91 protein-coding genes, 1 tRNA gene, 1 rRNA gene, 1 other RNA gene and 1 pseudogene are annotated in these 111,760 nt (G+C 20.9%); 48 read left to right on the top strand and 47 right to left on the bottom strand.

All coding sequences use genetic code 11. The features are described from left to right. Positions 1–106: 106 nt before the first annotated feature. The 6 genes from cgtA to rplM form a co-directional block, all read right to left on the bottom strand. Positions 107–1,120 (bottom strand): Obg family GTPase CgtA, encoded by a 1,014-nt coding sequence (cgtA, locus tag GJT88_RS02295; RefSeq protein ID WP_168895317.1) that lies wholly within the window; start codon positions 1,118–1,120, stop codon positions 107–109. 101 nt (positions 1,121–1,221) lie between these two features. Then, positions 1,222–1,479, bottom strand: coding sequence for a 50S ribosomal protein L27 (gene rpmA, locus GJT88_RS02290; RefSeq protein ID WP_168895316.1), 258 nt, complete (start codon positions 1,477–1,479; stop codon positions 1,222–1,224). 12 nt (positions 1,480–1,491) lie between these two features. Continuing rightward, positions 1,492–1,806, bottom strand: a complete 315-nt coding sequence (rplU, locus tag GJT88_RS02285) for a 50S ribosomal protein L21 (RefSeq protein WP_168895315.1) — start codon at positions 1,804–1,806, stop codon at positions 1,492–1,494. 118 nt (positions 1,807–1,924) lie between these two features. Beyond that, entirely contained in the window at positions 1,925–3,199 is a 1,275-nt protein-coding gene (gene murA / locus GJT88_RS02280; protein ID WP_168895314.1) for a UDP-N-acetylglucosamine 1-carboxyvinyltransferase, read from the bottom strand. A gap of 254 nt (positions 3,200–3,453) precedes the next feature. Next, complete coding sequence (rpsI, locus tag GJT88_RS02275; protein ID WP_168895313.1) at positions 3,454–3,855, bottom strand: 30S ribosomal protein S9; 402 nt, start codon at positions 3,853–3,855, stop codon at positions 3,454–3,456. Positions 3,856–3,882: 27 nt separating this feature from the next. Continuing rightward, a complete protein-coding gene (rplM, locus tag GJT88_RS02270; protein WP_168895312.1) occupies positions 3,883–4,305 on the bottom strand; it encodes a 50S ribosomal protein L13 in 423 nt (140 codons plus the stop codon). A 246-nt stretch (positions 4,306–4,551) separates the two neighbouring features. Between rplM and argR the strand changes: the two genes are divergently transcribed. After that, entirely contained in the window at positions 4,552–5,031 is a 480-nt protein-coding gene (argR, locus tag GJT88_RS02265; protein WP_168895311.1) for a transcriptional regulator ArgR, read from the top strand. An 11-nt stretch (positions 5,032–5,042) separates the two neighbouring features. On the opposite strand, the gene serS is transcribed toward argR, so the two are convergent. Then, on the bottom strand, positions 5,043–6,335 hold the full coding sequence (gene serS / locus GJT88_RS02260; protein ID WP_168895310.1) for a serine--tRNA ligase: 1,293 nt from the start codon (positions 6,333–6,335) through the stop codon (positions 5,043–5,045). Between the two features lie 104 nt (positions 6,336–6,439). Here serS and trxB point away from each other — a divergent pair, with 104 nt between their 5' ends. Then, positions 6,440–7,402: a thioredoxin-disulfide reductase gene (gene trxB / locus GJT88_RS02255; protein ID WP_168895309.1), complete on the top strand. Its 963-nt coding sequence runs from the start codon at positions 6,440–6,442 to the stop codon at positions 7,400–7,402. Between the two features lie 70 nt (positions 7,403–7,472). Here the strand turns inward: trxB and infA are convergent, their stop codons facing one another. The 5 genes from infA to ppa form a co-directional block, all read right to left on the bottom strand. Continuing rightward, entirely contained in the window at positions 7,473–7,691 is a 219-nt protein-coding gene (gene infA, locus GJT88_RS02250) for a translation initiation factor IF-1 (RefSeq protein ID WP_168895308.1), read from the bottom strand. 54 nt (positions 7,692–7,745) lie between these two features. Further along, entirely contained in the window at positions 7,746–9,491 is a 1,746-nt protein-coding gene (locus tag GJT88_RS02245; RefSeq protein WP_168895307.1) for an ATP-binding cassette domain-containing protein, read from the bottom strand. Positions 9,492–9,518: 27 nt separating this feature from the next. Next, positions 9,519–11,231, bottom strand: a complete 1,713-nt coding sequence (locus GJT88_RS02240; RefSeq protein WP_168895306.1) for an ATP-binding cassette domain-containing protein — start codon at positions 11,229–11,231, stop codon at positions 9,519–9,521. A gap of 56 nt (positions 11,232–11,287) precedes the next feature. Further along, on the bottom strand, positions 11,288–12,535 hold the full coding sequence (eno, locus tag GJT88_RS02235; RefSeq protein ID WP_168895305.1) for a phosphopyruvate hydratase: 1,248 nt from the start codon (positions 12,533–12,535) through the stop codon (positions 11,288–11,290). A gap of 428 nt (positions 12,536–12,963) precedes the next feature. Beyond that, positions 12,964–13,506, bottom strand: a complete 543-nt coding sequence (ppa, locus tag GJT88_RS02230) for an inorganic diphosphatase (RefSeq protein ID WP_168895304.1) — start codon at positions 13,504–13,506, stop codon at positions 12,964–12,966. A 316-nt stretch (positions 13,507–13,822) separates the two neighbouring features. Here ppa and rpoZ point away from each other — a divergent pair, with 316 nt between their 5' ends. Next, positions 13,823–14,074: a DNA-directed RNA polymerase subunit omega gene (gene rpoZ / locus GJT88_RS02225; protein WP_168895303.1), complete on the top strand. Its 252-nt coding sequence runs from the start codon at positions 13,823–13,825 to the stop codon at positions 14,072–14,074. 136 nt (positions 14,075–14,210) lie between these two features. Here rpoZ and gyrB read toward each other — a convergent pair whose 3' ends face one another. Further along, entirely contained in the window at positions 14,211–16,622 is a 2,412-nt protein-coding gene (gene gyrB / locus GJT88_RS02220; protein WP_168895302.1) for a DNA topoisomerase (ATP-hydrolyzing) subunit B, read from the bottom strand. An 81-nt stretch (positions 16,623–16,703) separates the two neighbouring features. Next, positions 16,704–17,822: a DNA polymerase III subunit beta gene (gene dnaN, locus GJT88_RS02215; RefSeq protein ID WP_168895301.1), complete on the bottom strand. Its 1,119-nt coding sequence runs from the start codon at positions 17,820–17,822 to the stop codon at positions 16,704–16,706. Between the two features lie 149 nt (positions 17,823–17,971). Here dnaN and rpmH point away from each other — a divergent pair, with 149 nt between their 5' ends. The 5 genes from rpmH to mutM all read left to right on the top strand — a co-directional run bounded on the left by rpmH (position 17,972) and on the right by mutM (position 22,412). After that, positions 17,972–18,118: a 50S ribosomal protein L34 gene (rpmH, locus tag GJT88_RS02210; RefSeq protein WP_168895300.1), complete on the top strand. Its 147-nt coding sequence runs from the start codon at positions 17,972–17,974 to the stop codon at positions 18,116–18,118. 13 nt (positions 18,119–18,131) lie between these two features. Then, positions 18,132–18,488 carry a ribonuclease P protein component gene (rnpA, locus tag GJT88_RS02205; RefSeq protein WP_168895299.1) on the top strand — a complete coding sequence of 119 codons (357 nt, stop codon included), beginning with the start codon at positions 18,132–18,134 and terminating at the stop codon, positions 18,486–18,488. Between the two features lie 97 nt (positions 18,489–18,585). Next, entirely contained in the window at positions 18,586–20,214 is a 1,629-nt protein-coding gene (gene yidC / locus GJT88_RS02200; RefSeq protein WP_168895298.1) for a membrane protein insertase YidC, read from the top strand. Positions 20,215–20,224: 10 nt separating this feature from the next. Further along, positions 20,225–21,589, top strand: coding sequence for a tRNA uridine-5-carboxymethylaminomethyl(34) synthesis GTPase MnmE (gene mnmE, locus GJT88_RS02195; protein ID WP_168895297.1), 1,365 nt, complete (start codon positions 20,225–20,227; stop codon positions 21,587–21,589). Between the two features lie 7 nt (positions 21,590–21,596). Further along, a complete protein-coding gene (mutM, locus tag GJT88_RS02190; RefSeq protein WP_168895296.1) occupies positions 21,597–22,412 on the top strand; it encodes a bifunctional DNA-formamidopyrimidine glycosylase/DNA-(apurinic or apyrimidinic site) lyase in 816 nt (271 codons plus the stop codon). 15 nt (positions 22,413–22,427) lie between these two features. On the opposite strand, the gene potC is transcribed toward mutM, so the two are convergent. The 6 genes from potC to GJT88_RS02160 all read right to left on the bottom strand — a co-directional run bounded on the left by potC (position 22,428) and on the right by GJT88_RS02160 (position 29,582). Next, positions 22,428–23,225, bottom strand: coding sequence for a spermidine/putrescine ABC transporter permease PotC (gene potC / locus GJT88_RS02185; protein WP_168895295.1), 798 nt, complete (start codon positions 23,223–23,225; stop codon positions 22,428–22,430). Then, positions 23,218–24,084 carry a spermidine/putrescine ABC transporter permease PotB gene (gene potB, locus GJT88_RS02180; RefSeq protein WP_168895294.1) on the bottom strand — a complete coding sequence of 289 codons (867 nt, stop codon included), beginning with the start codon at positions 24,082–24,084 and terminating at the stop codon, positions 23,218–23,220. Before potB ends, potC begins: the two co-directional genes overlap by 8 nt. Beyond that, positions 24,059–25,183, bottom strand: a complete 1,125-nt coding sequence (potA, locus tag GJT88_RS02175; protein ID WP_168895293.1) for a spermidine/putrescine ABC transporter ATP-binding protein PotA — start codon at positions 25,181–25,183, stop codon at positions 24,059–24,061. Before potA ends, potB begins: the two co-directional genes overlap by 26 nt. 285 nt (positions 25,184–25,468) lie before the next feature. Continuing rightward, the gene (mnmA, locus tag GJT88_RS02170) at positions 25,469–26,569 is read right to left on the bottom strand and encodes a tRNA 2-thiouridine(34) synthase MnmA (protein WP_168895292.1); all 1,101 of its coding nucleotides are present in this window, start codon (positions 26,567–26,569) and stop codon (positions 25,469–25,471) included. A gap of 84 nt (positions 26,570–26,653) precedes the next feature. Then, positions 26,654–28,381, bottom strand: a complete 1,728-nt coding sequence (argS, locus tag GJT88_RS02165; protein ID WP_168895291.1) for an arginine--tRNA ligase — start codon at positions 28,379–28,381, stop codon at positions 26,654–26,656. A gap of 37 nt (positions 28,382–28,418) precedes the next feature. Next, entirely contained in the window at positions 28,419–29,582 is a 1,164-nt protein-coding gene (locus GJT88_RS02160; protein ID WP_168895290.1) for a MalY/PatB family protein, read from the bottom strand. Between the two features lie 205 nt (positions 29,583–29,787). Here GJT88_RS02160 and aspS point away from each other — a divergent pair, with 205 nt between their 5' ends. Together aspS and GJT88_RS02150 are read left to right on the top strand one after the other, a co-directional pair. Beyond that, a complete protein-coding gene (gene aspS, locus GJT88_RS02155) occupies positions 29,788–31,542 on the top strand; it encodes an aspartate--tRNA ligase (protein WP_168895289.1) in 1,755 nt (584 codons plus the stop codon). Between the two features lie 15 nt (positions 31,543–31,557). Continuing rightward, a complete protein-coding gene (locus GJT88_RS02150) occupies positions 31,558–32,280 on the top strand; it encodes a YebC/PmpR family DNA-binding transcriptional regulator (RefSeq protein WP_168895288.1) in 723 nt (240 codons plus the stop codon). 581 nt (positions 32,281–32,861) lie between these two features. Here GJT88_RS02150 and crr read toward each other — a convergent pair. From crr to GJT88_RS02135, 3 genes are all read right to left on the bottom strand, one after another. Beyond that, positions 32,862–33,365, bottom strand: coding sequence for a PTS glucose transporter subunit IIA (crr, locus tag GJT88_RS02145; RefSeq protein ID WP_168895287.1), 504 nt, complete (start codon positions 33,363–33,365; stop codon positions 32,862–32,864). A 36-nt stretch (positions 33,366–33,401) separates the two neighbouring features. Further along, positions 33,402–35,120 carry a phosphoenolpyruvate-protein phosphotransferase PtsI gene (gene ptsI, locus GJT88_RS02140; protein ID WP_168895286.1) on the bottom strand — a complete coding sequence of 573 codons (1,719 nt, stop codon included), beginning with the start codon at positions 35,118–35,120 and terminating at the stop codon, positions 33,402–33,404. A 176-nt stretch (positions 35,121–35,296) separates the two neighbouring features. After that, positions 35,297–35,551 carry an HPr family phosphocarrier protein gene (locus tag GJT88_RS02135; RefSeq protein ID WP_168895285.1) on the bottom strand — a complete coding sequence of 85 codons (255 nt, stop codon included), beginning with the start codon at positions 35,549–35,551 and terminating at the stop codon, positions 35,297–35,299. Between the two features lie 415 nt (positions 35,552–35,966). On the opposite strand from GJT88_RS02135, the gene lysA reads away from it, so the two are divergent. Next, positions 35,967–37,235 carry a diaminopimelate decarboxylase gene (gene lysA / locus GJT88_RS02130; protein ID WP_168895284.1) on the top strand — a complete coding sequence of 423 codons (1,269 nt, stop codon included), beginning with the start codon at positions 35,967–35,969 and terminating at the stop codon, positions 37,233–37,235. Positions 37,236–37,319: 84 nt separating this feature from the next. Here the strand turns inward: lysA and GJT88_RS02125 are convergent, their stop codons facing one another. Next, on the bottom strand, positions 37,320–37,982 hold the full coding sequence (locus GJT88_RS02125; RefSeq protein ID WP_168895283.1) for a MutH/Sau3AI family endonuclease: 663 nt from the start codon (positions 37,980–37,982) through the stop codon (positions 37,320–37,322). A gap of 171 nt (positions 37,983–38,153) precedes the next feature. Between GJT88_RS02125 and GJT88_RS02120 the strand changes: the two genes are divergently transcribed. The 3 genes from GJT88_RS02120 to recD are packed head-to-tail and all read left to right on the top strand — an operon-like array spanning position 38,154 to position 46,797. Then, complete coding sequence (locus tag GJT88_RS02120) at positions 38,154–41,348, top strand: exodeoxyribonuclease V subunit gamma (protein ID WP_168895282.1); 3,195 nt, start codon at positions 38,154–38,156, stop codon at positions 41,346–41,348. 15 nt (positions 41,349–41,363) lie between these two features. After that, positions 41,364–44,909 (top strand): exodeoxyribonuclease V subunit beta, encoded by a 3,546-nt coding sequence (recB, locus tag GJT88_RS02115; protein ID WP_168895281.1) that lies wholly within the window; start codon positions 41,364–41,366, stop codon positions 44,907–44,909. 31 nt (positions 44,910–44,940) lie between these two features. Further along, complete coding sequence (recD, locus tag GJT88_RS02110; RefSeq protein ID WP_168895280.1) at positions 44,941–46,797, top strand: exodeoxyribonuclease V subunit alpha; 1,857 nt, start codon at positions 44,941–44,943, stop codon at positions 46,795–46,797. Between the two features lie 24 nt (positions 46,798–46,821). Here the strand turns inward: recD and rplS are convergent, their stop codons facing one another. The 5 genes from rplS to GJT88_RS02085 are packed head-to-tail and all read right to left on the bottom strand — an operon-like array spanning position 46,822 to position 50,160. Beyond that, entirely contained in the window at positions 46,822–47,175 is a 354-nt protein-coding gene (gene rplS, locus GJT88_RS02105; protein ID WP_168895279.1) for a 50S ribosomal protein L19, read from the bottom strand. Positions 47,176–47,195: 20 nt separating this feature from the next. Further along, complete coding sequence (trmD, locus tag GJT88_RS02100) at positions 47,196–47,948, bottom strand: tRNA (guanosine(37)-N1)-methyltransferase TrmD (protein ID WP_168895346.1); 753 nt, start codon at positions 47,946–47,948, stop codon at positions 47,196–47,198. Between the two features lie 31 nt (positions 47,949–47,979). Next, positions 47,980–48,513 carry a ribosome maturation factor RimM gene (rimM, locus tag GJT88_RS02095; protein ID WP_168895278.1) on the bottom strand — a complete coding sequence of 178 codons (534 nt, stop codon included), beginning with the start codon at positions 48,511–48,513 and terminating at the stop codon, positions 47,980–47,982. A 15-nt stretch (positions 48,514–48,528) separates the two neighbouring features. Continuing rightward, a complete protein-coding gene (rpsP, locus tag GJT88_RS02090; protein ID WP_168895277.1) occupies positions 48,529–48,756 on the bottom strand; it encodes a 30S ribosomal protein S16 in 228 nt (75 codons plus the stop codon). 27 nt (positions 48,757–48,783) lie between these two features. Continuing rightward, the gene (locus GJT88_RS02085; RefSeq protein WP_168895276.1) at positions 48,784–50,160 is read right to left on the bottom strand and encodes a signal recognition particle protein; all 1,377 of its coding nucleotides are present in this window, start codon (positions 50,158–50,160) and stop codon (positions 48,784–48,786) included. 167 nt (positions 50,161–50,327) lie between these two features. On the opposite strand from GJT88_RS02085, the gene GJT88_RS02080 reads away from it, so the two are divergent. Beyond that, positions 50,328–51,074, top strand: coding sequence for a Nif3-like dinuclear metal center hexameric protein (locus GJT88_RS02080; RefSeq protein ID WP_168895345.1), 747 nt, complete (start codon positions 50,328–50,330; stop codon positions 51,072–51,074). Positions 51,075–51,262: 188 nt separating this feature from the next. After that, the gene (locus tag GJT88_RS02075) at positions 51,263–52,657 is read left to right on the top strand and encodes a basic amino acid/polyamine antiporter (RefSeq protein WP_168895275.1); all 1,395 of its coding nucleotides are present in this window, start codon (positions 51,263–51,265) and stop codon (positions 52,655–52,657) included. 98 nt (positions 52,658–52,755) lie between these two features. On the opposite strand, the gene nrdB is transcribed toward GJT88_RS02075, so the two are convergent. From nrdB to priA, 4 genes are all read right to left on the bottom strand, one after another. Then, positions 52,756–53,886, bottom strand: coding sequence for a class Ia ribonucleoside-diphosphate reductase subunit beta (nrdB, locus tag GJT88_RS02070; protein ID WP_168895274.1), 1,131 nt, complete (start codon positions 53,884–53,886; stop codon positions 52,756–52,758). A 36-nt stretch (positions 53,887–53,922) separates the two neighbouring features. After that, positions 53,923–56,205, bottom strand: coding sequence for a class 1a ribonucleoside-diphosphate reductase subunit alpha (nrdA, locus tag GJT88_RS02065; protein WP_168895273.1), 2,283 nt, complete (start codon positions 56,203–56,205; stop codon positions 53,923–53,925). A gap of 1,185 nt (positions 56,206–57,390) precedes the next feature. Next, on the bottom strand, positions 57,391–59,280 hold the full coding sequence (gene mnmG, locus GJT88_RS02060; protein WP_168895272.1) for a tRNA uridine-5-carboxymethylaminomethyl(34) synthesis enzyme MnmG: 1,890 nt from the start codon (positions 59,278–59,280) through the stop codon (positions 57,391–57,393). A gap of 64 nt (positions 59,281–59,344) precedes the next feature. After that, positions 59,345–61,522, bottom strand: a complete 2,178-nt coding sequence (gene priA / locus GJT88_RS02055) for a replication restart helicase PriA (protein ID WP_168895271.1) — start codon at positions 61,520–61,522, stop codon at positions 59,345–59,347. Positions 61,523–61,655: 133 nt separating this feature from the next. On the opposite strand from priA, the gene rpmE reads away from it, so the two are divergent. Next, positions 61,656–61,877: a 50S ribosomal protein L31 gene (gene rpmE, locus GJT88_RS02050; protein WP_168895270.1), complete on the top strand. Its 222-nt coding sequence runs from the start codon at positions 61,656–61,658 to the stop codon at positions 61,875–61,877. Positions 61,878–62,002: 125 nt separating this feature from the next. Here the strand turns inward: rpmE and rpmG are convergent, their stop codons facing one another. The 3 genes from rpmG to grpE form a co-directional block, all read right to left on the bottom strand. After that, on the bottom strand, positions 62,003–62,170 hold the full coding sequence (gene rpmG / locus GJT88_RS02045; RefSeq protein WP_168895269.1) for a 50S ribosomal protein L33: 168 nt from the start codon (positions 62,168–62,170) through the stop codon (positions 62,003–62,005). Between the two features lie 18 nt (positions 62,171–62,188). Continuing rightward, a complete protein-coding gene (rpmB, locus tag GJT88_RS02040; protein ID WP_168895268.1) occupies positions 62,189–62,407 on the bottom strand; it encodes a 50S ribosomal protein L28 in 219 nt (72 codons plus the stop codon). Positions 62,408–62,555: 148 nt separating this feature from the next. Continuing rightward, positions 62,556–63,203, bottom strand: a complete 648-nt coding sequence (grpE, locus tag GJT88_RS02035) for a nucleotide exchange factor GrpE (RefSeq protein WP_168895267.1) — start codon at positions 63,201–63,203, stop codon at positions 62,556–62,558. Positions 63,204–63,813: 610 nt separating this feature from the next. On the opposite strand from grpE, the gene smpB reads away from it, so the two are divergent. Then, positions 63,814–64,275, top strand: a complete 462-nt coding sequence (smpB, locus tag GJT88_RS02030) for an SsrA-binding protein SmpB (RefSeq protein ID WP_168895266.1) — start codon at positions 63,814–63,816, stop codon at positions 64,273–64,275. Positions 64,276–64,304: 29 nt separating this feature from the next. Further along, positions 64,305–64,672, top strand: a transfer-messenger RNA (tmRNA) gene (gene ssrA, locus GJT88_RS02025). A 45-nt stretch (positions 64,673–64,717) separates the two neighbouring features. Here the strand turns inward: ssrA and typA are convergent. From typA to GJT88_RS02000, 5 genes are all read right to left on the bottom strand, one after another. After that, positions 64,718–66,562, bottom strand: a complete 1,845-nt coding sequence (gene typA / locus GJT88_RS02020) for a translational GTPase TypA (protein WP_168895265.1) — start codon at positions 66,560–66,562, stop codon at positions 64,718–64,720. Between the two features lie 519 nt (positions 66,563–67,081). Further along, positions 67,082–67,930, bottom strand: a complete 849-nt coding sequence (locus tag GJT88_RS02015) for a 5'-3' exonuclease (RefSeq protein WP_168895264.1) — start codon at positions 67,928–67,930, stop codon at positions 67,082–67,084. A 44-nt stretch (positions 67,931–67,974) separates the two neighbouring features. Beyond that, positions 67,975–68,658 carry a thioredoxin domain-containing protein gene (locus GJT88_RS02010; protein ID WP_168895263.1) on the bottom strand — a complete coding sequence of 228 codons (684 nt, stop codon included), beginning with the start codon at positions 68,656–68,658 and terminating at the stop codon, positions 67,975–67,977. Between the two features lie 92 nt (positions 68,659–68,750). Further along, on the bottom strand, positions 68,751–69,515 hold the full coding sequence (locus GJT88_RS02005; protein WP_343034373.1) for an RluA family pseudouridine synthase: 765 nt from the start codon (positions 69,513–69,515) through the stop codon (positions 68,751–68,753). A gap of 26 nt (positions 69,516–69,541) precedes the next feature. Then, the gene (locus GJT88_RS02000) at positions 69,542–69,721 is read right to left on the bottom strand and encodes a S4 domain-containing protein (RefSeq protein ID WP_168895262.1); all 180 of its coding nucleotides are present in this window, start codon (positions 69,719–69,721) and stop codon (positions 69,542–69,544) included. A 67-nt stretch (positions 69,722–69,788) separates the two neighbouring features. Between GJT88_RS02000 and bamD the strand changes: the two genes are divergently transcribed. Continuing rightward, positions 69,789–70,511, top strand: coding sequence for an outer membrane protein assembly factor BamD (bamD, locus tag GJT88_RS01995; protein WP_168895261.1), 723 nt, complete (start codon positions 69,789–69,791; stop codon positions 70,509–70,511). A 66-nt stretch (positions 70,512–70,577) separates the two neighbouring features. Here the strand turns inward: bamD and tyrA are convergent, their stop codons facing one another. Next, positions 70,578–71,702 carry a bifunctional chorismate mutase/prephenate dehydrogenase gene (gene tyrA, locus GJT88_RS01990; RefSeq protein ID WP_168895260.1) on the bottom strand — a complete coding sequence of 375 codons (1,125 nt, stop codon included), beginning with the start codon at positions 71,700–71,702 and terminating at the stop codon, positions 70,578–70,580. 33 nt (positions 71,703–71,735) lie between these two features. After that, positions 71,736–72,794, bottom strand: a complete 1,059-nt coding sequence (locus GJT88_RS01985; protein ID WP_168895259.1) for a 3-deoxy-7-phosphoheptulonate synthase — start codon at positions 72,792–72,794, stop codon at positions 71,736–71,738. Between the two features lie 196 nt (positions 72,795–72,990). Here GJT88_RS01985 and parC point away from each other — a divergent pair, with 196 nt between their 5' ends. The 17 genes and pseudogenes from parC (at position 72,991) to GJT88_RS01900 (ending at position 95,327) form a co-directional block, all read left to right on the top strand. After that, complete coding sequence (gene parC, locus GJT88_RS01980; RefSeq protein ID WP_168895258.1) at positions 72,991–75,246, top strand: DNA topoisomerase IV subunit A; 2,256 nt, start codon at positions 72,991–72,993, stop codon at positions 75,244–75,246. A gap of 389 nt (positions 75,247–75,635) precedes the next feature. Continuing rightward, entirely contained in the window at positions 75,636–78,098 is a 2,463-nt protein-coding gene (thrA, locus tag GJT88_RS01975; RefSeq protein WP_168895257.1) for a bifunctional aspartate kinase/homoserine dehydrogenase I, read from the top strand. Positions 78,099–78,119: 21 nt separating this feature from the next. Next, the gene (gene thrB, locus GJT88_RS01970; RefSeq protein ID WP_168895256.1) at positions 78,120–79,061 is read left to right on the top strand and encodes a homoserine kinase; all 942 of its coding nucleotides are present in this window, start codon (positions 78,120–78,122) and stop codon (positions 79,059–79,061) included. Further along, positions 79,058–80,359, top strand: coding sequence for a threonine synthase (gene thrC, locus GJT88_RS01965; RefSeq protein ID WP_168895255.1), 1,302 nt, complete (start codon positions 79,058–79,060; stop codon positions 80,357–80,359). Before thrB ends, thrC begins: the two co-directional genes overlap by 4 nt. A 43-nt stretch (positions 80,360–80,402) precedes the next feature. Continuing rightward, on the top strand, positions 80,403–80,804 hold the full coding sequence (gene ndhC, locus GJT88_RS01960; RefSeq protein ID WP_168895254.1) for an NADH-quinone oxidoreductase subunit A: 402 nt from the start codon (positions 80,403–80,405) through the stop codon (positions 80,802–80,804). 10 nt (positions 80,805–80,814) lie between these two features. Beyond that, positions 80,815–81,480: a NuoB/complex I 20 kDa subunit family protein gene (locus tag GJT88_RS01955; RefSeq protein WP_168895253.1), complete on the top strand. Its 666-nt coding sequence runs from the start codon at positions 80,815–80,817 to the stop codon at positions 81,478–81,480. A gap of 31 nt (positions 81,481–81,511) precedes the next feature. After that, positions 81,512–83,335 (top strand): NADH-quinone oxidoreductase subunit C/D, encoded by a 1,824-nt coding sequence (nuoC, locus tag GJT88_RS01950; RefSeq protein ID WP_168895252.1) that lies wholly within the window; start codon positions 81,512–81,514, stop codon positions 83,333–83,335. Positions 83,336–83,346: 11 nt separating this feature from the next. Beyond that, positions 83,347–83,859: an NADH-quinone oxidoreductase subunit NuoE gene (gene nuoE / locus GJT88_RS01945; RefSeq protein WP_168895251.1), complete on the top strand. Its 513-nt coding sequence runs from the start codon at positions 83,347–83,349 to the stop codon at positions 83,857–83,859. Further along, positions 83,840–85,117 (top strand): annotated as a pseudogene (gene nuoF / locus GJT88_RS01940) (NADH-quinone oxidoreductase subunit NuoF); the annotation flags it as partial. The gene nuoE and the pseudogene nuoF, both read left to right, overlap by 20 nt. A gap of 90 nt (positions 85,118–85,207) precedes the next feature. Next, positions 85,208–87,916, top strand: a complete 2,709-nt coding sequence (nuoG, locus tag GJT88_RS01935; protein WP_168895249.1) for an NADH-quinone oxidoreductase subunit NuoG — start codon at positions 85,208–85,210, stop codon at positions 87,914–87,916. Beyond that, a complete protein-coding gene (gene nuoH / locus GJT88_RS01930) occupies positions 87,913–88,884 on the top strand; it encodes an NADH-quinone oxidoreductase subunit NuoH (protein WP_168895248.1) in 972 nt (323 codons plus the stop codon). Before nuoG ends, nuoH begins: the two co-directional genes overlap by 4 nt. 22 nt (positions 88,885–88,906) lie before the next feature. Further along, positions 88,907–89,452, top strand: a complete 546-nt coding sequence (nuoI, locus tag GJT88_RS01925) for an NADH-quinone oxidoreductase subunit NuoI (protein WP_168895247.1) — start codon at positions 88,907–88,909, stop codon at positions 89,450–89,452. A gap of 21 nt (positions 89,453–89,473) precedes the next feature. After that, positions 89,474–89,974 (top strand): NADH-quinone oxidoreductase subunit J, encoded by a 501-nt coding sequence (locus GJT88_RS01920; protein ID WP_168895246.1) that lies wholly within the window; start codon positions 89,474–89,476, stop codon positions 89,972–89,974. Between the two features lie 51 nt (positions 89,975–90,025). After that, a complete protein-coding gene (nuoK, locus tag GJT88_RS01915) occupies positions 90,026–90,328 on the top strand; it encodes an NADH-quinone oxidoreductase subunit NuoK (RefSeq protein ID WP_168895245.1) in 303 nt (100 codons plus the stop codon). Next, positions 90,325–92,196 carry an NADH-quinone oxidoreductase subunit L gene (nuoL, locus tag GJT88_RS01910; protein WP_168895244.1) on the top strand — a complete coding sequence of 624 codons (1,872 nt, stop codon included), beginning with the start codon at positions 90,325–90,327 and terminating at the stop codon, positions 92,194–92,196. Before nuoK ends, nuoL begins: the two co-directional genes overlap by 4 nt. Positions 92,197–92,253: 57 nt before the next feature. Continuing rightward, on the top strand, positions 92,254–93,768 hold the full coding sequence (gene nuoM / locus GJT88_RS01905) for an NADH-quinone oxidoreductase subunit M (protein WP_168895243.1): 1,515 nt from the start codon (positions 92,254–92,256) through the stop codon (positions 93,766–93,768). Between the two features lie 65 nt (positions 93,769–93,833). Next, positions 93,834–95,327 (top strand): NADH-quinone oxidoreductase subunit N, encoded by a 1,494-nt coding sequence (locus GJT88_RS01900; protein WP_168895242.1) that lies wholly within the window; start codon positions 93,834–93,836, stop codon positions 95,325–95,327. 11 nt (positions 95,328–95,338) lie between these two features. Here GJT88_RS01900 and GJT88_RS01895 read toward each other — a convergent pair whose 3' ends face one another. Then, the gene (locus GJT88_RS01895) at positions 95,339–95,905 is read right to left on the bottom strand and encodes a DedA family protein (RefSeq protein WP_168895241.1); all 567 of its coding nucleotides are present in this window, start codon (positions 95,903–95,905) and stop codon (positions 95,339–95,341) included. 65 nt (positions 95,906–95,970) lie between these two features. Further along, positions 95,971–96,056: transfer RNA gene (locus GJT88_RS01890), tRNA-Ser, on the bottom strand. Between the two features lie 56 nt (positions 96,057–96,112). Here GJT88_RS01890 and sbcB point away from each other — a divergent pair. After that, positions 96,113–97,540, top strand: coding sequence for an exodeoxyribonuclease I (gene sbcB, locus GJT88_RS01885; RefSeq protein ID WP_168895240.1), 1,428 nt, complete (start codon positions 96,113–96,115; stop codon positions 97,538–97,540). A gap of 24 nt (positions 97,541–97,564) precedes the next feature. On the opposite strand, the gene ribA is transcribed toward sbcB, so the two are convergent. Continuing rightward, positions 97,565–98,158, bottom strand: a complete 594-nt coding sequence (gene ribA / locus GJT88_RS01880; RefSeq protein ID WP_168895239.1) for a GTP cyclohydrolase II — start codon at positions 98,156–98,158, stop codon at positions 97,565–97,567. A 194-nt stretch (positions 98,159–98,352) separates the two neighbouring features. Here ribA and murJ point away from each other — a divergent pair, with 194 nt between their 5' ends. The 8 genes from murJ (at position 98,353) to pykF (ending at position 107,751) form a co-directional block, all read left to right on the top strand. Beyond that, the gene (murJ, locus tag GJT88_RS01875) at positions 98,353–99,894 is read left to right on the top strand and encodes a murein biosynthesis integral membrane protein MurJ (protein WP_168895238.1); all 1,542 of its coding nucleotides are present in this window, start codon (positions 98,353–98,355) and stop codon (positions 99,892–99,894) included. Positions 99,895–100,655: 761 nt separating this feature from the next. Beyond that, entirely contained in the window at positions 100,656–101,042 is a 387-nt protein-coding gene (locus GJT88_RS01870; protein ID WP_168895237.1) for an iron-sulfur cluster assembly accessory protein, read from the top strand. A 16-nt stretch (positions 101,043–101,058) separates the two neighbouring features. Beyond that, positions 101,059–102,501, top strand: a complete 1,443-nt coding sequence (gene sufB, locus GJT88_RS01865) for a Fe-S cluster assembly protein SufB (RefSeq protein ID WP_168895236.1) — start codon at positions 101,059–101,061, stop codon at positions 102,499–102,501. Between the two features lie 33 nt (positions 102,502–102,534). Then, a complete protein-coding gene (gene sufC / locus GJT88_RS01860) occupies positions 102,535–103,275 on the top strand; it encodes a Fe-S cluster assembly ATPase SufC (protein ID WP_168895235.1) in 741 nt (246 codons plus the stop codon). Beyond that, positions 103,268–104,548, top strand: a complete 1,281-nt coding sequence (locus GJT88_RS01855; RefSeq protein WP_168895234.1) for a SufD family Fe-S cluster assembly protein — start codon at positions 103,268–103,270, stop codon at positions 104,546–104,548. Before sufC ends, GJT88_RS01855 begins: the two co-directional genes overlap by 8 nt. After that, entirely contained in the window at positions 104,538–105,770 is a 1,233-nt protein-coding gene (locus tag GJT88_RS01850; protein ID WP_168895233.1) for a SufS family cysteine desulfurase, read from the top strand. Before GJT88_RS01855 ends, GJT88_RS01850 begins: the two co-directional genes overlap by 11 nt. Positions 105,771–105,774: 4 nt before the next feature. Beyond that, positions 105,775–106,206, top strand: a complete 432-nt coding sequence (sufE, locus tag GJT88_RS01845; protein WP_168895232.1) for a cysteine desulfuration protein SufE — start codon at positions 105,775–105,777, stop codon at positions 106,204–106,206. 135 nt (positions 106,207–106,341) lie between these two features. Further along, complete coding sequence (pykF, locus tag GJT88_RS01840; protein ID WP_168895231.1) at positions 106,342–107,751, top strand: pyruvate kinase PykF; 1,410 nt, start codon at positions 106,342–106,344, stop codon at positions 107,749–107,751. A gap of 151 nt (positions 107,752–107,902) precedes the next feature. Here pykF and GJT88_RS01835 read toward each other — a convergent pair whose 3' ends face one another. After that, entirely contained in the window at positions 107,903–109,057 is a 1,155-nt protein-coding gene (locus GJT88_RS01835) for a cysteine desulfurase family protein (RefSeq protein WP_168895230.1), read from the bottom strand. A 110-nt stretch (positions 109,058–109,167) separates the two neighbouring features. On the opposite strand from GJT88_RS01835, the gene murI reads away from it, so the two are divergent. After that, the gene (murI, locus tag GJT88_RS01830) at positions 109,168–109,980 is read left to right on the top strand and encodes a glutamate racemase (RefSeq protein ID WP_168895229.1); all 813 of its coding nucleotides are present in this window, start codon (positions 109,168–109,170) and stop codon (positions 109,978–109,980) included. Between the two features lie 211 nt (positions 109,981–110,191). Continuing rightward, positions 110,192–111,757, top strand: a 16S ribosomal RNA gene (locus GJT88_RS01825). The last annotated feature ends 3 nt before the right edge of the window (positions 111,758–111,760 follow it).

Here is a 111,760-nt window from a genome sequence, read left to right as displayed (position 1 = left end):
ATTTATAATCCATAGTTAAGATAATAATATTTAATATAATTATCTTAATAATTATATAAATATTTCTATATTTTTTATTTTATAAATAAGATTAATTTAATTAATTTTATAAATTTAAGTATCTTAAAATATCTACATATAATTTTTTTATTCCAATATTTTTTTCAGATGATATAAAATAATATCTTTTTATATATTTAAAATTTATCATTATGTTTTTAATATGTAGATTGAAGTAATCTACATTATTTAATAAATCAATTTTATTAAAAACTAACCATTGTTCTTTTAAAAAAATTTTTTTATTATTTTTTTTAATTTCTTGATGGATAATATTAATATTATCCATAATTATTTTTTCATTATATGCAATTGATATGTCTATAAAATGTAATAATAAATTACAATATTGAAAATGTTTAATAAAATTTAAACCTAATCCTTTTCCCATAGAAGATCCTTTCATAATCCCAGGAACATCTAATATTAAAAAAAAAGAATTATTAAATTTATTTTTCATTACTCCCAGAATAGGTTTTTGTGTAGTAAAAAGATAATTACCAATTTTTGTTTTAATAGTAGATATTTTTTTTAGAAAAGTTGATTTACCTGTATTAGGTAAACCTAATATACTAAGATCTGCTATCAATATTAATTCTAATTTAATCCTTTTTCTTTCTCCAAACTCTCCTTTAGTATTCTGAAATGGAGTTCTATTAATAGATGATTTAAAATTAATATTTCCTAACCCTCCTTTTCCTCCCTTTGCAATTAAAAAAATTTGATCATTTTTTTTAAAATATGCAATGGTAATTTTTTTTTCTATATCAATAACTTTTGTCCCGATAGGTATTTTGATAATTAAATCTGTACCTTTTTTTCCAGTACGTTGATTATTTTTACCATTTTCTCCATTTTCAGCTATATAACAATTCTTATAATTAAATTTAGTTAGGGAATTTATATTATGTGTAGATAATAAATATATATTACCTCCGTCTCCACCATTCCCTCCATCAGGCCCCCCCTTAGGTATATATTTTGCTCGGTAAAAACTAATACATCCATCGCCTCCTTTACCTGATTTTACATTTATAATTACTTCATCAAAAAAATTCATCATAACTCCAATATAAAATATTATATAAAAAATATTATTCTATATCTAAAATTTGATAAGATTAATTTTTTTTAAAAAATACCTTTTTAATTTATATAAAATCAAATATTTATAACATTAACATATTTCTTTTTTTTAAATCCTTTTTTTGTAAATTTTACAATACCATTTATTTTAGAAAATAAAGTATGATCCCTGCCACACCCTACATTTTCACCTGCATGAAATTGCGTACCTCTTTGTCTAATAATAATAAAACCTGATTTTACTTTTTGCCCACCAAAACATTTAATTCCTAATCTTTTAGAATGAGAATCTCGTCCATTTCTAGAAGAGCCCCCAGCTTTTTTATGTGCCATAAAATATTCTCTTTATTCATTATTAATTTTTATAATTTTAACATTAGTAAAGTATTGACGATGTCCTTGTTTTTTTCTAAAATGCTTTCTTCTATGAAATTTTATTATTTTAATTTTACGTAATTTACCATGAAAAAGTAATTTTGCTGTTATTCTTGCACCCATAATAATAGGATTGCCTATATTTAACTTTTCATTATTTTTAATCATTAAAACATCCTGAAATTCAATTTTTTCTCCGATTTTTCCGATGATTTTTTCTAATTGAATGATATCTCCTTTAGATACTTTGTATTGTTTCCCACCATTAGAAAAGATAGCGTACATTTATATTTTCCTTACAAATAAAATTTATAATTATATAAAAAACTTATACATATAACATATAATAAAATTATAAAAAACGTATTTTTTTATAATTTTATTATATATAAGTAGTAATTAATTATTCAGATTTAATTCTTTGAATAATTGCACCTAGAGAAGATAATTTATCTTCTATTTTTTCGTATCCTCTATCAATATAATTAATATTATTAACAATTGTAATTCCTGATGCAATACAACCTGCTAATACTAAGCTTACTGCTGCTCTTAGATCAGTTGCTGTCACTTCTGCATTAGAGAGTAATTTTATTCCTTTACAACAAACCTTATTTTTTTTTAAAAAAATATTTGCACCCATACGTACTAATTCATTTACATATAAAAAACGATTTTCAAAGATAGTTTCAGTTATGGTGCTAATTCCATTAGCAATTAAATTTAATAGAGTAAATTGAGGTTGCATATCAGTAGGAAAATATGGATAAGGTCCTGTAATTATATCAATTGCTTTTGGTCTTTTATTTTTCATATCTAAACTACACCAATTTTTCCCTGTTTTAATTTTAGCTCCTGTATTTTTTAATTTTTCTAAAACTATAGCTAAGTTTTTAGGATCAGTCTTTTTACATAATATTTTCCCTCTAGAAATAGCTGCAGCTATTAAAAATGTCCCAGTTTCTATCCGATCAGATATTATCTTATAACAACCTCCTTTTAGTTTAGTAATACCCTCAATTATTATTTTATTAGTACCTGCACCACTTATTTTAGCGCCTAAAGTATTCAAAAAATTAATTAAATCTTTTATTTCTGGTTCTTTTGCCGGATTTTTAATTATTGTAATATTAGAAGCATAAATTGCGGCTAATATTATACTAATAGTAGCCCCTACACTATTTTTTTCCATTATTATACATGATCCCTTAAATTTTTTTTTTATATATCCTATAATATAATTTTTTTTTACATAAATTTTAGCTCCTAATTTTCTCAAGCCATCAATATGTAAATTAATTGGTCTTTTACCAATCAAACAACCTCCTGGGAGAGGTATTTTAATTTTACCAAATCTAACTAATAATGGACTAATCATCCAAATAGAAGCTCGAATAGATTTAATTAAATTTTCGGCAAAAGGATCCATAGTAGTCCGATATTTATATAAATTACTTGCATCTATTTCTATAGAATCTTTTTTTTTAATTTTTACACCTAAATACAAAAGTAATTTAATTGTTATATCTATATCTTTTAATTTAGGAATATTCATAATTTCTATAGGTTCTTCCGTTAAAAGTGATGCAAATAAAATTGGTAACGCTGCATTTTTAGATCCAGAAATTATAACTTCTCCTTTTAATCTTACTGGCCCTTTAATAATAAATTTATCCATAATTATTCTCTATAAAACATTTTAAAATATTTAAAATTAATAACTAAAAATATTAATATTATAAAAACACAAAATTTTGATAGATATTAATTTTCTTATTATGTTATTAAATTTTAATTTTTAAATAAATAATATAATTTTTAGATGCTAATTTTAGATTATTTTAATATATTTCGTTCAATAACTGAATACTTACATAGAATTAAAATTTTAATATTTTAATTATACATTCTATATGAATAGAAATTTTTATTTTAACGTTTTGAAAATTGTGGACTACGTCTAGCTTTTCTTAATCCAACTTTTTTACGTTCTACTTTTCTAGCATCACGAGTTATAAAACCTACTTTTTTTAAATCTTTTCTAAAAAAATTATCATATTTTATTAAAGCTCTAGTAATTCCATGTCTAATTGCTCCAGCTTGGCCAGAAACACCTCCTCCTTTTACAGTAATATATAAATCTAATTTATCCTCCATTTTTATTAATTTTAAAGGTTTTATTACCATCATAAGATGTGTCTTTCTTGTAAAGAAAGCATTTAAATCTTTTTTATTTATATTAATAATACCATTACCTTTTCTAATAAAAACTCTGGAAGAAGAGCTTTTTCTTCTACCTGTAGCTGTATAATTATAAAAATTTTCTTTCCCCATTAATTTATAATCCTCAATAATCTTAAATTAAACATTTAAAACATAATGTTTTTGTGCTATATGTTTATGATTTATACCTGGATAAATTTTTAATTTATTTAACATTAATGTTCTTACTTTATTTTTAGGTAACATTCCTTTTACTGCATGTTTAATTATTTCGGTAGGATTTTTTATCATTAATTTTTCAAAAGTGATTTTTTTTAATCCTCCAGAATAACCACTATGACTATAATAAAACTTACTTTGTTTTTTATTACCTGTGACTTTAATTTTACTTGCATTAATAACGATAATATAGTCACCATTATTTACATTAGGAGCATATAAAATTTTGTGTTTTCCCATTAAATAATGAGCAATGATAGTTGATATTCTTCCTAATATTTTATCTTTTGCATCAATTAAATACCATTTACAATTTAATTTATTTTTCAATAAGATGTTCATCTTAAATATTTATCCAAAAAATATAAATAATTATTAAAACAGTATAATTTATTTATTTCTAGTTTTTTACAAAAAACTGTAAATTTTTTATTAAAAATATGATAATATAGTTGAGTGATAAATGCAATTAGTCTTTTAATTTTTAAAAGTATGTATTATACATATTTGTTTAAAAAATGTTTTAAAAATAAAGTTATTATTTTTTAATAAATGTTACTTTTTCTTTTATTTTTTTTGGAGAACTTTATGCGTATTATTTCTACAAAAAAAAAAGACGCGAATTTAGTAAAAATTTTTAAAAATTTGATAAAACAAGAAAAATTTAGTACACAAACAGAAATTGTACATGCTTTACAAGAAGAAGGATTTCAAAACATAAATCAATCTAAAGTCTCTAGAATGTTAACAAAATTTGGAGCTGTAAGAATTAGAAATACAAAAATGGAAATGGTTTATTGTTTTCCTTTAGAATTAGGGGTTCCAAATACAACTAGTCCATTAAAAAATTTAGTATTAGATATTGATTATAACGATATTTTAATTATTATTCATACTAGTCCTGGTGCTGCTCAATTAATAGCTCGTTTATTAGATTCTTTAGGAAAATCAGAAGGTATATTAGGAACAATTGCTGGAGATGATACAATTTTCGTAGTTCCTACTCGTTTGTTTAAAACAATACACTTATATAATTCAATACAAACTTTATTTGAACAAAAAATATAAATGTAATAAAATTATTTTTTAATAATAGACAAGCCATACATATATGGTCGTAGTATTTTTGGGATTTTAATTGACCCATCCTCAAGTTGATAATTTTCCATAACTGCTGCTAATGTTCTACCTACTGCCAATCCAGAACCATTTAAAGTATGTATATAATCAATTTTATTATTTTTAGTTTTAAATTTAGCTTTTATTCTTCTGGATTGAAAATCCAACATATTAGAACAAGAAGAAATCTCATAATATTTATTCTTAGAAGGCAACCAAACTTCTAAATCATAAGTTTTACTTGAAGAAAAACCCATATCTCCTGTACATAGTAATACTTTTCTATATGGTAATTCTAATAACTGTAAAACTTTTTCTGCATGCTCAGTAATTTTTTCTAACGTTTCTGTAGAATTATAAGGTTTTACTAATTGCACAAGTTCTACTTTATCAAATTGGTGTGTTCTTATAAGTCCCTTATTATATTGACCATATGAACCAGCTTCAGATCTAAAACAAGGACTATGTGCAACCAATTTCATTGGTAATTGATTTTCTTTTATTATGGTATTACATACTAAATTTGTTAAAGGTACCTCTGCAGTTGGGATTAAAAAATATTTTTGTGTATCTAATTTTTTAAAATTTTTAATATGAAAAAGATCTTTACTAAATTTAGGTAGTTGACCTGTACCATATAGAGCGTTATCCTTAACTATATAGGGTATGTAAATTTCTTTATAATTATGTTTAAAAACATGCAAATTTATCATAAATTGTATAAGTATACGATGTAAATACGCAATTAATCCCTTTAAAATTATAAATTTCGATCCACTAATCTTTGTAGCAGATTCAATATCAATACCCTTGTGTAAAAAACCCAATTCTAAATGATCACGAATAAGAAAATTATATTTAATTTTTTCACCCCAAACTTTTATTTCTTTATTATTGTTACTATCCTTCCCTAAGGGGACATCATCTAAAGGTAGATTAGGTATATTACTATATATTGTATTTATATTTTTTTTAATACTAGATAACATTATTTGTTGTTTAGATAATTCATAATTAATTTGTATTACTTTTTTTTTTAGTTCAGTAATATTAATATTATGAGTAATATGTTTTTTTGATAAAATTACAAATATTTTTTTTCTTTCTATAAATAAAACTTCCATTTTTATCTGTAATTTTTTACGTTTTTCTTCTAATTTTTTTATTAAATTTACATCTAAGTCAAAATTTCTTTTTTTTAAAATTTTAGAGATATAATTAAGATTATGACGTAGTAAATTATTATCTAACATATTAAAAATCCTTTATATTGTATGATAAATATCATATATTATATTTATAATGTATAATTTTATACTAAGCTAGTATATTTGTGATTATTTAAATAATAAATTTTATGAAAAAAATTAAAACAAGTAAACTTATCATCTTAGGATCTGGACCTGCTGGTTATACAGCAGCTATATATACATCAAGAGCTAATCTAAATCCAATATTAGTAACTGGAGAAAATATAGGAGGGCAATTAACTAGATCTTTTAATGTAGAAAATTGGCCTGGAATTTTTCCAAATATAACAGGTCAAAAATTAATGGATAGCTTGTATCAGCATGCTTTGTATTTTAAAACAAATATTATTAAAGACGTTATCTTAAATGTTAATTTACAAAAAAATCCATTTTTTTTAGAAGGTAATTTATTTAACTATATATGTGATAGTCTTATTATAGCAACAGGGTCATATCCTAAATTTTTAGGATTAGATTCTGAAAAAAAATTTATAGGGAAAGGTATATCTTCTTGTGCAATTTGTGATGGATTTTTTTATCGTAACAAAAAAATTGCTATTATTGGAGGTGGAAATTCAGCTTTAGAAGAAGTTTTATATTTAATGAATGTTGCTTCAGAAATTCATTTAATTCATAGAAAAAATTATTTTACTGCTGAAAAAATATTAATTGATAAAATTAAGATAGGTATAAAAAATAAAAAAATTATTTTACATACACCTTACATAGTGAATAAAATATTAGGTAATGATAAAGGAGTTACTCACATAAAGATTAGTCATATACATGATAAAAAAAATATTAAAATTATACCATTATATGGAATTTTTATTTCTATAGGAAGTAAACCTAATACTCATTTATTTATAAAATCATTAAAATTAGATAAAAATGGTTATATTATTGTAAATAATAATAGTACAAACAATTCAAATTTTACACAAACCAGTATTCCTGGTGTTTTTGCTGCTGGTGATGTTGCAGATAGTTTTTATAAACAGGCAATAACATCTGCTGCAACAGGATGTATGGCTGCATTTGATGTCCAAAATTTTCTAAATAAAAAATAATAGATACTCTTAAAGCCTTGATCTTTTTATCTTAAAAGAGCCTATATGCATTTATACAAAACTTATTTTTTTAGCGGCTACGAAAAATAATTCTCCCCTTTTCTAAATCATATGGAGTCAATTCTACAGTTACCTTATCTCCTGTTAAAATACGAATATAATTTTTTCGCATTTTACCAGAAATATGAGCAGTTACTACATGTCCATTTTCTAATTTTACATGAAAAACCGTATTAGGTAATGTATTTAATACAACACCTTGCATTTCTATATTATTTTCCTTAGACATTACAACACCTTCCCGTTGCAGTATAAAATAACTTATAAATATTTTTGTATTTAATTATGATTCTAAATCATTTTTTATGTAATTCCAATAATATCCTTTTTTAGTTACTAAATCATCATATTTTCCATTTTCTATCAAAGAACCATTATCCATAAAATAAATATGACTAACTTTTTTTATTATATTGATATCATGAGTAGCAATTACTATAATCTTTTTTTTAAAAACTGATAGTATTAATTTAAATATATATTTAGATGTTGTTATATCCAATCCTTCTGTTGGTTCATCTAACAAAATTACACTACCACCATGTATAATCGATCTTATAATTCCTAATTTTTTAAGTTCACCACCTGATAAAGTTCTTCCACCATCTCCCATCCATATATTTAAGCCTTGATTTGTATTTAATAATTTATTTAATCCCACTAATTTTAAAATTTTTTTTAGATATTCATCACTGATATTTTTATTATTTTGATTATATAATAAAATATTATTTTTTAGTGTATCACTAAAAAGATATATTTTTTGATTAACAACACTAATATTTTTTCTTAATGAAAATAAGTCCCATTTTTTTATATTACATTTATTTAAATAAATATTACCTTTTTTAGTATCCCATGATCTAGTCAATAACATTAATAATGTTGATTTTCCACATCCATTATGACCAGTAATAGCTATTATATTATTATTTTTTATATTTAATGTTATATTTTTTAATATATCAAAAGTTTTCTTGCCATATGAAAATGATAAATTATCAATATCTATACTTATTAATTTATTTATAGTAAAATTATTTTTTGGGAAAAAAATTGTAGGTTTATTTTTTAGAATATCAATAATTTTTTTAGATGCAAACAATATTTCACTAATATTTTGAAAAACATTACTTAAAGGTAGTAATACATTTAAAAATACAGTTAAAAATAATAGAAAGGATACAATAAAATACTTTAGTTGCTCGATATCATATATATAATTATGACTATATATTAATAATATTAATATAATAATATTTATAGTTATAATTATGATAATTTCAGATTTAATATTATTATTGTTTTTTATAGACTGTATTTTTTGCCATTTTAATTCTAATAAATCTATTTTTTTTCGTATGTATTTTATTCCTTCGAAAATTTTATATTCTATTTGATAAGATAGAAAATTATTTATGGCAAAATAATATTTTTCTTTTATGATTATATTTTTTATACCGATTATTTCCCCTTTATTATAAAAATAAAAAGAATAGAATAATAAAAATATACATAAGATGGAAAAAATAATATACGAAATGAAAATATTAAATATGCTTAAACTAAAAAAAATTATTATAATTGTAATTAATATACTTAAGATAGGAGAAACAATTTGTATATATAAAAAATCTAAAACTTCAATATTAGATATTAATATATTTAATATCTCAATATTATGTAATTTAATTAAATTTGATGGATATAAATAAAATATTTTTTTTAAAAAGATAATTCTTAAATTTTTTAATAAATATAAAGTCGTGTTATGTTTTATTAATTTTTCATAATATTTTGTTAAGATTTTTGTTATTGAAATTACTCTTATAATAATCGCTGGAATAATATAATTATACTCTATTTTATCATTTATAATTTTTAATAAAAAAGTAGAAGTTAACAACCATCCCGATGTAATTGCTAATAAAATACTCATTAAATTATAAATTACTGATAAAATAATTTCTAAAAAAATATATTTAAAATATTTTTTGTGATATTTTAATACGTATAAAAAATAAAACATTAATCCCTCTACTTACAATAAAATTATTTATTCATTTTTTATTTGAGGATATATTTTTTTAGTTATTTTACCTTTATCCATGTACCAAATTTCATCATAATAATCAATTTTATATATTTTATGTGTAATAGTTAAGCTAGTTTTAATGAAAGAACTATCCTGCATTATCTTCATAATATCATATTGACTCTTAATATCAATATTTGCTATTGGTTCATCTAATAATAATAATATATGATCTTTAATTAAAGCTCTAGCTATTACTATTTTTTGTATTTGTCCTACTGATAAACATATATTTTGATTATTAATAATTGTATTTATACCATTAGGTAATTTTTTTAAAAATTCTAAAATACCTATTTTATATATAATATTTTTTATTTTATTTATATTTAATTCTTTTTTAAAGAACAAATTTTTTTTAATGTTTATAGCCGGTAATTCTGGATTTTGACTAACAAATGATATTTGTTTATACCAATTATCTAAATTTATTTTTTTAAATTCTAAATTATTGATTTTTAAAGAACCCTCATATGATACCTTTCCTAAAAGGACATTAAATAGTGTTGTTTTACCACATCCACTAGGACCATTTATAACTATATTTTGTCCTGAAAAAAAATTAAAAGATAAGGGCCCTATTAATATTTTTCCTATTGAGTTTCTTACTATTAAATTTTGTGCTTTTATTTTTAATTTTTTTAAATTAAATAATTTATATTTGTTTTTATTATCATTATTAATATTATTTTTTTTTATTATTTTAATAATAGCATCAGCAGCCCCTATAGCTTTAGATTTTATATGATAAAGTACTCCTAAATTATTAAAATATTGAAAATATTCAGAAACCAAAATTAATATAAAAAAACTTTTTAATATAGTAATATTACTATAAGAACCGAAATGAATAATATTTAAATACATAAAACTAAAATACATAGCAATAAATGCCATTGCAAAAGCAGAAAAAAATTCTAAAACAACAGATGTCAAAAAAATTATTTTTAATATTTCAATATTTTTTTTTCTAAATTTTTCAATATATATTGATATTTTTGATATTTCTATTTTTTTTAAATTAAATAATCTAATTGTTTCTATACCTCTTAATCTATCTAAAAATAAACCATTTATAATGGATAATATTTTTAAATTTTTTTTATTTTTTTCAGATGTTTTTGAACCAATTAATATTATAAAAATAATAGTAAATATACTTATTATTATAAGTAATATACTAACTATCCAACTAATAAAAAATACAGTAATCAAAATAATAAATGGTAATATTTTCGATAGAAATATTTGAGGTATATATATGCTATAAAAATCTTGTAAACATTCTATTTGATCAATAATTAATGATAAATTAATACCTAAATTTTTTTTTTTTAATTGTTCATAATATTTTTGAGTTATTTTATCTAATATTTTTTTTCTAATAGAATTTTTTATTATTTGGCTATAATTATAATTAATTTTATTAATTATTATCTTTAATAAAGATCTAATTATAAAACATAAAAATAATGTTACATAATATGTAAAAAATTTATTTTTATTTTTTGGTAAAAAAAAAGATTCTATTTGCCGAGTTAATAACCAATTTTGTATTATTAAAAGAATTATATTTATAATACTTAATAAAAAGGAAAATTGAATCTTATACTTTATAAAAGTACTCTGTTTTATTAACCAATCTATTATTTTTTTTTCTTTAAATTCTTTCATATTAATAATTCATTACTATGTTGAGTAAAAACACAACATAGTTTTAAAAAAATATCTTATAATTTCTCTTCTATTCTAATTAATTGATTATATTTTGCAACTCTATCTGAACGACTCATAGAACCAGTTTTTATTTGATTTGCGTTTGTACCTACAGCTAAATCAGCAATAAATGTATCTTCTGTTTCACCCGATCTATGAGAAATAATAATTTTATATCCTGCTTTTTGAGCCATTTTTATGGCAGACAATGTTTCTGTAAGTGAACCAATTTGGTTTAATTTAATTAAAATTGCATTTGCAATTTTATTTTTAATACCTTTTGCTAAAAATTTAATATTAGTTACAAATAAATCATCTCCCACTAATTGAATTTTATTACCTAATATTTTTGTTTGATACACAAAACCTTCCCAATCTTTTTCACCTAAACCATCTTCTATTGAAGTAATAGGATATTTTTTAGTTAAATTTAATAGAAAATGTGTGAATTCTTTTGAAGAAAGAGATGTTTTTTCTTGATTTAATTTATATTTATTATTAATTAATAATTCCGAAGCTGCACAATCAATGGCAAAAGTAATATCTTCCCCTAAAATATACCCAGCTCTTTTTATAGCATAAGAAATCAGTTCAAAAGCTTCACTATTATTAGATAAATTAGGAGCATAACCTCCTTCATCACCCACGGATGTAATTAATTTACGTTTTTTAAGTATATAAGACAAATGGTGAAAAATTTCGGAACCTATACGGATAGCTTCTTTTATATTTTTTGCACTAATTGGTTGAATCATGAATTCTTGTATATCTAAATTATTATCTGCATGTTTCCCACCATTAATAATATTAATCATTGGTAATGGCATAAAAAATTTGTTTGTTGTATTATTAATTTCTCCTATATATTGATATAAAGGAATATTATTTGCCATAGAAGCAGCTCTAGCATTAGCTAATGACACAGCTAAAATTGTATTTGCGCCGAAATTAGATTTATTTTCAGTTCCATCTAATTCAATCATAATATTATCAATATTTGATTGATCTAATGAATTTTGATTAAATAAATATTTATTAAAATTATTATTAATAATTTGTACAGATTTTAATACTCCTTGACCTAAAAATCTTTTAATATCATGATCACGTAATTCTAACGCTTCTTTAGAACCGGTAGAAGCCCCAGAAGGGACTGATGCTATACCAATAACACCATTAGATAAATGTACTTCTGCTTCAATTGTGGGATTTCCACGAGAATCAATAATTTCTCTACCTATTATTTTTTTTATTTTAAACATTTTATTGCCCTAATCTTTTTTTTAATTAAAAATATGATGTTTATTTTTTGAAAATTTAATTCTATGTTTCAATAAAGTTATTTGTATAGAATATTAATTAAATTAATCAAAAACTAAATTAGTTATATTTAAATAATTTTATTTTATTAAATCTAATGAAAAATATTTGTTTATAAAACATATATAATAATATTTTTAATATAAAAATTATTAATTAAGAAAATTTTTTTATTAATTATATAATAAATTACTTTTTTTAAAAAAATTTTAATAATTTTTATCGAAAAAATATTTTTATTAAAATTATATTTTTTTTACTAAAATATCAAAATATATAGTCTGTAATATTAATTTTTTAAAAAATACTATTAATATTTTCATAATATTAAAATTATTTAAATTTTTTCAACATATATATTAAATAATTTTTAAAAAGATAATTTTGAATTTTTAAACCTATCTATTGATAGTAATATTTCTTCTTTGGCTCTTTTAATATTTTCCCAACTATTAATTTTACACCATTTTTTTTCCTCTAAATCTTTATAATGCTTAAAAAAATGTGTAATTTGTTTTTTTAATGTAATAGATATATCTTTAATATCTTTAATTAGGTTATATTCTTGTGAAATTTTATAATATGGTACTGCAATTATTTTATTATCTTCTCCTGATTCATCTAACATATTTAATAATCCAATAGGCCGGCATTGTATTACAGACCCAGATATAATTGGATAATTAGTAATTACAAGAACATCTAGAGGATCTCCATCTAACGACAATGTTTTATTTATAAAGCCATAATTACAAGGATAAAACATTGGTGTAGAGAGAAAACGATCGACAAATAATATTCCATATTTCTTATTCATTTCATATTTAACTGGATTAGAATTCAATGAAATCTCAATGATTACATTAATATTATTAGGTAAATCATTACCTGAAGGTATTTTTTGTAAATTCATATAAATAATCTCTTTTTTATAAAAAATTTTTTTATCAAATTATTAAATAAAATATATGGTATTACAACTCAAGAATTGTTTACATATTTTTATATATATTTTTAATATAAATATGTTATATTAAAAAAACTAAAATTAATAATTATTTAATGATATTTTATTATAAAATTAGTGATTTGTTTTAAAATAAGCTTTATTTATAATTTTAAAATTATAAAATTCCATATCTAAAAAATTAAGATTATAATTTAAGTATATTTTAATTATTTATAAATTAATTATGAATAATTAATTATTTCTTATTAAGGAATATTTTATGGCAAGAATTACAGTTGAAAATGCTGTTAAAAAAATAGGAAATCGCTTTGATTTAGTACTTATAGCTTCAAAAAGAGCTAGACAAATACAAATAAGAGGAAAAAATCCATTAATACCAGAAGAAGATGATAAAACTACAATTGTAGCGTTACGTGAAATCGAATTAGGTTTAATAAATGAAAAAATATTAAATAACTATGAAAAAAATATAAATCAAGAATTTAAATCTATAAATTTGAATAATTATTAATATTTTTTATTTTAAGTATTTTATATAAAATATTTGAGAAATACGCGTTTAAAATATAAAAAATAAATTTCATTTATGGAAATTTTATTTATTTTAATACATGAAAATAATTTTATTAAAAAGTAAAATATATAAGTTAAATATCAATATTCATAACTTTTAAAGCATTATTTTGTAGAAAAAGTTTTCTAGGTTCTACTTCATCACCCATGAGTGTAGAAAATAATTTATCTGCTAAAATTGCATCTTGAATTGTTACTTTTAACATATTACGCGTTAAAGGATTCATAGTAGTTTCCCATAATTGATTAGGATTCATTTCTCCTAAGCCTTTATATCTTTGTATTGTAAAATTTTTTTTAGATTCTTGTAATAACCATTCTAAACCTTCTTCGAAGGAATTAATATTTTTATAAATAACTCCTTTTTTTACACGAAAAATTTTTTTATTTTTTAATTCACATAATTTTATTCCTAATAAACAAATTTTTTTATATTCTTCACTAATAAAAAAATCATTTTTTAATACATATTTATTTTGATTACCATATTTATTTTCATAAATTATTAGTTCAAAAATATTTTTTTCTGTATTAAAATTAATGTTTCCTAAAAATTTAATATCTTTAAAATTTGTATTTAAAAAAAATAATAATTTATCTAGCCATAAATAAATGTTTTCATGATTATTTAGTTCATTTAAATTTTTACTATAAAGTAATGCTTTTAATATTTTAAAAGAAAAAATATATTTTGAATATTTTATTATTTTTTTTATAGAATTGTATTCTTTTACTAAATGTAATAACTTATCCTGTGATAATTGTTTTGTTGTTTTTTTAAAGAAAAATACTGCCTCATCTAAAGTAATATTTAATTGAAAATTTTCCATTTCTTTATCATTTTTAATATATATTTCTTTTTTCCCTTTTCTAATCTTATATAAAGGAGGTTGAGCTATATAAACATAACCTTTTTCAATAATTTCAGGCATTTGCCTATAAAAAAAAGTTAAAAGCAAAGTACGAATATGTGCTCCATCAATATCTGCATCTGTCATAATAATAATATTATGGTATCGTAATTTCTCTAAATTATATTTTTCAGCATTAATATTACATCCTAAAGCAGTTACTAAAGTAATTATTTCTTGAGAGGAGATTATTTTATTAAATTTTGCTTTTTCAACATTAAGAATTTTCCCTTTTAATGGTAAAATAGCTTGATTTTTTCGATTTCTACCTTGTTTTGCTGAACCACCTGCAGAATCACCTTCTACTAAATAAATTTCAGACAAAGCTGGATTATTTTCTTGGCAATCTGATAATTTACCAGGTAATCTTAACGTTCCTGTAGTATATTGTTGTCTTGTAATTTCCCTTGTTTTTTTTGCAGCATCTCTTGCTTTTGCTGCATGTATTATTTTACCAACTATATTCTTTGCATCATGAGGGTGTTCCAAAAGAAAAAACATTAATTGTTTATTTACATAAGATTCTATTGTAGATTTTATTTCTGATGAAATTAATTTTTCTTTAGTTTGAGATGAAAATTTTGGGTCTGCAATTTTAATAGATAAAATTGCTATTAATCCTTCTCTAATATCTTCACCTATTGTGTTTATTTTATTTTTTTTATTATAACCTTCTTTTTCTATATAAGCATTTAAAGTACGTGTTATTGCAGATTTTAATCCAACTAGATGAGAACCTCCATATAGTTGAGGAATATTATTTGTAAAACAATATATTTTTTCTCTAAATGCAGAATTCCATTGCATTACTAATTCTATATTAATATTATTAACAGTCTCTTTACAATAAAAGATATTATTGTGTATAGTGACTATTTTATTATTTAAATACTTTATAAATTCTTTTATACCTCCTTTGTAACAAAAGGTATCCCTTTTATTGTTTTTTTTATTAATTAAAGAAATTAATAATCCTGAGTTTAAAAATGATAATTCTTTTAATCTTTTAGATAAAATTTTATAATCAAAAGTTTTTGTTTTAGTAAATATTTTAGAACTAGGCCAAAATCTAATTTGTGTTCCTGTTGTTGTACTTTTCCCAATTATATTTAATTGATTTTGAGAAATACCATTTTCATATAATTGTCTATATATTTTTCCATTTCTTTTTATAATTAGTTCTAATTTTTCTGATAAAGCATTAACTACTGAAATACCTACTCCATGTAATCCTCCTGATAATTTATATGATTTATTATTAAATTTACCACCTGAATGTAATACAGTCATAATAACTTCAGCAGCTGATATTTTTGCTTCTTTATGTATTCCAGTAGGGATACCTCTTCCATCATCAATAATAGTAATAGAATTATCGTTATGCATAATAACATGTATATTTTTACAATATCCAGCAAGAGATTCATCTATGGCATTATCTACTACTTCAAATACCATATGATGTAATCCTGTACCATCTTCTGTATCTCCTATATACATTCCAGGTCTTTTTTTAACAGCATCTAAACCTTTTAGTATTTGAATACTAGATGAACTATAATAATTATTTGTCAAATTTTACTCTCACTTATATTTAATATATCTGTAAAAAAATAATATTAATTTAATTTTCAATAAAATTAAATTCAACATTATTTAGGTTTTCATAGGCATGATAAAATAAATTTTATTTTTTTTATAATAATCTTCTATTTTTATACTGGATACTTCATCAATAAATGATATTTTGATAAAATCATTATCTAGTATATTTAATACATCAATTAAATAATTAATATTAAAAGATATACTTATATTACTAAAATCATGATTATAAGTAATTATTGTCAATGATTCTTCTGCTTTTTCATTATCAATATTGCTAGTAAATATTTTTAAATTACAATTATTTAAAAATAAAGTAACACTTTTAGTATTTTCATTTACTAATAAAGAAACTCTTTTTAAAGCATTTTTAAAAAAAATTCTATTTACTTTAATAGTTACATAAAATTTTTTAGGCATAATTTTATTATAATCGGGAAAATTACTTTCAATAAGTTTAGATATAAATTTAAAATTTTGAAAAATAAAACAAATATTACCTTTATTAATTTTAATATTTACTAGTTCATTTGAATCATTTACTAATTTCGATAATTCAAATATACTTTTTCGAGGTATTATCACAGAATAACTATTTAATTTATTTTTTAAATGATAATAAAAAATAGACAAACGATGTCCGTCAGTAGATACAACACTTAAAATATTATTTTTAATTTCTAAAAATAAACCATTTAAATATTTTCGTACATCATTATTAGCTATTGAAAAATATGTAGAATTTATAAATGTTTTAATTATTTTATGATTTAGTGTAAAACTAATATCTTGTTTTAAAAAATCTATAACTGGAAAATTATTTGTTGGTAAAGTTAAAATAACGAAACTACATTTTTTAGAAGATATAATTGCTCTATTATTATTTAATGATATAGTGATATCACTTTTATTTGGTAAACTACGACATATATTATAAAATTTTTTTCCAGATATTGTAATTGAATACTTTGCTTTACAAAATTTATTTTCTAAAACGTACGTCATTTCTATTTCTAAATTAGTACTTTTTAATGTAATTAACCCACTTTCTGATATATCAATTAATATATTGTTTATAATGGGTATTACAGGACGATTACTAATAATATTAGTAATATATTGCAATGGTTTTATTAGATTTTCACGGTTAATAGTAATGTTATATTCCATATAGAATATTGTATAATTTTTTTAAAAAAAAAACAATATAAAAGTAATTATTATTCAAATATATAAAAAGTAATTTTTTAAGAAAATTATATAAAAAAAATTTATTTTATGTAATAATTAAATTTTATAGAAAAAAAGGTATTAAATTAATGAAACGTACTTTTCAACCATCTATTTTAAAAAAAAAAAGATCTCATGGTTTTAGAACTAGAATGAAAACAAAAAATGGACGACAAATTATAAATCGTCGTCGTGCAAAAAATCGTATCTATTTAAGTGTATCTAATAAAAAATAAATTTTGAATAAAAGTGAATAATTTTAATTTTTCTAAAAAAAAACGTTTATTAACTTCACTAGATTTTGATTTTGTATTTAAAAATCCTAATAAAATTTATAGTAAATATTTCATTATTTTAAGTCGTAAAAATAAAATCAAATATTCTAGAATAGGTATTATTATTTCTAAAAAAAAAATTTATAAAACATGTAATAGAAATCGAATTAAGAGAATTATTCGTGAGTATTTTCGCTTAAATCAACATTTACTATGTATTCTAGATTATATTATTATTATAAGTAATAAAAAAATCATAAATTTAAATAATTTAAATTTTAAAAATTATTTAGAAAATATATGGAAAATTTACAAAATATGTTTAGAATAAATTTTTTATAAGACTATACAATTTTATTTTTAAGTAAATAATTAAATTAATTCTAATATATCTAGTTTTCATAAATTAAATATAGAGAATATTAATAATGGATTCAAAAGATAATATTATTTTAATTATTTTTTTTATAATTAGTATTATTATTTGGAATAATTGGCAAAATACAAATAATTATATAAAAAATAATACAAAAAATATGCATTTTAAAGTTTTAAGCATAAAAAATAGAAAATTTTTTCACACAATTAAAAAAAAAAATAATATTGTAGTAAAAACTGACAAATTTCTCTTATATATTAACCCTTATGGGGGTAATATTGAAAAACTACAGTTAGTTGATTATTTAGACAGATTAAATTCTCAGAAATTTTTTACCTTCTTAAATAAGAACAATAATTTTATATATCAAGCAAAAAGTGAAATAGTAAAAAAAAATAATTTAGGCCAAACTGAGTATAATTCTAAAAATTTTAATTTCTTTTCAAAATCACATTTTTATCAATTAAAAAAAAATCAAAATATATTAAAAATACCTTTATTTTTTTTAAAAAATAATATTTTATATATTAAAATTTTTACTTTTGAAAGAGGTAGTTATGCTATAAATATAAATCATAAAATTTTTAATAACACTAATCAGCAAATTTATATAAATATATTAGGGCAAATAAAAAAATCTATTTATATACCTAAAAAATATTTAACGAAAAAACATAATAATTTCGCCATAAAATCATTTTATGGAATAGCTTTTTCGACTGAACAAAATAAATATACTAAATATAAATTTGATAAGATTATTCAAAATAAAAATATTAAAGTTAGAACTCTTGGTGGATGGCTTGCTATATCACAACAATATTTTGCTACTGCTTGGATCTTAACTCATCTACTAGGTACAAATACTATTTATACAAAAAAAATTGATGAAAATATTGCAAGTATTAACTTCAAATCATCTGATGAAATAATTTTATCAAATTCTCAAAAAAGTTTTTTATCTACTTTGTGGGTAGGACCTAAAATTTCAGAACAAATGTCTAAAGTTGCACCTTTTTTAAATTTAACTATAGACTATGGTCTATTATGGTTTTTGTCACAACCATTATTTAAATTATTAAATTTAATATATAATATTATAGGAAATTGGGGATATTCAATTATATTTATCACTTTTTTAGTTAAAATGATGACATATCCATTATCTAAACAACAATATATTTCTATGATTAAAATGCGTTTTTTACAACCACAAATAAAAAAAATTAAAGAAAATTTTGGACATGATAAACAACGTTTTAGTAAAGAAATAATTTCTTTATATAAAAGAGAAAATATTAACCCTCTTTCTGGATTATTTCCTATAATAATACAAATGCCCATCTTTTTATCATTATATTATATGTTAACAAATTCTGTAGAATTACGACATGCACCATTTATTTTTTGGATTAAAGATTTGTCATCAGAAGATCCTTACTATATATTACCAATCATAATGGGTATTACTATGTTTTTTATTCAGAAAACATCACAAAGTAATTCTAAAGATAACAAACAAATGAAAATTATGTATTTAATACCTTTTATTTTTAGTTTATTTTTTTTATGGTTCCCATCTGGATTAGTATTATACTATATAGTTAGTAATATAATAACATTATTACAACAGAAATGGATTTCTTTACAAATAAATAAGAAAAAAATTAAAATTTAATTATAAAGTTATGGAAAGAAATACAGATACAATTATTGCAAGAGCAACTCCATTAGGGCAAGGTGGTGTAGGTATTATAAGAATATCTGGCAATAAAGTATTTAATGTAATTAAACATACATTAAAACTTACATATATAAAACCAAGATATGCTCATTATTTATCTTTTTTTTATAAAAATAAAATTATAGATAAAGGAATTGTTTTATTATTTCTAAAACCTTATTCCTTTACAGGAGAAGATGTTTTAGAATTACAATGTCATGGAGGACCAATATTATTAGATTTATTAATAAATGACATTGTTAATATATCTGGTATTAGGATTGCTAATCCAGGAGAATTTTCAGAAAGGGCTTTTTTAAATAAAAAAATTGATTTAACTCAAGCAGAAGCAATCACAGATATAATCTCAGCTAATTCAAAAGCTGCCGTTTTTGCAGCTATGAATTTAATGCATGGTAAATTTTCAAAATTATTAAAGATCTTTTCAATAAATCTTATAAACTTAAGAACAGAAATAGAATCTTTTCTTGAATTTGAGTATGAAATTAATTTTTCTATTTTTTGTAAAAATATTTTAAGAAAATTAGATAAATTATTAGATAATTTAATGCATATTATGGAATATGTAAAAAATGGTATTAGAATTAGGGAAGGAATAAAAATAACACTGATTGGACCTCCTAATTCTGGAAAATCCAGTTTAATGAACTTAATTACTAATAAAGATATTTCTATAATTACAGATATTCCTGGAACAACCAGAGATATTTTACATGAAAATATTTATATTAATTCTGTACCAATAGAAATAATTGACACAGCAGGAATTAGAAAAACTAATAATAAAATTGAAAGTATTGGGATTAAAAAAACTTTTGAAATAATAAAAAAGTCTAATTATTTATTTTTAATTATTGAAGATAAAATGTCTGAAAAAAATTTATTAAAAATAATTAATAATGATATAAAAAAATATATAAAAAATATACCAATTATTGTTATACGTAATAAAATAGATGTGACAAATAGTGTTCCTGAATTAATTAAAAACAAGGATTTTACTACAATAAAATTATCTGTAAAAACAAAAAAAGGTATTTTAATATTAATGAATTTTATTAGGAATAATATTCTTTATACTAATAATAATGAAGATCAATTTACAGCTCGAGAAAGACATATAAATACATTAAATAATATATATCTTCTTCTTAAAGAAGCAAAAAAAGAATTTTTAGACATAAAATTAATTGAATTATTATCTGAAACTTTAAGATTAGTACAAAAAGAATTAGATCTCTTAACTGGAAAATTTACATCAAAAGATTTATTGAAATCTATTTTTTCTAATTTTTGTATAGGTAAATAAATTTATTATGCCTGAATTACCTGAAGTAGAAGTTATTAAAAACATGATTAAACCTTATTTAGAAAAAAAAATTATTAGTTATGCTATAGTAAGAAATAAAAAGTTAAAGTACCTTATTCCAAGGAATATAGTTAATATACATAATCAAAAAATTTTAAATATTAAAAGAAGAGGAAGATATATTATAATAATACTATTATACAACTCAATTATAATTCATTTAGGTATGACAGGAAATTTATTTATAATAGAAAAAGACATGTTATCATACGGTAAACATGATCATATTGATTTAATTATGGATAATAATATTATTTTACGGTATACAGATTCAAGAAAGTTTGGTTTTTGGTTATGGGAAACTAAAAATTATAAAGATAATATTTTTTTAAAAAAATTAGGTCCAGAACCACTAAAAAACGAATTTAATAGTAAGTATTTATATAAATTTACTAAGAAAAAAAATATTCCTATAAAAATATTATTGATGGATAATTGTATTGTAACTGGGATAGGAAATATATACGCTAGTGAATCATTATTTTTATCAAAAATTTTACCTACAAGAATATCAAAGACTTTAAATTTTAAAGAAATTAATATTCTTGTTAAGAATATTAAATATATTTTAAATAAGTCTATTAAATATGGTGGTTCGTCTATAAAAGATTATAGACAACCTAATAGAAAGATTGGTAATTTTCATAAATTGTTATTTGTTTATGGTAAACAAAATAAATTATGTAAAATCTGTTGTACAAAAATTATTAAAATCAAACAAAGAAATAGAAGTACTTTTTTTTGTAGTAAATGTCAAATTTAAATACTAAAAATTATTTTAGTAAGGAGAAGTTATTTGATTATATGTTTTGTATTTTCCTAAAATAATTCTACTCAAAATCACTAAACATAAAGATATTACTATTAATATAGTAGCTAAAACATTTATTTCTGGTGAAATACCTATTTTTGCCATTGAATAAATTCTTAATGGAAGTACTTCATATGTAGGTCCTGTTACAAATGTTGATATTGTTACATCATCCATTGATAAAGCGAAACTTAATAACCAACTAGAAATTATTGCAGGAAATATTAATGGTAATATTATTTTTGTTAAAATAATAAATTCGCTAGCACCTAAATCCTTGGCAGCTTCAAATATTTTATTATCAAAATTTTTTAGTTGTGAATATATAGTAATAACAACATACGGCAAGCAAAAAGTAATATGTGAAATAAGTAAAGACCAAAAACCTAAAGGGAAATCTAGTAAGATAAATAATAATAATAAAGAAATTGCCATAACGATATCTGGTGACATTATTACTATAAATAATAAAGTACTTATAAATGATTTAAGATGAATATTATAATAACATAGAGATAAAGATATTAGTAATCCAAGTAAAGTTGCAAAAACTGCAGTAATACAGCCAATAAGTAATGAATGATATGTTACTTCTAATAAAGAATAATTATGTAAAATTGCATAATACCATTTTATACTAAATCCTTCCCATTTAACTCCAAATTTTGATTTATTAAAAGAATTTATTATAATAAGAATAATAGGTATATAAAACCAGCAATAAATTAAATTTATAAAAATTATTCTACAAATGTTTCTAAACATTATTTTTTAATTCCTTTTTATCTAAAAATTTAATTATTTTTAAATATAATATTAAGAATATTCCTGTAATGAATGTTATCATTGTACTGATAGCTGATCCTAAGGGCCAGTCTCTTATATTTAGAAATTGGATTTTAATAAGATTTCCTACTAGTAAATTTTTAGCTCCTCCCATCAAGTCAGCAATATAAAACATACCCATAGCTGATAAAAAAACTAATGAACAACCAGCAATAATACCTGGAGTAGTTAAAGGAATAGTTATATACAAGAAAATTTTCCAAGCTGGGGCACCTAGATCTTTTGCAGCTTCTATATAAAAAAAATCTAATTTTTCTAAACTAGAATATATAGGCATAATCATAAAGGGTAATAAAATATATATTAATCCTAAAATTACAGCTATAGTAGTATATATTATATGTATAGGATGATTTATAATTTTCAAAAAAATTAAAATATAATTTAACCATCCATTTACTCCAAAGAATATTTTTAAACAATATATTCTAATTAAAGAATTAACCCAAAATGGTAAAAATAAAAAAAATAACATTAATGATCTTTTTTTAGTAGAAATTTTTGTTAAAGCAAAAGCAAAAGGATATCCTATTAACAAACAAATTATTGTAGTAATACATGAAATATATAATGAATGAAGAAATACTTTAATATATAAAGAATTTAATAATTTTAAATAATTTTTTAATGAAAAATTCAACGTAATTAAATGATTATTATTTTTTGTTAAAAAACTGATAATAATAATCATTATATTAGGTAAAAGAATAAATAATAATAACCAACCAATAATCAAAAAAATAATAATATTTTTAATATATCCCATTATTTTTTTCATAAGGTAGTGTGACCTCCCATGTTTCAACCCAATTAATTAACATTTTTTGATTTAAGGCATGATCAACGTAAGGGTCATTTTCATTGAAAAATTCACTAACAGTAATAATTTTACCATTCTCTAATTCTAATGTTGATTCTAAAGTCATTCCTTTATAATTTTTTTCTTTTACATAACCAATTAATCCTTTTCCAGATACATTATTATCTATTTCTTTTATTTTTAAATCTTCAGGTCTTAATAATACATGTATTCTTTCCCCAGAAATAACAGGAAAAGAAACTTTAATATTACATATATAACCTTCTAGGTTAGCTTGTACTTGTTTATTACTTAGTTTTTTTAAAATAATTGCATCAAATATATTAATATCTCCTATAAATTTAGCTACAAACAAATTTTTTGGTTCTTCATATATTTCTCTAGGAGTCCCTTCTTGTTCTATTTTTCCATTACGTAATAAAATAATACGATCTGATATACTTAAAGCTTCTTCTTGATTATGTGTTACTAAAATAAAAGTAATCCCTAATTTTCTTTGTAAAGCTTTTAATTCATTCTGCATTTTCTTACGTAATCTATAATCTAAAGCGGATAATGATTCATCTAATAATAATATTCTTGGTTGATTAATTACTGCTCTTGCGATAGCAACTCTTTGTTGTTGTCCTCCTGATAATTCATGTGGTTTTCTATATGCAAATTTTGTTAATTGAACCATTTCTAATATTTTTTCTACTTTTTTTACTATTTCTTTATATGGTTTTTTTTGCATTTGTAAACCAAATGCTATATTTGCAAATACTGACATGTGAGGAAATAAAGCATAACTTTGAAAAACCATATTTATTTGTCTGTCTTCAGCTGGTTTGTATGTGATTTCTTCATTATTCAATAGAATTGAACCACTATCTACTTTCTCTAAACCAGCAATTAGTCTAAGAATTGTAGTTTTACCACAACCTGAAGGACCTAAAAAAGTAATAAATTCGCCGTTATTTATATTTAATTGAAAATTAGAAATGATTTTTTTACCAAAAAAAGATTTATTAATATTATTAAGGTTAATTAGTGCTTTTTTAACATTTTGATTTTTCATATAAAAAAAACTCTAGCCAAACGTTATTTAATATTTATTAATTTGATTAATATAAAAAATATTTTTTATAGAAAACATATATTATAAAAAATTTAAATGATAAATAATTAAAAAATATATAATATATTTATATAAAATAATTTAAATATTTTTTTAAAACTAAATAAAATATTTACTAAAAATTTTTTTGAATAAAAATAATACACTACCTTCATAAAAAGGTACATATAATATTAATATATATTTATTATTATAAGTAATATTTGTTTTTTTTAAAAAATTAAATTATTTGTTAATTAATGGAATTTGTTTTTCAATAATACCTCCACCTAAACAAATATTTTTACAATAAAAAACAGCTGATTGTCCTGGTGTAATACCAAAAATAGGAGTACTAAAATATACTTTAATTTTATTATTATTAAGTAAATAAATTTGACATTCAACACTATTTTGTCTATATCTAGTTTTTATTGTATATTTTTGTGAAAATTGAAATAGAGAAGTAATCCAAGTTATTTCTTTTGCTATTAATCCAACAGAATATAAATAAGGATTATTATAGCCTTGTACAACAACTAAAATATTTTTTTTTATATCTTTTTTATAAACATACCATGGTTTATTTCCATAATATGAAGATCCTCCTAACCCGATTCTTTTTCTTTGTCCTAAAGTATAATGTATTAATCCTTTATGTTTTCCTATAATTTTTCCATTAATGTCCACTATATTTCCTGGTTTTACAGATATATATTTATTTAAAAATTTTGGAAAATTTTTCTCTCCTATAAAACAAATTCCTGTAGAATCTTTTTTATTAGCATTAATGAATTTTAATTTTTTTGCAAAATATCTTACTTCATTTTTTTTTAAATTTCCTATAGGAAATAAAATTTTTCTAAGTTGAATTTCTTTTATCGTATATAAAAAATAACTTTGATCTTTATTTGAATCAATTCCTTTAAATAAAAAAAATTTATTTTTTATTTTTTTACAACGAGCGTAATGACCAGTACTAATATAATTAGCTCCTAAATTTTTAATAGCAAAATTCATAAAATACTTAAATTTAATTACTTTATTACATAGTATATCTGGATTAGGAGTATTTCCTTTCTTATATTCAGAAAGAAATTTTTCAAAAACAAAATCCCAATATTCTGACGAAAAATTAATTTTATGTAAATAAATATTTAATTTTTTACAAATATTTTCAGCATGATATAAATCATCTTGAATATGACAGTTATTATTCACGTCATCTTCTTCCCAGTTTTTCATAAATAATCCTTCTACTTGATAATTTTGTTTCTTAAGTAACCAAGCAGATAAAGAAGAATCTACTCCTCCAGACATAGCAATTATTACTTTTTTTTTAATCATTTAAATATCTTTTTTAAAAAATAAAAATTTAACATTTTATAGAAATAAAATAATATTTTATTAGAAAACTTATTATTAATGTTTTTACATTTTTGTAATAGTTTTTATCCCTAATAACGATAATCCTGTTTTTAGGATTCGTGATGTTAAAAAAACTATTTTTAATCTACTAATTTTTAGTAAATCATTTTTTAAATCTAAAATATTACAATTTTCATAAAAAATAGAAAATAATACTGTAATTTTATACAACCAGTTACATAATATGTTTGGTGTACCTTTTTTTGCAATTTTTAAAATTATATTTTCAAATTCTAAAAATGTTATAGCAAGATTTATTTCATAATTATTTGAAAAATGAACTTCTAAATTTAAAAAATGGTTAAAATTAATATTTGCTTTATTTAATAAAGATTTTGTTCTTACATATGCATATTGAATATATAAGGCTGTATTCCCATTAAAGGACAACATATCCTTCCAACTAAAAATATAGTTATGTAATCTATTTTTAGATAGATCAGCGTATTTAATTGCACCTATACCTATTATTTCAGATAATTTTTCTAATTCATCTTTTTTTATATCAGGATTTTTTTGAAAAATTATATTTTTTGCTTTTATTATAGATTTTTCAATTAAATGATGTAATTTAATATTATTACCTTCTCTAGTTTTAAATGGTTTATTATTTTTATCTAAAATCATACCAAACATATGATGTTCTAATTGTACATGAGCAGGAATATAATTTGCTTTTCTTGCAATAGTAAAAATTTGTTTTAAATATTGATTTTGTCGTGCGTCAACATAATAAATAATACGATCAGCTTTTAGTATTTCATAACGGTATTTTATACATGCAATGTCAATTGTAGCATAAAGGTATGCTCCGTCTTTTTTTTTAATAATAACAGCCATTTGTAATCCTTTTTTATTTTGCATATTTTTAATAGGTATTACAACTGCACCATTATTATTTACAGCTAAACCTTTATTTTTTAAATCTTGAACTATATCTGGTAATAATTCATTGTATATACTTTCCCCCATAGTATCTTTTTCAGTTAAAGTAATATTAAGTTTTTTATATAAATTATAATTATTACTCATAGTAATATTTACTATTTTTTCCCATATTTTTAAACATGAAATATCTTTTTGTTGTAATTTAACAACATATTTTTTAGATTTTTTTGCAAAATTATTATCCTTAATATATTTTTTTTGTGCTTGTTTATAAAATATACCTAAATCAGAAATTGAGATATTTGTCTTGTACTTTTTATATTTTAAAAAAGCAATAAGTATTCCAAATTGGGTACCCCAATCCCCAATATGATTTGATTTAATAACATTATGTCCTAAAAAAGATAAAATCCTTACCATAGAATCACCTAATATTGTAGATCTTAAATGACCTACATGCATTTCTTTTGCAATATTAGGACTAGAATAGTCAACAATAATATTGTTAGATTTTATTTTTTTGATCCCTAATCTATCCGAAGATATTAAAAAATTAATTTGTTGAGATAACCATGATTTTTTAAGAAAGAGATTAATATATCCGATTTTAGTAATTTTGATTTTGGATATTAATTTTTTTAAATTTAAATACTCTAAAACTTTATTAGCTAAACTTATAGGGTTAGTATTTAAATTTATAGCAGCTGATATAATTCCATTTATTTGATAATGTCCAAACTCTATTTTTTTACATTTACGTAAAAAAACATTATGTTTAGCTGGTATTCCAGCTTTTATCATTGCTTTATGAATTTCTTTTGAAAGAATATCTTTAATATTCATATATTTTACCGTTATATTATAATATAAGTACTAACTACTAACTAATAAATAATTTGTTTATAGCATATTCTATTCTTTCTAAAGCTTTATATAAAATAATACGAGAACAAGCAAAATTAAAACGAATAAAATTACTATCACCAAAATCTTTTCCAGAAGAAAATTTTAACCCATATTTTTCAAAATATAAAGATGGATTAGTAACCTTCATATTTTTACAATTAATCCATCCTAAATATGTTGCATATGGTTTTAAAATATTTAAATAGGATATATTATTAATTTTATTAACTAAAATATTACGATTTTTTCTTAAAAATTTTATTTGTTCTGTTAACCAATCATTACATTGATTATTTCCCCAAGCTGTTGTAGCTGCAATAAAAGAAAATATATCTATATTTGGAAGAGTTTTTTTTTTAGATAAAATAAATTTAGTACGTAATTTTTTATTAGGAATAATAGCTACTGCAAAATTTAGTCCAGATATATTATATGTTTTTGAGGGAGACATAAAAGTTATACTACATTGTTCTGCTTCTGGATGTATAGAGGCAAAAGGTATATGTTTTGTTTTTTTTTGTAAAATTAAATCACAGTGTATTTCATCTGAACAAATAATTAAATTATGTTTTTTTATAAAATATAAAATATTTTCTAATTCTTTATAAGAAAAAACAGATCCTGTAGGATTATGAGGGTTACATAACATTATTAATTTTTCATTACCTAACATTTCAGAATTTAAAATATTAGGATCTAATATCCATTTTTTTTTATTATGTGATAAGTATATATATTTTGGTATTCTATGATGTAATAATATTGACTGAATAAAAGGGGGGTATATCGGTATATATGTTATAACTGATGCATTTTTTTTTGTAAAAGTTCTTATACTCAAATTTAGTCCTGAAACTACACCATTTATATAAACTATCCATGAAGGATCAATTTTCCAATTATAAAATTTTAAGAATCGTTTAACAATAATTTCAGATAAATTTTTAGGTTCAATACCATATCCAAATATACCATGATTTATTCTTTTTTTTAACTCTTGTCTAATGCATTCAGGAGAATAAAAATCACTATCCGCAACCCACAAGGGTATAATATTTCTGTTATTATACTTATTCCATTTTAAACTATCGCTATTTAATCTATTAACTAATTTATTAAAATTATATTTATATGTCATATTACTAATTATTATTTTTAATATTTAAGTATATCAAATTATTTAAATAATAAAAATATAAAAAATCTAATTTTTATTAGATTTTTTATATTTTTATATTTAAAATACTTAAGTAATTAAAGTTATTTTTATAATATGAAATCATTTATTTATAAAATATTATAAATATAATTTACTTATATATTTTATGAAAATAGAGTTTTTTATGAAAAAAAAAATTTATTGCGGGGAAATTAATAAAGAACATATAAATAAGGAAGTTATTATCTATGGGTGGGTAGATAGTTTTAGAAATTTGGGAAAATTAATTTTTATTAACGTAAAAGATAGAGAAGGAGTTGTTCAAGCTGTTTTTAGTTCTAAATATAATAAAATTGCTTATGATTTAGCTACTACATTACGTAATAATTTTTGTATAAAAATTATAGGAAAAATAGTAGAAAGAACAACAAAAAATAAAAATTTAAATATATTTACTGGAGAAATAGAGATTATTGTTTTTAATTTATTCATTATTAACAAATCTCTCCCCCTACCTATTGATAATAATAAATTAAATACAGAGGAAATAAGATTAAAATATCGATATTTAGATTTAAGACAACTTAAAATGGCTAAAATAATAAAATTAAGATCTACTATAATAAGTATTATTAGAACATTTTTAGAAAAAAATAAATTTTTAAATATTGAAACTCCAATATTAACTAATTCTACTCCAGAAGGATCTAGAGATTTTTTAGTACCCAGTAGAATACATAAAAAAAAATTTTATGCTTTACCTCAATCTCCTCAAATTTTTAAACAATTATTAATGATTGCTGGATTAGATCGTTATTATCAAATTGCTAAATGTTTTCGTGATGAAGATTTACGTTCAGATCGTCAACCAGAATTTACTCAAATTGATATAGAAATGTCTTTTACAAATTCAATTACTTTTAGAAATTTTATAGAAAAAATAATATTTAATTTATGGAAAAACGTAAAAAATATTTCACTTAATAAATTTAAATCATTAACATTTAAAGATTCAATAAAATATTTTGGTACAGATAAACCTGATTTAAGAAATCCGTTAAAACTTAACGATATAACTAATGTTTTTATAAAAAATTGTATAAACAAAACAAAAAAAAAAATAATATCTATTTATATAAGTTTTAAATATATAAAAAATATAAAAATAAAAACTTTATCTTTATATCAAGAATATATGAAAAAATATGGAATTAATGATTTAAATATTTTTCAAGTACACAATTTAAAATTAATTAATATTTTTAAAGAAAAAAATTTATACATAAATACATTAAGTGAGGCAGAAATAAAAAATATCATTTTTAAGCATAAAGCTAATAATAATGATATTATTTTTATAGGTACAGAAGTAAAGATAAATAGTTCATTAACTTCTATGGGTATTTTAAGAAAAAAATTAGGAATAGATTTAAATTTAATTAAAAAGAATAAATGGTGTCCGTTATGGATTATAGATTTCCCATTATTTAAAAGGAATGAAAAAGGTGAATTAGTGTCTATGCATCATCCATTTACATCACCAAAAAATTTTGATATAAATTTTTTAAAAAATAATCCAGAAAAAATTATATCTGATTCATATGATCTTGTAATAAATGGATATGAAATTGGTAGTGGTTCTTCTAGAATACATCAGTATAAGATACAAAAAATAATATTAGATATTCTTAATATAGATAATGTAACTCAACAAAAAAATTTTGGATTTTTTTTAGAAGCTTTAAAATTTGGAACACCTACACATATAGGTATGGCTTTAGGATTAGATAGATTAGTTATGTTATTGTCTGATACTAAAAATATTCGTGATGTAATTGCTTTTCCAAAAACAACATCTTCAACATGTTTATTAACTCAATCACCTAATATTATTGATAATAATATTTTAGATGAGCTAGGATTATTATGTAAAAAATAGGAGTATATATATTTTATGTCAGGACATAGTAAATGGGCTAATATTCGTCGTCGTAAAGAAACACAAGATAATAAAAAGGATAAAATTTTTTCTAAAATTATTAAAGAATTAAATACAGCTTCTCAAAATGGAGGAAATAATCCTGAGTATAATTCTAAATTACGTTTAGTTATAGAAAAAGCATTATCATATAATATGAGTCGTACAATTATTAATCGAATTTTATTAAATTCTGTTATTCAAAATAAAAGAAATAAAAATAAACTAAAAGAAATTATTTATGAAGGATATGGTCCGTATAATATAGCATTAATGATTAATTGTATAACTGATAATAATAATAGAACTGTATCTTTTATACGTAATATTTTAAATAAAAATGGAGGATATTTAGGACGTAAAAATTCAGTTAATTATATTTTTAAAAAACAAATATATATTGCATATGAATATAAAAATAATGAAAATGATATTTTAAATATTGCAGAAGAATTAAAAGCAGACGATATTGTTTTTACAAAAAAAATCATTAAAATAATTTTTTCAAAAGAAAAATATAAATTTCTTACTAAAAAAATAAAAAAATTTACATTAAAACCAATAAAAATAAAATTTTTTATAAAACCGTTTATTACCAAAAAGGTGGATAATCTAATAAAAAAAAAATTGATAGATTTCTTTTCTTTGTTAAAAGAACATAAAGATATAAAAGAAATTTATCATGATGCAGAAATATAACTAGTAAAATTTTTATTTATATTTTTTATTAAAATATAAAAATTATTTTTAAATTAAAAACATAATTTATATTTTATTTTAATATATAAAAAATTTTAAAATAACAATATAAAAAGTATTAATTTTTCATTAAATTAAAATTTTTATAAAAATAAAAGGAAAATAATAAATAGAATTATTTAAATTTTTTGATATCTAAAAATAAAAAAAATAAATTTTATTTTAAAAAGAAATTATATAAAAAAATACGACCATCACTATAAATAGTGAGTTATATTATTTTTATTTTAAATATTTATTTAAAAAAATTAAATATTTAATACTAAAAAAATTTACGATATAAGAAATAGTATTTACTCTTTTAAATTTATTTAAAATTAATATAAATATTATTATTAATTTAGTAAAAATATTATATATAATTTTCTCTTTTTATAAAAATATTAATCCATACTTATGACAAATAACATATTTATTACACTTAATAAGTTTAATTAAAAAAATTAAAATCTTATTAAAATATAATAAATTTTGATTTTGTTACATTTACTATTTTAAGTAATAAATTTTATAAAAATATGTTATTTATATATTTTTAATATTGGATCAATGCCGGCAATAATATTACCTGAATATTTTTTAATTTTCTTTATTTCTTCAGTATTAGAAATAACTACAGGAGTTAATATAGATTTTGCTGTTTTGATCAAATAATTTAGATCTAATTCAATAATTATATCCCCTTTTTTTACTTTATTATTTTTTTCAAAATTTAATATTCGCTTAAAACCTTTCCCTTTTAAATTAATTGTATCAATTCCAAAATGTACAAATAATTCTATATTGTTTGCTGTTTTGATAGAAAAAGCATGATTAGTTTCAAATATTTTTCCTATAGTCCCATCAATAGGAGCAACCATTACATTACCTGTCGGATTAATAGCAATTCCGTCTCCTACAATTTTATCTGAAAATACAGTATCAGGTACAGTTTCTATATCAATTATAGTACCATCTATAGGAGCATAAATTTTAGTACTTTGAATTGTTTTTGTTTTTTTAAAAAATTTAGAAAAAATATTCATTTAATTTAAACCTTTTATTAAAAATTTTGTATAAAATTAATTATACTTATTATAATCTGATATTAAATTATTAATATCTTTGATTGTCGGTTGCAACAAAACATTATTAGTTAATTCTTGTGCTTTTTGCATTTTAGTTTTACGAATAATATTTTTAATTTTTGGAATAGAAATAGAACTCATACTAAATTCATCTAATCCCATTCCTAATAAAATAGGAATTAAACGTTCATCACTTGCTAATTCACCACACATGCCAGTCCATTTTCCTTCAGCATGAGAAGCATCAATCACTTTTTTTATTAAATAAAATATAGCTGGATGCATTGGATTATATAAATGTGATATAAGTTCATTTCCTCTATCAACGGCTAATGTATATTGTGTTAAATCATTAGTTCCAATACTAAAAAAATCTATTTCTTTTGCTAAATGGTTAGCTATAATAGCAGATGCTGGAGTTTCTACCATTATTCCTATAGCAATTTTATTATTAAAACTTATTTTTTTATTTTGTAATTGTTTTTTTAAAAAAATCAATTCATTTTTTAAAAAAAGAACTTCTTCAATGGAAATAATCATAGGAAACATAATATGTAATTTACCAAAAACAGACGCTCTTAATATAGCCTTTAATTGTGTATGCAAAATATCTTTGCGATCCATACTTACTCTAATAGCTCTAAACCCTAAAAATGGATTTTCTTCCTTAGGTAAATTCATATATGATATTTTTTTATCACCTCCAATATCCATTGTACGAATAATTACAGATTTCCCTTTCATTTTTTGAGCAACAGTTTTATACGCGATAAATTGCTCTTCTTCTGAAGGTAATGTATTACGGTTCATAAATAAAAATTCTGTACGATATAAACCAATCCCATCTGCTCCATTTTTTTGAACATTATTTAATTCTTGTAATGATCCGATATTAGCACAAATTTTAATTTTATAATCATCTTTAGTTACTGCAGGTAAATTACTTAATTTAGTTAATTTATTTTTTTCTTTTACGTATTTATTATATATTATTTTTTCTTTTTTAATTACATTTTGTAATGGATTAATATAAATAGTATTATTAATACTATCTAAAATTATATAATCATTAGTTTTTACTTTACTAGTAATATTACCAGTACCTACAATAGCAGGTATTTCCAATGAACGTGCCATTATAGCTGTATGTGAAGTTCGGCTCCCTAAATCTGTAATAAATCCTAAAATTTTTTTTAAATTTAATTGAGCTGTTTCAGAAGGAGTAAGATCTTTTGCAATTAAAATAACTTCTTTATTAATTTCATTTAAATTAATAATTTCTAAACCTAGAATATTTTTGATTAACCGATCACCAATATCTTTAATATCTATTATTCTTTCTTTTAAATATTCATCACTTAATTTTTTTAATGTTTTTATTTGAGATGTTATTACTGAATGTACAGCAGCATCTGCTGATAATAAATTATTTTTTATTAAAAAAATAACTTCTTTAGTTAATTCTTCATCTTGAAGTAAAATTATATATCCTTCTAAAATAGATTCTCTCTTTAAATTAGATTGTTTTAGTAAATGTGTTTTTATATATTCTATTTGTTCTATAGATTCTTTTTGTCCTTTTAAAAACTTATTAATTTCTACATCTATTTCACTATCAGTAATTTTATTATTATTAATAATAATATTATCTACTTTTAGTAAAAATGCTTTACCAAAAGAAATACCAGGAGAAGCTGAAATTCCTGAAATCATGCTTTTTTACCTCTATTATTAGATAACAGTATTTATATATAAATATGATTTTGTACAAATCAATTCTATTTTAAAAAAATGGCTCATATTGTTTATTAAATTATTATTTTAATTTTTTTATAAAACATATGATTTTTTAATAAAAAAATTTAATTTACATAAATCTTAAGTATATCTTATAATTTTTGAATAATTCTTATTAAATGTTCTATAGCTTTTTGTTCATCTTGTCCAGAAGCTGTTAAAGTTATTAATGTTCCTTTAACTAATCCTAGAGTTTGTATTTTAAACAAACTTTTAGCATTTACTGTTTTCCCATTACATGTAATTGTAATATTTGATATAAAATTTTTAGCTTCTTTTACAAAGAGTGCTGCTGGACGAGTATGAAACCCATGAGTATTATTAATAATAATTTCTTTTTGCAACATTATTTTTCCTTAAATATAGATATATTTTTTATATATTTATTTAGTTAAGATGTTTTTTCATAAAAAAAATATTTAATTAGCTTATGACAAACGAAAATTAACAATAAATTATATAAATGATTATATCATTTTAAATATTTAATTTAATAAATAACATAGATAAACTATCTTGGCTACTAAATTAATTAAGGTGATAAATATTTAGTATATTTTTAAATTATATCTTTTTTTAAAAAAAAGAATTATGATATTTTCATATAATTATTACTTAATAATATAAAACATATAAATTTTAAAATATAAAATAAAAATTTTCTGTGTACTATTAATCAGTATAATCATTTTTATATAAGTATTTTTTTAAAAAAATTTTAAATAAAATACATATTTTACTTAAAAATATGGATAAATAATAATGGAAAAAATATTTGATTCAAAATTTAATAAAAATAATATTTCTATTAAAATTATATTTTTTTTGATAAAAAAATATAGTTCTCCTTTTTGGATATATTGTGCTGAAAACATAAAACAAAAAATTTTACAATTAAAACAATTTGATACAGTACGATTTGCACAAAAAGCTTGTTCGAATATTAATATTTTAAAATTAATGAAATCTGAAGGAGTAAAAGTAGATGCAGTATCATTAGGAGAAATTGAAAGAGCATTAATAGCTGGTTATAATTATAAAAATGAAAACGATATTATTTTTACATCTGATATATTTGATAGTAAAACATTAAAACGTGTTATTGAATTAAATATCACTGTAAATATTGGATCTATAGATATGTTATACCAACTTGGTAATTTATCTAAAGGACATAATATATGGTTAAGAATTAATCCTGGATTTGGACACGGACATAACAAAAAAACTAATACAGGTGGTGAAGAAAGCAAACATGGCATTTGGTATAAAGATATCAAAAAATCTATTGATATTATTAATAAATATAAATTAAATTTAATTGGAATACATATGCATATAGGTTCTGGAGTAGATTATAAACACTTAAAAAAAGTATGTAATTCAATGATATCTAACGTAATACAACCATATATGCCAAAAATTAATATAATATCAGCTGGAGGAGGATTATCTATACCATATAGATATAATGACGAAATTATAAATATTAGTCATTATTTTAATTTATGGAATAAAACAAGAAATATCATTAATAATTATTTTAATAAAAATATAAAATTAGAAATTGAACCTGGAAGATTTTTAGTAGCTGAAGCAGGACTATTAGTTTGTCAAGTATGTGCAATTAAAAATATAAAAAACAAAAGATTTGTACTTGTAGATATCGGTTTTAATGATTTTATTCGTCCCGTAATGTATGGTAGTTATCATTATATATCAGCAATATCATATAAAGGTAATGATATGTCTAATTTACCTAAAGTGGAAACTATAATAGCGGGCCCATTATGTGAATCAGGTGATATATTTACACAACTGGATAATGGGAAAATAACTTTTTTTATATTACCATTAGTTAATGTTGGTGATTATTTAATATTTCATGATACAGGAGCATATGGAGCGTCAATGTCTTCTAATTATAATAGTAGACCTTTAATACCAGAAATTTTAATTGAAAACAACATACCTAAAATAATTCGTCGCCGTCAAACAATACAAGAATTAATTTCTTTAGAATTATTTTAAAATGTATATTTTTTATAAGTTAATAATATTAATAATTAAAAAATATTTAAATTTAAATATTAAAATAACAAATTATTTATAAAATTAAACTTTAATAAATGATTTTATGAATTCTTTTTTTAAATAAAAAGATTTAGGAGTAATAAATATAATTTTTCCTTGGTTGTCTATAGTTTTCGTTAATTTTTTTTTTTCTGATTTATTTTTCACTAATAAAATAGAACCATTATAATAATTTATATGTTTGATTTGTCCTAATATAAATAATTCTATAAATTTAATCCAATCATTGTATATTTTAATTTTATCAAAAACTGATGGTTTCCATAATAATGGTTGACCAATTATCTTCATAAACATATGTGTTTTTTTATTTTTTACAATAATTGGTATCCATAAAATTTTTGATAATTTATTGTATAATTTACTTTTATACCAAAATAAATTATTTTTATTTAACAATGGCAATGAACAAATAAAACTATCATTAATAATATTATTATTTTTATATATAGTAATAGTTTTTATTTCTATTCCTAAATGAGGAATATCTTGATTATATTTATTATTTGTTTTTTTACCTAATAAAAAAAATTCAATTAATTTACCTATAAATCCTTTATCTTTTTCAAAATTTTTTGAAATTGCATAATTTGTCCATTTTATAATATCTATTATATTATTTCCTGTTAATAATGTTGCTCTTAATAATAACATTTTTTCATTATAGATAAATTGAGAAAACATTTTTTTTAAATAACCAAAATTTTTTATTTTGATAAAATAAAAAATTATATTCTTGCAATAAAATTTTTTGTTTTAAAAATTTATTTTTAATAATTATAAATGAATTATTTTATCAAAAAAGTTTAGAAAATGTTAGTATAACAGAATAATTTCTTTATTTATAATTTACGCATGTTTACAATTTATAATTCCAATAATATAGATATTTTATTAAATTTAATAAAAATACAAATTACAAAAAAACCTTTAACTAATCCATTAGAACCAGAAATTATAATATATAATAATAACCATTATGCTCAATTAATGAAAATTAATTTTTCAAATATTTTAGGAATATATGCAAATATTAATTTTATTTCTTTTGAAGAATTTATCAGAAATTTATTTATAAAAATAATACCTGATATATATCAAGATGATTTTTTATATAGAGAATCTATTATTTGGAAAATAATGTATATTATTCCTAAATTAATATCAAATATTGATTTTATTAATTTTAAAAAATATTTTTCTCATAATATAAAAAATATTAATTTTTTATTTCAAATATCAGATCAAATATATCATTTATATGATAAATATCAAAAATATAAACCAGAATTATTATTATTTTGGGAAAAAAATAAGATGATACCATCATTAAACAATGAACATCAAATCTGGCAAACTGTATTATGGCAAAATTTAATAAAATACAATAAAAAAAAATTAGGTAAACAATTATGGCATTATGGTAAATTATATAATTTTTATCAAAAAAATGATAAATATAAAAAATTTAGATATCATTTAATACCAGAAAGAATATTTATATTAGATATTCAAAATATTCCTCCTATTTTTTTGAAATTACTAAGAAAAATAGAAAAATACATGGAAATACACCTTTTAATGTTTACTCCATGTAAATATTATTGGGGTAATTTAGAAAATAATAATTTTAATAAAAAAAATCAAAATTATTTATTTTATAATTCATTATTATTGTCATGGGGAAAATATCACCTAAATAATATAAACAAATTAATAAATATACCATCTAGAACAATTGAATCGTTTGTAAAAAATGACCCTAGTAGTTTACTAAATAATATAAAAAACGATATTTTATACTTAAATAATAATTTAAAAAAATCTAATACTAAAAAATATAAAAAAAAAATTAATATATCAGATAATTCAATTGCAATAAATATTTGTGAAAATATAAAAGTAGAGGTAAGTATATTATACAATAATATTTTAAAAATTTTGGAAAATAATCCGAAATATTTATTACATGATATTATTGTTTTATCTCCTAATTTAGAATTATATATTCCTTTTATCCATGCAACATTTAGTGATATTAATTTACCTATAAATTTAAATATGGGTAAAATACCAGATTTAGATTTATTAGATAGATTGATATTTTTATTAAAATTACCTTATAAAGATTTTACTCCTGATGAAATATTTTTTTTGTTAGAAAATGAACAAATATCAAAAAGATTCCATCTTAATAAACAAGATTTAGAATGTTTACGTTTTTGGGTAAAAAATTTGGGTATCAAATATGGATTAAATTTTAAATATTTTAATAAAATTATCATACCAAAAGATCAATATACTTGGAAATTTGGTTTACATCGCCTATTTCTTGGTTATGCTATTAATAGTATTTCAGGAAGTTGGAATAATATAATTCCATATAACGGAGGTTCTATTATAACAGGAAAGTTATTAGAAAAATTCACAAATTTTTTATTTAAATTAGAAGAATGGAAAAAAAAACTTAATAAAAAATATTTTTTAGAAAAATGGGAAAATATTTTATTAAAAATATATTCTGATTTTTTTATTCGTAATATTTCTCTAAATACAAATATATATTTTGTAATGAAAAAAATAATATTTTTTATTAAAAATGGTTTAAAAGAAAAATATAAAAGAAAAATTCCTGTTGATTTTATATTAGAAGAATTTAATTCTCAAATAAAAAAGATGAATAAAAAAGTTATTTTTAATATAAATAAAATAAATTTTTGTGCACTTAATTTTTTTAAAAATTCATCTTTTAAAGTTATTTTTATAATAGGAATGAATAATGAATTTTTTCCTAAAATTTCATATCCTATAGTATTTGATTTAATGCAAAATTATCCTTATAAAGAAGGATCTAATTATTTAGATGAAAGTAAAAATTTATTTTTAAAATTAATAATGTCAGTAGAAAAAAAATTATATATTAGTTATATTAATAATCCTATAATTAGTAGTAGTAAAAATGATCCTTCTATTTTAATAAATGAATTATTATTATATATTTCTAATAATTATTATATTAATAATAAAGAAAAAAATAATTGTATTATTAAAAATATTTGTAAAATATATAAAAGTAAAAAAAAATTAATTTTCATTAAAAATAAAAAGAAAAATAATGATGTAACTAATATTTTTAATTTAAAATTAATGAAAATAAAAAAAATCAAAATTAATGATTTAATTAATTTTTGGAAACATCCAGTTAAAGGATTTTTTAATCAAAAATTAAAAATATATTTACATGATTTAAATAATATAAAGTTATTTGATACAGAACCATTTTTTATTAATGCTTTACAAGAATTTTTAATAAACAAAGAAATATTATATTCATTAATTTTAAATAAAGATCTTAATAATTTATATAATTTTTTTTTAAATAAAGGTACTTTACCATATGGTTATTACGGGGAAATTTGGTGGGAAGAAAAAATTAAAAAAATGAAAGAATTATTTAATCAAGAATATCAAAAATATAAATATTTAGAAATAATAAATAAAATAAATTTTAAAATTTCTGATATTACATTATTTGGGACAATAAGGTATTTTAAATATAATTACGGGTTAATAAAATTTGAACCAAAATTAATAGATATTAAAACAATTATTGCATTATGGATAGAACATTTAATTTTATGTGCAAATAATATTTATAATGATAAACTTAATTTTTTTGTTTTTGGTTTAAAGAATACTAAATATGGTTTTCAATTTTTTTCTAAAAAACAAGCCATATTTTTATTAAAACAATACATAGATGGTTATATTTATGGAATGTATTCTCCTCTTATGTTACCAATGAAAAGTTCCTGGTCCTGGATTAATACTTGTTATAATTTTAACAAAAAATGTATTGATAATGACATTGTTATACAAAAACAGGCAAAAAGAAAATTTTTTTACTATTGGAATAATAATAATTTTCCAGGAGAATGTAATGATTTATATTTTGAAAGATTAAATTTTAATTTAGATGAAAAAATATGGTTAAAAACAATATTATTAATTAAAAAATGGATACTAAATTTAGTATATTATATTTATTAAAAAAGTAATATTATAATGATCAAAAAAATAATAAAATTTAAAGAATTTGATCCTTTTAAAGAAAATATACAGGGATCATATTTAATAGAAGCATCTGCAGGAACAGGTAAAACATTTACAATTATTATAATATATTTAAGATTACTTTTAGGTTTGTATCAACAAAATAATTCTTCTTTACCATTAAATATAGAACAAATTTTAGTAGTTACTTTTACAGATCTTGCTACACAAAGTTTATGTCAAAGAATTAAAAAAAGTATTAAAATATTACGTATTGCATGCATAAAAGGAAAAAGTAAATATAGTACAATAAATAATTTAATTAAAGAAATTAAAAATTTAAAAGAAGCTAATGAATTATTACTCAGAGCTGAATTAAATTTCAATAATGCTTCCATTTGTACAATACATTCTTTTTGTCAAAAAATATTAAATTTTAAAAATTATGAAATTTATGATTTCAATCCTCAAGAAAAAATAATTAGCAATGAATATCATTTACAATATAAAATTATTATAAATTTTTGGAGAAAATATTTTTATAATTTACCTAAAAATATAATAAAAATAATTTTTTTATATTGGAAATCTCCTACTTATTTTTTAAATAAATTATTGCCTTTTTTATCCAAATATCCTTCTCCTTTATTAAAAAATAATATTCAAAATATTAATTTGTCTAAACAATTTAATAATAATATTAATTATATTAATAATATAAAAAAAAATTGGATTAAATATAAAGAAAACATTATTAATGTAATTAGTAATTCTACAATAAATAAATATATTTATAATAAAAGATCAATTAATAATTGGATAAATATTATAGATAAATGGAGTATAGAAAAAACTGAAGATAATTTTTATCCAGAACAATTATTTAGATTTTCTCAAAAAGAACTAACAAGCAAAACTATTAATAAAAAAAAAATTCCAAAATTTATTTTATTTAATAAAATAGATTTATTTTTAGATAAAATTATTAATATCAAAGCATTAATAATATTAAAAGCTATTAAATATATAAATAAACATTTAAGAATAGAAAAACAAAAAAATAAAGAAATTAGTTTTGATGATTTATTAATTTTATTACATAAGATATTAAAAAGTTCATCAGGTTCTAAAATTGCAAAAGATATAAGAACTATATTTCCTGTAATTTTAATTGATGAGTTTCAAGATACTAATATACAACAATATGATATTTTTAAAAAAATATATATAAATCATTCTAATAACATTATTATATTAATTGGTGACCCTAAACAAGCTATTTATTCTTTTAGAGGAGCCGATATTTTTACATATATAAAAGCTTCTTTTGAAATTAAAAATTGTTATACATTAAAAAATAATTGGCGTTCATCTAAAACTATGGTAAGTAGTGTAAATCAATTATTTTCAAATAGATCTTATCCATTTATATTTGAAAATATAAATTTTTATCCTATTTTATATACATCACAAAAAGCTAATTATAATTTCATTATTAATAATAAAATAAAATCTGGAATAACTTTTTGGTTCTTGGATAAAGAAGAAACAAATATAAATTCATATAAACAAAAAATGGCATATACATGCGCACAGAATATATGTCAACTACTACATTTAGGTATAAGAAAAAAATCTATTTTACAAAAAAATAATAGTATTAATAGTGTTAATATTACAGATATAACTATTTTAGTACGTAATCGTTATGAAGCTATTCTTTTACAAAAAGAATTTATAAAATTTAATTTACCTTCTATTTATTTATCTAATCCAAATAATATTTTTGAAATGATTGAAGCTAAAGAATTAGTTTTATTATTAAAAGCTATTTTACAACCAGATAAAGAACAAAAAATAATTAATATATTAGGAAGTAAGCTATTTTCTATTAATTTATCTAATTTTGATCACGATAAAAAAGCAATTTTTATGAAACAAGTAAATAGAGAATTTAGTAAATATCAATTAATATGGAAAAAAAACGGGATTTTAAAAATGTTGGAAGAAATTTTTTTAAAAAATTCTATTTTTTTTCAAAAACAAAAAATGAATTCTTTTAATAAAGAAAAAATTAAAAATATTTTATATATAGGTGAAATAATACAAACATTATGTATCCATATTACAGATAAACATAAAATAATAGAATGGTTATTAAAACAAATAACATATCCCAATGTGAATATTACTCCAAATTTAAAAATTAAATTTGATAATAGTATAAATAAAATCAAAATTATGACAATACATAAATCCAAGGGATTACAATTTCCAATTGTTTGGTTACCATTTATATCTTGTAATTTTGTAGATTTAATTAATTTAGATGGTATTATTTATCACGATAGAAAAAATTTAAAAACAATTATAGATTTCGATAAAAATAAAAAGAGTATTAAATATTCTTTTGAAGAATGTCTTTCAGAAAATTTAAGATTATTATATGTATCTTTAACAAGATCTATTTTTCATTGTAGTATTGGTATTAGTAATATTAAAATTCATAATATAAAAAAATATATTTTATATTATCCATATTATAATGCTCTAGATTTTTTAATAAGGAAAAAATATGGTATATCTACTTTAGATTTTAAAAAAATTTTAAATAATTTTAAAAGTACAGATATCTCAATTAAAATAATAAAATTACAAAAATTAATAAAATTAAATATACAATTAGAAAAAGAGACAAAAAATGAATATGTTTCTCAAATAAAATCTAATTTTATTAAATATAATAATTCTGTTATTACAAGTTTTTCTCAAATAAAAAAACAACAACATAATAATTTTAGCTATAATGATATTTATAAATTTCTTTTTGTTTATGATAAAAATATAAAAAAAACACAATATAATTTTCCTATTGGAAAGAATATTGGTATTATGATTCATAATATTTTAGAAAAATTAGATTTTACTAAGCCAATATTAAAATCTTTTATTAAAAAAGAATTAATAAAAAATAATATTTCTTCTCATTGGCATATTGTAGTAACAAATTGGTTTAATAATATTTTAACTCATTCATTAGGGACTGAAAAAATTATTTTAAATAAAATAAATATTGAAAATAGAAAAACAGAATTTGAATTTTATTTATCTATAAAAAAAATATTATCTATTACAAAATTGAACAAAATTATATTTAAATATGATAATATTTCACATAATTTACCTAAATTAACTTTTGAAAAAATTAAAGGATTTTTAACTGGAGTAATAGATTTAATTTTCTGTTGGAAAAATAAATATTTTATTATAGACTATAAATCTAATTGGCTAGGATTTAATAATAAGAGTTATAAAAAAAAATATATAGAACAAAATATATGCCAAAATCGCTATGATATACAATATCAATTTTATGTATTAGCTCTTCATAAATATTTAAAATTTCGTATTAAAGATTATAATTATGAAACGCATTTTGGTAAAATTCTTTATTTATATATTAGAGGGATTGATAAAATTAAAAATAATCAAAATGGTATTTGGGAAACACGACCTTCTATTAAATTAATTAGTAAATTAGATAAATTATTATCTTAATTTTTTTTTAAATATTAATAATTATAAAAATATGTATTATTTTTTAAGAAAACTCTATAAAATAAAAATTATTCGTTTAATAGATTTACAATTTGCTTATATTTTAACTTCTAAAAAACATCATGTTTTAATGTTAGTAATTGCATTGCTTAGTAATGCAATTGGTAGGGGAAATATTTGCTTACCTATATCTAAATTAAATATAAAAAAAATTTTTAAAAAACATAAAGAATATTTAAATTTCAAAATTATAAAAAAAATAGATAATATTAAAAATTGGAAAAAAGAGTTACTCACCTATGAAATAGTTAGTATTGGTAATAAAGTTACTCCTATTGTTATAGATAATAATTGTTTATATTTATATAGAATGTGGAGAGAGGAAAATATAATTGTAAATTATCTTATAAAAAACACTATAAAAATCAATAAATTTAATGATATAAAAAACATAATAAACTTTCTTTTTAAAAAAGATGATTTTTTACAAAAAACAGCCATTTTTGTAGCTTTAACACATAAATTTAGTATTATTTCAGGTTCTCCAGGAACAGGTAAAACTAGCATAATATCAAAATTGATTTTATCTTTTATAAAATTTTTTACAATTCCTTTAAAAATTAAAATAGCTGCTACGACAGGAAAAGCTTCTAATCGATTAACAGAATCAATAAATAATTTTTTTAAAAAAAAACCTATGAATTTAATAAATAAAGAAGAAAAAAAAAATATTCCTAAAAAAGCAACCACTATACATCATTTATTAAAAATTCAAATGTTTACTAAAGACAGTATTTTTAATAAAAATAATCCTTTAGATGTTGATATTTTAATAATTGACGAAGCATCTATGATTGATTTAGGTTTAATGACTATAATTTTAGAAGCATTACCATTAAAAAGTACTTTGATATTATTAGGTGATGATTATCAATTAACTTCAGTAGAAAGTGGGTGTATTTTTAAAGATTTATGTTATTTTAAAAAATTTTTTTTTACATCAGAATATTATTCTTTGTTAAATATTATTAGTCAATATCAAATAAAAAGGAAGAATAATGTACAAAAGTTTTTTTTTCGTAATTCCATAACTATATTAAAAAATAATTATAGATACAAAGTTAAGTCTGGGATTAATAAATTAGCTAATGCTATAAAAAATGAAAATATAAAAAAAATAGAAGAACTTCTATTTTCTCAAAAATATAACGATATTAAATACCTCAATATACTTAATATAAAACAATATGAATTAATGATTCAATCATTTATTATAGAATATAAAAAATATTTTATATATTTAAATAAAAATTTAAATAATAAAAAAAAAATTTTATATAAATTTAGTCATTTTCAAATTATGTGTGCTGTTAAAAATGGATTATTTGGAACAAAGAAAATTAATAGTATAATAGAGAGGGAACTTATAAATAAAAATATCATACAAAATAAACTATTAAAAAATAATTGGTATATAGGACGTCCTATTATTATTACTAAAAATAATGATTTTTTAAATTTATTTAATGGAGACATTGGAATATCATATTGGGATGAGTATGAAAAAAAAATTAAAGTTAATTTTTTATTAGCAAATGATACATGTCAAACAGTCTCCATTGAAAATTTACCGACATACAATATTGCATATGCAATTACTGTACATAAAGCTCAAGGATCAGAATTTAAAAATACTGCACTAATATTACCTAATAAATTTTCTTTTGTATTAACAAAAGAATTAATATATACAGCTGTAACAAGGTCAAAATCTAAAATATCAATATATAGTAACATATCAATTTTTCAAAAAACTATACAATCAAAAATCAAAAGATACTCTAACATTAAAAAAAAAATTATGAATTATAAAAAATATAATTATTAACAAGTTTATTAAATTCATAAAAAATTAAACTAATTTTTCTTTAATACGAGCTGCTTTTCCTTTTAATTTACGTAAAAAGTATAATTTTGCTTTTTTTACGTAACCAATCTTTTTAATAATAATTGAATGAATTATTTTAGAATATAATGGAAATACACGTTCTATTCCTACTCCATTAGATACTTTTCTAACAGTAAAAGAAGAATTCAAATTTTTTTTACATATGGAGATTACAATACCCTGAAAAGATTGAAGTCTCTTTTTTGACCCTTCAACAATCCATAATTTTACTTCTATTGTATCTCCTGATCTAAATACAGGTATATTAATACTGTTTTTTATTTGTTCTTTTTCTATATTGTAAATAATGTTATTCATTATTTTAATACCTCAAGATATTAATTTTTTTTAAAATAAGATGTTTTAAATTCATTAAATAAAAATTTTTCTTCTTTAGTTAATTTTTTCTTTTTTAATAAATCAGGTCTTTTTAGCCATGTTGCTCCTAATGATTGTTTTAATCTCCATTGTTGTATTTTTTTATGATCACCAGACAATAAAATTTTTGGAACTTGTCCTTTAAAATTATTTAATACACGAGGTTTAGTATAATTAGGACAATCTAATAGACCATTATTAAAAAAAGAATCAGTACTATTAGATAGTATATTATTTAATACTCCTGGTATAAGTCTTACTATTATATCTATTAATACCATCGCTGGTAGTTCTCCCCCACTAAGAATATAATCTCCTATAGAAATTTCTTCGTCTACAAAATTAGTAATAATACGTTCATCTATCCCTTTATATCTACCACAAATTAATATTATATTTTTACATAATAAAGAATTTATACAGGCAGTATCTATTTTCCGACCTTGAGGAGATAAATAAATTAATTTAATATTATTTCTTATTTTTAATTTAGCTTGTTCTATAGATCTTATTAAGGGTTCTGCTTTTAATATAACTCCACCTCCACCGCCATATATAGTAGAATCTACTTTATATTTTTTATTATTTGTATAATTTCTAGGATTCCAAAAATCTATACTTAATAATTTTTTTTTTATACTTTTTTGTATAATGCCATATTTAATAAAAGGTTGAAAGATTTCTGGAAATAAACTAATAACACCAATTAACATCATAATTTTTTATCTGAAATTTTAATGAAATTTACAATTCCCAACTAACTTTAATAACTTTATTAATTAAATCTATATTTTTAATAACTTGTTTAAAAATAAAAGGAATTAAAATTTTTTTATTTATTATTTTTTTATTTAAATTTTGATATTTTACTACAATAACATCATTAGCTCCAGTTTCTATTATTTGTATAATATAACCTAAATAAACTTTATTAATATTTATTACTTTACATCCAATAATTTCATACCAATAATATTCTTTAGGTTTTTTATATAAAATTAGTTCAGCTTCCAAAATATAAATCTTACAATTTACAAATTCAGTAATTTTATTACGATTATTAATATTATTAATTTTTACAATATAATTATTTTTTTTTATAATATAATTACTGAATTTGATTAAAAACGAATTTTTTTGATTTTTCAAAATAAATAAATTTTTATAATTAAAAATATCTCCTTTTCTTTTAGTAAAAGAAAATAATTTTATCCATCCATGTATCCCATGAACTCGACCGAATTTACCTAAAATTATTTTTTTTTTAGTAATATGCATAAATATTTTACAAAATTATTTTAATAGAAAATTAACCCTTTTAGATATAAGAGCTCCTTTTGCTAACCAAAAATTTACTCTTTCTTTATTAATTTTAATTTTTGTTTTTTCTTTAAAAATAGGATCAAAATACCCTAAACGTTCGATAAAACGCCCATCTCTAGAATTTCTACTGTCTGTCACAACTATATGATAAAAAGGTTTTTTTTTTATTCCTTTTCTTGCTAAACGAATTTTAACCATTGTATATTTACCTTTGTTTTATAATTGTTAAAAAATTTTTTTAGGGAAAAATTTTTGCATATTTTTAATGATTTTATTCATATTATTCTTTTTAGTTATCTTTTTAGTAATTAACTTCATTTGGTTATATTGTTTAAATATAGCATGTATTTTTTGTATACTAATACCTGAACCTAAGGATATTCTTTTTTTTCTTGAAAAATTAATAATTTCAACATTTATTTTTTCTAATTTAGTCATAGAATTCATCATAACTTCTATATTATTTATCATTTTTTGGTCTACGTTAATGGTATTTAATATTGGATATGCTAAATTTTGTATATCACCTATTTTCATTTTATTTAATAAAGTTGTAATATTATTACTGCCTATTTGATAAATTTGTTTCAATTGATCTAAAAAATCTTGTAAACTTAATTGACTTTTATTTTGTAATTTTTTAATTAATTTTTGATTTTTTTCATAGTTGATTTTATCTTTAATATTTTTAATAATAGATAATTCTGAAGACATTCCTAATATTTTGGTAGCAATATTTTCAGGAGAAAAAATTGTCATGTCACTTATTTTTTCCCCAGTTCCAATAAATTTAATAGGTTTTTGTGTAATATATTTTACAGATAAAGCTACCCCTCCTCTAGCATCACTATCTGTTTTAGTTAAAAAAACTCCGGTAATAGGTAATATTTTATTAAATGCTTTTGCACTATTAATAGAATCTTGTCCTGTCATAGCATCAATTACAAATAAAGTTTCTATAGGATTTAATATGGCATGAATATCTTTTATTTCTTCCATCATACGATGATTTATATGTAATCTACCTGCTGTGTCAACGATTAATATATCATAAAAATTAACTTTAACATAATTTAATACTTGTTTGGATATTTCTATTGGATTAGATTTGATATCTATATTAAAATAATCTATTTGTGTATTTTTAGCTAAAATTTTTAATTGTTCTATAGCTGCGGGTCTATAAATATCTGTCGATACAACAATAATTTTTTTTTTATATTTTTTTTTTAAAAAATATGCTAATTTTACAACACTTGTTGTTTTTCCAGCTCCTTGTAACCCTACTAATAATATAGTTGCAGGGGGTTGAACAGAAATATTAATTTTATTATTTGGAGAACTAATTATTTTAATCAAATTTTTTTTGACTAATTGTATTAATTCTTGTCCAGGAGTAAAACTATGATTAATATTTTTACCAATAGCTTCTTGTTTTATTGTAAAAATAAAATTTTTAATAACATCTAAAGCTACATCAGCTTCTAATAAACTTATATAAATTTCATGTAAAGTATCTTTTATATTTTTTTCTGTTAAACGTCCATAGTTACTAATTTTAGAAAGTACTTTAAATAGTTTATTACTTAAGTTTTTAAACATTTTATCTTTTCTCTTCAAAATATTCTTTAAATTAAAGAATAATTAATTATTATATAATTATTAAAAATTTTTAATAAAGATATATTATTATACAAAATCTATTATTTCAAAATAATATGATAAATATTTTTTAATATATTTTTAGAAATATATATAAGATTAACATGATTAATAATTATAAATTAGAAGCGGTTATAAATAAAAAGTTAAATATAAAAACAAATTTGAAAGATTATGCGCCTAATGGATTACAAATAGAAGGAAAAAATCAAATAAAAAATATTATAACAGGAGTTAGTGCATCCCAAAAATTATTAAATAAAGCTATATTGTTAAAAACAGATGCTGTTATAGTACATCATGGTTATTTCTGGAAAAATGAATCACCTATTATAACAGGTATTAAAAAAAAAAGAATATGTCAAATTTTATTGAATAATATTAACTTGTATAGTTGGCATTTTCCATTAGATATAAGTTATCAATTAGGAAATAATATTTATTTAGCAAAATTACTAAATATTAATGTAGCCGGTAAAATTAATTCTTTTGTTTTTTATGGTTATTTAAAAAATAGAGTTAATATAAAATATTTTATTTTTGATATTACTAAAAAATTAAATCGTACTCCATTACATTTTGGTGAAAATGCTCCTAAAGAAATTTATAAAATAGCATGGTGTACAGGAGCAGGACAAAAATTTCTTGAAGAAGTAGCAAATTTTGGTGCAGATGTTTTTATTACAGGAGAAGTTTCTGAAAATAATCTGTATATTGCTAGGGAACATGGAATTCATTTCATTAGTGCAGGACATTATGCTACAGAAAAAGGAGGAGTAATTATGTTAGGACAATGGCTAAAAAATAAATTTAATTTAAAAGTTAATTTTATTAATATAAATAATCCAGTTTAAAATATATTTTTTAAATAAAATATATATATATATAATTATTTAATAGTAAAATATTTATAATTTTTAAATGATTTTTCATAAAATCGATTAAATAATATAAAAACTAATTGTTATTTTTTTTATTTTAAATTATGTGTTTTTAAATAAATAATTTTAATTAATAATGTATATATTTTAAAGGAATTATTTTGGATAAAAAATTAAATTTAATAGCATTAACATCATTAGTAATTAGTTCTATGTTAGGAGCAGGAGTATTCAGTTTACCCCAAAACATGGCAGTAATTGCAGGACCTATTGCTTTAATAATTGGATGGAGTATTACAGGAATAGGTATTATTTTTCTAGCAATGACACTATTATTACTAAATGAATTAAAACCAGATCTTGAAGGGGGTATTTTTGAATATGCTAGAGAAGGATTCGGAGAATTAATAGGTTTTTGTTCTGCATGGGGATATTGGTTATGTGCAATTATTGCTAATGTTTCTTATTTAGTTATTGTTTTTTCTGCTATTAGTTTTTTTTTTGATACTCATAACCATATAATTTTTGGTAATGGTAATACATGGGCTTCTGTATTAGGAGAATCTCTTTTATTATGGTTAATACATTTTTTATTATTAAAAGGAACTAAAACAGCCTCTAATGTCAGTATAATAGCAACATTATGTAAATTAATACCTTTAAGTATATTTATATTTTTATCTTTTATTGTTTTTAATTTTAAAAAATTTAATATCGATATTACCGGAACAGCTTTAAATATTCCGATTTGGAAACAAGTAAAAAATACAATGTTAATTACCTTATGGGTTTTTATTGGTATAGAAGGTGCTGTTATTTTATCATCTAGAGCAAAAAATAAAAAAGATGTAGGTAAAGCAACATTATTAGCCGTTATAATAGCTTTATGTGTTTATTCATCTGTCACATTATTATCTTTAGGTATTATTAGTAGAGCTGATTTGTCAATTATGAGAAATCCTTCTATGGCTGGTTTAATGACGGTTTTAATTGGGGAATGGGGAGATATATTTATTGCATTAGGTTTAATTATATCTGTATGTAGTGCTTATTTAAGTTGGACAATTATGGCTGCAGAAGTACCATGGATTGCTGCTAAAAATAAAATGTTTCCTCAAATATTAATAAAACAAAATAATAATAAAGCTCCTTCATATGCTTTATTACTCACTAATATTAGTATGCAAATATGCTTAATATTAATTTGGTTAACTAAATTAGATTATAATCGTTTATTAACTATTGCTTCTGAAATGATATTAGTACCTTATTTTTTAGTAGGAGCATATTTATTTAAGATATCTTTAAAAGAAAGATATAATAAATGGAATTTATTTGTAGGATTTGGTTCTTGTTTATATGGAATATGGTTATTATTTGCTTCTGGTTTTTTAAATTTATTATTGTCGTTAGTTTTATATGCTCCAGGATTAATATTATTAATATTAACAAAAATTAATAATCCTAATATTTTATCCTTAAATAAAAAAGAAAAAATATTTTGTTTTATTTTGCTAATAGCATCGTTTTATTCTTTATATTATATATTAAAATAATTATTATTATTTTAATAGTTCTTAACTTATAACTTATATATAAAAAATATTTAATGACTGTTATTTACAACATTATTTATAACAGTCATTAAAAAATATTATAATTTAATTTTACTAAGTTTTTTAATATCTACTGTAGAATCAATTTGACCTACTAAATAAGAACTTACTTCTACTTCTTGAGGAGCCATTTGTACATTATCTGATATAAGCCAAGAATTAATCCAAGGAATAGGATTTTTATTAGTTTGAAATGGACTTTTTAATCCAACTTTTTTCATTCTAATATTAGTAATATATTCAATATATTGACACAAGATATTCTTATTTAATCCTAATATAGATCCATTACTGAATAAATATTCAGCCCATTGTTTTTCTTGAATAGATGCGTTAATAAATAACTGATAACATTGATTTTGACATTCAATAGCAATTTTTGCCATTTCTTTATCTTCTATACCTTTTTGCATAATATTAAGTATATATTGAGTACCCATTAAATGTAGGTATTCATCACGAGCTATAAATCTAATAATTTTTGCATTACCTTCCATTAATTCTCTTTCAGCAAATGCAAAAGAGCATGCAAAACTTACATAAAATCTGATAGCTTCTAAAATATTTACATTCATTAAACATAGATATAGTTTTTTTTTTAAATTATATAGATTAATAATAATTTTTTTATTATTAATAAAATGAATTCCTTCACCTAACAAATGCCAATAATTTGTCATTTCAATTAATTCATCATAATATTTAATAATATCTTTTGTTCTTAAAATAATATTCTGATTGGTAACAATATCATCAAAAATGAGTGATGGTTCATTTACAATATTTCTAATTATATGAGTATAAGATCTAGAATGTATTGTTTCAAAGAAAGACCATGTTTCTACCCATGTTTCTAATTCCGGTATAGAAATAAGTGGTAATAATGCTATATTTGGACTTCGTCCTTGAATAGAATCTAATAAAGTTTGATATTTTAAATTACTAATAAATATATGTTTTTCATGTTTAGGTAAATTTTGGTAATGTATACAATCATATGATATATCTATTTCTTCCGGTCTCCAAAAAAAACTTAATTGTTTTTCAATTAAATTTTCAAAAATATAATGTTTTTGCTGATCATAACGAGCTATATTTACAGATTGTCCAAAAAACATAGGTTCTTTTAATTGGTTATTTTTTTTATGAGAAAAAGTAGTGTAATTCATTGTATTATCCGTATTAAAAATAATAACTTTAAAAAATTAAATTATACAAGAACCATTTGAACAAAGATCATTTTTTTTTAAAATATCTTCATCTTGTGGATTTTTTGCTCCATCTCTAGTATTCTGATAGTATAGGGTTTTAATTCCTAATTTATAGGCTTTCAGTAAATCTTCTAATAATTTTTGCATTGGTATTTTATTTTTATAAAAAACTTGAGGATCATAATTTATATTTGATGAAATTGACTGATCAATAAATTTTTGCATTATACTGATTAGATGTAAATATCCATCATTATTAGGCATATCCCATAATAACTCATATTTTTCTTTTAGTTTATAAAAATCCGGGACTACTTGTTTATAAATACCATTTTTAGATGTTTTTATACTAATAAAACCTCTAGGTGGTTCAATTCCATTTGTGGCATTAGATATTTGAGATGATATTTCTGAAGGCATTAGTGCAGATAATGTTGAATTACGTAATCCATACTTTTGAATATTTTTTCTTAAATATTCCCAATCATAGTGTAAAGGTTCTGTATAAAGACTATCAATATAATTTTTATACGTATCAATAGGTAATATACCCTTTGCATAATTCGTTTCACGAAATAAAGGACAAGGGCCTTCTTCTTTAGCTAAATTGTTAGAAGCTTTTAACAAATAATATTGTATAGCTTCAAATGTTTTATGTGTTAAATTATTTGCACTATTATCAGAGTATCGAACATTATTTTTAGCTAAATAATAAGCAAAATTAATTACTCCTATACCTAATGGTCTCCGACCTAATGCTGAATTTTTTGCAGCAGGAATAAGATATTTCTGATAATCTAATAAACAGTTTAATGCCCGAACTATTAGATCAGATAATTTTTTGATTTCGTTTAAATTTTTAATTTTTCCTAAATTAAAAGCAGCTAAAGTACATAAACCAATTTCACCATTAATATCATTAATACTCTTTAATACTTTAGTAGGTAACGTAATTTCCAAACAAAGATTTGATTGTCTGATAGGAGCTAATTTAGGGTTAAAAGGAGAATGTGTATTACAATGATCAACATTTTGAATATATATCCTTCCAGTAGAAGTGCGTTCTTTCATCATTAATGAAAATAAATGTATAGCACTAACACTCCTCTTCCTAATACTATCATCATTTTCATATTTTTTGTACAGTATTTTAAATTTTTTTTGATTTGAAAAAAAAGTTTCATATAATCCTGGAACATCCGAAGGACTAAATAAAGTAATTTTATCTCCTTTTATTAAACGTTTATATAATAATTTATTTATTTGAACAGTATAATCCACGTATCTGACTCTATTAGTTTCTATTCCTCGGTTATTTTTTAAAACTAGTAAGTTCGTAATTTCAAAATGCCATAATGGAAAAAATAACGTACCTGCTCCCCCTCTTACCCCTCCTTGAGAACAAGATTTTATAGCTGTTTGAAAATGTTTATAAAAAGGGATACATCCTGTATGAAATGCTTCTCCATTTCTAATGGGACTCCCAACAGCACGTATTCTACCTACATTAATACCAATTCCTGCTTTTTGAGAAACATATTTTATGATACTACTGGTAGTAGCATTAATAGAATCAATATTATCACCACATTCAATTAAAATACATGAACTAAATTGTTTAGTAATTGTGCGTACTCCAGACATAATGGGAGTTGGTAAAGAAATTTTAAAATTAGAAATTGCGTTATAAAAATATTTTATATAATACATTTTTTTTTGACATGGATAATTATAAAATAAACATGCAGCAATTAAAATATATAAGAATTGTGGACTTTCATAAATTTTCCCTGTGACTCTATTCTTAACAAGATATTTACCCTCTAATTGTTTTACAGCTGCATAAGAAAAATGCATATCACGATTATGATCAATAAATTCATCCATTAATTCAAAATCTTCTTTTGTATATTTTTCTATAAGAAGCTTATCATATTTTTTTAAATTTACCATTGTTTTTACATGATTATATAATTTTGGAGGTCTAAATTTACCATATGCTTTTTTTCTTAAATGAGAAATTGCTAACCTTGCAGCCATATATTGGTAATCAGGACTTTTTATGGAAATTAAATCTGCTGTAATTTTGACAATAATATCATGGATATTTATTGTACTAATTTTATTATAAAATTGTAAATATAATTTTTTTTTTATATCTGATATAGAAATATCTTTTAATCCTTTGGCTGCACGAGATAGTACTATATTAATTTTATTTAAATTTAATAATTCTTTACAACCATTTCTTTTTACAACAAATAAACGATTATTCATAATTAATATCCATGTATTAATACAAAAAAGGAGAAATTAAATTAATATTTTTAGTATTAAAATATAAAATTTGAAATTTTTCTTATAAAAAAATTATATTTAATTTATTTTTTATATTTTATCAAAAATATATTAATTAATATTTTTATAAAAAATTTATTAAAAGTTATTTACTTTACTAAATTTATAAAAATTATAAATATTATTTTTTTAAAAAAATAATTAGCTATCGGTTATGATAATTTACATTATAATAATATTATTAAGTAGTTTTATAAAAAAATTTAAAATATAAAATTAAAAATATTTTATTACAATAATTTCATATTATTTCTATTTTATATTTAAAATACGTTTTTTACATAAAATTTTAGTTTCTTTGAAATATCAATAGTATTTTTATTTATTTAAGTTAAAATTGTATACTTCATTTTTATTATTTTTATGTATTTGTTAAATACGTATAAGATATTTTTTTAATTTTTCATATTTTTTATTATAATTAAATTTTTTAAAATAAAAAACTTTTAATGCAAAAATCTTTTATAAATTTTACTAATTTTTTATCTAGAATACTTATTTATTTTTTAAAAAAATATTACTAATTTTTTTTAGTTGTCTATACAATATTTTTTATATTATCAAATTTTTGTATTTTTATGATTAAAAGTATTAAAGTTATTAATTCAGAAATATTTTAATTAATATTACATTTTTTTAATTAGGAATATAAATTTTTAATATAAATATATTTATAACAGATATTTTTTATTTTAAATAAAAAATATTATTAACTTTTATATATAAATTATAAAAAACGCTAATAATTTTATTATCTATAGATATAATAATACTTTTTAATATAAAAAAAGATACACGATCTTTAATTATTTTTTATTAGTTATTTTATATAAATAACTAATAATATTCTTAAAAATTTAAAATTTAAAACTAAACTTTTAGTTTTTATATAAATTATATTTAACAAAAATTTTTTTATTAAAAAATAAATATATTTACATAATTAAAATATTTAACATTTTAAATAAGTAATATTGATTTTATAATAATCTATTTTATTTATTATCATCATAAATATATGTAATTATAATTATATTTTTAAAAAATATTACTTATTATAATATTTTTTATATATTAAAATCTTATTTTAATTAAAAAACCATGTTAATATTTTTTATTTTGTTTTTTTAATAAAAATATTAAAAGTATAGAAATATCTGCTGGAGTTATACCTGGAATCCTAGATGCTTGACCAATAGTATAAGGTTTATAAAAATTAAATTTATCAATGGCTTCATTAGATAAACTTTTAATATTATTAAATTTTGTGTTTAAAGGAATTAGTGTGTTTTCATTTTTCATTTGTTTTTTTATATGTTCTTTTTGTCTCTTTATGTATCCCTCGTATTTTAATTCTATTTCAATATGTTTTATAGCTTCTATATTATTTTTTTTATTATTAAATATATTTAATTTTATTAAATTTTCATAATTTAATTCAGGACGTTTTAACAAATCTATAGCATTTATATTATTTTTAATCGGAGTTCTTAATAAAGAGTTTATTTTTTTTGTATCAATTAAATTTTTATAATTAAAATATGTATTTTTTAATTTTTGGTGTTCTTTTTCAATATTTTCCATTTTTTTATTATATATTTTCCAACGTAAATTACTTACTAATCCTAAATTACGACCTATTTCAGTAAGTCTCATATCTGCATTATTTTCTCTTAAAATTAATCGATACTCAGCCCTTGATGTAAACATACGATAAGGTTCTTTTGTACCTAAAGTACATAAATCATCTATTAAAACACCAATATACGCTTGATTTCTTAACGGATACCAATATTTTTTTTCATCAATTAAAAGAGAAGCATTTAATCCTGCTAATAATCCTTGCGCAGCAGCTTCTTCATATCCAGTAGTTCCATTAATTTGTCCTGCTAAAAATAATCCTTTTATAAATTTACTTTCCATAGTAGGTTTTAATCCTCTAGGATCATAAAAATCATATTCTACAGCATATCCTGATCTCGTAATATGTGCATTTTCTAATCCTTTAATAGATTTAACAATTAAAAGTTGCATATTATATGGTAGACTTGTAGAGATTCCATTAGGATATATTTCATGACTGTATAATCCTTCTGGTTCCAAAAAAATTTGATGAGATTCACGATTCGGAAAATTAATAATTTTATCTTCAATAGATGGACAATATCTTGGACCTTTGCTTTTTATTAAACCACTGTATATTGGACTTTGAAGAATATTATTTATAATAATTTGATGTGTTTTTACATTAGTATGTGTAATATAACAAGATACTTGTTTAGGATGTAAATTAGAATTACCTATAAAAGAAAAATATGGCAAAGGATCATCACTATGCTGAATTTCTAAATTGTTAACATTAATACTTCTTTTGTCTATACGAGGAGGAGTTCCTGTTTTTAATCTACCTTTGATTAAAGGTAATTCACTTAAAAAATTAGCTAATTCTGTTGAGGATGAATCATTTATTCTTCCACCACTAAATTTATTATTTAATCCAATATATATACGTCCATTTAAAAATGTTCCTGTTGTTAAAATAACTGTTTTTGTGTAAAAAATATCATTATTTTTTGTAATTACACCTGTAATTTTGTAATTTTTAATAATTAATTTTTTTATTTCTTGTTGAAAGAAAAATAAATTTCTTTGTTTTCCTAATATATATTTTATTGTAGATTTATATAATTCTCTATCTGCTTGTGCTCTTGTAGCTCTTACAGCTGGACCTTTACTATTATTTAAAATTTTAAAATTAATACCAGAATAATCAATAGCAACTCCCATAATTCCATCTAATGCATCGATTTCTTTAACTAAATGTCCTTTCCCAATACCTCCTATAGCTGGATTACAAGACATTTGTCCTATTGTATCCATATTACTTGTAATTAAAAGTGTCTTTTTTTTCATTTTAGCACTAGTTATAGCGGCTTCGGTACCAGCATGCCCTCCACCTATAACTATTACATCAAATTTATTAAAATTATACATAAAATTATATGCCTAATCATTTAGTTAATAAAATTTTTTTTATAAAATCCAATTAGTATAATAATTAGAAATTTATAGGATCAATATTAATTTTTAATTTAATTTTATTAAAATTTATAATATTTTTTGTAATAAAAGAAATATTTTTTATAATATATTGTAATTTCTTTTTTAAGATATGTTGTAAAATAATTTGTTTCCTATATAAACCTTTTCTTTTATTTTGTATTAATGAAATTGGTCCTATGATATGAAAATGTTTTTCTTTTACATATTTTGATATTAATAAATTTTTTAATTTAAATAAAAAAACATTGGGAATTATTTTATTAGAAGCTTCTACTATTAAAACAGCGTGATGTGTAAATGGTGGCAATAGCATAATTTTTCTTTCTTGTAAAAGAAAATCAGCAATCTCATCATATGTATATTTTATATTAAAAAATTTAATAAAATAATTTTTTGAATAACTAGTTTGTATAATTACTGTTTTTTTTTTTTTTTCATCTAAATGATTATATAATATATTATGTATGTGTTGTATAAAATTTTCTGTTGCGCGAAAATTTTTTGAAAAAAAAACATTATCTACATTTAAAAAAATAATAAGATTATTTTTTAAAAAGCGAAAATACCCCTTATATAATATTTGAGATGTAATTATTATCATAGGTTTATTATAATATATGAACGAAAAATTTTCTAAAAAATTTTTATTATTTATATTTATAATTGATACAAAAGGGAATAATTTATTTAATATTTTAGTTAATTGTTCTGTTCCAATTCCAATTGGAATAAAAAAATTGTTTTTACAAAAAGGACAAAATGCAAACATAGAAATGTTTTTTTTACAATATATACAGTACAATTTCCATGATTTTTTATAAAAAACAAAATTTTTATTACAATCCATGCATTTTAAAATTTTTTTACAAAAATTACATAAAATAATTTGAGAATATCCTTTATTTTTAAAATAAAATACTATTTGTTCTTTATTTGTAATATGTGTTTGAATTATATTTATAAGAACATTAGATAATATTTTATATTGATAATTTTGATTATTCATATTTATGATTTTAAGATCATAATATTTATTATATAAAAAATTATTATAATTACCACATAAAAATTTATATTTTCCAATTGTAATATTATGTAATGTTTCTAAACTTAATGTTTTAGAACTTAATATTATAGGAATATTTTCTATTTTAGATCTTAATACAGCAATATCCCTCGTATTATATTGACAATTATTTGTTTGTTTGTATTTAATATCATGTTCTTCATTAAGAATGATTAATCCTAATTTTAGAAATTGCATAAAAATAGAAGATTTTGTTCCAATAATAATTAATATTTTTCCTTTTTTTATATTTTTCCAAATCAAAAATTTTTTTCTATTAGAAATATTTGCATATAAAAAACAAATAGAAGTATTTAATTGAGATAAAAAATATTGATATAAAAAAATAAAATGATATTGTTGTGGAACAATAATTAATATTTGTTTTTTTTTATGTAAGACCATTTTTATAATATTTAGATACATATTAATATTTTCAAGATAAATAATACTATCTTTTGTTATCCATGCTGTAAAAATATCTATATTAAAATTTAATTTACATAAAAAATTTTGTATATCACACATTTGTTCTTTATAAAAAGAATTATTAGTGTTACAAATATCTTTTTTTTTATATAAAAAACATAAACCTTCTTTTGCTAAAGAAAAGAAAATTTTATTTGTTAACCCGTATTTACTAACATCATTAAAGTTAATTTTTTTTTTTTTAAGTAAATTTAATACTTTATTTTGCTTATGTAATTTAATAATTTTAATATTATTAATATTTTTATAATTTAAAATCCAATAATACTTTTTATTTTCTGATATATATTTATGATTTCTATTTTTTAAATATGCTGGCAACATTTTAAACAAAATTATTCCAATAGAATATTGATAATATTGAGATATTTTTTTAGCAAAATTCCAAATATAAGAATTAAAAAGTGATTTTTTATCTAAAATTGCATATAAAAATTTCAATTTTTTTGTAGGTAATTTAGAAGAATTATTAATTTTTATTACTATACCTATATATATTTTATTTTTTATAGGAACCAAAACTCGACATCCTATATTCACTATCATATTATTAGGTAATAAATAATCAAATGCATTATATAAAATATTATTATTTAACACTACTTTTATTATTTTCATAATTTATAAAAAACTTATTTTTTTAAAATATAAATATTATTTCTTGTAATAAAAAAAATATTTTTATAAAATAAAGAACACATCAACATATCTTATTAGTTTAATATAAGATATATCATATCATGGTTTTTTTATGAAAAAAAACATACATCCACAATATAATGACATTACTGCAAAATGTTCTTGTGGTAACATTATAAATATAAAATCGACTTTGAAAAATGATAAAGAATTAAATTTAGATGTTTGTAATATATGTCATCCATTCTATACAGGTAAGCAAAAAATCACAGACACTAAAGGTCGTGTAGAACGTTTTAAGAAAAAATTTAGTCATTTGAAAGTATTTAAATAATTATTTAATTTTAATTTGGTGATTTTAATTTAAAAAAAATTTTTCAAATTAATCAATAATGTTTGAATTAATCTACCATTATTGATTAAATTAGCTGTATATGTTAAAAAGTTGTGATTAACTTTTTATTTTATTTTATTTTCTTTATATAAAATATGTTTACGTAAAATTGGATCAAATTTTTTAATTTCTAGTTTTTGTATATTAGATTTTTTTTTTTTTGTAATGGTATAAAAATGACCAGTTTTTCCTGATGAAATTAATTTAATTATATTACGTGTTTTTTTTGACATAATATTTATTTAATCCTATTATTTTTTATAAAAACTAATATTATCTATTCCTTTTTTATTTATCAATCTCATTCCTTTCGTAGATACTCGTAAAGTAACAAATCTTTTTTTTTTTTCTAACCAAAATCTATGATAATGAAGATTTAACAAAAATTTTCTTTTAGTAGCATTCATAGCATGTGAACGATTATTTCCTTTCATTGTTTTTTTACCAGTTATTTGACATATTTTACTCATTTTAAATTCCTTATTTGAATAAAAAAATTTTGTAAAAAAATATAAATTTATATTATTTGAATAATTTATAGCTAATATTTTTCTCGTGAAAAATAATACGTCCATTTTAATAAAATATTTTAAATGGACATACTTTAAATAAAAATCATTAATTTTTTATTTTCATTTTAGAAACAGTTACCATAGCTGGTCTCAATAATCTGTTGTTAAGAACATATCCTTTTTGCAAAACTTCTATAATAAAATTTTCTTTTATTTTATCGGATTCAATTATAGACATAGCTTGATGTTTAGATGGATCAAAAAGAACATTTGTTTCATTAATAATACTAATACCAAATTTTGTTATTATATTTAAAAATGATTTTAAAGTTAATTTAATTCCTTCTATTATTGATGATTCAATATTATTATTTTCTATTTTTAGTTCTATCGCTCTTTCTAAATTATCAATAACAGGAAGTAACTCACTAATAAACTTTTCTAATGAAAATTTATAAGCTTTTTCTATATCTATTTCAGATCGATGTCTAATATTTTCTATCTCAGCTTGAGATCTTAATTTTAAATTCCATATATCACTCTTATACTTTTGTATTTTATCTTTAAGATCTGAAATTTCTAATTTATACAAACTATTTTTTTCTTTAAAATATTCTATATTCTGTTCTTTTGAGTAAATTCCCAAGTCTGATTTTTTTTTTTGATCATCATTTTTGTTTAATTTTTTCAACTTATTATTTAATTCTGTTTGATTTTTTTTTTCATCATTATTTAATAATTTGTCATCATTCATATATCTTTTCCTATAAAAAATTTTTATATAAAAATTTTAAAATTAAATCATTATTAATAATAATTTATCGTATTTTATTATTATGAATATAATAAATAAAATATTAATTGATTTTAATAAATAAAATATTTTAATTTATATTAATAATATAAAAATATTATACGATATTATTAAAATAATACTTATAATTTTACTATTTATATATTATTTAAATTAATTATAAAAACTTTATACAAAAATATTTAATACAATAAAGATAAGAATATAAAATAATATTATTTTTTTTAAATGTATTTCATTATATGAAATTTGACAATATGATTATTACAAATAATAAATATATAAATAGGTTTTATAAGTGGAAGTATTATATTTTAATATGTTTGTTTTTTTAGAAAATTTTGTTTTTATGAACTATAATAAAATATAAAAAAAGAATAGTAACGTTTACTATCATATAGTTTTAACAAAAAAATTATATTATCTGAATAAAATTTCTTATAAAGAAAATAGCTAATATATTAAATTTTAAATAATATATTGATTATAGTTAGCATATTTGTTATTATTAGTGGGATTTCAAATAAATAAAATTTAATCATAATTAAAAATGAAAAGGAAAAAATATATTTTTTTTAATAAAAAAATATATCATGATTTTTATATTAAAGAAGAAATTGAAGCAGGTATTATTTTAAAAGGTTGGGAAGTTAAATCATTAAAACTAAATAAAGTAGCTATAAACAATAGTTATGTTAACATAACATCTAATAATAGAGTTTATTTATTAAATTCTCATATTAGTCCTTTAAGCACTGCTTGTAACTACTCTGATTATATTCCTAATAGGAAGAGGGAATTATTATTAAATAAAAAAGAATTGAATAATTTGAAAAATTATATTCATATGAAGGGTTTTACAATTGTGGTTATAGGTTTTTTTTGGAAGAGATATTGGTGTAAGTTACAAATTGCTGTTGCAAAAGGAAAAAAAGAATACGATAAAAGATCTTTACTAAAACAAAAAGAATGGAAAATTAATAAATTACATTTTTTTAAAAAGAGTATTTAAAGATCTTTTTGTATAAAAATTATTTTTTAGGGGCTGTTTATGGATTCGACAAAATTATCAAACTTAAGGAGCATGTCAAGGTGGTACGGTAGGCCTTGTAAAAAACCGTGCATAATGTAAATGCAAGAAGTGAAAACTACGCTTTAGCAGCATAAAAAACTGCGGGGCCCTATCCCTTACTGTTTTCTCTTAGAGAGTAAGCATATAGGTCATTAATTTTAAGAGATCGTATATAATTGGTTTTTAATTATATATTAAATAAGTAATGAAACTAAATAATATTAAATCTTGTTTTATCAATTAATATTATTGAAAATTTTTAAAGATAAAACTAAACATGTAGCAGCCAAGAGTGTAGTAATTTTGGACGGGGGTTCGAATCCCCCCAGCTCCATTTTTTAGTATAAAATGTAAAAAATTCTATTGATAAAATTGAATTATATCAAGTATTTTTAATTTTATTTTCCAATTTTCTTTGGTGTTCTTTTAAGAATTTTTTCCTAATACGTATTGATTTTGGTGTAATTTCAACTAATTCATCGTCATTAATAAAATCGATAGATTCTTCTAATGACATATTTTTCTTAGGTATTAAATTAATAGCATTATCATTTCCAGAAGCTCTCATATTGGTTAATTTTTTACCAATCAAACAATTCACAGTTAAATCATTTAATCTATTATGAATCCCTATTATCTGTCCTTCGTAAACTTGTTCTCCTGGATTAATTAATAATTTTCCTCTAGATTGTAAATTAGATAAAGAAAAAGCAACAGCAAAACCTTTTCTATTGGAAATTAATACACCATTATTTCTTTGTCTTATCAAACTATTAGTATTGATATCGTAATGGCTGAAAAAAGAATCAATGATTCCAGTCCCTGAGGTAATATTTATAAATTCAGTTCTTAAGCCAATCATTCCCCTACTAGGAATAATTGCTTCAATTTTTACTCTGTTATTAAAATCATTCATAATGATATTATTTATAATAGCTTTTCTTTGACTAATAAGTTTTATTACATCTCCCTTTTTTTTTTGATCAAAATCTAATATTAATACTTCAAATGGTTCTTGTATTTTACCATTAAGAATACGATTTATTATTTGTGGTTTTGATACAGCTAATTCAAAACCTTCTTTTCTCATATTTTCTATTAATATTACTAAATGTAATTCTCCTCTACCAGAAATATGAAAAGTATTATGATTATTTGTTTTTTTTATATTTAAAGCTAAATCATGTAAGCACTCTCTTTTAATTCTATCATATATTTTATTAGAAGTTACATGAATTCCTTCTTGTCCTGCAACAGGTGAATTATTAACATGAAATAACATACTAATTTTAGGTTTTTCTACTTTTAGTAAAGGTAATTGATCATGATGATTAATATCACAAATTGTATCTGAAATATTTATTTTTTCAAATCCTGTACCTGCAAGGCCAACAATGTCACCAGCTTTTGCCTTATGAGAATATATATTTTTTAGTCCTATATTATATATTATATATAATACTTTAACTTTACTAATTTTCCCATTTTTTTGGATAATAGCAAAATATTTATTAATTTTGATTCTTCCTCTTTTTATTAAACCAATACAAACATTTCCTATATAATTATTATACTCGATTTGTGAGATTTGCATTTGAAAAGGTTGATCTATATTAACATTAGGATACGGTACTCGATTAATAATAGTTTCATATAATATATTCATATTATTGCTCATTTTATTTATCGCATATCCTGATGTTCCTTTAAGAGCAGATGTATATATAATAGGAAAATCTAGTTGTTCATCAGAAGCATTTAAATCAATAAATAAATCGAATATTTTATTAATAACCCAATTAGGACGAATAAACTTCCGATCTATTTTATTTATCACTATAATTGGTTTTAAATTATATTCAAAAGCTTTTAATGTTACAAATCTTGTTTGAGGCATAGGTCCTTCGACAGCATCTACTACTAATAAAACAGAATCAACCATAGATAATATACGCTCTACTTCAGCACCAAAATCAGCATGTCCTGGAGTATCAATAATATTAATTTGATAATTTTCCCAAAATATAGATGTATTTTTAGAAAAAATAGTAATTCCTCTTTCTCTTTCTAGATCATTACTATCCATTATTCTATCTTTAAAATCTTTATATATAGAATTATTTTTATGTTTTTCAAAATTATCTGATTCTCTTAATAATTTGTCTACTAAAGTTGTTTTTCCATGATCTATATGAGCTATAATAGCTATATTACGTATTTTTTTCATAGATAAATTCCAATAAATACATTATATTTCGTTGTTTAGTTTTTATTTATTATTCTTTATTTTTATATAATCCTAAAAAATAAATTTTAAGATGTATTAAATAAAAAATTCGTAAGAAAATTAATGAAGAAAAAATTAGAAATATTATTTTAAATTTTATTTTTATACGTTTTTTGTTAAAAAAATTATTTCGTATAATTAAAATTTCAAGATTTATTACTTATATCAACCAATATTCTCAAAATAATAATAAAACTTATTTTTTAAATTTACTAAATATAATAAATTTATTTAAAATAATGATTTAAAATATCTTAATTGTTAAAAAAAATACTATTACAAAATTTTATTTAAAAAAATCATATTATTAATTAATTAATATTCATTATTTTTAATAATATAAAAACTATTACTATTTTTAATTTTAAGAAAAATTTGTTAAAAACAAAAAAACAACTATTAACTACTTATGGAAGTTATATTAACTCAAAATATTTAAACTAACTTATTTTATTTTTTTTATATATTAAATTCATATTTTTGAAATAAATATTTCAAGTATTTTACTTGTGGTTTTAAATTTAAATCATTAAAATCAATATGATGAATGTCAATATTCGTTTTAATTTTAGTTAATTTATGAAATAAAAAAACTAAATTTTTATATTTTATTAACTTTTTTTTTATATTTTTAATGCCCTTAATAGTAATATTTTCTATATAATCTATATTTTTATAAATAAATTTTAAGTTACCAAGAGTATTAATTAAAATTTTACCAGTTTTATTTCCTATTCCAGGGATTCCTGGAATGTTATCTACTGGATCACCAATTAATGCTAATAAATCACTAATTAATTCAGGCATCACACCATATCTATTATATATTTCTTTTGATCCTAAAACAGAATAATTATATGGATTTATTATTTTGATATTTTTTGTGACTAATTGAGCAATATCTTTATCTGTACTAAAAATATAAACGAAATAATTTTCTTTTTCAGCTTGAACTGATATAGTTCCAATTATGTCATCTGCTTCTACATTTTTTATATATAGAACAAAATATCCCATTGCCTGTATAATTTTCAACAAAGGTTTAATTTGTATAATTAAATTACCAGGCATGTTTGCTCTTTGTGATTTATAATTATTGAAAATTTTTTTTCTGTAAGAAATTCCTTTAGTATCAAAAACAATTAAAAAATAACTATTTATATTCATACTTACAATTTTTTTTAACATTCTTACAAAACCATATATAGCTCCTGTAGGATGTCCTTTACTATTAACTAAATTAGGTAATGCATAATAAGCACGATATAAATAAAACGATCCATCTATCAATATTATTTTTTTTTTCATATTTCAATACACTAAAATTTATCTTACATTACTAAATTCAATAATTATTTTTTTTGTAAAAGTTTTATTACTAATTGACCATAATTTTTTGGAAAATCTTTTTGATGTTCAACCAATAACCCACTAATATTGATTACATATTTATTATTTACAATAACGTTAGGTACAGACTGTGCATCAACATTGTCAACAAAATCTAATTGTCGTGTGTATGTTGCTTTAGTAAAATAACTATTCCATAATCCATCATACATTTTTGAAGTAATTCCTGTTGCTTTAAGAAAAGCTGCTTTCATAGTATCATAATCATAAATAGTTTTATTTTTTTGTATCCCTTCATAAAAAGGTCCTATTATTTTATCTTCTACATCTAATAATTTTGCAATACTCCAATTATATTCAGCTAAAGTCGATAATTCAGCATTATTACCAACATCTTCTGCATGATATCTTATAATTCTAGCATTTTTTGGTATATGAGTTTTTAAGTATTTACTTTTATTATAAACATCATTATAAAAAGAATAACAATAAGGACATAAAAATGAAAAGATTTCGATTACAACTGGTTTTTTATTATGTTTTTTATTAAGAAATTTTGTAAGATTACCATCTATTATTGCATAATAATCATCAATATAATTATATTTTGGAAATGCTGCACAAATATTAGACGTAGTTATTATACATAACATACTAAAAAACAATATATATTTTTTCATATTCATAATAGTTTAATACTTTTGATTAAAAATTAAAATCCTAATGTTTTTTATTATAAACTAATTAATGACTTTAATAAATTTTTTTTTGATAAAGATTAATATTTTTTATTTAAAATTTTATTTTGTTCTAAAAAATCAAGTAATTTATATATATCATTTGGTAATGGTGAATATAATTTAATTGGTATATTATAAATTGGGTGGATAAATTTTAAATAACAAGCATGTAAAGCCTGTCGTTGGATTATCTGTTTAAAAATTTTATTATAAAAATTATTATTATTCATATTTTTTTTATAAATAGGATCACCGATAATATTATGATTTATATGTAATAAATGTACTCTTATTTGATGTGTTCGCCCCGTTTCCAAGCGAATTCTTAAGTGTGTGTGTTTTTCAAAAATATTTTTCACAAAATATTTTGTTACTGCTTTTTTGCCATCATTACTAATAATCATACGTATATTATTTTTTTTGTATAAACGTTTTATTGGTTGATTAATTATATTGTTTTGACTTATTGTACCATGTACAATAGCTTCATATTCTCTTATTATGTTATGTTTTTTTAGTTCTCTTTTTAAAGAGAAATATACAAACATAGTTTTAGCAATAATCATTAACCCAGTTGTATTTTTATCTAATCTGTGTATAATCCCAGCTCGAGGTAAATCTCTTAAATATGGAAAATAATATAATAAACCATTAAAGACAGTATTTTTTTTATTCTTATTAGTATTTATATCTGGATGAACAACTAAATTAACATCTTTATTAATGACTAATATATATTTGTCTTCATAAATAGTTTTTAAAAGTATATTTTGAGCTTCCCATTTAATTTTTTTATTTAATATTATTATATTAACCTGAACGATATCTCCTAAAAATACTTTTTTTGAGGTATATTTACAATTTTATTATTAATTTTAATATTTTTATTTATAATATAATTTTTAAATTGAGATCTAGAAATTTGCGGAAGTTTTTTGGATAAAAAAATATCTAATCTTATTTTATTAAAAAAATTACAAACTTTTAAAACTAATTTAATTTTTTTCATATATTAATTTCTTTGTTTTAAAATATAATTAAGCATTAAAATAATTATACCTTTAAAAGGATTAAAAATGAAAATATTTGTGACAAAGAAATTTTTTTATATTAATTTATTAATACTCATATTTATGTTTACTATTAATTGTACTAATTACACAAAAGAACAATCAAATTATAATTCCATTTTACAAAAGAAATATTCTAAAGCACAAGCGTTTTTGATAAAGAAAAAATATAAAAAAGCATTATCAAAATTTGAAGATTTTAATAAAAATTATCCATACAATCATTATACTGAAAACACACATGTTAATTTAATATATTTAAATTATAAAAATAAAAAATTTTTAACGTCTTTAGTATTAGCAAATGATTTTATACAAACATATAATGCTTCTCCTTATACAGATTATATTTATTATATAAAAATTATGTCAGAATTATCATTAGATAATAACACATTACAAAATTTGTTAAAAATAAACAAAAATTTTTGTAATCCTTTTTATATTCAATTAGCTATAGATGACATGGAAATATTATTTAAAAATTTTCCTAAAAGTAGGTTTATAAAAATATTAAAACCTAATTCTAATTATATAAAAAAACGTTCAATGAATTTTAAATTAAATATTATAAAATTTTTATTTAAAAACAACATGTATCTACTAACTATAAAAAAAAGCTTAGAATTTATAAAACTTTATTCAAATAAAACCGAAAGTAATTTCGTAAAAGTTATGTTAAAACAAATTATTTATAAAATAAATTTTGATACAGAAACAAATTTTTAATTTCTTTATAAAAGAAACTTAATATTGATAAAATATTAAGTTTCTTTATGTCTTTATTAAGATAATTTAATTATTGTTAATATAACGCAATATTTTATCACATTCTATTTTAGAATATAAAATATGATTTTTAAATAAAATTTTAACTTTATTAAAAATATTAATAATTTCAGCTTTATTGCCTTTTTTAATTAAAGAAAATATGTAATTAATATTATGTAAATATTTTTTTATATTTTTTATATTATTATGGGATGACATAATGATTTCAGTATATAATTTTGAATCTTGTGAAAAAAATTTACCCAATAAAATTAAGTCTATATAATAAATTGGTGTTGAAAACATTAATAATTTTTTTAACTTAATATTTTGCTTTAATAAAAAAAATCCATATACTAATGTAGTAAAATATCTTAATGATTGTATAAAAGCCATATAATTATCATGTTCAATAGAATTTATACATTGTAATTTAACTCCCCATATTTGCATTTGTTTTAAAAACCAATGATAAGATTCTGGATTACGTCCATTACAATATAATATTAATTGTCTTGCTAAAATATTATTTTCAGGACTAAACATAGGATGTAATCCTAAAACAGGCCCTTTATGCTTTTCTAACATTTTTTTCATTGGCATGTTTTTTATTGAAGTTACATCAATTAATATACAATTTTTAGACAAAATGGGTAATTTACTAATTACATCATTAAAAGATGAAATTGGAACACTAATAATTATCATTTCTACATTTAAAAATAAATTATTTATATTATCATTATTTTCCCAATCTCTTTTATCTAAAATATTAACTATATATCCTGACATAATTAACATTTTCCTAAATAAATTACCCATTTTTCCTTTTCCCCCAATAATTAAAATTTTTTTAAAATTTGGGTTTAATTTTTTAAATCCTTTTTCTTTTTCATTTAAATAAGATTCATATATTATACGATTTAATATATCTTCAATAAGATAAGGGGATATACCAATTTTTTGCGCTTCTTTTTTCTTTGATTCTATTAAATATTTTTCTCTTTCTGGTATATAAACAGGTAATCCATAAATATTTTTTACTATTCCTATTTTCTTAACTAAAGCTAAACGTTTAGCTAAAATCTTTAATAACTTTGTATCTAAAAGATCAATTTTATTACGTAATACAACTAATTCTTTTACCATATTATTTTATCGTTATATGTTGTTGTTCTTTTTTTATAAGGAACGTAATGGAAGTATTTTTTTTAATTTATTATGTATTTTATATAAAATTATTTTTGTATTTTCCCAATTTATACATCCATCTGTAATGGATACGCCATATTTAATTTTATTAAGATTATTATTAATATTAATTATTTGATTTCCTTCATTTATATAGCTTTCTATCATTATTCCCACAATAGATTTATTACCATTACTAATTTGTGATATTATGGAATTTATAATTTTAATTTGTTGTTTATAATCTTTATTAGAATTTCCATGGCTACAATCTATCATTATTTTTGACGATAGTTTTGCCTTAGTAATATATTGTTCACATTTTTTCACATCATTTTCATGATAATTAGGTTTTAATCCCCCTCTTAAAATAATATGACAATTTTTATTACCCAATGTTCTTATTATACAAGCTTTCCCTTCCTCATCTAAACTAATGAAACTATGATGTGTTGCTGCTGATTTAATTGCATTGATAGCTGAAATTATATTTCCATCTGTATTATTTTTAAATCCAACAGGTATTCTTAAAGAAGAAGCTATTTCCCTATGTATTTGTGATTCAACAGTACGAGCCCCAATAGCAACCCAACTGATAAGATCAGTAATATAAGGAGTTGTATTAGGATCTAAAATTTCAGTTGCTAATAAAATATCATTTTTAACTAATTTTATTAATAATTGTCGTGCTAAATATAATCCTTTATTTATATTAAAAGAATTATTCATATCTGGATCATTAATTAATCCTTTCCAGCCAATTGTAGTTCTTGGTTTTTCAAAATAAACTCTCATAACAAGATATATACTATTTTTAATTTTGGGTAATATTTGACTAAAAAAATTACTATATTCTATAGCTTCTTCTATATTATGAATTGAGCAAGGACCACAAACAACTAAAATTCTTGGATCTTTGCCTGAAATTATATTACATATAGTTTGACGTGAAATTAAAATTTTATCTTCTAATTTTTTAGAAATAGGTAACTTATTTTTTAATTCTTTTGGAGTTATTAATTTTTCTATATTAGAATTATTTTTTTGCATAATAAACTTAACCTTGAGTAAAATATAAAAAAATATCTATTTAATAATATTAAATATTATTTAATAAATATCAAATAATAATAAAACATTAAAATATGATTTTCATATTTATAGTTAAAATAATTTAAAGTTTATTTATAATAAAACTATTAAAAATAGATACATAAAACATGTTTAATGATGGAAAATTAATTATATGAATAAATTAATAAAAAAAAATAAAATAGAATCTATATCATTACATAAATTTGCAGAATATGCTTATTTAAATTATTCTATTTATGTTATTTCTGATAGAGCTTTACCACATATTGGAGATGGATTAAAACCAGTACAAAGAAGAGTGATATATGCTATGTCTGAGTTAGGATTAAAAGCTTCTTCGAAATTTAAAAAATCAGCTAGAACTATAGGTGATGTAATAGGTAAATATCATCCTCATGGAGATATAGCTTGTTATGAAGCTATGGTATTAATGGCACAACCCTTTTCATATAGATATCCTTTAGTAGAAGGACAGGGGAATTGGGGGTCTCAAGATGATCCTAAATCATTTGCAGCAATGAGATATACTGAATCTCGTTTGTCGAAATATTCTAATCTTTTATTAAATGAATTAGAAGAAGGTACTGTTGAGTTTATTCCAAATTTTGATGGAACATTATTAGAACCTAAAATTTTACCAGCATGCTTACCAAATATTATATTAAATGGATCAACGGGGATAGCCGTAGGGATGTCTACCGATATTCCACCTCATAATATTCAAGAAATTGCGAATGCTATAATAAAATTAATTGATAATCCTAAAAGTACATTAAATGATATTTTAAAAATAGTTCAAGGACCAGACTTCCCTTCAGGAAGTGAAATTATTACTTCTAAAGAAGAAATTTATAAAATTTATAAAAAAGGAAAAGGATCAATTAGATTAAGAGCTGTATGGGAAGTAAAAAATAGATCAATAATAATTAAAGCATTACCTCATCAAATTTCCGGTATACGTATTATTGAACAAATTACTACACAAATAAGAAATAAAAAACTACCTATGATTGATGATATACGAGATGAATCTGATTATGAAAACCCTACTAGGATTGTTATTATTATTAGAAATAGTTTTAATCATTTAAAATTAGAAGAAATAATGTATCATTTATTTTTTATTACTGATTTAGAAAAGAGTTATCGTATTAATTTAAATATGATAGGTTTAGATAATAAACCGACTGTAAAAAATTTAATACAAATATTATCAGAATGGATAGTATTTAGACGTAAAATAGTAAAAAAACGTTTAAATTTTAACTTAAAAAAATTAAATACAAGACTCCATATAATACAAGGATTATTAATAGTTTATTCTAATCTAGAAGAATTTATAAAAATTATTCGTATAAATAAAGATCCTAAAATATTTATTAAACAAAAATTTAATTTTACTGATATACAAATAGAAACTTTATTAAATTTTAAATTACGTTCTATTTCATTAATAGAAGAACAAAATTTAATTTATGAACAAAAGAAATTAAAAAAAGAACATGATAATATTCAAGAAATATTATTTTCAGAAGAAAAAATGAATTTTCTTCTAAAAGAAGAAGTATTATCAGCAGCTAAAATTTATGGAAATAATCGTCGTTCCTTATTTAAAGAACGCACAAAGGCAAAATTATTAAACGAAAATAATTTAATTTTTACAAATGAACCTATTACTATTATCTTATCTAAGATGGGATGGATAAGATCAGTTAAAGGTCATAATATAAATCCGTTAAATTTAAATTATAAATCTGGTGATTCTTTTTTAATGTCTGTACAAGGGAAAAAAAATCAGATTATAGTCATTTTAGATTCTAAAGGACGTAGCTATAGTATTGATTCTATATCTTTACCTTCTAATCGTAGTCAAGGAGAACCTTTAAATGGAAGATTAAATATCTCACAAGGATCTATAATTAAAAGTTTGTTAATGGAATCTAATAATAAAAAAATTATTTTATCTTCTAGTTCTGGTTATGGTTTTATATGTAATTTTAATGATTTAATAGCATGTAATAGAAATGGAAAATTATCAATTCTTTTATCATATAATGCTGAAATTTTACCTCCCTTAGTAATTCAAGATAAAAAAGATCAAATATTAGCTATTTCTGCTTTAGGTAGATTTTTATTATTTTCTACAAATGAAATTCCTAAATTATCTAAAGGGAAAGGAAGTCGACTAATTTTTATTGATAACAAATTTTTTATTGAAAATAAAGATAAATTAAAATGGTTATTCCTTATTAATAAAAATTACTTAATTTATATCAAAATAAATAATAATATTATTAAAATAACATATAAAGAATTAAAAAAATTTCAATCAACTAAAGGAAAAAAAGGATTTTTTTTAAAAAAAGAGATTAATATTGAAGATGTTTTTTTAAAAATTAAAAAATAATTTTATTAAAAAATTTTTCTTTGATATAAATTTAATTTAAATAATATTTTTATATTTTGTTTATTAATAATTAATTTATTAATAAAGAAATTTTTTTCATGATATAATGAAATTTCTGTAGTTTAAGTATTTAGTAAAATAAATTATATTATATAAATAAAATTTCAATTTTTCTTAATTATTTGTTTTTTTAATAAATAAGCATTTATTATTAGATTATTTAATAATATTCAAGTTTGTTTTTTATATTAAAATATTACTAAATTTTTTGTAAATTGCATAATTAATATAAGTGTAATTACATAATATAAATATATTTTTTTATAAAACTATAAATGCATAAATATTCGTCTTTTTGAAATTTTAAGATTTAAGGTAGGTTAGATAATATGAGAATATTGAAATTTGGTGGTACATCATTAAAAAATGCAGAAAAATTTTTATTAGTAACTAATATTATCCATACATATTTAAAAAATGAAGAAATAGCTGTTGTTGTATCTGCACCAGCAACTATAACAAATAATTTAGATTTAATAATAAAGAAATCTATAAAAAAAAAAAATTATCAAAATAATTTAATTTATATAAAAAATTTTTTTTGGAACTTATTAAATGAATTAAAAAAAAAAGTAAAAAATTTGGATTTTATTACTATTAAAAATAAAATAGATAGAATTTTTTCTAAATTAGAAAAATTATTAAATGGAATTGATTTAATTAATAATTGTCCTGATATTATTCAAGCTAAAATTTTATCAAAAGGGGAGCAATTTTCTGTTATCTTAATAAATGCTTTATTAAAAATAAAAAAATATAAAACATATATAATTTCTCCGAAAAAATATTTATTAACATATGATAATAATAATTATTTAGAAGCAACTATAAATATATCATTAACTAAAAAAAAGTTTGAAAATATAAAAAAATTAATTAATATTAATGTAATGATAATGGCAGGTTTTTCTGCAGTTAATGATAAAAAAGAAACAGTTTTATTGGGGCGAAATGGTTCTGATTATTCAGCTGCAGTACTAGCTGTATGTTTAGAAGCTAAATATTGTGAAATTTGGACTGATGTTAATGGCATTTATACTGCTGATCCTAATGTAATTTCTAAAGCACAATTACTAGATTTTATATCTTATAAAGAAGCAATAACTTTATCCTATTTTGGAGCCAAAGTCCTTCATTATAAAACTATATTTCCTATGTTAAAAAATAATATACCATGTATAGTTAAAAATATAAAATATCCTAAAAATCATGGTACTTTAATTAGTAAAAATATTTTAAATAATGAGTTTATAAAAATCAAAGGAATTACTGAACTTAAAAATATATCAATATTATATATTAATGGAGAAAAAAATAAACAAAGTAAAAATATTATGTCAAAAATATTACATTTTATATTTAAGCTAAAAATATCAATATATTTTATAACGCAATCCACAGAGAATTGTAACCTTAGTATTGGTATTTTAAATAATAATGTACAATATTTAAAAAATTTATTAGAAGAAGAATTTTATTTAGAATTAAAACATAATTTAATTAACCCATTTTCATTGGTTGATCAATTATCAATAATATCATTAGTTGGTAATAAAATTAATAATTCTATTAATATAATATCAAAATTTTTAAATATTTTTAATATAACGAAAACTAATATAGTTACTATTTTACAAAATTTTTCTCAAAATTATATTTCTGTTATTATAAACGAAAATCATGCTCATGATGTTATACAAACTGCACACAAAATTTTATTTCATAATATGAAAATATTAGAAATTTTTATTGTTGGAATAGGAGGTGTTGGTAATGCATTTTTACAACAAATACATCAACAAAAATGTTTTTTAGAAAAAAAATCTATTAATATAAAAATTTGTGGTATTATTAGCACTAAATTTTCATTAATTAATTTTTGTGGTATTGATTTAAAAAATTGGAAAACAGAAATAAAAAAACTTTCTTGTAGTTCTTCTACAATAGAAAATTTATTACAAAATATTAAAAAACATAATTTGGTTAATCCTGTTATTATAGATTGTACGTCTTCTAAAAATATTGCAGATCAATATCTAAATTTTTTAAATCATGGACTACATATTATAGCAACTAATAAAAAAGCTAATTCATCTACATCAGAATATTATAATGAAATTAGATTCAAAGCAAAAAAATTGAATCTGAATTTTTTTTATGGAACTAATGTTGGTGCTGGGCTACCGGTTATTAATACTTTACAAAATTTATTAAAGACTGGCAGTAGAATAACTAAATTTGTTGGTATTTTATCCGGTTCTCTTTCTTTTATTTTCGGAAAATTAGAAGAAGGTATTACTTTATCTAAATCTATTAAAATAGCCCAAGATATGGGATTTACAGAACCTGATCCTCGCATTGACCTTTCAGGCATAGATGTGGCTAGAAAACTTCTTATTTTAGCAAGAGAAATTGGTTTTAATTTAGAATTAAGTGATATTAAGATAGAACCTATTATTCCACATCATTTTAATCATAAAATATCAATTGAAAAATTTTTTGATCTTTTACCAGAAATAGATAATGTTTATAAAGAAAAAATAGACAAAATTAATAATGAAAATAAAGTTTTACGTTATATTGGTAGTATTGATGAAAATGGAATTTGTAAAGTAAAACTAAAAAAGATTGATAATAATCATCCCTTTTTTAATATTAAAAATGGAGAAAACGCTTTTGCTTTTTATACTGATTATTATCAACCACAACCTCTTGTACTAAGAGGATATGGAGCCGGAAATAATGTAACTGCAGCAGGAGTATTTACTGATCTTTTACGTATAATTATCTAATAAAATAAGGAATTTAAAATTATGATTAAAATTTATGCTCCTGCTTCTATTGGTAATATTAATGTAGGATTTGATACATTAGGAATATCACTATCCAGAATAGATAAAGGAATTTTAGGAGATTTTGTATCAATATATTCATCAAAAAAATTTATTTTAATAAATAAAGGTTATTTTTTAGATGATTTACCAAAAAAAAGTAATGAAAATATTATATTTCATTGTTGGTTAAAATTTTGTAATAAAATTGGCAAAAAAATTCCTTTAAAAATTATTTTAGAAAAAAATATTCCTGTAGCTTCAGGATTAGGATCCAGTGCATGTTCTATAGTTGCTTTTTTAAAAGCTATAAATTTATTTTGTAATAATCCTTTAAATGATAATGATTTATTACAATTAATGGGTGAATCAGAAGGATTTTTATCTGGAAAAATACATTATGATAACATTGCACCTTGTTTATTAGGTGGAATGAAATTAGTATTAGTAACTGATAAAAATAAATTAATTATTCAAAATATACCATTTTTTAAAAATTGGTTTTGGGTTATTGCATACCCAGGAATTAAATTGTCTACATATTGTTCTCGACAAATATTACCCAATTTATATAAAAAAAGTATTTTTATTAAACAAAATCAATATTTAGCTAGTTTTATTCATGCCTGTCATACTCAGCAAGAAATATTAGCATCTAAACTTATGCAAGATTTTATCGCTGAACCATATAGAAAATCCCTTATACCTGATTTCGAAAAAATTTCTCTTATAGCGAAGAAATTTGGTGCTTTAAATTATGGTATATCAGGATCAGGACCTACTTTATTTTCTATTTTTAATAATTTAAATTTTGCTCAAAATATGGTTAATTGGTTAAAAAAAAATTATTTAAAAAATAATAAGGGATTTGTTTATATTTGTATAATAAATAAAATAGGTACTCAAATTATGGAGACAAAATGAAATTTTATAATCTTAATTATCGGTCAGAAGAAAAAAATTTTAATCAAGTATTAAAAATAGGTTTAGGAATAAACAAAGGTTTGTTTTTTCCTAGTATTTTACCTAAATTAAACAATAGAAATATTGAAGAAATATTAAATCTTAATTTTATAGATAGAAGTTGCTATATTATATCATTGTTTATAAGTGAAAAAGAAATCTTACCAAATATTTTAAAAAAAAAAATTAAACAAGCATTTAATTTTCCTTTAAAATTAGTAATGATTAAAGAAAATGTTGCTTGTTTAGAATTATTTCATGGCCCTACTTTAGCATTTAAAGATTTTGGTATTCGTTTTATGGCAGAAATGCTAAATTTTTTTAATAAGAAAAAAATTGTTATTTTGACAGCTACTTCAGGAGATACAGGAGCTGCTGTTGCACATGCTTTTTATAAAAAAAAAAATATTGAAGTTGTAATTTTATATCCTGATAAAAAAATTTCTTCATTACAAGAAAAGTTATTTTGTACTTTAGGGAAAAATGTAAAAACTATTGCTATTAAAGGAAATTTTGATGATTGTCAAAATTTAATAAAACAAGCTTTTGATGATCAAGATTTAAATAATCAACTATATTTAAATTCTGCAAACTCTATTAATATTAGCAGATTAATCGCCCAAACATGTTATTATTTTGAAGCTTTTGCACAAATACCTTTTGAAAAAAGAAAAAAGAAAATAATAATTTCTGTTCCTAGTGGAAATTTTGGGAATTTAACTGCAGGTTTAATAGCAAAAACACTTGGATTGCCTATATATAAATTTATAGCAGCTACAAATATCAATGATACAGTGCCAAGATATTTAAAAGAAGGTTTTTGGAATCCAAAACAAACTATTGCTACTTTATCAAATGCAATGGATGTTAGTTCTCCTAATAATTGGCCTAGAATTATAGAAATATTTAATAGAAATAATTGGAATTTAAACATGTTAGAATCTTTTTCTATTACAGATGATATAACCACAAAAGCAATAATAAATGTATATAAAAAATATAATTATATTTTAGATCCTCATTCTGCAGTTGGTTATTGTGCACAAAAAAAACAAATTCTTAAAAAAGATACATTTAATATTTTTTTAGGAACAGCTCATCCTTCTAAATTTCAAGATTATATATATAATATTTTACAAAAAAAAATATCTTTACCTAAAATTTTAGTCGAATGTAAAAATAAAAAAAATTTATCTTATAAATTATCTAATAATTTTAATAGTTTTAAAATGTTTTTATTAGAAAATTTTATTAAATAATGTTTATTTAAAATATTATATTTATTTTTTAAGAGCATTAATTATGATAAAAAACAATATAATTTTCAATTATTGGTATTTTATAATATTTCAAATTACTGCTATTATTATTAGCAGCTTTATGATATTAATATCATTTTTTTTAGGAGGTCGTTCATATGGTTTAGATAAACATTTACCTTTTGAGTCAGGTGCTGATTCTTTTGGGGATTCTAAAATAAAAATTCATATTCATTTTTATTTAATAGCAATATTTTTTATTATTTTTGATATAGAATCATTATATTTATACTTATGGTCTGTTTCTATTAAAAGTATACAATCGGCAGGATTTATCGAGGGGGTATTATTTATCTTAAACATTTTAATTAGTTTATTTTATCTATTTAAATTAAAAGCGTTAGATTGGCAATTTATAAAACACACTAATAAAAATAAAATATAGAATAAATATTATGAAATATATTCTTACAAAAATTAGTAGTAATAATCAAAAAAAATATCCTTTAGAAAAAAAGGAATATATTAATAATGATCCTATTAATGAACAAATTAGTAAAAATATTTTTTTAGGAAATTTACAAAAAATTGCACATAAAATTATAAATTGGGGAAGAAAAAATTCTTTATGGCCTTATAATTTTGGTTTATCTTGTTGTTATGTAGAAATGACTACATCATTTACATCTATTAATGATATTTCACGTTTTGGTTCAGAAGTATTAAGAGCTTCTCCAAGGCAAGCAGATTTTATGGTAATAGCTGGAACATGTTTTCTTAAAATGGCTCCCATAATACAAAGATTATATGATCAAATGTTAGAACCTAAGTGGGTAATATCTATGGGGGCATGTGCCAATTCGGGAGGTATGTATGATATATATTCTGTCGTACAAGGAGTAGATAAATTTTTACCTGTAGATATTTATATTCCAGGTTGCCCTCCAAGACCTGAATCGTATATACAAGCTTTATTATTATTACAAAAAAATATTGATAATGAAAGACGTCCCTTATCATGGGTAGTCGGAGATCAAGGAATATATAAAATGAAAATGAAAGCAGCTAGTAAATTTATACATAATAAAAATATTAAATTTAGATCACCTGACAAAATTTAATTTAATTTATTCTTTGTAACAGGATTTATTTATGGATAATCGTTTTTCTTATCTTTTAAAAGAAAAAAAAAAAAATTATAAAAAAAATTTTTCTAAAAAAGATACAGAGCCTATCATAGATGAATTAAAAAATTCTTTTGGTTGTAAAAAATTTGTTATACAAAATTATTGTAATAACAAAATGCCATTAGTTATTTGGATTGAAGAAAAATATTTAATTCAATTTATGAAATATTTATCACAAACTAAAAACCCATATAATATGTTATACGATATGCATGGAGTTGATGAAAGGTTACATTCTCATAAATTTAACTTTAAACATGAAACGGATTTCTCTCTATTTTATCATTTAATTTCTATTAATAGAAATAAAGATATAATTATAAAAATTTCATTAAAAAAAAATTTTTTAAATGTTAAAAGTATAACTGGCATTTTTAAAAATGCTAATTGGTATGAAAGAGAAATATGGGAAATGTTTGGTATTTACTTTATAAATCATCCTTACTTAACTCATATACTTTTACCACATTATTGGAATAAAGGTTTTCCTTTACGCAAAGATTTTCCTTCAAGAGCAACAGAATTAGAACCATATTCTTTAACTAAAAAAAAATATAAAATAGATATAAAAGATACAAAATTTAATCCAAAAGATTGGAATCTTTCTGTAAAAGATAATAAATATGATTATATGTTTCTTAATTTAGGTCCTAATCATCCTTCTGTTCATGGAGCATTCAGGATTATATTAAAATTATTAGGTGAAGAAATTATACAATGTATTCCCGATATAGGATACCATCATAGAGGCGCTGAAAAAATAGCAGAACGACAAACTTGGCACACTTATATCCCATATACGGATAGAATAGAATATTTAGGTGGTTGTATTAATGAAATGCCATATATTCTTGCAATAGAAAAATTAGCAAATATTATTGTTACGGATAGGATTAAAGTAATTAGAGTTATGTTATCTGAATTATTTCGTATTAATAGTCATTTATTATATTTATCTACTTTTATACAAGATGTAGGTGCAATGACACCTATATTTTTAGTATTCACTGACAGACAAAAAATATATGACATAATAGAGGCAATTACAGGCGCTAGAATGCATCCTGCTTGGTTTAGAATAGGAGGTTTAGCACAAGATTTACCTAACGGATGGAATATATTACTAAAAAAATTATTAGATTGGTTACCTAAAAGATTAAAAATATATAAAAAAACCGCTTTACAAAATAGTATTTTAATATCTAGATCTAAAAATATAGCTACATATAATCAGAAAGAAGCTATATCTTGGGGTGTTACTGGGTCTGGACTAAGAGCTACAGGATTAGATTTTGATGTTCGTAAATGGCGTCCCTATTCTGGTTACGAAAATTTTGATTTTGATGTTCCTATAGGGAATAATATTAGTGATTGTTATTCTAGAGTTTTAATAAAATTTGAAGAAATATGGCAAAGTTTACGTATTTTAAAACAATGTTTAAATAATATGCCTGAAGGATCATATAAAGTAGATCATCCTTTAACAACTCCTCCTGTTAGAGAAAGAATGTTAAGAGATATAGAAACATTAATTAATCATTTTATACAAGTTTCTTGGGGCCCATTAATACCAGCTAATGAATCATTTCAAATGATTGAAGCTACAAAAGGAATTAATAGTTACTATTTAATTAGTGATGGTAATACTGTAAGTTATAGAACTAGAATTAGAACTCCGAGTTTTGCTCATTTACAACAAATACCTTCTGTTATTTGTGGTAGTCTAGTTTCAGATTTAATTACTTATTTAGGTAGCATCGATTTTGTTATGTCTGATGTAGATCGTTAATATATAAAACTATGAATAATTCAATTAATAATAAAAAAATTTTTTTAAATCATGAAGAATTAAAAAGTATTAATAATATTTGTGCACAATATGAATGTAATAATGCAGCTATTATAGAAATATTAATATTTTTTCAAAAAAAGTATGGATGGATTTCTGATCCTATTGTAAATATTATTGCTGATATTTTAAAAATACATCCTTCTGAAGTGGATAGTATAGCAACATTTTATAGTCAAATTTTTAGATCACCAGTAGGTAAATATATAATTAAATATTGTGATAGTGTTGTTTGTTATATAACAAAATATGAAAAAATTTTAAACAATATTAAAAAAAGATTAAAAATTAATCCAGGACAAACAACATCAAATCGTTTATTTACTTTATTACCTATATGTTGTTTGGGACTTTGTGAAAAAAGTCCTGTCATTATGATTAATAAAAAAATTTATACTTCGTTAACAAGTAATAGTATAAACACTATATTGGATAGTTATATTAATGAAAATAATAAATCATAATCCAGAAACACATCCTTTAACGTGGCGTATGAATAAAAATACAACTGTCTTTTTGAAAGAATATATAAAAAAAGATGGTTATAAAATTTTAAAAGAAGCATTAATAAATAAAACTCCTCAAGAAATAATTAATATTATAATTGAATCAAAATTAAAAGGTAGAGGTGGAGGAGGTTTTTATACTGGATTAAAATGGAATTTGATATCTTCACAAAATAATAATACTAAAGAAAATCGTTATTTTATATGTAATGCTGATGAGATGGAACCAGGAACTTATAAAGACCGTTTTTTAATAGAACATATTCCACATCAATTAATAGAAGGAATTATTATTAGTGCTTTTGCTATACAAGCAAATAAAGGATATATTTTTTTAAGAGGAGAGTATATACAATGTGCAAAAATTTTAAATACAGTAATAAAAGAAGTTTATAAAATAGGAATATTGGGAAAAAATATATTTAATACTAATTTTAATTTTGATTTGTATCTCCATACAGGAGCAGGAAGATATATATGTGGGGAAGAAACTGCTTTAATAAATTCTTTAGAAGGGAAACGTGCTAATCCACGTTTTAAACCACCTTATCCATCTTCAATTGGTTTATGGGGACAACCAACATGTATTAATAATGTTGAAACTATTTTTAATATTCCTGGTATTATACAATTTGGAGCAAAATGGTATAAGCAATTATCAAATAATTTGTATGATAGTGGTACTAAAATGTTAGGTTTTTCTGGTAACGTAAAAAATCCAGGAGTGTGGGAATTACCTTTTGGTACTCCTGCTTATATTGTTTTAGAAAAATATGCAGGGGGGATGAAAAAGGGATTTAAGTTTAAAGCGTGGTTACCTGGAGGAGCTGGTACTAGTTTTTTAACAAAAGATCATTTAAATTTACCTATGGATTTTGTAAATATTAGTAATGCGGGGAGCAGACTAGGTACCGGAATTGCTATGGCTATTGATCATAATATTAATATGATATCTTTATTAAAGAATTTAGAAATTTTTTTTGCAAGAGAATCTTGTGGTTTTTGTACTCCTTGCAGGGAAGGTTTACCATGGATTGTTGCAATATTAACTAGTTTAGAAAAAAAAAGGGGGTCTATTAAAGATCTTGATCTTTTAAAAGATATAAGTAATCAATTAATAGATGGCAAATCTTTTTGTGCTCATGCTCCTGGAGCTATGGAACCTTTAAGAAGTGCATTAAAATATTTTTTACATGAATTTGAATGTGGAATAAAAAATTAAATAAGATACTCATTTTTTATATAAAAATCAATATAAATTAAAATATTATTTAGTTAAGTAATTAATAAATGGAATATACATATCATGATTCATATTAATATAGAAGGTCAAAGTTATAAAGTTAATAGAAAAGATAACTTATTAAAAATATGTTTGTCTTTAGGATTTAATATCCCGTATTTTTGTTGGCATCCTATTTTAGGAAGTATAGGATCATGTCGTCAGTGTGCAATAAAACAATATGATAATATTCAAAAAAAAAATGGATTTATAATAATGTCTTGTATGTCTTTACCAATTGAGGAAACATATATTTCTATTAATGATAAAGAAGTGATTAATTTTCGCAGAAATATTATTGAATTATTAATGCTTAATCACCCACATGATTGTCCTATTTGTGATGAAGGAGGTAGTTGTCATTTACAAGATATGACAGTTATGACTGGACATTATAAACGTAGGTATAATTTTCCTAAAAGAAAATATAAAAATCAATATTTAGGACCTTTTATATCACATGTAATGAACCGATGTATTACATGTTATCGTTGTGTAAGATATTACAAAGATTATGCTGATGGAAAAGATTTTAATGTTTTTGGTTCTAAAAATAATATTTATTTTGGTAGATATTCAGACGGTTTATTAGAGAATAAATTTTCTGGTAATTTAATTGAAATATGTCCTACTGGTGTTTTTAATGATAAAACCTATATTGAACATTTTACAAGAAAATGGGATTTACAATATGCACCTAGTATTTGTCAACACTGTTCTTTAGGATGTAATATTTTTATAGGAGAACGTTATGGTAATCTATCTTGTGTTCAAAATAGGTTCCATGAAGAAATAAATCATTATTTTCTTTGTGATAAAGGACGTTTCGGATACGGATATATTAATTTAAAAAAAAAACCAATACAAATTATACAAAAAAAAAATAAAAAGAAAGTATTTTTAAAGAATGATCAAGCTATTAAAAATATTAGCGATTTAATTTTAAAATCAAAAAAAATAATAGGGATAGGTTCTGCAAGAGCTAGTATAGAAAGTAATTTTATTTTAAAACAATTAGTAGGAGATGAAAATTTTTGCGTGGGTATTTTAGAAGATGAAAAAAAACAAATTGATTATATTATAAAGATAATACAACATAAAAATATTTATACTCCTTCATTATCCGAAATAGAAGATTATGATGTAATTCTAATATTAGGCGAAGATGTAAGTACTACAAATCCTAGAGTAGATTTAGCTATAAGACAAGCTATAAAAAAAAATACGGAAATTATTAATAAAAAAGAAATCCCTTATTGGCATGCAAATGCTATTTTTAATTTAAAAGGAAAATCATTTAATTCATTATTTATTACCAGTATAAATAAAACATCTTTAAATGATATTTCTTCATGGAGTTATTATACTACAATTGATAATCAAGTTAATTTTGCATTTGCTTTATCATATTATATAGATAATAAAACAATAAATCCTCTTATAAAAAAAGATATACAAAATAAAATTGTAAAAATAACAGAAGTTTTATTAAATGCGCGAAAACCTTTAATTATTTCCGGTACTAGTTTAGGGTCATTAGACTTAATTATGGCCTCTTATGCTATAGTTCATTCATTAAATAAAAAAAGAAAAAATACAGGTTTATTTTATGTTTTAAATACAGTAAATAGTATGGGTATAGGATTAATAAATGGGAAAACTTTAAATAATATTTTAAATAAATCTAATAATATAGATACAATTATTATTATGGAAAATGATTTATATTATTATGAAGAGAGAGATAAGTTAGATGTTTTTTTTAAAAGTATTCCTAATATTATAGTAATAGATCATGTTTTTAGCCCAACAACACAAAAAGCCCATATAGTATTACCAGCAACAAATTTTATGGAAAGTAGTGGTACAGTTATAAATAATGAATGTAGAGCACAAAGATTTTTTCAAGCATCAAATCCTTTTTACTATAATAAAAAGAATCAAAGAAAATCTAGTTGGAAATGGATATATTCAATATATGCGAAAATAAATAATTTAAAAGAAAAAATTAATTTAGATAATCTTATTGAAGAATGTGAAAAAAAAATACCAATACTTAATGGAATTAGTAATGCAGCACCTAAGGCTAATTATCGAGTATATAATAGAAAATTTGCAAGGTCTCCTATTCGTTATAGTGGTAGAACATCAATATTAGCAAATATTAATATACATGAACCCAAACAACCAGAAGATAAGGATACTATTTTTAATTTTTCTATGGAAGGAAATTATAATTCTGATATTAATTGTACACATTTACCTTTTTTATGGGCTCCAGGATGGAATTCTTTACAAGCATTAAATAAATTTCAAAAAGAAATAGGAGTTTCATCTAAATATAATGCTATAGGATTCAAAATTAAAAAGAAACATAATAATAATATAAACATTAAAAAAAATAATGTTTTTAAAAAATTTAAAATTTCAGATAAATTACTTATTGTACCTTGTTACAATTTTTTTAATAGTAATTCTTTAGTTCAAAAATCTTCTTTAATAAAAGAATATTTTTCTAATTATTATGCTTTTTTAAATAATAAAGATGCTATGAAATTAGGAATTTTAAATAATTGTTTAATTAAAATATATTGCTTAAATAACATAATTCAATTAAAAACATTTATTTCAACATCTTTACATCAGGGATTGATAGGAGTACCATTAGGTACACCAGGAATTCCACTTTCTTTTTTAGGAAAAACTATTGAAAAATTAAAGGTATTAAAATGAGTTTATTCTCTTTTTTTAACTCAATACAATTAATAGTTTTTTTTAAAACACTATTAATGTTAATAATATTAATAATAAGTGGAGCTTTTTTAAGTTTTGGAGAGAGACGCATATTAGCTTTATTTCAAAATCGTTATGGACCTAATAGAGTAGGTCTGTTTGGTTGTTTACAATTATTAGCTGATATGATTAAAATTATTTTTAAAGAAGATTGGACCCCTAAATTTTCTAATAAATTATTATTTAATATAGCACCTGTTATTACTTTTAATTCGTTATTATCTGTATTTGCTATATTACCCATTACTCCTAATATAATGATATCTAATTTAAATATTGGAATTTTATTTTTTTTAATGATGACTAGTATTTCTGTTTATTCTATTTTGTTTGCGGGATGGGCAAGTAATAATAAATATGCTTTATTAGGATCTATAAGAGGTGTAGCACAAATAATAAGTTATGAAGTTTTTTTGGGTCTATCTTTAATGGGTATTATTTGTCAAACAGGGTCGTTTAATCTGTTTAATATAGTAGAAGAACAATATAATCATTATTGGAATATTATACCTCAGTTTTTAGGTTTTATAACATTTTTTATTGCCAGTTTAGCTGTATGTCATAGACATCCTTTTGATCAACCAGAAGCAGAACAAGAAATATCTGATGGTTATCATATTGAATATTCTGGCATTAAATTTGGATTATTTTTTGTGGGGGAATATATAAATATTATAGTACTTTCTTCTTTAATTGTAATTTTATTTTTTGGAGGATGGTTAGGCCCCTTTTTACCTCCTATAGTATGGTTTTTTATTAAAACATTATTCTTTATTGTATTATTTTTTTTAATTAGGGCGTCATTGCCTCGCCCTAGATATGATCAAATTATGTTCTTTGGGTGGTTTGTATGTTTACCATTAACATTAATTAATCTTATTATTACTGCATTTATAATGCAAAAATAATTATTTTTTATGAAAATATAAAATGAAATTTAAAAATTTTTTTAATAATTTAATTAGTCAAATTAGAAGTGTTTTTTTTGTTTGGATTAATATGTTTAAAAAAAGAGAAACTATTATGTATCCGGAAGAAAAAGTATATTTATCTCCGAGATATAGAGGCAGGATAGTCTTAACTTCTGATAAAAATAATAATGAACGTTGTGTTGCTTGTAGTCTTTGTGCTGTTGTTTGTCCTGTTGGATGTATATCTTTAAAAAAATCAATAAACAAAGAGGGTAGGTCATATCCTAAATTTTTTAGAATTAATTTATCTAGATGTATTTTTTGTGGATTTTGTGAAGAAGCCTGTCCTACAGGAGCAATCCAATTAATTCCAGATTTTGAATTATGTGAAATTGAAAGAACAAATTTAATATATGAAAAAGATGATTTATTTATTAAAAATGAAGGTAAATATAAAAATTATGATTTTTATGATATGTCTGGTATTAATATCCCAAGTAAAAAAAAAGTTGAAAATGATGATTTAAAAAATATTGAAGTAGATGTAAAAGATTTATTACCATAACATAAATTAAAGGTATTATCTATGGAAACAATTTTTTATATATTAGGAGCAATATCAGTAATATCTACAATATTAATAATAATAAGCATCAACCCAATTTATACTTTATTATATTTTTTAATTACATTAATTACAATATCAAGTATATTTTTTATTTTAGGTAATTATTTTGCAGGTGCACTAGAAATTATTATTTATGCAGGGGCTATTGTTATATTATTTATGTTTGTTTTAATGTTATTAAATTATAAAAATATTGAATTAGAAGAAAAAAAAAATTTTTTAAAACAACCTTTTGTTTTGATAAGTTCTATTTTTTTTACTTTAATTTTTTTAATTAATATAATTTACATGCTTAAAAAAGCATGTAGTAATAATAAATATATTATTAATGATTTTGTTACTATACAAAATATAGGAATTAATTTATTTACTAAATATAGAATAATCGTAGAATTAATGTCTATTCTATTATTATCAGGAATAATTATTACTTTAAATATAGGGAAAATAAAAAATTAATTTTTGTGCTTTATTATCTAAATTAAATATCTAAATAAAAAGAAGAAGAAAATGATACCTATATATCATGCATTAATGATTCCTATCATCATATTTATAATAGCCTTAGCAGGAATTATGATTAGACGAAATATGTTATATATCCTTATTTGTAATGAAATAATGATAAATGCAGCTGCTTTATCATGCATAATTTCTGGTGATTATTGGAAACAAACAGAAGGGGAAATTATGTATATTCTATCAATTAGTATAGCAGCAGTAGAAAGTTGCATAAGTTTAATTTTGTTAATAAAATTATATAATTATAATAATACTGTGAATGTTGACACAATTAGTGAGATGAATGGATGAAATGTCTTTGTTTTATTATTTTAATACCTTTAATTAGTTTTTTAATACTATCTTTGTTTTCTAATTATTTAAATAAGAAAATAATTTTAATGATTGGAACAAGTTCGATAGGCATTATTGCTGTTATTACTTTTATTTTGAGTATAATTTTTTTTAAAAATAACTATATAGTATATAAGCAACACTTATGGACAATACTAAGTATTGATCGTTTACACATTAATTTTAATTTATATTTAGATATGTTATCAATAATTATGTTGTCTATTACTACGGGTGTAGGTTTTATTATACATCTGTTTTCGATTTGGTATATGAAAAATGAAGAAGATTATTCTCGATTTTTTGCATATACTAATTTATTTATTGCAAGTATGGCTTTATTAATTTTAGCCGATAATTTTGTTTTAATGTTTTTTGGATGGGAAGGTGTTGGAGTTTGTTCTTATTTATTAATAGGATTTTTTTATAAGAAAAGATTAAATGTACTATCAGCCATGAAAGCATTTTTAATAACTCGTTTTAGTGATATTTTTTTAGCTATTGGTATTTTTTTAATTTTCAAAATATTTAATACTTTTACTTTTGACAAAATATCTATATTAATAACTTCTTCAAAAGAATTTTATCAATCATATTATTTACAAATAATATCCTTAATGTTAATAGTTGGAGCTATAGGTAAATCTGCACAATTTCCGTTAAATACATGGCTCATAGATGCCATGGTTGGTCCTACACCTGTATCTGCTTTAATACATGCAGCGACAATGGTAACTGCTGGTATATATTTGATTTTAAGAAATAATATATTATTTTTAATAACAAATAAAATGTTATTCTTAGTTAGCATTATTGGAATAATAACATTATTATTATCTAGTTGTTGTGCTTTAGTACAAAAAAATATAAAACGTATTTTAGCTTATTCAACTATGAGTCAAATAGGTTATATGTTTGTAGCATTAGGTATAAGTTCTTGGAATGCTGCTTTATTTCATGTAATATCACATGCTTTTTTCAAAGCATTACTTTTTTTATGTGTTGCTTCCATTATTATTTCATGTAAAAATGAACAAAATATATTTAAAATGGGAGGTATAAAAAAATATATTCCTTTTGTGTACTATTGCTTTTTATTCGGCTCTTTGTCTTTATCTGCCTGCCCTATAATTACAATGAGCAGTTTTACAAAAGAAAAAATTTTATATGAAATATTTATCCAAAAACATTTTATATTACTAATTTTAGCAATTATTGGTAATTTTTTTACATCATTATATAATACACGTATGATTTATATGGTTTTTTATGGTAAAAAAAATATTATTCCACATAAAAATAATGAATTTTTTCATAACTTACCATTACTATTATTAGTAGTATTATCTAGTTATGTTGGTATTAAAATACTACCAATAAAAAGATCTTTTTTATTACCTAATAAAATTTTATTAATTAATCATGCATATTATACTATATTAGAAATAACATCTGTTATTATATCTGCATCAGGTTGTATTTTATATATTTTGTATAAAAAAAATATTAATTTTATAAAAAAAATTCAAAATACTTATTTTGTCAAAAATGTTTTTATAAAAAATTTTTTTCTAAATGGATGTTATATAGATTTTGTTTATAAAAAACTATTTATAGAAAATTTTTTAAAAATTTTATATATTATAAAAGATGATCCTATTTCCTATTTTATAGAAAATATAATTACAAAAACAATAAAGAAAACAGGACAAATATTATTAATAAGTGAAAATGGTTATATACGCTGGTACGTATCATCTATGTATTTAGGAATAATATTAATATTATTAATAATTATGATACTCAGTAATAAATACTATTATTAGTACAATATAAAACGAAATTTTTTATTAAAATTTATGAATAAGTAATTAGGAATTATTATGTTATTACTTTGTTTTATACTAATACCTTTTATTAGTGGATTAATTTGTTGGCAAAGCGAAAAAATAAATTTTAAACTACCTCGTTTGATTGCTTTAGGTTCGATTAGTTTCGTTTTTATTTTATCTATTTTTGAGTATATTTCGAAACCTTTTTTTTTTGGTAAAAAATTATTTTTTATATATCCATTATGGATGTCAGAATTTACATTGAATTGGATTCCAAGATTAGGTATTAAATTTCATTTAGCAATAGATGGTTTATCATTAATAATGGTTAATTTGACTGGATTATTAGGTATAATGGCCGTTTTATGTTCATGGAATGAAATTAAAAAATGGCATGGTTTTTTTCACTTAAATCTTTTATGGATATTAAGTGGTGTTATTGGAGTATTTTTATCTGTAGATATGTTTTTATTTTTTTTGTTTTGGGAAATTATGTTAATACCTATGTATTTTTTAATATCTTTATGGGGGCATAAAGGAGATCAACCAGGATATAGTAGAATAAAAGCTGCAACAAAATTTTTTATTTATACACAATCTAGTGGTTTATTAATGTTAATTGGTATTTTATCTTTAGTATTTTTACATCAAAAAATTACAGGTAAATTAACTTTTGAATATGTTGATTTACTAAATACTCCTCAAAATTTAAAAACAGAATTTTTTTTAATGTTATGTTTTTTTATTGCTTTTGCTGTAAAAATACCTACAATACCATTTCATGGATGGTTACCTAATACTCATAGTCAAGCTCCTACAGCAGGGTCAGTTGATTTAGCTGGTATCTTACTAAAAACAGCAGCTTATGGTTTACTAAGATTCACATTACCATTATTTCCTTTAGCATCCTTAAAATTTTCTTTTATTGGGATAATATTAGGAATATTAAATATTTTTTATGGGTCTTGGATGGCTTGTACACAATCCGATATAAAAAAAATAATAGCTTATACTTCTATATCTCATATGGGTTTCATACTAATTGGTATTTATAGCAATAATAAATTAGCATATCAAGGAGTGATAATACAAATGATATCACATGGAATTTCTGCAGCAGCTCAATTTATTCTTTGTGGGCAACTATATGAACGTTTAAAAACAAGAAATATAAAATTTTTAGGTGGAATTTGGAATAATATAAATATATTGCCAGGATTATTTTTATTTTTTTCTTTAGCAAGTATAGGTATACCTGGTACTGGTAATTTTATAGGAGAATTTTTAATTTTATTAGGTAATTTTCAAACTTATCCTATATATGCAAGTATTGCCACTTTTGGTTTATTATTTTCGAGTATTTATTCATTAAATATGATGCAAAAGATTTTTTATGGTTCTACTAAAATACAAACTAACTTAAAGAAAATGTTTTTAAGAGAAAAAATTATTCTCTTTATTCTTTTAATTTTATTATTAGTAATAGGTTTTTACCCTCAACCTATTTTAAATATTTCTGATAATATAATGAATAATATTTATTACAAAAATATAATAATTTATTAAAAATATTATATATAAAATAATAACATTTTTTTTAAAAAACTTATTTTACATAACAGAATTTATTTATGACAAATTTATTATCAACATCATTAACACCTTTAATTGTTATTATAATAACAGTCTTAATTTTATTAATAAAAATATCTATTAGACGTGATAATTTATTAAGTTTAATAATTACTAATTCAGGATTATTATTAACTATAATATCTATTATATATTTAAAAGATATTAATTTTTCTAAACATTATTTATTGTTAAATAGTAACTATACTATTTTTTATACCATTATATTATTGATAACTAATATTTTAATATGTTTAATATCGTATCCATGGATAGAATCACATTTTAATTATTATCAAGATGAATTTTATTTATTAACTCTTATTGTATCAATGGGAGGAATGGTTTTAACTAATTCTAATAATTTTATTTCTATGTTAATAGGTACTGAATTAATATCTATACCCATATTAGGTTTAATAAGTTATAATTTAATATTAAAAAATTCATTAGAAGCTAGTATTAAATATATTATTTTATCTAGTATTGCATCATCATTTTTAATATTTGGAATATCTTTTATTTATTTTGATTATGGTAATTTAAATTTTACTTATTTATTAACTCATTATTCTTCTCATGTTTTTTTAAAAAATCATTTAAATATAATTGGTTTATGTTTTATTTTAGTTAGTTTAGCTTTTAAATTATCAATAGTACCATTTCATTTATGGACTCCAGATGTATATCAAGGATCACCTTTACCTGCAATAATGTTTTTATCTACATTTAGCAAATCAGTTTTTTTTGTATTTTTAGTAAGATTTTTAGTATATTTTTTTAAAATTAATGGTAATGGTTTTATTTTATATAAAATAATAATTTTATTATCAATCTTATCAATTATATTTGGTAATTTTATGGCTTGCGTTACTAAGAATAATATTAAGCGTTTATTAGGTTACTCATCTATATCACATATGGGTTATTTATTAATAATTATTATTTATAATCAACTCTTGCAAAGAAAACATCTTTTTTCATTAGAAATGATGAGTATATATATTATTGGTTATATAATAAATAATTTAGGAATTTTTGGAATAATGAGTATATTATCTAATTATTCATATTTTAAAAATAATAATTTAGATAAATTATATTATTATAGAGGATTATTTTGGTATGATCCTGTATCAGCTTTTATTTTAACTGTAATGTTATTATCTTTAGCTGGTATACCTATCACAATTGGTTTTATATCAAAATTTTTTTTAATAGCATTAAGTATAAAAACTCAATTATGGTATTTAACTGGTATTATTATATTAGGTAGTTCTGTAGGATTATATTACTATTTACATGTTATTATTAGTTTATATTTAATGCCTTCTAAAAGTAACAAAGATACTTATTTATCTATGAAAAATAATGATAACTTTAGTATTAATTTTGCTAAAAATTTAATTTTAATACTAGCAATTTTAACAATTTTATTAGGTATATATCCTGAATCTATTATATATGTTTATTCAAAATTGAAATTAACATAATAATTAAATATTTAATGATGTTTTTTAAAAATTTTGTAAAAAATTTTAATAATAAATATTAACGATAAAAGGCATAAAATATATTTGATTATTTTATTAATATCTCCTGCAAAAGATGTAATAACTTCTCCAAAAAAATAACCAGAACTAGAAAAAATTAATACCCAAATTATAGCACCAATAATATTAAATACAAAAAATTTTAAATTAGAAATATTTGTTATACCAATAACAACAGGGCCTATTAGTCTAAACCCATACATAAATCTTATAATAATAATAAAAAAATATGGATAATTTATAATTAAGTTAGAATATTTTTTTATTTTTAAATTATAATTTTTAAAAAGATGCAGAAAATTTTTACTATATTTTTTCCCAATATAAAATAAAAATTGATCTCCTAAAATGGCTCCTATAACAGCTACAACTATAATCTTATAAAATATTAATATCCTTTTATGAGCAAGCATGCCAGAAATTATAACAAAAGTTTCTCCTTCTATAAGAGCACCTAAAAATACAATTAAATAACCATATCGAATCACTATTTTAATTATATTTATATCTAACAGCATATTGTATATTATTAATTTTTATAATAAATAGTTAATATTAATATATAATTTATATATATCGATCTCGGTGAGAAGGGGATTCGAACCCCTGATATGTTATACATATACATACTTTCCAGGCATGCGCCTTCAACCACTCGGCCATCTCACCTAATAACATTTAAAAAATATTGTAAAGAAAACAATAATATTATAGTATTATATACTATGTTAATGAAAAAAGAATCAACATTTAGTTTTTTATTTTACGATTATGAAACTTTTGGTTTAAATCCAATTAAAGATAGAATTGCGCAATTTGCTTGTGTACGTACAAATATAAATTTTCAGATAATAGAAGATCCTATTACTTTATATTGTAAACTAGATAGTGATTATTTACCTAATCCTGAATCTATATTAATTCATAATATTAGTCCTAAAATAATTAACTTAAATGGGAAAAAAGAATATAAGTTTGCAAACCAAATTAATAATATTTTCTCACGGTCTAATACTTGTATTTTAGGTTATAATAATATAGAATTTGACGATGAGTTTAGTCGTTATTTATTTTATCGTAATTTTTACGATACATATGGTTGGTCTTGGAAAAATAAAAATAGTCGTTGGGATGTACTAAAATTAGTGAGAGCATGTTATGTTCTAAGACCTCAAGGAATACATTGGCCCAAGATAAATAATATTCCCATATTTAATCTTGAAAAAATAGCAACTATAAATAATATTCAACCGTATTATAAATCACATGATGCATTATCTGATGTGTATACTACAATAGCTGTTATTAAATTAATAAAAAATAAACAACCATTACTATATAATTTTTTTTTTCAAAATAGAAAAAAAAATAAAATAATCAAAATTATAAATCTTTTTAAAATTCAAATTTTTATTTATATTAGTCATATTTATAAAAATGCAAATAATAATTTAAGTTGTATTACTCCTTTATTTTGGTATTCAAAAAATCAAAATATATTAGTATCTTTTGATTTAAAAAATAGTGTTAATGATTTTATTAGTAAAATAAAAAATATTTCATTAAAAAACCAAAAGTATATTTTATCATATATAAAGTTTATAAATTTTAGTAAATCTCCTTTATTGGTTCCTATCAATATTTTAAGAAGTGAAGATATAAAACGTTTAAAATTTAAAATAGAGTTTTATACAAAAAACTTTTTAGTATTTAAAAAACATTATTTAGAAATTAAAAATTTAATTAAATATCATTTAATAGATTTTTATAAATCTAATTATCAAACAAACATTTATAATGTTGATGAACAATTATATAAAAATTTTTTCCCAAATGAAGATTTAATTAAATTTTGTTTAATTCATAAAAAGAAAGTTAATCAATTAAACAATCTTTCTTTTAAAGATATAAGAGCTAACATTTTATTATTTAAATATAGAGCAAGAAATTTTCCATTTACTTTAAATAGTATAGAAAAAGATGTATGGGATATGTATCTAAAACATATTTTTAATAAAAAAGTTATTTCTAATTATATAAATAAAATAAATTTTTTATTACAAAATCATACCAATAATAATGAACAAATTTTAATTTTACATAATTTGTTACAATATGTAAAAAATCAATTTTTTGAATTAATAAAAGTATAAGACTACATAAATATCAATTAAATATTAATATAATATATGTCCTAATTTTATAACTTTAGTGTTAAGATATTTGTTATTATTAATGTTATGTCCTACAATTAGAGGAATTCGATTTATAACATTTATTCCATTTTTTTTTAAAAAATTAATTTTATTAGGATTATTTGTTAATAATCTAATATTGTAAATACCTAGTATTTTTAATATATTTATACAAGGGATAAAATCTCTTTCATCTGCATGAAAACCTAATTTATGATTTGCTTCTACGGTATCTAATCCTTTATCTTGATAATTATACGCTTTAATTTTATTTAAAAGACCTATATTTCTTCCTTCTTGTCTATGATAAATTAATATACCACAATTTTCTTTAGAAATTTTATATAAAGCTGATTGTAATTGGAATCCACAATCACACCTTAAACTAAATAAAGCATCTCCGGTTAGACATTCAGAATGAATTCTTGTTAAAATAATTGAAGTTTTACATATTTTTTTTATGCCATAAATTAATGCAATATGATGATTTTTTGTATATATTTCTTCAAAACCTACTATAGTAAATTCTCCCCATTGTGTTGGTAATTTAGATCTTGATACTTCTTTTATATTCATACTATGTTACCTTTTACATTTAGTAATTTATATAAAAATTCATATTTTTAATATAAAATTTTTTATTAAAATTTTATTATAAATAAATAATATCTCAAAATATTTATTTATTTATAAATAATATATTTTTATTATATTGAATTTTTTATTAAAATAATTTATTTATATAATAAATTATTATTTTTAAGGACTATATGAATTTATTAAAGTCATTAACCACAGTTAGTATAATAACATTATTATCTAGATTATTAGGTTTTATTAGAGACAGTTTAATAGCAAAAGTATTTGGTGCTGGTATTTATAGTGATTCTTTTTTTATAGCTTTTAAATTACCTAATTTATTAAGAAGAATATTTGCTGAAGGAGCTTTTTCACAAGCTTTTACTCCAATATTAGCTGAATATAAAAATAAAAGAACTGTAAAAGAAACGAAAAATTTTATTGCTTCCACATTAGGTATATTAATAATTATTCTTACTCTTGTTGTATTACTAGGAATAATGTTTTCTTCTTTTATTATTTCTATAATCGCTCCTGGATTTGTCAATACAGACCAAAAATTAAAACTGACTTCACAAATATTAAAAATAACTTTTCCTTATATTTTATTAATATCTTTAGCCTCGTTAGCTAGTTCAATTTTAAATATTTGGAAAAATTTTTTTGTACCCGCATTAACTCCTGTTTTATTAAATTTTAGTATGATATTTTTAATTATTATTTTTCCAAATACCTTACGCCCTCCAATTCTAATTTTAGCTTGGTCTGTATTAATTGGAGGATTAGCTCAAGTTGTTTATCAATTAATTTATTTAAAAAAATTAAATATGCTAATTTTCCCTAAATTTAAAAATTTGGATGATGGAGTATCAAGAGTTTTTAAAAAAATGGGTACTGCTATTATTGGAGTAACAGCAACTCAAATATCTTTACTAATTAATTCTGCTTTCGCTTCTTTTTTAATTACTGGATCAATTACTTGGATTTATTATGCTGATCGTTTAATGGAATTACCTATAGGTATGTTTAGTGTGGCCTTAACAATAGTATTATTACCAGCACTTACTGATGCTTTTACACAAAATAAAGAAAAAGAATATAACAAATTAATGGATTTAGGATTACGCTTATGTTTTCTATTAATAGTTCCTAGTTCTTTAATATTAGGATTTTTATCTAAACCTTTATTGATTTCATTATTTCAGTATGGAGCATTTACTTATTTTGATGTATTAATGACACAAATTAATATTTTTATATATGCAATAGGTTTAATATTTTTAATAATAGCTAAAGTTTTATCGATAGGATTCTATGCAAGACAAAATGTTAAAACACCTGTACAAGTTGCTATATTAGTTTTAATAATTACTCAATTAATTAATCCCATATTCATTTTTTTTCTACACCATATTGGATTTGCTCTATCAATATGTTTTTCTTCTTGTTTAAATGTTATTTTATTAATAAATATCTTAATTAAGAAAAAAATTTATACACCACAACCTGGTTGGTTATTTTTTTTATCTCGTATTTTAATGGTAACTATATTTTTAGGAATAATATTATTTTTTATTTCTAAAAACATTTCTGAAAAATGGTTAATATTATCGACTTTTACAGTACGCATAACTTTTTTATTAAGTATTTGTTCTTTTATCTTATTTATATATATGATAATGTTGTTCTTATTAGGTTTTCGTATGAAAGACTTTTTTATTAAAAAATATTAATGAATAATTATCTACATTTTTCTTATAATTATAATAATATCATGTATTGAATATATTAAAACTAATACGTATTTTAATAATGTTAATATTTATCAAATAAATTATGATAATAAGTATTTTTTTAATAAAAAAAATAAATTTCAATAAAAATATAAGATATGAAAAAATTTTTATTAAATTTAGTAATTTTAATTAGAAATTAAAAAACTAAAGATTTCTTATTTATTAAAAATAAACAAAATTTTATTATAAATAATATTTAAAAATTAAATAAATATAAAATATAAAATTTAAACAAATCAACATTCTTCATGTAAAGATAACAATTAACATTAGTAAACAACTAATGTTAATTTCTCATATAAGCTATTAATATAATATCATATATTAAAAAATACTTTGTCATTTTTATTAATTTAATAAAATTAATTTTTTCTCAAATAATTTAATGTTAATGTAAAAATTATTTCTTTCTAAAGAAAGATTTTTTATCAAAAATTAAGTAATCTTGAGGAGATGAAATTTTTTTTAAAAAATAAATAAATTATTATAGAAAATATTTTTTTATATTTTATATATGATAAATTATATAAAAATAATAATTCCAATTTTAAAAAATTAAAGTTTAATATTTTAATATAAAAAATAAATTTTTATCAAAAAAAACATAATTTTAAAATAATTAAATTAATTTTAATGATTTAAATTTTTTTATTTTAAGTATATATCACATATTTATGTTTATTTATGGAGTACAATAAATGATATTAAAACAGAATTTGACTCGTTTTACTTGTAAAAATCCCCTTTTTAAGGGATTATATTGTACAAAAACAGCATTTTTACAAATAAATAAAATAATTAAAACAAAACAAAATACAATAGGAATTAAAATTTTTTTAAGAAAATCTGGTTGTTTAGGTTTTAAATATAAAATTACTTTAATTGATAATCTATCAGAATTATCTCCAAATGAAATTGTATTTAAAAAAGAAAAAATACATATTTATATAAATAATAAAGATATTACTTTTATTGATGGGATTATTATTGATTTTATTAAAAATAATTTTAGTAAATCTTTTCAATTCCATAATACTAAAATTCAACAATTTTGTGGATGTGGTAAAAGTTTTAATATTTTTTAAAAAAAGAACATATAATATGAAAAATGATAAAATTAGATTTTTTAATAAAAAAAAACAAAATTATAAAGAAGGCTTTATTACAAAATTAAAAAATAAAAAATTTATTCCTGGAATTGATTTAGAAACGATATATAAAATATCTGCTATACGTAATGAACCTAAATGGATGCTAAATTTTAGATTAAAAGGATATAATTTTTGGATTAAAAATAAGGAACCTCATTGGTTAAATGGATATTTTCAAAAAATAAATTACCAAAAGTATATTTATTATTCTATGCCAGAATATAACAAAAAAAAAAATAATAGCACTAACAATAAGTATTTAACTAAAGAAGTAAAAGAAACCTTTAATAAATTAAAGGTGCCTATTAATGATTATTCTAATGTAGCTATGGATGCAGTTTTTGATAGTGTTTCAGTTATAACTACTCACAAAAAAAAATTATTACAACAAGGAATTATTTTTTGTTCATTAAATTATGCAATTAAGCATTATCCTGAAATAGTAAAAAAGTATTTAGGTTCTGTAGTTCCTGCTAATGATAATTTTTTTGCTGCATTAAATGCAGCTGTAGCTTCTGATGGAACATTTATTTATATCCCTAAAAACATCAAATGCCCTATTGAATTATCTACTTATTTTAGAATTAATGAAAAAAATATTGGACAATTTGAACGAACAATTTTAATTGCTGATAAAAATAGTAGTGTTAATTATATAGAAGGATGTTCTGCCCCAATTAGAAATAATCATCAATTACATGCTGCTGTAGTTGAAGTTATTTTACACCAAAATGCTCAAGTAAATTATTCAACTGTTCAAAATTGGTTTCCAGGAGAAAAAAACATAGGAGGAATTTTTAATTTCGTTACAAAAAGAGCAATATGTAAAGGAAATAATAGTAAAATGTCATGGACACAGTCTGAAACAGGATCAGCCATCACATGGAAGTATCCTAGTGTTATTTTAAAAGGTGATAATTCTATAGGAAAATTTTTTTCTGTTTCATTAACTAATGGAACTCAACAAACAGATACTGGTACAAAAATGATTCACATAGGAAAAAATACTAAATCTACAATTATTGCTAAAAGTATTTCTACGGAAAAAAGTAAAAATACTTACAGAAGTTTAGTTCATATTAATAAATTATCAGATTATTCTCGTAATTTTACACAATGTGATTCAATTTTAATTGGTGATAAGTGTAGTACGCATACATATCCTACTTTAAATATATTAAATAATACTGCTCAAATTGAGCATGAAGCTACAACATCTAAAATAGGAGAAGAACAAATATTTTTTTGTTTGCAAAGAGGATTAAATATAGAAAGTGCTATTACATTAATTATTAATGGTTTTTGTAAAGATATTTTTATAAAATTTCCGTTAGAATTTGCTATTGAAGCACAAAAATTATTATCAATTCACCTAGAAAATACTATAGGATAGTATATTTTTATATCATATACTTAAAAAGTAATTATGTTAAAAATAAAAAATTTAAATGTTTACATAAATGAAAAAATTATTTTAGATAAATTAAATTTATCAATCAATCCTGGAGAAATACATGCAATTATGGGCCCTAATGGCTCAGGAAAAAGTACATTATCATATATATTAGCAGGAAAAACAGGATATATTATTAAACAAGGGACCATTCTTTTTAAGAATAAAAATTTATTATGCATGCCACCAGAAATCAGAGCAAGAGAAGGAATTTTCATAGCATTTCAATATCCTATTGAAATTCCAGGAGTAAGTAATAATGTATTTTTATATAATTCCTTAAAAGCAATTAGAAAACATAAAGGATTAAGTAATTTAGATAGAATAACATATAATAAAATTATTAATGAAAAAATTAAAATTTTAGGAAAATCACAACATTTTCTTGAGCGATTTGTAAATGTTGGTTTCTCTGGAGGAGAAAAAAAAATTAATGATATACTACAAATGTTGGTATTAGAACCAGATCTATCTATTTTAGATGAAATTGATTCTGGATTAGATATTGATGCATTAAAAAAAGTATCTAATATAATTAATATTATGAGAAATAAGAAAAGGTCGTTTATTATTATTACACATTATCGCCGTATTCTTGAATATATTAAACCCGATTATATTCATATACTTTATAATAATAAAATTGTAAAATCAGGTAATTTTAATATTATTTCAAAATTAGAAACTTATGGGTATGAATCTTTTAATGAATAATAATTTCTTAGATCAATTAAATAACATTTATCAAAAACATAAAAAATATCATTTTTCTAAAAAATCAGAAAAACATTGGTTAAAATTAAAATTTTTATTATCTAAATGTAAAGACGAAAATAAAAAAACGGATTTTTTTAAAAATATTAAAAATAAATTACTAAAAACTAGCAAAATCTATTCTGTAGATAAAGAGAAAATTAAAAATTTTATCTTTAAAAGAGATGCTGTTTTTTTATATTTTGTTAATGGGAAATTAAATAAAAATATTAGTAATATAAATAATATATGGTATAAAATATCTATTAATAAATATAATAAACAAAATTATAAAAATAATTCTATTAAACATAATATTTACACTCATTTAGCTGAATCTTTATCAAAAGAAATATTATCAATTAGTATTGATAATACTAACAATATAAATATCAAACCATTATATTTAATATATTTAAATGAAGGGAATATTAATCTTAATGAAATTATTATTTCTAATTATAGAAATTATATAAATATAAATAGTACACATCCTATAATAATATTTGAACATTTTATGAATATAAATCAATCATATTTTAATAATGTTTATAATACTTTTATAATTGAAAAAAATTCAAAATTAGAAAATTATAAATTTATTTATAATAAAAATAATAATAATTATCATTATGCTAATAATAATTTTTTTTTATATAAAAATGTTTCTTTAAAAAAGCATGATATTTTTTTTTCTCAAAAAAAGATACAACAAAATAATAATTTTATTTTTATGGAAAAAAATTCTAAACTAATATATAAAAGTTTATTACTTGCTAAAAATAATGATATTATTAATACTGACAATTATTTAGAACATAATGGAAGTAATTGTTATAGTTATCAATTACATAAAGCAATTGTTAATAATAAAGCTATTATAAATTCTACAGGATTATTAAAAATTAACCCATATGCCATAAAAACAGATGGACAAATAAATTATAGTGGCTTACTATTAAGTAGATTATCTGAAATAAATATAAAACCTAAATTAGATATTTATAATAATGATGTAAAATGTAAACATGGAGTATCTACTGGGGTAATAAATGAAGATCAGATTTTTTTTTTAAAAACAAGAGGAATAAATTATAAGTCTGCATATAATATTTTACTTATAGCTTTCATGAATGATATTTTAAAAGACTTTTATAATAAGAAATCAGTAAATAAAATTTTTGAACATATATCATGTTATTTGTCAATAGAGAATTTTTTAAATGAATTTTGATATAAAAAATATTAGAAAGCAATTTCCTATTTTATCTAGAAAAATTAATAAAAATAATTTTGTTTATTTAGATAATGCAGCAACTGTACATAAACCTAAAATAGTAATTTCTGCATTAAATGATTTTTATAAAAATTATTATTCCTCAGTTAATAGAGGTATATATGAATTAAGTACAAAAGTAACAAATAAAATGGAAGATATACGTAATAAAATCGCGAATTTTATTAATGCTAAATCTTCAGAAGAAATAATATTTACTAGTAGTACAACAGAAGGTATTAATCTTATCGCAAATACTTGGGGGATAAATAATATATCATCAAATGATAATATTGTTATTTCTGAAATGGAACATCATTCTAATCTTATCCCCTGGATTATTCTGTCTAAAAAAATAGGTTTTAATATTCGTATTATTCCTTTAAATAAAAATGGGAAATTAAAAATATATAAAATTCCTAGTTTAATTGATAAATATACTCGTTTAATATCAGTTACTTATATTTCTAATGTTTTAGGTACAATTAATCCTATTAAAGATATTATTAAATTAGCAAAAAAAAATAATATTATTACACTAATTGATGGAGCTCAAGCAGTTACTAATCAAAAAATTAATGTTCAAAGTTTGAAATGTGACTTTTTTGTTTTTTCTGGACATAAAATTTTTGGGCCTACTGGAATAGGAGTTTTATATGGAATCAAAAAAATATTAGAAAATATAGAACCTTGGCAAGTAGGTGGAGGAATGATATCAAATATATATAAAAAAAAACTTATTTGGGAAACAATACCTTGGAAATTTGAAGCAGGAACACCAAATATATCTGGTATTATAGGGTTAGGTGTTGCACTATCATGGTTTACGTCACTCAATATAAATAATATTATTAAATATAATAAATATTTAACAGAATATACTTTAAATAAATTGAATTCTATACCGAATATAAATATATTCGGGAATAAATTTTCAAGTGACAATAGAGTAGGTATTATTTCTTTTAATTTAAAAAAAATTCATGCTTATGATATAGGTATTTTTTTAGATCAATATGGAATTGCTATTCGTACTGGTCATCAATGCGCTATACCTCTTATGAACTATTATAAAGTTGAGTCAATGTGTAGAATTTCTTTTTCTATATATACGAATATTAATGATATCGATATCTTTATAGAAAAATTAATACATATAAATAATTTATTAAATAAGTAACCATATGTTATATATTTTACCAAGTAAAAATATTATTGAAACTAATTTTATGAGTTGTCGTTCTTGGGAAGAAAAATATCTTTATATAATTGAGTTAGGAAATCAAATTCCTCTTCTTTCAAAAGAAAAACATTCTTTAGAAAATTTTATTCCAGGATGTCAAAGTCAAGTTTGGGTTACTATTAAAATAAATAAGAATAATAAAATACGATTTAGAGGCGATAGTGATTCTTCTATTGTAAAAGGATTATTAACAATGATTTTTATTTTTTATAACCAAAAATCCTATAATGAAATTATAACTTTTGATATTCGTTCATGTTTTAAAAAATTATCTCTTCATAAGTATTTAACTCTATCTAGATTACAGGGTATAGAAATTATTATACAAACAATTAAAAATAAATTGGGAAAATTAGTTTCTAAATTAAATTAAAATATGGAATATATGCTAATTATTTATTGCAAGTATAAAAAATTTTTATATAGTTAATATTGTATAATATAATGTGAAATTTTTACTCTAAATTTTATAAATAACTTTATAAAATATTTAGGAAATATAAATTTTATGAAAAAAACCAAAATAGTTTGTACTATAGGACCTAGTTCTGAATCGAAATATATTTTATCTCAATTACTAAATTTAGGAATGAATGTTATTAGATTGAATTTTTCCCATGGAAATCATGAAGATCATCAGAAAAGAATCGATAATTTAAGAGAAATTATAAAAGAAACAAAAAAAAATGCTGCTATTTTATTAGATACAAAAGGGCCTGAAATACGTACTATGAAGTTATATAAAGGAATTGATGTTGATTTAAAATCTGGACAAAAATTTGTTTTAACTATTAATCAATCAGTAATTGGTAATAATAAATGCGTAGCTATTACATATCCTAATTTAATTAATGATTTAAGTATCAATGATAAAATATTAATTGATGATGGATTAATATCATTAAGAGTTTTAGAATTACATCATGATAAAATAATATGTAAAGTTTTGAATAATGGCAGATTATCTGAAAATAAAGGTATAAATTTACCTGGAATATTTACTAAGTTACCTGCTTTATCAGAAAAAGATAAACAAGACTTAATTTTTGCATGTAAGAATAAAATAGATTATATTGCTGCTTCTTTTATTCGGAAAAAAGAAGATATATTAGAAATAAAAAAATTTTTAAAATTAAATAATGGTGGTGATATACTAATTATAGCTAAGATTGAAAATCAGGAAGGATTAAATAATTTTGATGAAATTTTAGATGTTTCTGATGGAATCATGGTTGCAAGAGGTGATTTAGGAGTTGAAATACCAGTAGAAGATGTAATTTTTGCTCAAAAAATGATAATAAAAAAATGTAATTGTTTAGGTAAGATAGTAATAACTGCAACGCAAATGTTAGATTCTATGATTAAAAATCCTCGTCCAACTAGAGCGGAAGCAGGAGATGTTGCAAATGCTATTTTAGACGGTACAGATGCCGTTATGCTCTCAGGAGAAAGTGCAAAAGGATTATATCCTTTAGAAGCTGTCTCTATTATGTCTACTATTTGTGAACGTACAGATTTTACTATGAGTAACAGAACTAATTTTTATGATAATAATGATATGAGTATTACTGATGCAGTATGTCGTAGTGCTGTTGAAATAGCAGAAAAATTAAAAGCGCCTTTGATAATTGTAGCTACTCAATTAGGTAAATCAGCTAAAGCTATAAGAAAATATTTCCCTCGTTCTATAATTTTAGCTCTTACTACTAATAAAAAAACAGCAAAACAATTAATTTTAAGTAAAGGGATTATTCCAAAATTAGTAGATCAAATTTCATCTACTGATGATTTTTATATTATAGGAAAACAAGTTGCTCTATCTAGCAAATATGCTATCAAAGGTGATGTAATTGTTATGGTTTCTGGAGCTTTAGTTCCAAGTGGTACTACAAACACAACTTCTATACATATTATATAATGTTTAAAATAAAAATTTATTTTTTAATATTTACATATATAAAATATAATATATATAGTGTTTTAATTATTTAATTATATTTAAAATTAATTTTTATTAATTTTAAATCAATTTTTTTAATTAAAATCATTAATTATTTCTAATACAAAAACTAATAATATTTTCTTATTTTTTTAATAGCATATTGTATATGTTCAATAGTAAGATCAATATCTTGTTTAGTAGTAAATCGTCCAAAAGAAAAACGAACTGAACTTTGAATTAATTTTTCTGTTAATCCTAAAGATTTTAAAACATGAGACGTTTGGGTATTAGATGTACATGATGAAGAAGATGAAATAGCAATATTGTTTAATTCTGACATAAGAATTTTATTAAAAATGTTTTTAAATCCAATATTAAGTATAAAAGGAGAACAATTACAAAAATTACCATTTATATATATATCTTTTATATTTCGTAAACCATCCCATAATTGTTTTTTTAATTTTTTTATTCTTATAATTTCCATTTTCATTTCTGTTTGAGCAATACTTAGTGCTGTTGACATACCAATAATTTGATGAACAGGTAAAGTACCTGATCTTATGCCTTTTTCTTGTCCTCCACCATGAATTAATGGTTTTATCTGTATTTTATTAAATTTATTTTTTATATATAAAACTCCAATTCCCTTAGGACCATAAAATTTATGTGCAGAAAATGATAATAAATCAATATTTATATTTTTTAGATTTAATGGATATTTCCCTACACTTTGTGTAGCATCTACGTGAAAAATTATATTTTTTTCTTTACAAATTTCACTAATTTTTTCTATATTTTGAATAATCCCAATTTCATTATTTATATGCATGATTGAAATTAAAATAGTTTCATTTTTAATTTTTTTTTCTAAAATATTTAAATCAATTAATCCTATATTCGAATTATTTAAATATGTTATTTTTATGCCTAATTTTTCTAAATAAGAACAAGTTGATAAAACAGATTTATGTTCACTAACATTAGTAATTATGTGTCTTTTAATATTATTAGAAATAGTTACTGTTCCCTTTATTGCTAAATTAATAGATTCAGTAGCACTAGATGTAAAAATAATTTCATTTGGTTTACTTCCTATAATATTTGCTATATTATTTCTAGCTCTCTCTAGAGATTCTTTTGCTTTTATACCAAATAAATGCGAATAAGAAGATGGATTACCAAAAATTCCGTCTATAGTTAGGTAATTATTCATTTTTTCTAAAACTCTTTCATCAACTGGTGTTGTAGATGCATAATCTAAATAAATTAATTTTTTCATTATTCTGTCTATTAAGCATTTTTGATAAAATATATTTAAGATATATACATTATATAATATATTATTTTACATATAAAAAATAACTTAATTATTTTAAGGATGTTAATTTTATGAAAAAAAATTTATTAGAATCAAAAATCACAATTTTTATTTTTGATTCTGGATTAGGAGGTGTAACTATACTTAAATATATAAAGGAAGTATTTTTTAACGTAAACTTTATTTATTTATTGGATAATAAATATTTTCCTTATGGAAATAAATCTCAGCATTTTATTTTACAAAGATTAATACAAATTTTAAAAAAAATTTCATATTATTACAATATTTCATTAGCAATAATTGCATGTAATACAGCGAGTGTTTCTAGTTTTCCTCAAATAAAAAAATATTTTAATTTTCCTATTTTAGGTATTTTTCCTGTTATTAATTTAGCTATAAAAAATACTCAAAATAAAATTATTGGCTTATTAGCAACTGATACTACATTAAAAAATTTACAAATAAAAAAAAAAATTAAATTTTTTAGTAAAAATTATACAATAGAAACTTTATCGTCTAAAAAATTAGTATTTTTAGCTGAAAAGAAATTGTTAGGGTATAAACTTATTTTAAATGAAATAAAAAAAATTTTTGTTTCTTGGTTTAATTTAACTAAATTTCCTGATACTATAATTTTAGGTTGTACACATTTCCCATTAATTATTAATGAACTAAAAGTAATTTTACCTAAAAATATAAAGTTTGTAGATTCTAAAAAAGATATTATTATAAACTTAATAAATTTAGAAAAAAAAATTAAGTTTGTTTCAAATCAAAAACAAAATATTGTTTTTTATACACAACAAAATTCTTACATAAAAAAAACAAAGCTTTATTTTTTAAATAATGGATTTAATTCTTTTCAAGAAATCAAAATATAATAAAAAATTAATAATTTATTAATAATTTATATAAAAAACTTGACTATTTTTTTTGAACATGTAACATAATGATTGTTTTGTATTGTTTTAATTGTTCTTTAATAACTTATAAAAGATTTTTTAAGGGCACTCTTTCTAAGAGAGTAAAGTGTAGATTTATAAATTTATTTTTTATAAGAATTTGTATTTTTAATTCTTATTAAAATTCTTTAAATTGAAGAGTTTGATCATGGCTCAGATTGAACGCTGGCGGCAAGCCTAACACATGCAAGTCGAGCGGCAGCGAAGTAGAAAAGCTTTAGTTTTTTTATTGTCGGCGAGCGGCGGACGGGTGAGTAATATCTGGGGATCTGCCTTATAGAGGGGGATAACTATTGGAAACGATAGCTAATACCGCATAATGTCGCAAGACCAAAGTGGGGGATTTTATAGTTTCATATAAAACCTCATGCTATTAGATGAACCCAGACGGGATTAGCTAGTAGGTAGAGTAAAAGCCTACCTAGGCTACGATCCCTAGCTGGTCTGAGAGGATGATCAGCCACACTGGAACTGAGACACGGTCCAGACTCCTACGGGAGGCAGCAGTGGGGAATATTGCACAATGGGCGAAAGCCTGATGCAGCTATGCCGCGTGTATGAAGAAGGCCTTAGGGTTGTAAAGTACTTTCAACAAGAAAGAAGGGATAAAATCTAATACATTTTATCATTGACGTTACTTGTAAAAGAAGCACCGGCTAACTCCGTGCCAGCAGCCGCGGTAATACGGAGGGTGCGAGCGTTAATCGGAATTACTGGGCGTAAAGAGCACGTAGGCTGTTAATTAAGTCAGATGTGAAAGCCCTAAGCTTAACTTAGGAATTGCATTTGAAACTAATTAGCTTGAGTTTTGTAGAGGAGAGTAGAATTCCAGGTGTAGCGGTGAAATGCGTAGATATCTGGAGGAATACCAGTGGCGAAGGCGACTCTCTGGACAAATACTGACGCTCAGGTGCGAAAGCATGGGGAGCAAACAGGATTAGATACCCTGGTAGTCCATGCTGTAAACGATGTCGACTTGGAGGTTGTAAGCTTGACTTGTAACTTCCGTAGCTAACGCGTTAAGTCGACCGCCTGGGGAGTACGACCGCAAGGTTAAAACTCAAATGAATTGACGGGGGCCCGCACAAGCGGTGGAGCATGTGGTTTAATTCGATGCAACGCGAAAAACCTTACCTGGTCTTGACATCCATGGAATTTAATAGAGATATTTTAGTGCCTTCGGGAACCATGAGACAGGTGCTGCATGGCTGTCGTCAGCTCGTGTTGTGAAATGTTGGGTTAAGTCCCGCAACGAGCGCAACCCTTGTCCTTTGTTGCCATCAGTTCGGCTGGGAACTCAAAGGAAACTGCCGGTGATAAACCGGAGGAAGGTGAGGACGACGTCAAGTCATCATGGCCCTTACGACCAGGGCTACACACGTGCTACAATGGTATATACAAAGGGAAGCATCCTCGCAAGAGTAAGCGGATCTCATAAAATATATCTTAGTTCGGATTGGAGTCTGCAACTCGACTCCATGAAGTCGGAATCGCTAGTAATCGTAGATCAGAATGCTACGGTGAATACGTTCCCGGGCCTTGTACACACCGCCCGTCACACCATGGGAGTGGGTTGTAAAAGAAGTAAGTAGTTTAACCATTTATTTGGAGGGCGCTTACCACTTTGTGATTCATAACTGGGGTGAAGTCGTAACAAGGTAACCGTAGGGGAACCTGTGGTTGGATCACCTCCTTTACT

Origin of the sequence: Enterobacteriaceae endosymbiont of Donacia tomentosa (genome assembly GCF_012571135.1) — a bacterium.
GTDB lineage: Bacteria > Pseudomonadota > Gammaproteobacteria > Enterobacterales > Enterobacteriaceae.
This window is presented reverse-complemented; position numbering and strand designations above follow the sequence as displayed.

Coding starts and splice junctions, on each gene's coding strand:
- cgtA (WP_168895317.1), bottom strand. CDS start 1,120: ATGAATTTTTTTGATGAAGTAATTATAAATGTAAAATCAGGTAAAGGA.
- potA (WP_168895293.1), bottom strand. CDS start 25,183: ATGAAAAATCAAAATGTTAAAAAAGCACTAATTAACCTTAATAATATT.
- GJT88_RS01870 (WP_168895237.1), top strand. CDS start 100,656: ATGATATTAAAACAGAATTTGACTCGTTTTACTTGTAAAAATCCCCTT.
- rplS (WP_168895279.1), bottom strand. CDS start 47,175: ATGAATAACATTATTTACAATATAGAAAAAGAACAAATAAAAAACAGT.
- GJT88_RS02125 (WP_168895283.1), bottom strand. CDS start 37,982: ATGTTTTCTCAATTTATCTATAATGAAAAAATGTTATTATTAAGAGCA.
- ppa (WP_168895304.1), bottom strand. CDS start 13,506: ATGAATTTACAAAAAATACCTTCAGGTAATGATTTACCTAATAATATT.
- nuoM (WP_168895243.1), top strand. CDS start 92,254: ATGTTATTACTTTGTTTTATACTAATACCTTTTATTAGTGGATTAATT.
- sufE (WP_168895232.1), top strand. CDS start 105,775: ATGTTATATATTTTACCAAGTAAAAATATTATTGAAACTAATTTTATG.
- nuoG (WP_168895249.1), top strand. CDS start 85,208: ATGATTCATATTAATATAGAAGGTCAAAGTTATAAAGTTAATAGAAAA.
- rpoZ (WP_168895303.1), top strand. CDS start 13,823: ATGGCAAGAATTACAGTTGAAAATGCTGTTAAAAAAATAGGAAATCGC.
- infA (WP_168895308.1), bottom strand. CDS start 7,691: ATGTCTAAGGAAAATAATATAGAAATGCAAGGTGTTGTATTAAATACA.
- GJT88_RS01850 (WP_168895233.1), top strand. CDS start 104,538: ATGAATTTTGATATAAAAAATATTAGAAAGCAATTTCCTATTTTATCT.
- ndhC (WP_168895254.1), top strand. CDS start 80,403: ATGATAAAAAACAATATAATTTTCAATTATTGGTATTTTATAATATTT.
- rpmG (WP_168895269.1), bottom strand. CDS start 62,170: ATGTCAAAAAAAACACGTAATATAATTAAATTAATTTCATCAGGAAAA.
- GJT88_RS02135 (WP_168895285.1), bottom strand. CDS start 35,551: ATGTTGCAAAAAGAAATTATTATTAATAATACTCATGGGTTTCATACT.
- recD (WP_168895280.1), top strand. CDS start 44,941: ATGTATTATTTTTTAAGAAAACTCTATAAAATAAAAATTATTCGTTTA.
- trmD (WP_168895346.1), bottom strand. CDS start 47,948: ATGTTAATTGGTGTTATTAGTTTATTTCCAGAAATCTTTCAACCTTTT.
- GJT88_RS02120 (WP_168895282.1), top strand. CDS start 38,154: ATGTTTACAATTTATAATTCCAATAATATAGATATTTTATTAAATTTA.
- GJT88_RS01920 (WP_168895246.1), top strand. CDS start 89,474: ATGGAAACAATTTTTTATATATTAGGAGCAATATCAGTAATATCTACA.
- GJT88_RS01895 (WP_168895241.1), bottom strand. CDS start 95,905: ATGCTGTTAGATATAAATATAATTAAAATAGTGATTCGATATGGTTAT.
- pykF (WP_168895231.1), top strand. CDS start 106,342: ATGAAAAAAACCAAAATAGTTTGTACTATAGGACCTAGTTCTGAATCG.
- argR (WP_168895311.1), top strand. CDS start 4,552: ATGCGTATTATTTCTACAAAAAAAAAAGACGCGAATTTAGTAAAAATT.
- trxB (WP_168895309.1), top strand. CDS start 6,440: ATGAAAAAAATTAAAACAAGTAAACTTATCATCTTAGGATCTGGACCT.
- nuoC (WP_168895252.1), top strand. CDS start 81,512: ATGGATAATCGTTTTTCTTATCTTTTAAAAGAAAAAAAAAAAAATTAT.
- nrdB (WP_168895274.1), bottom strand. CDS start 53,886: ATGAATTACACTACTTTTTCTCATAAAAAAAATAACCAATTAAAAGAA.
- nuoL (WP_168895244.1), top strand. CDS start 90,325: ATGAAATGTCTTTGTTTTATTATTTTAATACCTTTAATTAGTTTTTTA.
- rpsI (WP_168895313.1), bottom strand. CDS start 3,855: ATGGGGAAAGAAAATTTTTATAATTATACAGCTACAGGTAGAAGAAAA.
- GJT88_RS02150 (WP_168895288.1), top strand. CDS start 31,558: ATGTCAGGACATAGTAAATGGGCTAATATTCGTCGTCGTAAAGAAACA.
- rpmE (WP_168895270.1), top strand. CDS start 61,656: ATGAAAAAAAACATACATCCACAATATAATGACATTACTGCAAAATGT.
- murA (WP_168895314.1), bottom strand. CDS start 3,199: ATGGATAAATTTATTATTAAAGGGCCAGTAAGATTAAAAGGAGAAGTT.
- GJT88_RS02000 (WP_168895262.1), bottom strand. CDS start 69,721: ATGAAAAAAATTAAATTAGTTTTAAAAGTTTGTAATTTTTTTAATAAA.
- nuoH (WP_168895248.1), top strand. CDS start 87,913: ATGAGTTTATTCTCTTTTTTTAACTCAATACAATTAATAGTTTTTTTT.
- sufC (WP_168895235.1), top strand. CDS start 102,535: ATGTTAAAAATAAAAAATTTAAATGTTTACATAAATGAAAAAATTATT.
- GJT88_RS01955 (WP_168895253.1), top strand. CDS start 80,815: ATGAAATATATTCTTACAAAAATTAGTAGTAATAATCAAAAAAAATAT.
- GJT88_RS02010 (WP_168895263.1), bottom strand. CDS start 68,658: ATGAATATGAAAAAATATATATTGTTTTTTAGTATGTTATGTATAATA.
- GJT88_RS01855 (WP_168895234.1), top strand. CDS start 103,268: ATGAATAATAATTTCTTAGATCAATTAAATAACATTTATCAAAAACAT.
- yidC (WP_168895298.1), top strand. CDS start 18,586: ATGGATTCAAAAGATAATATTATTTTAATTATTTTTTTTATAATTAGT.
- ptsI (WP_168895286.1), bottom strand. CDS start 35,120: ATGATTTCAGGAATTTCAGCTTCTCCTGGTATTTCTTTTGGTAAAGCA.
- rimM (WP_168895278.1), bottom strand. CDS start 48,513: ATGCATATTACTAAAAAAAAAATAATTTTAGGTAAATTCGGTCGAGTT.
- crr (WP_168895287.1), bottom strand. CDS start 33,365: ATGAATATTTTTTCTAAATTTTTTAAAAAAACAAAAACAATTCAAAGT.
- rpmB (WP_168895268.1), bottom strand. CDS start 62,407: ATGAGTAAAATATGTCAAATAACTGGTAAAAAAACAATGAAAGGAAAT.
- GJT88_RS02015 (WP_168895264.1), bottom strand. CDS start 67,930: ATGAAAAAAAAAATAATATTGATAGATGGATCGTTTTATTTATATCGT.
- argS (WP_168895291.1), bottom strand. CDS start 28,381: ATGAATATTAAAGATATTCTTTCAAAAGAAATTCATAAAGCAATGATA.
- serS (WP_168895310.1), bottom strand. CDS start 6,335: ATGTTAGATAATAATTTACTACGTCATAATCTTAATTATATCTCTAAA.
- thrC (WP_168895255.1), top strand. CDS start 79,058: ATGAAATTTTATAATCTTAATTATCGGTCAGAAGAAAAAAATTTTAAT.
- grpE (WP_168895267.1), bottom strand. CDS start 63,203: ATGAATGATGACAAATTATTAAATAATGATGAAAAAAAAAATCAAACA.
- parC (WP_168895258.1), top strand. CDS start 72,991: ATGAATAAATTAATAAAAAAAAATAAAATAGAATCTATATCATTACAT.
- GJT88_RS02085 (WP_168895276.1), bottom strand. CDS start 50,160: ATGTTTAAAAACTTAAGTAATAAACTATTTAAAGTACTTTCTAAAATT.
- thrA (WP_168895257.1), top strand. CDS start 75,636: ATGAGAATATTGAAATTTGGTGGTACATCATTAAAAAATGCAGAAAAA.
- nuoI (WP_168895247.1), top strand. CDS start 88,907: ATGAAATTTAAAAATTTTTTTAATAATTTAATTAGTCAAATTAGAAGT.
- nrdA (WP_168895273.1), bottom strand. CDS start 56,205: ATGAATAATCGTTTATTTGTTGTAAAAAGAAATGGTTGTAAAGAATTA.
- mnmA (WP_168895292.1), bottom strand. CDS start 26,569: ATGATTAAAAAAAAAGTAATAATTGCTATGTCTGGAGGAGTAGATTCT.
- GJT88_RS02160 (WP_168895290.1), bottom strand. CDS start 29,582: ATGACATATAAATATAATTTTAATAAATTAGTTAATAGATTAAATAGC.
- ribA (WP_168895239.1), bottom strand. CDS start 98,158: ATGAATATAAAAGAAGTATCAAGATCTAAATTACCAACACAATGGGGA.
- murI (WP_168895229.1), top strand. CDS start 109,168: ATGAAAAAAAATTTATTAGAATCAAAAATCACAATTTTTATTTTTGAT.
- smpB (WP_168895266.1), top strand. CDS start 63,814: ATGAAAAGGAAAAAATATATTTTTTTTAATAAAAAAATATATCATGAT.
- GJT88_RS01835 (WP_168895230.1), bottom strand. CDS start 109,057: ATGAAAAAATTAATTTATTTAGATTATGCATCTACAACACCAGTTGAT.
- mutM (WP_168895296.1), top strand. CDS start 21,597: ATGCCTGAATTACCTGAAGTAGAAGTTATTAAAAACATGATTAAACCT.
- GJT88_RS01985 (WP_168895259.1), bottom strand. CDS start 72,794: ATGCAAAAAAATAATTCTAATATAGAAAAATTAATAACTCCAAAAGAA.
- sufB (WP_168895236.1), top strand. CDS start 101,059: ATGAAAAATGATAAAATTAGATTTTTTAATAAAAAAAAACAAAATTAT.
- typA (WP_168895265.1), bottom strand. CDS start 66,562: ATGAAAAAAATACGTAATATAGCTATTATAGCTCATATAGATCATGGA.
- potC (WP_168895295.1), bottom strand. CDS start 23,225: ATGTTTAGAAACATTTGTAGAATAATTTTTATAAATTTAATTTATTGC.
- murJ (WP_168895238.1), top strand. CDS start 98,353: ATGAATTTATTAAAGTCATTAACCACAGTTAGTATAATAACATTATTA.
- rpmH (WP_168895300.1), top strand. CDS start 17,972: ATGAAACGTACTTTTCAACCATCTATTTTAAAAAAAAAAAGATCTCAT.
- priA (WP_168895271.1), bottom strand. CDS start 61,522: ATGAAAATAATAAAAGTAGTGTTAAATAATAATATTTTATATAATGCA.
- potB (WP_168895294.1), bottom strand. CDS start 24,084: ATGAAAAAAATAATGGGATATATTAAAAATATTATTATTTTTTTGATT.
- GJT88_RS02245 (WP_168895307.1), bottom strand. CDS start 9,491: ATGTTTTATTTTTTATACGTATTAAAATATCACAAAAAATATTTTAAA.
- lysA (WP_168895284.1), top strand. CDS start 35,967: ATGGAAAAAATATTTGATTCAAAATTTAATAAAAATAATATTTCTATT.
- dnaN (WP_168895301.1), bottom strand. CDS start 17,822: ATGGAATATAACATTACTATTAACCGTGAAAATCTAATAAAACCATTG.
- nuoE (WP_168895251.1), top strand. CDS start 83,347: ATGAATAATTCAATTAATAATAAAAAAATTTTTTTAAATCATGAAGAA.
- nuoK (WP_168895245.1), top strand. CDS start 90,026: ATGATACCTATATATCATGCATTAATGATTCCTATCATCATATTTATA.
- recB (WP_168895281.1), top strand. CDS start 41,364: ATGATCAAAAAAATAATAAAATTTAAAGAATTTGATCCTTTTAAAGAA.
- eno (WP_168895305.1), bottom strand. CDS start 12,535: ATGTTTAAAATAAAAAAAATAATAGGTAGAGAAATTATTGATTCTCGT.
- sbcB (WP_168895240.1), top strand. CDS start 96,113: ATGTTAATGAAAAAAGAATCAACATTTAGTTTTTTATTTTACGATTAT.
- thrB (WP_168895256.1), top strand. CDS start 78,120: ATGATTAAAATTTATGCTCCTGCTTCTATTGGTAATATTAATGTAGGA.
- bamD (WP_168895261.1), top strand. CDS start 69,789: ATGAAAATATTTGTGACAAAGAAATTTTTTTATATTAATTTATTAATA.
- rpsP (WP_168895277.1), bottom strand. CDS start 48,756: ATGGTTAAAATTCGTTTAGCAAGAAAAGGAATAAAAAAAAAACCTTTT.
- GJT88_RS02240 (WP_168895306.1), bottom strand. CDS start 11,231: ATGAAAGAATTTAAAGAAAAAAAAATAATAGATTGGTTAATAAAACAG.
- aspS (WP_168895289.1), top strand. CDS start 29,788: ATGAAAAAAAAAATTTATTGCGGGGAAATTAATAAAGAACATATAAAT.
- mnmE (WP_168895297.1), top strand. CDS start 20,225: ATGGAAAGAAATACAGATACAATTATTGCAAGAGCAACTCCATTAGGG.
- tyrA (WP_168895260.1), bottom strand. CDS start 71,702: ATGGTAAAAGAATTAGTTGTATTACGTAATAAAATTGATCTTTTAGAT.
- rplU (WP_168895315.1), bottom strand. CDS start 1,806: ATGTACGCTATCTTTTCTAATGGTGGGAAACAATACAAAGTATCTAAA.
- mnmG (WP_168895272.1), bottom strand. CDS start 59,280: ATGTATAATTTTAATAAATTTGATGTAATAGTTATAGGTGGAGGGCAT.
- GJT88_RS01900 (WP_168895242.1), top strand. CDS start 93,834: ATGACAAATTTATTATCAACATCATTAACACCTTTAATTGTTATTATA.
- rplM (WP_168895312.1), bottom strand. CDS start 4,305: ATGAACATCTTATTGAAAAATAAATTAAATTGTAAATGGTATTTAATT.
- rpmA (WP_168895316.1), bottom strand. CDS start 1,479: ATGGCACATAAAAAAGCTGGGGGCTCTTCTAGAAATGGACGAGATTCT.